This window comes from Providencia sp. wls1914 (assembly GCF_009706645.1).
Taxonomy (GTDB): Bacteria; Pseudomonadota; Gammaproteobacteria; order Enterobacterales; family Enterobacteriaceae; genus Providencia; species Providencia zhijiangensis.
This window is the reverse complement of sequence record NZ_WLUN01000018.1, coordinates 1-115343: the sequence shown is the minus strand read 5'-3', so window position 1 is coordinate 115343 and position 115343 is coordinate 1. Positions and strand designations below refer to the sequence as shown.

Below are 115343 nucleotides of genomic sequence, written 5' to 3'. Positions count from 1 at the left end.
TTAGTTAATCCGCCTATCACATTGATTAGTGATGTTTTTCCCGCACCGGATAATCCAAAAACTGCCGTGATGCTCTCCGTGGGTAACTGGGTATTCACTTCCATTTGTAAATCACCCAATCTTTGAGCGAAATTTAGTTCTAACATATTAGGCTACCCCCAGACGCTTCTTGCCCCAACGGGTCAGCCATTCTGAAATTAATAACGAAATTAAGGCTAAGACAATCGCAATAATACACAAACGCGCCGCATCGGTTTCTGCTCCTGGCGTTTCTATCAACGTATACATAGCAAGTGGGATTGTCTGAGTTTCCCCTGGAATATTAGACACAAACGTAATGGTTGCCCCAAATTCGCCAAGAGAACGTGCAAACGCTAAAACCGTACCGACGATAATTCCCGGTAACGATAATGGGATGGTGATCGTGAAAAAAACTCTTAATGGGCTCGCACCAAGGGTTCGTGCTGCTTGTTCCAGCTTTTTATCTACGGCTTCTAACGCTAAGCGTATCGCTCTCACCATTAATGGAAATGCAACCACCGCCGATGCTAATGCGGCTCCTCGCCAACTGAATGTAAAACTGAAACCAAACCAGTCATACAGCCATTCGCCAATGAACCCTCGCTTTCCCATACTGACGAGTAGCAAATATCCCACTACCACTGGTGGCAGCACCAGTGGTAAGTGGATAATACTGTCGAGCAATGTTTTGCCAGGAAAATGGCAGCGGACTAATACCCAAGCCATCAAAATACCAAACGGTAAGCTAAATAGCACCGCCACGCTGGAAACTTTTAAACTGAGGTAAATCGCTTCCCATTCATAAGGACTTAACATCTGCAACGATATGATCTCTTAATTATTTTTGATTTGGAGTGAAGCCGTAACGCTTGAATATTTCTGAAGCCGCAGGGGTTTTCAGGTATTCATAGTAGTCACGGGTCGCTTTATTATCCTGATCTTTCACAATTCCCATTGGATATTCAACAGGTTTATGAGTGTCAGCAGGGAAAATACCCACTACTTTTACTTTTTGGCTTGCAACAGCATCGGAGCCGTACACAATACCTAATGGTGCTTCTTGACGCTCAACTAGCGCCATGCCGCTACGTACGTTGTTAGTACGCGCTAATAATGGGTCAACCGTTTCCCAAGCCCCTAAATAGGTTAATGCTTCTTTCGCATAGATCCCAACAGGAACGTGGTCAGGGTCGCCGACTGCTAAGCGGCCGCCATCTAACAGTTTTTTCCAATCTGTCTGTTTGTTAATTTCCACTTTATCGATTTTTGAATCTTTCGGTGCAATCAACACTAACTCATTACCTAATAAAGTATAACGGGTGTCTTTAACCATCAGATTTTTATCAATCGCAAAGTCCATCCACTGCTGATCAGCAGAGATAAACATATTTGCCGGTGCACCTTGCTCAATCTGGCGAGCCAGCGTTGAAGAGGAAGCATAAGAAGCCACCACTTCAACATTCGTTTCTTTCTTATATTGCTCTGAAATTTCATTCAGTGCGTTAGTCAGTGACGCTGCTGCAAACACGGTAATTTTTTCAGCTGCGAAGCTATTACCCGCCATAGTCAGTGTTAACGTGGCACCCGCAACCAGAGATATCAAACCTTTTTTCATATTAATCCACCATTGTATTATTTAACACGCTATATATATCAAGATATAGCGTTAACTTAAAGTCAAACAATGCATAAAGGTGTGCTAGCTCAATAATTGATGAATTTACGAACTCATAACAATAATATCGACAGGAGGATAGACAACATTAGTGTTTTAAGTTGACTAGTATGACAAGGTGTTAACAGGCAGATTTTTAGGGGATAAAAATGACTTGCCCCCCGACTATGGAATAGCCAGAGGGCAATAATTAGCACGAAAATAAACCTATAAAAGGTTATTTTCTTTCTTCATGATGGTGATGTGGGACGTGCGCTTTAGACAATAGGTTAAAGAATGAACCTAAGCCATAGATCAGACCCATGATCATTACCATTACAACCGGAACCATTAACAGGGCAAAGCCCAAACTTTTGATAAGTTCTAACATCTAAGCCTCTTCAGTGATACTGTGCTCACCAGCATTCTGATACGCTGACGAGGGAAAATCGATACAATGAAAATAATAACGCACAATAGCATTATATTGCATACTATTTTAGACAAATTATTATACTAGCAAGATACGAAACGTGCTTTTTGCCTTTGCCGCCACAATCCTAGCAGGGAGATCTTAACAATGCAGGCCGAAATCTTACTTACATTGAAGCTACAGGGAAGTTTATTTGCCGACCCTCGCCGAATTGCTTTACTAAAACAAATAAAAGCGACAGGATCAATTAGCCAAGGTGCTAAACTTGCAGGGATCAGCTATAAAAGTGCGTGGGATGCCATCAATGAAATGAACCAACTCACTGATGACATTCTGTTGGATAGATCAACCGGAGGCAAAGGTGGTGGCGGAACCACGCTCACCCAGTATGGGGAAAGATTAATCCAGCTCTATGATTTACTGGGGCAAATTCAACAAAAAGCTTTTGATGTGCTCAAAGATGATAGCCTTCCTCTTGATAGCCTGCTCGCTGCAATTTCTCGCTTTTCATTACAAACCAGTGCCCGCAACCAGTTTTTCGGCACTCTGATTGCACGAGATCACAACCATGTTTTACAGCACGTTCAAGTGAAACTGGCCGACAAGAAAACCGTCATTAACGCCGCACTCACCGAATCTAGCGCTAACCGCCTTGGCTTAGTTGAAGGAAAAGAAGTCCTCGCCCTGATTAAAGCGCCGTGGGTCAAACTGACCAAGAAACCAAGCGAAACCCATTTTGATAATCAACTCTCAGGCACCGTTTCAACCCTCGAAAGAGGCCCTGAAAACAGCGAAATCCTTGTCACTTTAGCGGGTGGAGAAACACTCTGCTCCACCTTATCAAATCAAGAAGTTGATGCGTTAAAGCTGGCGATTAACGATCCAATTACAGCGCTATTTAATGCTGATCAAGTGATTATCGCTACACTTTGCTAGATTTTTAGGGGTTAATGCCCCTAATATTGTCCCTGATTCACTATTTTTTAGCTTCCTCTCATGTCGACTTATTGACTTTACTTGTAAACCTGATTATTTGTGATAGCAGGCAGGTCAATGATAAGGAAGCTAAATGAGCTCGATAACAATACAAAATGGGTGCTTTAAACTGAGCGAAACCCAAACGCTCGATATTCCTCATCTCGAAATTCATTCGGGTGAAAGCTGGGCTTTTATTGGTGCCAATGGTAGCGGAAAGTCATCGCTAGCACGCGTACTCTCTGAGGAGTTGCAATCCCTTTCCGGTATCACCCAAAGCGGCTTCAAATCCCCTATTCGCCTCTCTTTTGAGCAGCTACAAAAAATCATCGCAGAAGAGTGGCAACGTAATAATACCGACTTACTCAGTGACGATGAAGAAGATACTGGCTTTACTGCCGCGGAGATTATTCAACTTCATCATAAAGATAATGAATTGTGCTTAGAGCTTGCGGCTAGATTTGGTATCAGCGATTTGCTATCACGTCGCTTTAAATACCTGTCTACGGGGGAAACTCGCAAAGTCCTACTGTGCCAAACGTTGATGGGTTCTCCAGACTTACTGATCCTCGATGAACCCTTTGATGGCTTAGATATTTATTCACGAAGCAACCTTAGCGAACTGCTCTTTAGCCTGCATGATAAAGGACTCACTGTCGTATTGGTGCTCAACCGCTTTGATGAGATCCCCGATTTTGTTGAGCACATTGGTGTTGTCGCTGACTGTAAACTCACTCTAAGTGGCGAGAGAGAGTCAGTGCTTGCTAACACGCTGATCCACCAGCTACAGCACAGCGAAAAAATCAAGCAACTTACTATTCCTGAACAAGAAGACCCAACTCTTGAAGATACGCTTGATAAAGAGACACCACGTATTGTTTTAAATAATGGCGTCGTTAGCTACAACGATAAACCCATTTTGCATGGGCTAAGCTGGCAAGTTAATCCCGGAGAACACTGGCAGATCATTGGTGAAAATGGTGCAGGTAAATCCACGCTATTAAGCCTGATCACTGGTGACCATCCTCAAGGTTATAGTAATGATTTAACCTTGTTTGGACGCCGTCGCGGCAGTGGAGAAACGATTTGGGATATTAAGCGCCATATTGGCTATGTCAGTAACAGTATTCATCAAGAATATCGAGTGGCAACCAGTGTACTCAACGTCATTATTTCCGGTTTCCATGACTCCATTGGTCTGTATCAAACACCTTCAGACCGCCAAGTTCAATTAGCTTATGAATGGCTAGCACTACTTGGATTTGCGCCACAAACGGCTCAACAACCATTTCATAGCTTATCGTGGGGTCAACAGCGATTAATTCTGATTGCTCGCGCTTTGGTTAAACACCCTACCATGCTTATTTTGGATGAACCTCTTCAAGGGCTTGATGGGCTAAATCGCCTGCTGGTTCTGCGTTTTATCGATATTATGCTTAGCCGAGGAAATACTCAGCTATTGTTTGTTTCACATCACCAAGAAGATGCTCCATCGTGTATTACCCATCGACTGAAATTTGTTCCTGATGGGGATAAATACCACTACGATATTGAAGTCGTCTCAGAACTATAACCCCGTTATCTTGCTGGTAAGTATTTACTTACCAGCATCATTTATTACCGCTTATCAAATTCCCCAATAAATTAATCCAGCACATATTATTATTAAATTTTTCACTTGCTGTATCGATTCACTTAGGGTTAAATCTATGCCATACCTTCTGATTTACTGAGTCAGTGACACGGTGCTAAAACACCTAATAAACTAAATCGTTTCGCCTAACCTTAAGTTAAATTAAAATCACTAATCCCTAGATATTATTGATTTTTTTGGCTTAAAACTGAGAAAACGTCATGTTGTCACTAGCGTTCGGGGCGACTATCCCTATAATGTAGGTCAGCAATAATTCATTTCTAATTTGAATGTACTGATAGGAGTTTTAGCTATGGCTGTAACTAAACTGGTTTTAGTAAGACACGGTGAGAGTGAGTGGAACAAAGAAAACCGCTTCACCGGTTGGACTGATGTAGAACTGTCAGAAAAAGGTCGTGAAGAAGCCAAAAATGCAGGTCAACTGCTGAAAAAAGAAGGCTTTGTTTTTGATTTCGCTTATACCTCCGTTCTAAAACGTGCTATCCACACCTTATGGAACATTCTGGATCAAGTTGAACAGCAATGGCTGCCAGTTGAAAAAAGCTGGAAACTAAACGAGCGTCACTACGGTGCACTGCAAGGTTTAGATAAATCAGAAACTGCTGCAAAATACGGTGATGAGCAAGTAAAACTGTGGCGTCGCGGTTTTGCTATCACTCCACCAGACCTGACTAAAGATGATGAGCGTTTCCCTGGTCATGACCCACGTTACGCAAACTTGAAACCATCTGAACTGCCAGTCACTGAAAGCTTAGCAACCACTATCGACCGTGTTGTTCCTTACTGGGAAGAAGTGATTAAACCACGTGTTGAAAAAGGCGAGAAAGTGATCATCGCAGCTCACGGTAACTCACTGCGTGCACTGGTTAAATACTTGGACAACATGGGTGAAGAAGAGATTCTGAACCTGAACATCCCAACAGCAGTGCCACTGGTTTATGAGTTCGATGAGAACATGAAACCAATCAAACGCTACTATCTGGGTAACCAAGATGAAATCGCAGCAAAACAAGCCGCGGTTGCAAACCAAGGTAAAGCGAAGTAATTACTAACTTTTCTTTATGCCTATTGAGGGTTAAGCCAATGGCTTAGCCCTTTTTTATTGGCATTTTTCTTTATTTTTCGAGTTTGATTATAAAATCCATCACCTCGGAGTGTCGAAAATACCGATAACCGACTATCATAGGGAAAAATTCACTGAAAGGTTGATAAATCAAGAAAATGAATAAGTTTAATCTTTATGTCTGGGTGGGGTTAATCCTCAGCGCCAGTATTTTAGGTGCGCTACTGTATATGTTACAAACGGGGGAAATGACCCTTGAAGGACCTGCGGGGAGTGCAAATCCTGAGCTGATGAAAACATTGATGATTATTGCGTGTGTCAGCTTCCCACTGCAAATCGTCAGTATGATGGTACTCAATTATAAACCTACATTCGCCATTGTTCTTGCCGTGATCAGCAGCGTCGCACTCATGCCAATTACTATTGTATTTGCGATGGGGATGGTCTTTTCTGCCATTCGCTGGCGTTACCACCAACTCACGCCATTTGATACCACCATCAATGTCCCTTTCGACGTCAGTATCCCGATGAATAAACGCAGCAATACAATGATGGTATTCCCGATTGCGATTTTAGGTATTGTATTGATTATATTAAGCCAAAGCCTAGGTATGTTTTTATTCGTACTGGCCGTTTTCTTAGGTTTCTTTGGTAAAAAAGCCAGCACTAGTACCTACTTAGCAATTAAAGATGCGCATTTTTATATTCGCCCGAATATCTTTGCTTATTGCTACCGTATTCCACTCAAAGATGTGTTCTACGTAAAAAGTGAAAAAGGAAAATTATTTTTCATAGCCAAAGTGGATGGTTCAGATATTCAGCTCTCTGCTAATCCTGCAAATATGGCACCTGAAGATCAGGCAAACATTGAAAAATTATTAAGCCGAGTGCAGAAATAATCACAAAAAAGCCAGTTCCTAAATTAACGAACTGGCTTTTTTCAGATTTTAAACGCGTTTTTTATTAATTACTTTTGGCGACGTGCAATTACTGCATCGGATAACTGTCGTAAAACTTTTTCCGTATCATCCCAGCCAATACATGCATCCGTGACACTTTTGCCGTAAACCAAAGGCTCGCCAGATTCTAAATTCTGATTACCTTCAACTAAATGGCTTTCAATCATAACGCCCGTAATTGAACGGTCACCATTGCTCAGCTGTGCACTGACATCCGTTGCAACTTCCATCTGTTTTTCAAACTTCTTGCTACTGTTAGCATGGCTAAAGTCGATCATAATGCTTGGGATGAGCCCTGCATTCGACAGTCCTTCGCGTACTTCTTTAACATGTTCAGCACTGTAATTTGGCGTTTTACCACCACGTAAAATAATATGGCAGTCAGGGTTTCCGCTGGTATTCACGATAGCTGAATGCCCCCATTTAGTAACGGATAAGAAACTGTGTGCTGAACGCGCAGAGTTAATCGCATCAATCGCAATTTTAATCGTGCCATCAGTTCCGTTTTTAAACCCAACCGGGCAAGACAAGCCAGAAGCTAATTCACGGTGAATTTGCGATTCAGTCGTACGCGCACCAATAGCGCCCCAACTCATTAAGTCGGCCACATATTGTGGGCTGATCACATCAAGGAATTCACCTGCCGTTGGTAAACCCTGGTCATTGATTGTTAACAGCAATTCACGCGCAATACGTAAGCCTTCGTTAATATCAAAGCTGTGATCCATATGAGGATCGTTAATTAACCCTTTCCAACCGACGGTAGTACGCGGTTTTTCAAAATAAACTCGCATCACGATTTCTAAAGAACCTTTTAGCTCTTCGCGTAATTTTTTCAAGCGCTCGGCATACTCTAAAGCCGCTTTTGTATCGTGAATCGAACAAGGGCCAATAACAACCACAAGACGGTCATCTTTCCCTACTAGGATATTATGAATAGCATGACGAGCTTCATGAACGGTAAACGCCGCTTTATCGGTTGCTGGAAATTTTTCAAGCAGTGCAATAGGGGGTAATAATTCTTTTATTTGTTTTACTCTGACGTCATCGTTCTGATAGTTCATACTGGTATATCCAATGTTTATTATTTTTCCTAAAGTTGAGTTACATACCTTTTTGAGTCTCAATAGCTAACAATTAACTTAAAATGCGACAGGTATCGAAATTTCAATCTAACTGTTCCCCAGTCATCTGTAAACAGCCAAAATGGCGAGATAATCACTCATTATTCCGCTTCCAATTATAAAATGAGGTGAAACTGTGATATCTAGCACAATAGCTAAACAGTTGAGGGATAATACAGAGTAAAAATATAAAGAAACGGCTAAATAACGATGATGTTACTTTAGCCGTTTTTTGCATTTTTTCCTATTGAGTAACTGACCCAACAAGAGGCTTAGTCACGAGATAACGCCGTTGAGCCATTTTCTTTCGCGGATTTGATCCACAACCGAGAACCATTCAATGCAATGCCAAGCAGAATTAAATATTCCAGTGACATTGCATACACGCCTTGGATAAAGAAAATCACAATGCTAATAACGTTAATCACCACCCAGAGTAGCCAGTTTTCGACATACTTGCGGGTCATTAAAATCATCGCAACCACAGATAACACCGTCATCGTGGAATCCCAGAATGGGAAAGCATCTGGGTCTATTGTTGGTAAGGTTAAATTAGCACCAAAGAGGTTTAATAATTCAACGGCCCAAGTCGCAAGGCGTCCAAATACCGCATCAATATTAAAGGTGAGGAAAATGATAGCTAACACAGAGATGACTAGCGTTGTTAACGCTTTAGGAAGGCTTAGCCAGCGGATTTTCAACTCGGCTTCTTGAGAGTTTGATACTCGACTCCAAGCATACCAACCATAAATATTGGCACCAAAGAAAAACACCTGTAAAAGCAAATTAGCATATAACTGAATTTGAAAGAAAATCACTGCGAATAAGGTCACGTTAATCAGACCAAATAAGTAGTTAATGGTTTTTTCGAAGCTTGCCAATAAAATACACAATAAACCCGCGATCGTCCCTACGGCTTCAATATAAGACAGATCATACACAGAACCCCATACAGGGATCTGCACTAACGTATTTGCGGTGCTAAAAAACTCCATTTTTAAATCCTATTTATCATTCATAGTTAAAATAGCATTGCTCATCAATATCACACGGTTAACTTATTTGAAATTAAACCGCGTATTCTTGGTTGTTATTTTAGACTTTCTGCAAACTTTAACATTTTATCCAATGGTAATAGGGCTTTTTCACGCAACTGTGCATCTACATGTATTTGATGCTCGATACCATTGCCTTCTAAGGCCTCTGTAATTGCCTGTAAGCCATTCATCGCCATCCAAGGACAATGAGCACAAGTACGGCATGTGGCCCCCTCACCTGCCGTTGGAGCGATATACAGTGACTTATCTGGACATGCTTGCTGCATTTTATAAAAAATGCCCTTATCAGTCGCCACTATCATGGATGGATTCGGTAATGTTTGTGCAGCTTTAATTAGTTGGCTCGTGGAACCAACCGCATCCGCCAAATCAACAACAGCTTGGGGTGACTCAGGGTGAACCAGTACCGCCGCATCTGGGTACATGGCTTTCATTTTCTCTAATGATTGGGTCTTAAATTCATCGTGAACGATACAGGCCCCTTGCCAGCACAGAATATCCGCGCCCGTTTGTTGCTGAACATAGCGCCCTAAGTGCTTATCCGGCGCCCAAATAATCTTTTCTCCGAGGCTGTCTAAGTGCTCAATCAGCTCTACTGCAATACTGGATGTCACAACCCAGTCTGCACGGGCTTTTACCGCTGCGGAGGTATTCGCATAAACCACCACTGTTCTATCTGGGTGAGCATCACAAAAGCGGGTAAATTCTTCATCTGGACAGCCAATATCCAACGAGCATTGTGCGTCGAGTGTTGGCATCAAGACATTTTTTTCTGGGCTTAGGATTTTGGCTGTTTCCCCCATAAATCGTACGCCAGCAACAACCAGGGTTGATGCATCATGCCGAGCGCCAAAGCGCGCCATTTCAAGAGAATCAGCAACACAGCCGCCGGTTTCTTCCGCTAATGCTTGTATTTCAGGATCGGTATAGTAATGCGCGACAATCACCGCATTTTTTTCGACCAATAATTGTTTAATGCGCTCACGGTAAAACGCTTTCTGATCGGTATTTAACGGTGCTGGTTTAGGAGGAAAAGGATAAACAGCATGGTCAAAATCGATAAACTCGCTCATTTCTCGCCTCTGTTTAGCAGAAAGTTATTTTATGCTTAAAAATATTCATAAAACCCCTGATTCTGCATATTTTTGTTTTATATACTAAACACGATACGCTTATTTGGCTAAGATGTCTCCAACCTTTTCATCAATGAGCGAATGATTTTACCGTAGCGCCCTTTTTCACGATTTGTTTTTCGCTTTTCTCTTCATTTGTCGGTATCTTAGCGGCTTCTGTTAACTCCAATAGGTTAGTTATGGAATCACCTGCAACGCTATTAAATAAAATAATTTCTATTTCATTACTCGAACCTAGAATTGAAGCCGTCATACTGACGGGCTCTAGAGGACGAGAATTAGACATCGATGGCTATTCAGACATTGATATTGAACTTATTGGTCATGGTGTGACTGCACTTTTCAATGATAAGCAATGGGTTAGCCTTATTGCCAATCCATTAATCGCATTACATTTAGAAAATGGTGGTGAAAATGAGCCAGAAAATCCCACCTGTTTAGTGATTTATGAAGAAGGACGCAAAGTTGATTTTACATTTGCAGAACCTTCTCGATTACTCAAAATGCAGCAACAAGGGTTAGATAGTACTTACTCACGTGGTTTTATGGTGCTATTAGATAAAACTGGGATCACAGATGCACTACCGTCACCCAACCCTAGCGCATTAAAGCCCGCGCCGTTGAGTGGGCATCAGTTTAATGAGCTGATTACGGATTTTTGGTTTGAAGCTCACCAAGTGGCAATTGCATTAACGCGTAATGAGCTATGGAGCGCTTGGTCAAGAAGTACTGACATGAAACGTTTCTTTCTCAGCTTACTTGAGCAAACTGTTGCTCATGGAAATACACAACACGATGTTTGGTATAACGGTAAACATTACCAACAATGGATGCCAGAGCATGTTATCCAAGCCACTGAAACGATTTTTGACTGCGGTACTGCGCAAAAAGCTGCATTATCTCTACATTGCTTGATGGGCCATTTTATGGAAGCGATGACTGAGGCCATTGAACTGTTTGGTTATCAAGATAACCGTGCGGTGGGTCTAAAAGTGCAAGAAATCGTTATCGGGATCTTAAAGGATAATGGGTTAATTCCTGAAAATCTGGAATAAATGGTATTAGGCTGGCGAGGGAATGCTGGTTTTTTGGGGATGAGAGTTGAGTGTCGGTATTAGCGTAAATTGTTCTTTGACTAAATTAGGAATAGTTGGAGTTAAGACTGAATGCTAATGGGATTTTATTGAAGGGATTTTTGAGATGGTGGGTCGTGCAGGATTACTCGGGCTTTGCCCTCGCCCTTCGGGTCGTTGCGGCAAGCGCAACGCTGTCTCGCTTCGCTCGGCTCGAACCTGAACGCAGCTTCTCACCCGCACTCAACGTACAATATGCAAATGACAGAGTTGTTTGTGATTGAGGAGTTTTCTTGAGATGGTGGGTCGTGCAGGATTCGAACCTGCGACCAATTGATTAAAAGTCAACTGCTCTACCAACTGAGCTAACGACCCATCTGAAATACTTGAATTGTTTACTACTTTTAGATGGTGGGTCGTGCAGGATTCGAACCTGCGACCAATTGATTAAAAGTCAACTGCTCTACCAACTGAGCTAACGACCCATCTAATTTCTTGCTTTTTTGTACTAATATAATGCCGAGAACGTACAGGATTCTTCGACCTTCGGTCTCACCCTACGGGCTGAACCTGCAACCATCTTATTAACAGTTAACAATTCTATCAACTGAGCTAACGGCCCATCTGAACTGCTTGAACTATTTACTGCTTTTAGATGGTGGGTCGTGCAGGATTCGAACCTGCGACCAATTGATTAAAAGTCAACTGCTCTACCAACTGAGCTAACGACCCATCTAAATGTTTTTAGAATCAATGTTTAATCGATTCTTGCTGATATGACTCGGATTTATCAACCCGTGCTTTCTCGTATCAACGGCGGCTTATATTACTGATTTCTGACGAGGGTGCAATGCTTTTTTTAAAAAAAGAGATTAAGTGCACACTAAATATACGGATAACCCCGAAATATTCGGCTACATCGCTTCGGGGTTATCAATTACAGTGTACTGAGCTTCTTCTCTGCAAGTTTTGCACCAGAACTATTTGGGTATTGTTGTAATACCTGCTGGTAAACAGCCTTCGCTTTATCTTTCTGTCCCTTATCTTGCATGATCAAGCCCACTTTAAATAAGGCTTCACTGCTTTTTTGAGACTTCGGATACTGCTTAACTACAGTCGCAAAGTAGAATGCGGCGTCATCCTTGCTACCTTTGTTGTAGTTTAACTGTCCTAGCCAATAGTTGGCATTCGATTGATATCCAGATTTTGGATATGCTTTGATAAACCCTTGCAATGCACCAATCGCTTCGTCAATCTGTGCTTTGGACTTACTTTCCATCGCCAGTTTAACAGCTGCATTGTAATCATCTTTTTCATTACCGCCGGAGCTTGCAGCTGGCGTATCTGAAGAAGATGATTGCGCATTTGATGCACTAGTATCAGTTGCATCTGAAGAGCTTGAAGAATCACCACCACTCGCTTTGTCTAATTGCATATACAAATCTTTTTGGCGCTCAACAACCTGATTCAATTTGTATTCACTTTCTTGAATCTGTCCACGTAACATATCAATATCACGTTGGTTATCGGCTAATTGCTGCTGGATTTGATAAATCATTTGACCTTGAGAGCTAACAGCTGTCTCAAGTTGAGTGAGGCGGTCTGCGGAAGAACCCGATCCGACATTGTTGATTGGCGCTTGGGCAATAGCGGCCCAAGGGGCCGCTACGCCAACCAATAACGACAGACCAACTAGTAATTGTCTGAAGTTACTGTTCATAATAGATAATTTCGCTTATCTATTAGTATGCAATGACTGCACGACGGTTTTTCGCGTAGTCTGCTTCAGTGTGACCTAACACAGCTGGTTTTTCTTTACCGTAAGAAACCAGTGAAACTTGGTCACCTGAAACACCTTTGCTTTGCAGATACATTTTAACTGCGTTAGCACGACGCTCGCCCAGTGCGATGTTGTATTCTGGAGTACCGCGCTCATCCGCATGGCCTTCAACAACAACACGTACAGATGGGTTGCTACGCAGGAATGCTGCGTGTGCATCTAACATTTCAGCGTACTCTGGAGATACGTTGTATTTATCGAAACCAAAGTAAACAGTGTTGTTCTGTTGCAGTTGTTCCATTTGCTGACGTGCCAGCTCTTCCGCAGACAGACCAGTGTTAGTTTGATTCATAGAAGAATCGTCACCAGTTTGGTCGTTGTTTTTGTTAGAGCTACAAGCTGCGACTGCCATGATTGGTAATGCGATCATCAGCCCTTTAAGCACTTTATTCAGTTGCATCGTTTTGATCCTTAATATTTTTGCCACACATTATTATTATGCATCACAGATACGGCGACCAGGCAGGGAATTTAACCTGTCCATCGGTTGCCGGAAGACGCGCTTTGAAACGCCCGTCGGTCGAAACTAGCTGCAATATAGTCCCCAAGCCTTGAGAGGAGCTATAAATTACCATAGTGCCGTTAGGTGCGATACTCGGCGTTTCATCTAGAAACGTTGACGTTAAATATTCAACGTTACCCGTTGCCAGATCCTGTTTGGCGATATGCTGCTGACCGCCCCCGGAGCTGACCATCACTAAGAAAGTTCCATCCGGGCTTACATCAGCATCCTGATTTTGCGATCCTTCATAGGAAACACGCACAGGACTACCACCATTAATATTCATTTTATAAATCTGCGGACGTCCTGCCTGATCAGAGGTATAAACTAAAGTTTGGCTATCCGGCATCCAGCTTGGTTCAGTATTGTTACTACGACCATCTGTTACTTGACGAATTTGACCACTACCTAAGTCCATCACATATAAATTCAGGCTGCCTGTCTTAGACAGAGCAAAAGCTAGTTTAGTCCCATCTGGTGAGAATGCAGGTGCCCCATTATGACGTGGGAATGATGCAACCTGACGAACGGCACCACTTGATAGAGTCTGGATAACTAGCGCAGAACTACCACTTTCAAACGTTACGTACGCAATCTTTTGGCCATCTGGTGACCAAGCTGGCGACATTAAAGGTTCTGGTGAACGGTGAACCGTAAATTGGTTAAAACCGTCATAGTCAGAAACTCGTAATTCAAACGGATATTGACCTCCATTGGTCTTCACCACGTAAGCAATACGCGTACGGAAAGCACCACGGATACCAGTCAATTTCTCAAATACTTCATCACTTGCAGTATGCGCTGCATAGCGTAACCAATCTTTGGTCACTTTAAATTGGTTTTGCGCTAAAACTGCACCTGGGTTAGCGGCAACATCCACTAACTGATAGCTAACAACAAAGCTACCATCAGCTGCTGGTTGAACTTGACCAACAACAACAGCGTTAATACCTAACGCAGTCCAGGCCTCTGGCGTCACTTCTGAAGCCGTGCCTGGTTGCTGAGGCATGCGACTTGGTTCAATAGGGTTAAATTTACCGCTATTGCGTAAATCAGCACCAACAATTCCGCCCACTTCTTGTGGTGGTGCACCCGCGCCAGCCCACTTAAATGGGACAACGCCGATTGGCTGAGCTGAGTTAACACCTTCAGTAATCTCAATACGGATCTCTGCCTGAGCAACGGTAGCCCATAGCATTAAGAACCCGAGAACTATTTTAAACGCATGCTTCATCCTAATCTCCCTTACTGCGATATTCACCACCGCAATAATTCGCTGAATTTTAACAAAGGTATACTAACAAAACTAGATAGCACACAAACTATTTATTACATTGCCTCAAAATTTACAATACAGACTGCTCTGAGTTATTGAAAATCAAGGCTTAAATACCAATGTGCTACCCGATTTATTAAACGTATCATAGACCTCTCTGCTAGGTGGTTTTGGCATAGTCGCAAGTTTTGCTGCTCTCATTGCCGCCTCACATAACGCAGGATCATTTGCTGGATTATTTTTTGGTGAAATATTCACCAATAATCCATCTGGTGCTAACTTCAATTGCAATTCACAAGTACGTCCACGATAACTTTCTGAATCATAGAATTTACTTTGAACTGCAGCCTTAATTTTACCGGCATAACTATCAACATCAGCATTCGATGCGCCTGATTTTTTACCACCACCGCTACCCGCAGCCGTTTGTCCACCTTGCTTGCTTGGTCCTGATGCAGTTAAATCACCCAGCAAATCATCAACCGATGATGCGCTTTTCGCAGCTTCAGCTTTGGCTTTCGCAGCTTTTGCTTTCGCTTCTTTGTCTGCTTTTTCTTTAGCTTCTTTATCTGCCTTAGCTTTAGCTTCTTTTTCAGCTTTTGCTTTAGCATCAGCATCCGCTTTGGCTTTAGCTTCTTTGTCTGCTTTAGCTTTAGCGTCCGCTTCCGCTTTTTCTTTAGCTTCTTTTTCTGCCTTAGCCTTAGCAGCTTCAGCTTCTTTCTTAGCTTGTGCGTCAGCTTTTTCTTTCGCTGCCGCTTGTTCTTTCACGAGTTTTTCTTTTTCAGCTTTGGCTTGAGCAGCGGCTTCTTCCGCTATTTTTTGCTCTTCCTTCGCTTTTTTAGCTGCGTCTAAGGCTTGCTTTTTCTGCTCTTCAGCTTGTTTCTGCTGTTGTTCCGTTTCTCGCTGAGTTTGAATCCGTTCTTCTTCAAGTTTTTGCAGACGTTTTTGTTCCTGCTCTTGCTTTTCTCTTAGCTCAGCATCTTGTTTTTGTTGCTGTTCTTTACGCTCTTTAGCTGCTTGCTGGGAACTTTTTTGCTGCTGTTGAGATTGATTATATTGCTCAACAACTGCACCAGGGTCGACCATCACTGCATCAATGACAGTCCCCTCTTCCCCACCGCCGCCAAGTTGGACGACAGTCACTAAAGAGCCTATAACAATTAAAGCGACCAGTAAGATGTGCAATCCAATTGACATCATTAATGAGCGCTTCAAGTCATCCTGTTTCTCTTTTGTCTTTCCCACTCTGGTTTCCAAAAAAAGAATCGATTCTTTTCAATTATATCTGCGCCACTCTCAAAGTGGCATCAGCAAATTAAAGAGGTTGAGTCATCAAACCAACAGATTTGATCCCGGCACTGTGTAACATATTCAGCGCCTTAATGACTTCGTCATAAGGAACTTCTTTCGCACCACCAATTAGGAAAATCGTTTTCGGATTTTTTTCTAACTGTTCTTTTGCGACCGCTGAAATTTGTTCAGGTGGCAGTAATTCCATGCGCTCACCATCGACCAATAAATTATATTGATCAACACCCGCCACTTCTAAAATGACGGGGGGATTATCACTGGATGAGACGGTTTGGGTATCTGTTGCATCCGGCAAGTCAACTTCCACGCTCTGAGAGATAATGGGTGCCGTTGCCATGAAAATCAGCAAAAGCACCAACAATACGTCCAGTAATGGAACAATGTTGATTTCGGATTTTAGCTCACGTCTGCGTCTACTATTGCGCGCCATTCGCTTTTCTCCCTCGTCTTATTTCTTATCAGCCGAGAATGCTTGACGATGCAAGATAGCGAGGAATTCTTCCATAAAGTTATCGTAGCTTTGCTCAAGTTTATTCACACGTAAGTTTAAACGGTTGTATGCCATAACAGCTGGGATTGCAGCGAATAGACCGATTGCTGTTGCAATCAGAGCTTCCGCAATACCCGGAGCAACCATTTGCAATGTTGCTTGTTTTACCGCACCCAGTGCGATAAATGCGTGCATGATCCCCCAAACGGTACCAAACAGACCGATATAAGGACTAATTGACCCTACGGTACCTAAAAATGGGATATGCGATTCAACGGATTCCAACTCACGGTTCATGGAAATGCGCATAGCACGAGATGCACCAGTCACAACTGCATCTGGCGCATGAATATTTGCTTGATGTAAGCGAACAAACTCTTTGAAGCCAGAGTAAAAAATTTGCTCAGCGCCACCTAATGCATCACGGCGAGCTTGGCTTTCTTTATATAAGCGGGACAGCTCGATACCTGACCAGAATTTATCTTCAAATGCTTCCGCTTCGCGCGTGGCGGCATTTAAAACTTTCGTTCTCTGGATAATAATCGCCCACGATGCAATAGAAAAACCGATCAAAACGAACATAATCAGCTGAACCAATAGGCTCGCTTTTAGGAATAAATCCAAGATATTCATGTCAGTCACTGCTTAAACTCCGCGACAATAGACTTAGGAAGCGCTTTTGGCTTCATTTTAGATGTGTCCACACAAGCAATTAGGGCTGTTGCCCCACAAAGCAAGTTACCTTGCAAATCAACTAACCTTTGCTGAAAGAGTAAAGAAGCACGTTTAATTTCAACAACTTCCGTTTCCACTTCCAGCAGGTCATCTAACCGAGCGCCCTTAATAAAATCGATTGTCATACTACGGACGACAAAGCCAAGGTTCTCAGCGAGTAAACTTTGTTGGTTAATACCTTTATTCCGCAACATTTCTGTTCTTGCTCGCTCAAAAAAAGCCAGATAACGTGCATGATATACAACTCCGCCCGCATCTGTATCTTCATAATACACGCGAACAGGCCAGCGAAATAACATAAAAAAACCACTCCGTCTTAGGTTAAATTAATTAACGGTGTCACTATACGCAAGACAGTGCCGCTTTGGAATCACTTTGCAGGTAAAGATATCAAAAATAATTGCGGGTCGCATGACCCACAATCTGAATTTAGATTAACTAAAGACTTTTACAAGTCCCCAGATAAGAATGATGGCTGCAGGTAATGGGTGGAACAGCACTCGCCACGTCAATTTATTGGGTAGAAAACCCACTCCAAAAATGATGGCGCTGCAAGTTGCCCATATCATGAGAAGACCTTGCCAGATTGGAAATGCACTGGTATTTGCTGCAAACAGGGAAGGATCCCACATTACTGCACCAGCGGTTACTAAAGCTAATATAAGGATAAGGGCCCTTATCGGGCCCTTTCCTAATAGCTGATAGGATTTATCCATCAGCATACTATTTACTCACCATCTTTAGCTGTTTTAGCTTCTTTTGCACTTTCAGAGTGCTCAAGGGCTAATGCTGCAATCACTGCAAAACTACAAGCTAACAGAGTGCCGAGGATCCAGGCGAAATACCACATATGTTATGCTCCTTAATACAGTGAATGCTTGTTGCTTTCGATGAAGTTTTTGTCCAAACGACCAAACATTTTGTAGTAACACCACGCGGTGTAGCACAGGATGATTGGAACAAAAATGATAGCAACCACAGTCATAACTTGCAGAGTGAACAGGCTAGATGTCGCATCCCACATGGTCAAACTTGCATTTGGCATGATGCTTGAAGGCATGACGAATGGGAACATTGCAACACCACATGTCAAGATAATGCACGCGATAGTCAATGAGGAGAACAGGAACGCCCAACCATTTTTATCTGCTTTAGTTGCAATCATCGTTAACAGTGGTAATGCCAGACCCAGGCCAGGTAAAGCCCACAGGATTGGATACGTATTAAAGTTAGTTAACCATGCACCAGAAACAACTTCTACAGTTTTGTTCAGTGGGTTAGACGGGCTTAATGTATCAATCGTTGAAGTCACAACATAACCATCGATACCCATCACTAACCATACGCCAGCACCAGCAAAAGCAGCTAAAGTGATAAACGCACAGATGTAAGTTGCTTTACGGGTACGTAAGTGCAGTTCGCCCGTTGTACGCATTTGCAGATAAGTTGCACCTTGGGTAACAATCATCATTAAACCGACAACACCAGCTAACAGACCGTATGGGTTCAGCAGACCAAACAGGTTACCTGTATAAGTCAGATACTGTTGGTTATCGATTTGCAGTGGAACACCCAGTAACAGGTTACCAAACGCAACACCGATAACTAACGGAGGCACGAAACCACCGATGAACAGACCCCAGTCCCACATGCTACGCCATTTTGGGTTCTCCAGTTTAGAACGGTAGTCGAAACCAACCGGACGGAAGAACAATGCAGCTAATACCAAAATCATAGCAACATAGAAGCCAGAGAATGAAGCAGCATAAACCTGAGGCCATGCAGCAAACATTGCACCACCCGCTGTGATTAACCAAACTTGGTTACCATCCCAGTGCGGTGCTACTGAGTTAATCATAACGCGGCGTTCAGTATCTGTTTTACCTAAGATAGGTAATAAGAAGCCTACGCCCATGTCAAAGCCATCCGTGACGGCAAATCCAATCAGCAGTACGCCGATAAGGATCCACCACACAAATCGAAGAACTTCATAATCAAACATAAGTGGACTCCTGTTTACTGAACGTCGTGTGCTGAACTATTTTTCTGTTCAAAATGGTAACGACCGGTTTTCAGGCTGCTAGGCCCTTTGCGAGCGAATTTGAACATTAAGAACATTTCGGCAATCAAGAACAGTGTATACAGACCACAGATCAGAGCCATAGAGAAGATCAGGTCTTGTGGGGTTAAGTTAGAGTGTGCGACCGAAACCGGTAACACTTCACCAATTGCCCACGGTTGACGACCATACTCCGCCACGAACCAGCCTGATTCAATAGCAATCCATGGTAATGGAATACCAAACAGAGCCAGACGAAGCAGCAGTTTGCTCTTACCAATACGGTTACGAACAACTGACAGGAATGACCAACCGATGATTAACAGTAACGCGAAGCCGACTGCAACCATGATACGGAATGCCCAGAACAGTGGTGCAACATTAGGAATACTGTCTTTAACCGCTTTCTGAATTTGTTCTTCTGTCGCATCAACAACGTTTGGTGTGTATTGTTTTAACAGAAGGCCATAGCCAAGGTCTTTTTTACTTGCTTCGAACGCAGCACGCAGTTCTGGGCTCTTATCACCAGCTAACAGCTGTTGTAATTGACCATAAGAAACCATACCGTTACGGATACGGACTTCGTGTTGCTTCATCAGATCTTTCAGACCTAATACTGGCGTGTCGATAGAACGCGTTGCAATAATACCCATCGCCCATGGAATTGAGATAGAGAATGTATTCTCTTGTTTCTCATTGCTTGGGAATGCGATTAGGTTAAATGCAGCTGGAGGCGCATGGGTTTCCCACTCTGCTTCAACAGCGGCCAGCTTCGTTTTCTGCACGTCACCCATTTCGTAACCTGATTCATCACCAAGAACGATAACAGAAAGAACGGCAGCCATACCAAAGCTTGCAGCAATTGCAAAAGAGCGCTTAGCGAATGCCAAGTCACGACCTTTAAGCATATAGTAAGAGCTGATACCCAGAATGAACATGGCACCAGTACAATAACCAGCAGCAACTGTGTGAACGAATTTAACTTGCGCAACTGGGTTCAGGACTAGCTCAGAGAAGCTAACCATTTCCATACGCATTGTTTCGTAGTTGAAGTCTGCAGCGATAGGGTTTTGCATCCAACCGTTCGCAACCAGAATCCACAGCGCAGAGAAGTTAGAACCTAAAGCAACTAACCAAGTCACCGCAAGGTGCTGAGTTTTGCTTAAACGATCCCAACCGAAGAAGAATAAACCAACAAAGGTAGATTCTAAGAAGAATGCCATCAGACCTTCGATTGCCAGAGGCGCACCGAAGATATCTCCAACATAGTGGGCGTAGTATGACCAGTTAGTCCCGAATTGGAACTCCATAGTCAGACCAGTCGCAACACCCAGAGCGAAGTTAATACCAAATAACTTGCCCCAGAACTTAGTCATATCTTTATAAATTTGTTTACCAGACAGCACATATACCGTCTCCATAATCGCAAGCAAAAACGCCATACCGAGCGTTAATGGAACGAACAGGAAGTGATACATCGCAGTTAAGGCAAACTGTAATCGTGACAGTTCGACAATATCAAACATCTTGACTCCTTGCTCCTAGCAGGAAGACACCGACTTGCGGCAACCCAGCTTCCAGTGTTAAACAGGAAAGCCTCTTAACTACCAGCAAAAAATGCCTCAAAACAACAAATAATTAACAAAAGTAAAAGAAAAAACCTACCATAATAATAGTACGCCTATCTTCACATACAATAAACTTCTTTTACGTGATTCAGATTTGAATTCTGAAGTTATATCAATAATTATACCCTTTAATAGAAAAATGAGTATTTGATCGAGCACCAATTTAAGCAATTTGGGCAAATAAAGCTAGTGGTAATAAATTGATTTACGTCAATTTTTTCTCACTTGTTAATTGTTCTCGACCCGATTCAAATAATAGTTAGCCAGTTGTTAACTATCTGTTATTTTAATTGATATAGGTTTTTTTACTTTTTTAATAAGATTAAAACAAAATGATAACTTTTGTTTTTCTCAATCTAAAAAAGAATGTTTATTTATAATAGCAGCCCATTTCTAAATTATTACTTTATTTATTAATAAAGATAATTATCGTAGAAAAAGCCCTATATTCAGTTAATCAAAATAATTTCAAAATAAAAAATTGATCTAATATCAAATTAGGCTATTTCCCATTTTGTGCTATTTCATATTCAATAATAAACTTACTCAAAACTTACTATTTATGCTGATTTATTTTGGTATTACTCATTAAAAATCCTACCTTTTAAGCTTTTAGTAGGAATTACATGAAATAAGTACAATCATTAGCCATAAAAAAACCCGCGCTTCCTAGAAAGCACGGGCTTCGTCTCTTACGTTATACGAGCTATAAGCTCATATTGCGCTTATTTGTTTAGCATAGACTTCACAGCATCGCCGATATCAGCCAAGCTACGTACAGTTTTCACGCCAGCTGCTTCTAAAGCAGCAAATTTCTCGTCGGCAGTACCTTTACCACCAGCGATAATTGCACCAGCATGTCCCATACGCTTACCTTTAGGTGCAGTCACACCCGCGATATAGCCAACAACAGGCTTAGTAACGTGCTCTTTGATGTATGCAGCCGCTTCTTCTTCCGCGTTACCACCGATTTCACCGATCATCACGATCGCTTCAGTTTGTGGGTCTTCTTGGAATAATTTCAGGATATCGATAAAGTTTGAACCAGGAATTGGGTCACCACCGATACCAACACAAGTAGATTGGCCTAAACCTGCATCCGTTGTTTGTTTTACCGCTTCATAAGTCAGTGTACCTGAACGTGAAACAATACCAACTTTACCTGGCATATGAATGTGGCCAGGTTGGATACCGATTTTGCACTCGCCCGGAGTGATAACACCTGGGCAGTTAGGGCCAATCATACGAACGCCAGCTTCGTCTAATTTCACTTTAACAGTCAGCATATCCAGTGTTGGGATACCTTCTGTGATAGTGATGATCAGTTTGATACCTGCATCAATCGCTTCAAGGATAGAATCCTTACAAAATGGTGCTGGTACGTAGATAACAGATGCCGTTGCACCCGTTGCTTCTACTGCTTCACGCACAGTGTTAAATACCGGTAAACCTAGGTGAGTTGTACCACCTTTACCTGGCGTTACACCGCCAACCATTTTTGTACCGTAAGCAATAGCTTGTTCGGAGTGGAAAGTACCTTGACCGCCAGTGAATCCTTGGCAAATTACTTTGGTGTTTTTATCGATTAAAATAGACATTATTTAGCCTCCGCCGCTGCTACTGCTTTCTTAGCTGCATCTGTCAGGCTGTTTGCAGCGATAATATTTAAGCCGCTGTCTGCCAGTTTTTTCGCACCTAACTCTGCATTGTTACCTTCTAAACGTACAACTACTGGTACATTCACGCCAACTTCTTCTACTGCACCAATGATGCCGTCTGCAATCAGGTCACAGCGAACGATACCACCAAAAATGTTTACGAATACAGCTTTTACGCTCTTATCCGAAAGAATGATTTTAAATGCTTCAGTTACGCGCTCTTTGGTTGCACCGCCACCAACGTCAAGGAAGTTAGCTGGCGCACCGCCGTGCAGTTTAACGATGTCCATGGTACCCATTGCAAGGCCCGCACCGTTAACCATACAACCGATGTTACCATCCAGAGCAACGTAGTTAAGTTCCCATTTAGCTGCTTGAGCTTCACGCGCATCTTCTTGAGATGGATCGTGCATTTCACGCATTTCAGCTTGACGATACAGAGCGTTGCTATCCACGCCTAATTTACCGTCTAAGCAAACTAAGTCGCCTTCAGTATTGATAACTAATGGGTTAACTTCGATCAGCGCTAAATCGCGCTCTAAGAACATGGTCGCTAAGCCCATGAAGATTTTAGCGAATTGGCTAACTTGTTTGCCAGTTAAGCCTAATTTGAATGCCAGTTCACGACCTTGATATGGCATTGGGCCAGTCAGTGGATCGATAACAGCTTTGTGGATCAGATCTGGTGTTTCTTCAGCAACTTTTTCAATTTCAACGCCGCCTTCCGTTGAAGCCATGAATACAACACGACGTGTACCACGGTCAACGACTGCACCTAAGTACAGTTCTTTAGCGATGTCAGTCGCACTTTCAACCAAAATTTGGTTAACCGGCTGACCATTTGCATCAGTTTGGTAAGTAACCAGATTCTTACCTAACCATTTCTCAGCAAATTCACGGATGTCATTGATATCTTTTGTAACTTTTACGCCGCCAGCTTTACCGCGTCCACCTGCGTGAACTTGGCATTTGATAACCCATGGACCATTACCGATTTTTTTCGCCGCAGCTACTGCTTCTTCTACTGATGAACAGGCATAACCAGTTGGTGCTGGTAAACCATAGCGTGTAAAAAGCTGTTTTGCCTGATACTCGTGTAAATTCATGATGTTCTATCCATAATTGAGTCTGGAGGAGCGTTTATCGCCCCTTGCAATTGTTACAGATTTAGCAGCCAGCGAACTGGCTGCATCGGTTACCTCAGACCGGACAGGTTGTCCCCCTGCCCTGTTATGTTTCTATACGTCTAGCAGTAAACGAGTTGGATCTTCCAACATATCTTTGATAGCCACTAAGAAGCCAACTGATTCACGACCATCGATTAAACGGTGGTCATAAGACAGCGCTAAATACATCATTGGAAGAATTTCTACCTTACCATTAACAGCCATTGGGCGGTCTTTGATGGCATGCATGCCTAAGATTGCGCTTTGTGGTGGGTTAATGATTGGAGTAGACATCAGAGAACCGAACACACCACCGTTAGTGATAGTGAAGTTACCGCCACTTAAATCTTCAACAGTTAATTTACCGTCGCGACCTTTGACAGCCAGCTCTTTAATATTTTTCTCAATATCAGCCATGCTCATTGCATCCACATCACGCAGAACTGGTGTTACCAGGCCACGCGGTGTTGATACCGCAATACTGATATCGAAATAGTTATGGTAAACCACGTCAGAACCATCGATAGAAGCGTTCACTTCTGGATAGCGTTTCAGTGCTTCAACCGCCGCCTTAATGTAGAAAGACATAAAGCCTAAACGTACACCGTGACGTTTTTCGAATGCTTCACCGTACTGCGCACGCAGGTCTTTAATAGGCTGCATGTTGATTTCGTTGAAGGTTGTTAACATCGCCGTGCTGTTTTTCGCTTCCAACAGACGCTCTGCAATACGTTTACGCAGGCGAGTCATCGGAACACGTTTTTCACTACGGTGAGCTAATGGTGCTTGAGCTGCAGCTGGTGCTTGAGCCGCAGGTGCCGCTGCTGGTTTAGCTGCTAAATGTTTTTCAACATCTTCACGAGTCAGACGACCGCCAACACCAGTTCCCTTGATATCCGCAGGGTTCAGGTTGTGCTCAGCGACCAGACGACGAATCGCTGGGCTCAGTGCATCGTTGCTTTCTTCTTCTAAGCTCGCTGTTTGGCGTGCTGCTGGTGCAGGTGCTGCTTCTTTAACTTCAGCAGGAATACCGGTGCTATCGCCTAAACGAATGCGACCCAGTAACTGTTTAGATAAAACAGTTGCGCCTTCTTCTTCAATAATGGCTTCCAGAACACCTGCTTCACTTGCAGGAACTTCAAGAACAACTTTGTCTGTTTCGATCTCAACCAGAACTTCGTCACGCTGAACACTGTCACCTGGTTTTTTATGCCATGTGGCAACCGCTGCATCAGCGACGGATTCAGGAAGATCGGGAACAAGAATTTCTACGCTACTCATTTTCTATCCTTTAATTATGCAATGTTCAAAGCGTCATTAACCAGGGCCGCTTGTTGTTCCTGGTGAACGGAGGTATAACCAACTGCTGGAGAAGAAGAAGCTGCTCGACCCGCATAGCGTAAAGTTGCGCCTGCTGGGATAGCTTCATGGAAATTGTGCTGGCTGCAATACCAAGCACCTTGGTTCAGTGGCTCTTCTTGGCACCAAACGAAATCTTTCACATGAGCATACTGAGCGAATACTTTTTGGATATCTTCACGTGGGAACGGATACAGCTGTTCAATACGCACGATAGCCACATCTTTTTGCTCTTTCTTACGACGTTGTTCTAATAAATCGTAATAAACTTTACCGGAACACATAACGACGCGTTTCACATCTTTCGGATTAATTTCGTCAATTTCACCGATAACTGGTTGGAATGAACCATTCGCCAGCTCATCCATGCTAGAAACTGCTAATGGATGACGTAACAGTGACTTAGGTGACATAACAATCAGAGGGCGACGCATATCGCGCAGTGCTTGACGGCGTAACATGTGATAAACCTGAGCTGGTGTTGATGGCACACACACTTGCATGTTTTGATCCGCACACAGTTGCAGGTAACGCTCTAAACGTGCAGATGAGTGCTCTGGGCCCTGACCTTCATAACCATGAGGCAGTAACATGACCAGACCACACATACGACCCCATTTTTGCTCACCAGAGCTAATGAATTGGTCGATAACAACTTGCGCACAGTTAGCAAAGTCACCGAACTGAGCTTCCCAAATAGTCAGTGCGCGTGGTTCAGTTGTTGCATAGCCATACTCAAATGCCAATACTGCGTTTTCAGTCAGAACAGAATCCCAAACGTTGAACACGCCTTGACCACTATGAACATTTTGCAGAGGCACGTACACAGAACCATTGGTTTGGTTGTGAACAACGGCATGACGGTGGAAGAACGTACCACGACCCGCATCTTCACCAGATAAACGGATTGGAATACCTTCATCGACTAACGTACCGTAAGCCAGAGTTTCTGCAGCACCCCAGTCGAGTAATTTTTCGCCCTTCGCCATTTCAGCGCGGTCAGAATAAATTTTCTCAACACGAGATTGCGCAACGATGCCTTCAGGGATCGTGCTCAGCTTAGTTGCTAACTCAGTTAAACGTTTAATATCGTAGTTAGATTTGTATTGCTCATTCCACTCATGGTTTAAGTACGGTTCCCATGTATAAGAATGCAGACCCATTTCACGATATTCTTCAACAACACAATCACCACGGTCTAATGCGTCACGATACAGGTTAACCATTTCAGTGACTTCATTCGCAGAAACCACGCCAGCTTCGATTAAACGGTCTGCGTAGATTTTACGTGGAGTTGGATGCTGTTTGATTTTTTGGTACATGATTGGCTGAGTTGCACTTGGCTCATCAGCTTCGTTATGACCATGACGGCGGTAACACACTAAGTCGATCATCACATCGCGCTTAAAGGTGTTACGGAAATCTAAGGCTAAGCGAGTCACGAATGCGACGGCTTCAGGGTCATCAGCATTAACGTGGAAAATAGGTGCCTGCACCATTTTCACGATATCAGTACAGTATTCTGTTGAACGTGTGTCTTTCGGGTTGGAGGTTGTGAAACCAACTTGGTTGTTGATAACGATACGCATGGTACCGCCAACTTCATAACCACGAGCCTGAGACATGTTCAGAGTTTCTTGTACAACACCTTGACCGGTTACTGCTGAGTCACCGTGAATGGTGATTGGCAGAACCATGTTGCTGCGACCTTCGTCCAGACGGTCACGGCGAGCACGTACAGAACCGATAACTACAGGGCTTACGATTTCTAAGTGTGATGGGTTAAATGCCAGTGCTAAGTGAACACGGGAACCCGCAGTTTCGAAATCAGAAGAGAAACCTTGGTGATATTTAACGTCACCAGCACTTGAATGGTCTTTATGCTTGCCAGCAAATTCATCAAATAATTCAGCTGGTTTTTTACCCAGAATGTTGATCAGGACGTTTAGGCGGCCACGGTGCGCCATACCAAGCACCACTTCACGGGTGTCTTGTTTGCCTGCATGATGGATAAGATCCTTCAGCATAGGGATCAGTGCATCACCACCTTCTAAAGAGAAACGTTTTGCGCCTGGGAATTTTGCACCAAGGTAACGCTCAAGACCTTCCGCTGCTGTTAATTCAGCTAAGAAGCGACGTTTTTCTTCTTTAGAAAATTGCTGCGCAACATTCACAGACTCTAAACGCTGTTGGATCCAACGTTTTTCTTCTGTGTTAGTGATATGCATATATTCCGCACCAATGGAGCCGCAATAGATGCGTTTCAGGTGGTCATATAGCTCGCTGAGTTTCATGGTTTCTTTGCCAATTGCAAATGAACCCACGTTGAAAGTTTCGTCGAAATCTTCTTTGGTTAGGTTATGGAATGTAGGGTCCAGATCTGGAACGGCTTCGCGTTTCCAAAGTCCTAACGGGTCGAGATTTGCATTTTGATGTCCGCGGAAGCGGAAGGCATTGATAAGCTGCAAAACTTTAACTTGTTTTGCGTCGATCGTTGGATCGCTAACAGAGGTGTGGTAACGGGTAGAATCTTTTGCTAAGCGACGGAAGTATTCTCGTGCTTGCGAGTGTAATTGCTCACCGCTATTACCCGCTCCAGGTAGTTGCTGGAAGATTTCTCTCCATTCGATATCTACGGAATTAGGGTCAGTCAGATAATCTTCATAGAGCTGTTCTATATAAGACTGGTTCGCGCCTGCCAGAAAGCTTGAATCCAGCCAGTCCTTCATTACGCCGTTCTGCATTGTGATCCCTTAAGCTTTATAAGCTTTAGTTTTCGCCGTGGTTAACTAATCGCCGCATTTAAGCGACCTCGATAAAGGTTCTCTTGGACGTGCTTTTTGCATGTTCTCACTTTGGGAGTCCCTCTTATCAATTAAGGGTTTCCCTTTTAAGGAACCTTTAAAAACTGTCTACGGTTTTTAAAGGTTCCTTGCTTTCGCAAGTGTCTTCATCTGGTTTTGCAGTTGGCTTTTTACTTTCACTTTTTGACTTTTTACTTTACGTTTCAGTGATTCAATTTAAGACTTATACTTACTTTACGCTTATTTTTTACTTTAAGTACGTATTTTGTGCTATCCAAATTTAGCCTACGGCACCTAAGCGCCGCAGGCTGTATCGATTTAGGCGCTATGTTTCAATAACATAGACTTAATGTGACCGATAGCTTTCGTTGGATTTAGTCCTTTAGGGCATACATTGACACAATTCATGATGCTATGACAGCGGAAAACACTAAAAGCGTCGTTCAGATCATCTAATCGTGAATCTGTTTCAGTATCGCGACTATCAATTAAGAATCTATATGCAGCTAATAGACCTGCTGGACCGATAAATTTGTCCGGATTCCACCAGAAAGATGGGCATGAAGTTGAACAGCATGCACACAGAATACACTCGTAAAGACCATCAAGTTTTTCACGTTGTTCTGGTAGCTGTAAGTTTTCACGCGCCGGCGGATTCTTATTATCATTAAGAAGATACGGACGAATTTTTTCGTATTGAGTATAAAATTGTGTCATGTCGATGATCAGGTCACGAATCACTGGCAGACCTGGTAATGGACGGATCACAATTTTTTTACCACTACGGGTTAAAGCAGACAATGGCGTGATACAAGCCAGTCCGTTTTTACCGTTCATGTTCAGACCATCAGAACCACACACACCTTCACGGCAAGAACGACGGAATGAGAGTGTTGGATCTTGTTCTTTTAACTGAATTAACGCATCCAGCAGCATCATGTCACGCCCTTCTTTCACTTCAAGGGTGTAATCTTGCATGCGTGGCGCATTGTCTACATCAGGATTGTAGCGATAAATCGAAAATTCTAGTTTCATAGTTTATTTCTCCGCAACTGGATTAACACCACGCATTAATAAGTACGAATCTTCGGTGGGAAGGCTTCACGCAACTTAGGTTGCATGTTCACTTCACGACGAGTCATCGTTTCAGATTGCGGTAGATATAATGAGTGACATAACCAATTTGCATCATCACGATCTGGGAAGTCAAAGCGGCTGTGAGCACCACGGCTCTCTGTACGGAAGTTTGCAGCTTGTGCCGTTGCATAAGCAGTTTCCATCAGGTTATCCAGCTCTAAACATTCGATACGTTGGGTATTGAACTCAGTTGAAGTGTCATCCAGACGCGCATTTTTCAGACGCTCACGGATTTCTTTCAGCTCTTCTAAGCCCTTCGCCATTGCATCCCCTTCACGGAATACGGAGAAGTTGTTCTGCATACAAGATTGCAGTGCTTTACGGATATCAGTTGGATCTTCACCCGTACGCGCATTTTCCCAACGATTGAAACGAGCCATTGCTGCATCGATGTCTGATTCAGATGCATCACGCATTGGACCTTGTTCCATGATGGATTCATTCAAGTGTAAACCAGCAGAACGACCAAATACCACGAGGTCAAGCAGGGAGTTACCGCCTAAACGGTTAGCACCGTGTACAGATACACAAGCAATCTCACCCACAGCAAACAGACCCGGAATCACTTCGTCTTCGCCTTTTTCGTTATAGCGAATCGCTTGACCCGTCACTTTAGTTGGAATACCACCCATCATATAGTGACACGTTGGGATAACTGGGATTGGCTCTTTAACTGGGTCAACGTGGGCAAAGGTACGAGATAATTCAAGGATACCCGGTAAGCGAGATTCCAGAACGTCTTTTCCTAAGTGATCCAGTTTCAGTTTCGCGTGTGGACCCCATGGGCCATCACAACCACGACCTTCACGGATTTCAATCATGATTGAACGTGCAACAACGTCACGACCAGCAAGGTCTTTTGCGTTTGGTGCATAACGTTCCATGAAGCGCTCGCCATCTTTGTTCAGCAGATAACCGCCTTCACCACGACAGCCTTCTGTGACCAGAACACCTGCGCCAGCGATACCCGTTGGGTGGAACTGCCACATTTCCATATCTTGTAATGGAACACCAGCACGCACAGCCATACCCACACCGTCACCCGTATTGATGTGTGCGTTAGTGGTGGATTGGTAAATACGACCTGCACCACCCGTTGCTAAGATGGTTGCTTTCGCTTTGAAGTAAACCAGCTCGCCCGTTTCCATGCAGATTGCAGTACAGCCTACGATATCGCCATCTTGGTTTTTCACTAAATCCAGTGCATACCATTCAGAGAAAATCGTAGTGTGATTTTTTAAGTTTTGCTGATACAGAGTATGTAACAGCGCGTGACCAGTACGGTCCGCTGCAGCAGCAGTACGTGCCGCTTGCTCGCCACCGAAATTCTTAGACTGACCACCGAATGGACGTTGATAAATACGACCATCATCAAGACGAGAGAAAGGCAATCCCATATGTTCTAATTCAAGGATAGCTTCCGGCCCTGTTTTACACATGTATTCGATAGCGTCTTGGTCACCGATATAATCGGAACCTTTAACAGTATCGTACATATGCCATTCCCAGTTGTCAGGGTGTGTGTTACCGAGTGCAACAGTGATACCACCTTGCGCTGACACAGTATGAGAACGAGTTGGAAATACTTTAGATAACAAAGCACAAGATAGGCCTTGTTGAGAAATTTGTAGTGCTGCGCGCATACCTGCACCGCCCGCACCGATAACGATAGCGTCAAACTCTCTGATTGGCAGATTCATTTTATGCACCCCACACAACAATTGTTCCGTAAATTAAGTAAGCCAGCAAACCAACCACAATGGCCAGTTGCAGCACTAAGCGAATCGCCAGCGGCTTAACATAGTCAGTCAGTACTTGCCACATACCAATCCAGGCATGCACAAGAATCGAGAACAATGTGAGGATAGTGAATACTTTGGTCACAGAGGAGGCAAAGAAGCCACGCCATACTTCATAGGTAATATCATTAATTGCTACGAAGCCAACAATGTAGAGTACGTAGAGGACGATAACGATCGCCGAACCACGAATTAGCAGCCAGTCCTGGATACCAGTACGGCCTAAAGCTGATGCATTACTTACCATACTAAGATCCCCGCCAGAATTGCCAGAATTACAGTAATTACAAATGTAATTTTTGCGGATGAGTTGCCCGAAGCAAGGGTTTCATCAACACAACCGAAATCCATCAGCATATGACGAATACCACCACAAATGTGGTATGCCAGCGCTGTTAAGATCCCCCAAAGAATGAACTTAGCAAAAAAGCCAGTCATTATTTCAGACGCGTATTGAAAACCTTCTGGAGAGGAGAGAGAAGTCCCTAGCAACCAAAGCAGAATACCAACTGCGATGAGAGTAATGACGCCAGAGACACGGTGCAAGATCGACGATATTGCAGTAATCGGAAAGTGAATCGTCTGCAAATCAAGGTTGACAGGTCTTTGTTTTTTCACAATTTTGCCCACACAGCTCTTTATTATTTTCCATCCTCCGGACCTGGGGTGGAAATCAGACAGCGACAGGGGTACAAAATGCAACTTAACACAAACTTTAATCCATCATGTTTGAATAAAGTTGCATACTGATCACGCTGGGAACTCCTACTCAGGGTAATCCGGAGACCTGGCGCCAGTATAAAGTCTTCACATTGCTATTACAATTCCCACACAAAAGGTTTGGAGACATTTAGCCCGAACAGTGAGAAGGATCACGATTTAAACATTTTATATAAATGTGCTTATCTTATTTGACAATGATTCAACATTTATCTTACATATATGCCTGACAGATTTATCTGAATACGTTACGGATGACCCAAAGTCGTGTAGTAATGTGAATGAGTATGCAAGTATAAACAAAAGTTATGAAAGTTGTTTCCCTTACCACAAATAATGATATTGTAGAGAAAACAACAAAAAAAGAACATAACGCCCTATACACTCGCAAACAACCTAACCACATTGTTATCGGTATTGATATTGGTTGCCGGATTTCAAGGTTTTATGTGATATCCCGCTGATTTTCTCAACACACCGATAGAACAATGCTCAAAGACGCAGTATAACGCTGAGTTCTGGGTTGTTGAGTGTGGATTATCAAGCGCTAAGGAGACCGTAAATGGCTGATAACAAAGCTAAGATAATGACTGGAAGTAAAGGTGATTTCGAACTAGACATCCTAAGCCCGACCATTGGCCAAGATGTTATCGATGTACGAGCTTTAGGTTCTAAAGGGTTCTTCACATACGACCCCGGTTTTACTTCTACCGCATCCTGTGAGTCAAAAATTACCTATATCGATGGTGATAAAGGCGTTCTACTCCACCGTGGTTTCCCAATTGATCAACTCGCCACTCAAGCCTCATACCTTGAAGTCTGTTATATCCTGTTATACGGCGAAGCACCAACCCAAGAACAGTACAATACATTTAAAAATACGGTGACTCGCCACACCATGATCCATGAGCAAATCACTCGCATGCTTAATGGTTTCCGTCGTGACTCTCACCCAATGGCTGTTCTGTGTGGGGTAACAGGTGCTCTAGCCGCGTTCTACCACGATGCATTAGACGTTAATAACCCTCGCCACCGTGAAATCACCGCTTACCGTCTGCTGTCTAAAATGCCGACCGTTGCAGCGATGTGTTACAAATACTCTATCGGACAACCTTTTGTTTATCCTCGTAATGATTTATCTTACGCGGGTAACTTCTTGCACATGATGTTCTCTACACCATGTGAAGAATATGTGGTTAATCCAGTACTTGAACGCGCAATGGACCGTATTTTGATCCTGCACGCTGACCACGAACAAAACGCATCAACCTCAACAGTCCGTACCGCAGGTTCTTCCGGCGCTAACCCATTTGCGTGTATTGCAGCAGGTATTGCGTCTCTGTGGGGACCTGCTCATGGTGGTGCTAACGAAGCCTGCTTACGTATGCTTGAAGAGATTCAAACTGTTGAGCACATCCCAGCATTTATCGAACGTGCAAAAGATAAAAACGACTCTTTCCGCTTAATGGGCTTCGGTCACCGTGTTTATAAAAACCATGACCCACGCGCTACCGTTATGCGTGAAACTTGCCATGAAGTCCTGAACGAGCTGGGTCTAAATGATAGCCTGCTTGAAGTGGCCATGGAATTAGAACGTATCGCACTGAACGACCCGTACTTCATTGAGAAGAAACTGTACCCTAACGTTGACTTCTACTCAGGTATCATCCTGAAAGCAATGGGTATTCCATCTTCAATGTTTACAGTTATCTTCGCAATTGCACGTACCATTGGTTGGATTGCACATTGGAACGAAATGCACGATGAAGGTCTGAAAATTGCCCGTCCTCGCCAACTGTACACTGGCTACGACAGACGTGAATTCAGCTCTGAGTTAGACAAAAAATAATTTAACTCACTCATCACTAAAGCCTCGAAGATTCGGGGCTTTTTAATTTCTAACATTCTATTTTTATTCTATTTTTTCAGTCTTGATTCACCGCTGTATTCTCGCGGTGTCATCCCGCTCATTTTGCGGAAAAAACTAATAAATGCGCTGTCACTGGCTAAACCTAACTCTTGAGTAATAAATCCGTAGGTTTTCTCCTGCGCTAACAGCTCTATCCCTTTGATAAATCGCCATTGTTGTCGCCACGCCTGATAACTCATTCCTGTCTCTTTTAGAAAAACTCGAGTAATGGTCTTCTCACTGGCACCAACCGTTTGAGCTAATTGGTTCAAAGGTGGAGGAAGTCGTTCTAGATCTAGAGACTTGAAACGTCTGTCATGAGGTAAAGACAGCAGAGTGGGCTCCGCTGTTGCACATTGTAATTCATCAATAAAAACAGGAAGTAACCTTGCTAGTCGCCCTTCTCGCCAGTCACTCTCGAAAGGCGCCACCGCGATACGTTCCAGCAACTCTCGAAGCAAAGGAGAGAGACTTAAAATAGACACCTGACCAGATATTTGCTGCGCATATTCTTGGCTTAGGTAAACAGACCGATACCCTACCGAAGCACGCATTTGTACTCGATGCTGTGTAAATGGTGGGATCCACGCAACTCTCCCTGGCGGTAGTAACGAAATCTCATTCTGTAAGCTAATGCGAATGCAGCCTTGTTGTGTAAATAACAGCTGCCCCATTTCATGGGTATGCGCTCCTGAATCATGTTGCCCCATTTGGGCTGCAATCCCCAATACGGGGGCATCATACCAGTGAGTTTGAAACTCATCCGTCTGTAATAACCACGCCATAAATGTCTCTTTTTTGATATTTATTGTCTTTATTATTGTAATAAGACAAATAAAAAGCCACTAGACTTTGCGCCATTCCACATACTTTGAAAATAAATAGGTAAATCAATATGGAACGCGTACTTTCATTATCTTTAGCAATAGCGCTAATGATGTTTCCGCAAATTGTCGAAACCATTTATAGTCCAGCGTTAACGGATATTGCTGCTGCATTTCAGGTGAATGCCGATCAAGCCTCTCAAACGCTGTCGCTCTATTTCTTTGCTTTCGCTTTTGGTGTCGTATTTTGGGGCAGAATGTGTGATGTGATTGGGCGTCGTCCCACTATTTTGCTTGGGTTATTTCTGTATGGAATAGCCTCTGTAAGCGCACTTTTTGTCTCACATTTCTATGGGTTGCTGTTACTGCGTATGCTATCTGCGTTTGGTGCTGCAGTTGGCTCTATTGGCACACAAACCATGATGCGAGACAGTTTCCAAGGTCATAAGTTAGCCAAAGTTTTTTCGGTGATGGGCATCGCCTTAGCAATAAGCCCCGCCCTTGGGATGATTTTCGGTGCCAGCTTAGTTTGGTTAGGTAGTTACCGAGCCGTTTTTATGGGTTTAGCGTTGTTAGCTTCCATACTTTTGTTATGGTCATGTTATAAGCTTCCTGAGACCAAACCACAGAACGTGATCAAAACCCCATTTTTAACCACTTTTTTACACATGTTAGGGGATAAACGAATTCTCCAAAATGTGATGTTGATTGCATTTTTCAACATTAATTTATTCAGCTATTACCAGCTTGGCCCCTTTATTTTTGAACAATTAACGTTCAACCAACAACAATTTGGTCTGACTGGGATTCTGTTAGCGTTTGGTGTCGGTCTCGGTTCACTGATTAATCGCACATTATTGGCGAAAACGTGGTCACCAGAAAAGCTCGTTAAACTGGCAAGTGGGCTCTCTATTGTCAGTAGTGGTTTAGTTTATCTGCTGCAAAGTCATATTGGGTTTGTGCTACCAATTATGGGCATTGTGGTGGGCTATGGGATCGCAATTCCGAATATTTTGGCGCACGCTCTGGATCATTATCAAGACAGAAAAGGCACCGCCGGCGCAATTTTAGGTTTGTTTTACTATTTAGGATTAGCTCTCGGATTAATGGCCGCCGGCGAGGTTCAAAACCTAGGGTTAGTGCTAACCACGTCAAGCCTAATACTGCTCCTTACCGCACTAAAATACAGGACGTAACCTGTTTGTAGTTAGTTTCTATTGTGTAGCTATTTCTATTACATAGCAATTTTCTAAATAGTTCATGCTGTGGCAAGGCGGTGAACAAAGACAGCTTGGGGAGCATACATAAGTATGTGACCCAAGTGGCTGAGTGAAACCAACACAGCCACAGCATGAAATATGACGAAAATTTAAGCGGGGTTGTCTATATCGATGAACGTTGCATCCACCTCATGATTATCATTCAACCACTCCGTCAACGCCTTAATCCCATAACGCTCTGTTGCGTGGTGCCCTGCACTGTAGAAATGGATCCCCATCTCTCTTGCGATATGAATGGTTTGCTCTGACACTTCCCCTGTCACAAACGCATCTACACCAAATTCTGCCGCTTGCATAATAAAGCCCTGGCCGCCGCCAGTACACCATGCAATTTGACGAATTTCTTCTTTGGCGTTATCACCACAATGCAATACTTTACGCCCTAAGCGATTTTCTAAACGCTCGGTTAATTCTGCGGGGGTAATGGGTTGGTCGAAAAAGCCAAATGGCATCAGTGGCTCAATGTTGCCATTGACTTGCACACCCATAATATGGGCCAGTTGCGCATTGTTACCTAATACTGGGTGAGCATCTAATGGTAGGTGATAACCGTACAGGTTAATGTCATTCGCCAGCAATGTTTTTAGGCGATTTCTTTTCATACCTTTGATAATGGCCGGTTCGTTTTTCCAAAAGTAGCCATGATGCACAATCACCGCATCGGCATTGAGTCTGACCGCTTCATCCAATAATGCTTGGCAAGCTGTCACGCCTGTCACGATTTTTTTAACATGAGGGCGACCCTCTACTTGTAATCCATTTGGGGCATAGTCTTGGATTTCACTGACTTTCAGCTCGTCGTTAATCAGTTCTTCTAACTTAAAATTATGCATAATCGTATCCTTTACCTACTGAATTCCTACTTATTCATATTCAATTAGCATAAACGTAAATGATATTTTTTTCTGCTGTATTTATTGGCAAACTCACACAAGCTAAGAACTCAGTCAAATTTGAAAGAGAGATAATTAAACAAAAAGGCTCCCCCACTGAGAGCCTTCTTGAGTTTACAAAATTGCGACTATTATTAGTCTTTCTTCGATTTATTCGCAAAGAAAATATCAGATTGAATGTCTTCAGTTCGAATAGTGAAAAGTTGGTTAGTTAAATCCTCAGTGAGCTTCTCAGCACTAGCCATCACATCCAGATTAAACTTGTTAAGCATTTTATTGGCGGCGGCTTTATCTGTTTTCGCCATTTTTAAGTAATTCACTTCCATGGCTTTTTGCTCTAACGCCGTTTTCGCTTCCCACTCTTGGTAGGCTTTTTTCACAATAGGCGCCAGTTTAGGGTAGTCCGTCATCACTAATGTTTGTAATTTACGGTATTTCCAATAAATAGAATCGCTGTCTGCCTTGTCTGTCCCAATACCATAATGTTTTGGATAAGCCTCTAACCCACTATAGAAAGGAACAAACGCGGTCAAATCCGCCATTCCTAGACCAACATATGTCACTTCACCAATTTCTTGCGGTAACTCTGGACGTACTTGCATCACATGCGCTTCATAAGTTCTAAACACACTGATTGGTCGCCATGGCTCTTTTCCGTTTAAGCCATTGGTATACGGGTCATGTTCCGTGCCTTCAAAGTGATTACGTAGCATGGCTTTCGCTTCTTCAACAGAAACTTTTTTCTCTGGTGTTAAGAAAGGAGCAAAATTTCTACCATCTGCAATATCTTGTTTTAACGATGGATTAAACTGCTGCTGAATGATCCAAACTCGTGGATCGTTATAATCACGGTCTCGCTCATCATCACGCGTATAGGCTTTAGAAAAATTGAATGCGCCATCTTTAGCAGGATTGTATAAACCCTTTTCTACTGCAAATTCAACGAGATTTTTAGAGCCTAGCATATCGGGATTATTCACCTCAAACGCTTGTAAACGCCCCTGATTACCCGTTGCAAAGTATTTATCTTTTGCAATTTTTTGAGCCATCCATTGATGACCCGTTCCCGTTTCTAAATACCACAGTTCATTTTTATCGACGACAGCAACACCAAAGCCTTCACCAGCACCTTGGGTTTCAATAATATTACCTAAAATCTCCACCGCTTCACGGGCTGTTTTTGCGCGGGAAAGAAGTACATCTGGAATATCATCTTCGGTAATTCCAGTTTCTTCAACATAGGGATCGAACGCTAATGCTTTAGGAGAAGCAAATATAGATTCAGTACCACTGACTCCTACACCTAATTCATTAAATCCTGTCGCACCATGTAATTGTGTTTTCCAATTTGGCACAGTTGTATATCGCAATGAATTTTTTGGTAATGGGTAGGTAAAATTATTAGCACCATTATGTTCTTTTGTACTGTATATTCCGGATTGATTTTTCTTTGCTGGATGTATGACAAAATGCTGAGCTTTTAATGCGCTGCTATCAGCGCTTCTCGCGATAATTAACGAGCCATCATTCGTGGCTTCACTACCCGCAAGCAGAGTGGTACAAGCCAATCCCGATGATATTAATGCGATATTAATTGACAATGCGATAACACATTTTTTAAATAGAATCATGATATTCCTCATTTGCTATTTATAATTAAATATCTTTTGAATTTTAATAAAATAAAATCTAATTTTATTGGGGATGGATATTAGCAATGAGATAAAGATAATTACCGTGATTCACTTCTCAGTGTCAAATAAGTTAATTTATTTAAATTTCAAATTAAATAACATGACTTTAATTTAAATAACATTGAAGTATAGGAATTAATTATTATGATTTTTATATAAAAAAATCCCCACAATTAAATTATTGCAGGGATATCTTTTTAGTGAATTGAATCACTGATTAACGATGGCTTTCCATCGTCACTTCTGAGCTAGCCAACCACACAGGCTTGTCGCTCGTTTTAGCCCAGACTTTATGCAGGTAGCTATAAAATCTTGCTCTTTTTGGGTAAAAAACCATAACCGGAAACGCAATAATGCCAGCTGTTACAGCAGCAGTGCGGCGTAAAAGTACCTGATTACGGGAATATTCTTGATATGTGGACATCGATATCCTCCTTCAGTAGCCACTTAATTTTGCCGATTCCAGTTTTGCTCTTTACTTCTATTTCACTTAATTCACGTTTAACTCAATTCGCATTGAGCGTAAATCACCAAAGAGGCACTAAAATCGAACACCAAGGTTAATCTTCATTAACGGAATCTATAATAACGCAATTTGTGTAATTAAACTACTCATCTGACCACTTAAATATAAAATAAATTAACTTTTTGACTCAGTTTCGTTGTTTTATTACGAAATGTAGCAAGATACCGTATAAAACAAACAAATAAATCACATCTTATTAACAAACTATACTTAGAGAATCTCTTCATCATCACGAAGCGATTTTAATTGGGCATTTTTATACTATTTTTACACCCCACCTGGTTTTTTTATCAGCTTCTTTACAAGCAAATGCCTAACCTAGCGCAATGGAAATAATAAGGAGATAACAATGTCACTACTTTCCATTTCTGGGGCAGTTCTTGTTGTTGTACTGCTGGTTTATCTGATTTATGCCCTGCTCAACGCGGAGAATTTCTGATATGGCCACCTATGCGTTTTTATTGATCGCCAGTTTTTTACTGGTTCTTATGCTGTTAGCAAAACCACTCGGCAACTTTATTGCTTATCTGATTGATGGTGATATGCCGCGTGCTATTGCCAAAAGTGAATCGGTATTCTGGCGATTAAGCGGAATCAAACAAGTGGGGCGCGATCTCCCTGAGATGAATTACTGGCAATATGCCATCGCCATTTTGCTATTTAACCTACTGGGTTTTGGATTACTATTCGTTATTTTAATGTGCCAAGGCTCATTACCTCTCAATCCTCAGCATTATCCTGGAATGAGCTGGGACTTGGCTTTCAATACAGCAATTAGTTTTGTGGCCAATACTAACTGGCAATCTTATAGCGGGGAAAATACCCTAAGCTATCTGAGCCAAATGGTCGGGTTAACCGTACAAAACTTCCTTTCGGCAGCCACAGGGATCGCCGTCGTGTTTGCACTTATTCGTGCATTTTCACGCCACGGCAGCAAAACTATTGGTAATGCTTGGGTTGATTTAGCGCGTATCACGCTGTATCTCCTGCTGCCATTATCCATTATTTTTGCTTTATTCTTTGTCAGCCAAGGGGTTATTCAAAACTTCTCCCCTTATGTTTTGAGTAACAACCTTGATAGTGCGCCACAACTGTTACCAATGGGGCCTGTTGCGTCCCAAGAAGCCATCAAATTATTGGGAACTAACGGTGGCGGATTCTTTGGGGCTAACTCATCTCACCCATTTGAAAACCCAACGGCATTAAGCAACTTTGTTCAAATGCTGGCTATCTTCCTTATTCCAACGGCACTTTGCTTTGCATTTGGCCGTACCGTCAGTGATAACAAACAAGGTCACGCCCTGTTATGGGCAATGGCGATTATTTTCGTGATTGCCGCCGCCGTTGTGATCCATGAAGAATATGTCGGCAACCCATTCTTAGGCGAGTTGCACGCAAGCAGCACCGCTAACCTTGAAGGAAAAGAGAACCGCTTTGGTACATTAGGATCTGCGCTGTATGCCGTTGTCACTACCGCGGCATCTTGTGGTGCAGTGAACTCAATGCACGATTCTTACACTGCATTAGGTGGCATGGTCCCTATGTGGCTAATGCAAATAGGTGAAGTGGTCTTTGGGGGCGTCGGTTCAGGTTTATACGGCATGTTACTGTTTGTTTTACTTGCTGTGTTCTTAGCGGGATTGATGATTGGTCGTACTCCTGAATACCTCGGTAAAAAAATCGAAGTACGTGAAATGAAAATGGTGGCACTGGCCATCCTTGTCACACCAACTTTAGTGCTACTCGGTACCACAATTTCACTAATGACCGAAGCAGGACGCTCCGGCATTCTTAACCCGGGCGCTCACGGATTTAGCGAAGTGCTATACGCCTTCTCATCCGCCGCTAATAACAACGGCAGTGCCTTTGCAGGATTAAGCGCGAACACACCGTATTACAACGTGATGCTGGCATTAGCTATGTTCCTTGGGCGTTTCGGTGTGATTTTCCCAGTATTAGCGATTGCAGGCTCTATGGCAGTGAAAAAACCACAAGCCGCCAGCCTTGCAACATTGCCGACACACGGTCCACTGTTTATCGGTTTATTAATCATGACTGTTCTTCTCATTGGTGCACTGACTTTTGTCCCTGCGCTTGCGTTAGGGCCAATCGCAGAACATCTGCAAATTTGGTTAGCGGCATAATGAGGGTGAAAAAATGAAAAATCAAAAAACACAATTATTTGATAGCAAACTGGTTCGCCAATCGACAATTGATGCCATTAAAAAACTGACACCACAAGCACAATGGCGTAACCCAGTTATGTTCGTGGTTTACATCGGCAGTATTATTACCACTTTATTATGGATAGCGATGGTCGCTGGCTACAGTGAAGGCAACGCTTGGTTTAGTGGCATGGTCACTTTATGGCTATGGTTTACTGTGCTATTTGCCAACTTTGCAGAAGCTTTAGCGGAAGGTCGTAGTAAAGCGCAAGCTCAGAGTTTAAAAGGCGTAAAACAGCAAAGCCGAGCAACCAAGCTGGCGACAGCCTCTCTCGATGCACCGCAAGAAATGGTCAGTTCAGACCAACTGCGTAAAGGCGATATCGTCCTGATCCGCGCAGGGGAAACCATCCCTTGTGATGGTGAAGTGATTGAAGGTGGCGCCTCCGTAGATGAAAGTGCGATCACCGGTGAATCCGCACCCGTGATCCGTGAATCCGGTGGAGACTTTTCATCGGTCACGGGGGGAACTCGCGTACTCTCTGACTGGCTGATCGTCGAATGTACGGTTAACCCGGGCGAAACATTCTTAGACCGCATGATCTCCATGGTAGAAGGCGCACAACGCCGTAAAACCCCCAATGAAATCGCGCTCACTATCTTATTAACCGCACTGACCATTATCTTTGTTTTAGTCTGTGCAACGTTATATCCATTCACCTTGTTTGCTACTGAATACGCGGGTGCAGGTGGGGCAGTCTCTATCATTGTGTTGATTGCGTTACTTATCTGTCTGATCCCAACCACCATTGGCGGGCTACTATCTTCCATCGGGGTTGCCGGAATGAGCCGTATGCTGGGTGCCAACGTGATTGCCACCAGCGGGCGCGCCGTGGAAGCAGCGGGAGACGTTGATGTCCTGTTACTGGACAAAACGGGTACCATTACCCTCGGAAACCGTCAAGCCTCTGAGTTTTTACCGTTGAATGGCGTCACCGAGCAGCAACTGGCGGATGCGGCTCAGCTTTCTTCTTTAGCGGATGAAACCCCTGAAGGGCGCAGTATTGTGGTGCTGGCAAAACAGAAATTCAATTTACGCGAACGCGATATCCACGCCATGAATGCCACCTTTGTCCCCTTCTCTGCGATGACGCGCATGAGCGGTGTGAACGTCGGCGAGCGCATGATCCGCAAAGGTTCAGCAGATGCTATTCGCCGTTATGTTGAAGCGAATCACGGAAAATTCCCTGTCGAAGCCGACAAACTTGTTGAACAAGTGGCGCAGACAGGGGGAACACCGTTAGTGGTGGTGGATAGCCAAACGGTGCTCGGCGTCGTGGCGCTCAAAGACATCGTCAAAGGCGGCATGAAAGAGCGTTTTGCACAAATGCGTGCGATGGGGATCAAAACCGTGATGATCACGGGAGATAATCACCTGACCGCAGCAGCAATAGCCGCAGAAGCAGGCGTGGATGATTTCTTAGCTGAAGCCACCCCTGAAGCAAAACTTGCGTTAATCCGCCAATATCAATCGGAAGGCCGCTTAGTGGCCATGACCGGAGACGGTACCAACGATGCCCCTGCATTAGCGCAAGCGGATGTGGCGGTTGCCATGAACTCGGGTACGCAAGCGGCGAAAGAAGCCGGTAACATGGTGGATTTAGATTCCAACCCAACCAAGCTGATTGAAGTCGTGCATATCGGTAAACAGATGCTGATGACTCGCGGTTCATTGACCACATTCAGTATTGCCAACGATATCGCCAAATACTTCGCGATTATTCCAGCCTGTTTTGCGGTCACATGGCCACAACTCAATGCCTTGAATATTATGCATTTGCACTCACCAGCTTCGGCATTGCTGTCGGCGGTTATTTTTAATGCCTTGATTATCGTGTTCTTAATTCCACTGGCATTAAAAGGGGTGAATTATCGCCCAATGAGTTCTCAATCACTTTTACAGCGTAACTTGAGCCTGTATGGGTTAGGTGGCTTGATTGTCCCATTTGTAGGGATCAAGCTTATCGATATGTTCATCAGCTTGTTTGGTATTTAAGGAGCCTATTATGAGCATGTTTCGTTCTTCATTAATGATTTTAGTTCTGTTAACGCTGGTGACTGGGATTGCTTATCCGCTGCTTGTGACTGGGCTCGCTAATGTTATTTTTCCAACTCAATCGATGGGCTCGCTGATCTTGCAAGATAATCGCGTTATCGGGTCATCACTGATTGGGCAGTCTTACCAAAATGACAATTACTTTTATGGTCGCCCGTCTGTGACAGCTGAAATGCCTTATAACGCACTGGCCTCTGGTGGCAGCAACTTAGCCATCAGCAACCCACTGTTAACCAAGGAATTGACTGAGCGCTCAGTCGCATTGAAACAGCATGAACCCGATGGTGGTGATATTCTGCCTGTGGATTTACTGACCGCCTCATCCAGCGGGCTAGATCCACATATTTCGGTTGCCGCTGCGTTATATCAAGCGCCGCGTATTGCCAAAAACAGACAGTTATCGATAGACAAGGTAAAATCGCTTATCTCTGACAATACGCAATCTCCTCTGTTTCGATTTTTAGGAGAGCCGGTCGTCAACGTATTAGAGTTAAACCTTGCCCTTGATACCTATCAACGGGAAGCTAACAGTCAAAATCACTGAGGTCAGTTATGAATAATCAGGAGCCTATCCGCCCAAACCCAGATGACCTGTTGGTAAAGGCAAACGAAAGTGGACGTGGCAAACTTAAGATTTTCTTCGGTGCTTGCGCTGGTGTTGGGAAAACTTATGCCATGTTGCAAGAAGCGCAACGCCTTCGAGCACAAGGGTTAGATGTGCTGATTGGCGTGGTCGAAACTCATGAACGAGAAGAAACCGCCGCGCTGCTGGATGGGCTCCCGCAACTACCTCCGTTAAAAATCAGCCATCGAGGGCGTCGCCTGCACGCCTTCGATATTGATGCTGCATTGGCAAGGCATCCTGCCATTATCTTGATGGATGAACTTGCCTTCAGTAATCCAAATGGCAGCCGCCACCCTAAACGCTGGCAAGATGTCGAAGAATTACTGGATGCGGGCATTGACGTTCTCACCACCGTTAACGTTCAACATATTGAAAGCTTAAATGACATTGTCGGCAGCATCACCGGTATCCGCGTGCGTGAAACCGTGCCTGACCATATTTTTGATGCCGCCAATGAAGTGGTTTTAGTGGATTTACCTCCCGATGACCTGCGCCAACGTTTAAAAGAAGGCAAAGTGTATATTCCGGGACAGGCTGAACGTGCTATCGAGCATTTTTTCCGTAAAGGAAACTTAATTGCTTTACGGGAATTAGCCCTACGCCGCACAGCTGATCGCGTTGATGACCAAATGCGTGAGTTTCGTGATGGTAAAGGCGAAGCCCCCGTTTGGCATACCCGCGACGGATTACTTTTATGCATCGGGCATAATACAGGCAATGAAAAACTGGTTCGCGCCGCCGCTCGCCTTGCCGCTAAGTTCGGCAGTGTTTGGCATGCGGTGTATGTAGAAACCCCAACCTTACACCAACTTCCTGAAAATCAGCGCCGAGCTATTTTAAAAGCCTTAAGGCTAGCGCAAGATTTAGGCGCAGAAACCACCACCCTTTCTGATCCTAATGAAGAAAAAGCCATTTTGCGTTACGCACGAGAGCATAACCTCGGTAAAATTTTGATCGGCCGACGGGATAAACATCGCAAATGGTATAAATTCAATTTACACCAAGGTTTTGCGGATAGGCTAGGTAAACTCGGGCCTGATTTAGATTTGATCATTGTCGCCCTTGAAGAAAAAAGCGATTGGGATAAAGAGCCAGAAAGAAAGCCGTTTACCGAAAAATGGCGCTCTGATGTCAATGGCTATTTAATGGCGATCGCCATGTGTGCAGCTATCACCCTATTTTCTCGAACCTTCTTATTGGCGCTGGATAAAGCCAACTTAGTCACCCTCTATTTATTGGGTGTGGTATTAGTCGCGTTATTTTACGGTCGCCGCCCTTCCGTTTTCGCCGCATTAGTCAACGTGATTAGTTTTGACTTATTCTTTGTTCAGCCTCATTTCTCTTTGGCTATCATGGACATGCAGTATCTGGTGACTTTTACCGTAATGCTGATTGTGGGGGTGGTTGTCGGGAACTTGACCGCAGGTATGCGCTATCAGGCAAGAATTGCCCGTTATCGAGAACAACGCACGCGCCATTTATATGAAATGACCAAAGAGCTAGGTCAAGCCCTCAGCACGGAAGATATCGGTAAAACTGGCTACCACTTTTTAAACAACGCCTTTCAGGCAAAAACCTGTTTGCTACTCCCCGATGAAAACAACCAACTGACGCCATTACAGTGCGAAGGTTATAGCCAGTTGCAAATCGACAAAGCGATCGCAAAATGGAGCTTCGATAAGCGCCAGCCTGCAGGTGCAGGGACGGACACACTTCCCAGCGTGCCGTACCAATTACAGCCCATCACAACGGCGGATGAAACCCTTGCCGTGCTCGCCATTGAGCCGCGTAATATTCGCCAATTATTGATCCCCGAACAGCAGCGTATGTTGCAAACCTTTACCGGATTAATCGCCAGTAGCCTTTCCCGCCTGCAACTGACCAAACAAGCAGAGAGAGCCAAGCTGGATGTTGAACGGGAGCAATTACGAAATTCACTGCTGGCAGCCTTATCCCATGATCTCAAAACGCCACTGACTGTTTTATTTGGTCAAAGTGAAATTTTGATGTTGGAGTTATCAGCCGAAAATTCACCACTCACCGCACAAGTCAGCCAGATGCGCCAACAGGTGTTAAGCACTTCGCGATTAGTGAATAATTTATTGGATATGGCTCGCTTACAATCTGGGGGGATCCACCCAAATTTGGAATGGGAATCTCTGCAAGAAATTACGAGCAGCGCAGTTCGCATCTTGGACTACACTTTAGATAGTCACCCACTTGATATTGATATTCCAGCCGATTTACTCTTGTATTGTGACGGCAATTTGATTGAGCGCGTCATCATTAACTTGCTCGAAAATGCCATAAAATACAGTGATAGCGACACCCCAATTGGTATTCGTGCGTCTATCGAATCACAAAAAGCCCATATCGAAGTGTGGGATGCCAGCAATGCCATTCCCGACGGGCAAGAAAAAACCATTTTCGATAAATTTTCCCGCGCACAAAAAGAATCAGCAATTCCGGGAGTTGGCTTAGGTTTAGCTATCTGTCGTGCTATTATCCATCTCCATGAAGGGGAAATTTGGGCTGAAAATAATGAAAAAGGTGGCGCCAGCTTCCATTTTATTTTGCCATTAAAGCCGTTACCCGAGATTGAAAACGAAAGCGAAAACGAAATTTAGGAGCACTTAGCAGACTGTGAGTTCCCATCAAATCCTGATCATTGAAGATGAAAAAGAGATCCGCCGCTTTGTTCGATTAGCGTTGGAGGGTGAAGGCTGGAAAATTTTTGAAGCTGAAAATTACCAACGAGGACTCATAGAAGCTGGTACTCGTCAGCCTGATTTGGTGATTTTAGATCTTGGATTACCCGACGGTGATGGATTGGATTTGATCCGTGATTTACGCCAATGGAGCAGTATTCCGTTGATCGTACTTTCTGCTCGTGAAGAAGAGTCCCAAAAAGTGGCCGCTCTTGATGCGGGTGCCGATGATTATTTAACGAAACCTTTTGGTATCAGTGAATTACTCGCCCGTGTCCGAGTCGCTTTGCGTCGCTTTGGTAAAGCCGGTCAAGAAAGCCCGACTTTTCAATTTGGCGATGTCACGGTGGATTTCATCAACCGTATCGTGACTAAAGGCAGCGAAGAGCTGCATCTCACCCCCATTGAGTTTCGGTTACTTAGCGAACTCGTCGCCAATAGCGGAAAAGTGCTCACTCAGCGCCATTTGTTGCTGCAAGTCTGGGGGCCAAGTTACGTCGAACATAATCATTATCTACGCATTTATATGGGGCATTTACGCCAGAAGTTGGAAAATGACCCTGCTCGCCCCGAACATCTTTTAACTGAAACCGGCATTGGCTACCGTTTTATGCCTTAATTTATGCCTTAAAACCTAAGTTTGTCTTAAAACATGATTCTCAGACTATTACTGATAGTTTATTCATCTCGGCTGCCTATAATCTCTCCAATCTTAACTTATCGGAGCGTTTCCTGTGCAATCGTTACTGACTCAAGCTTCTTGCCGTTTTGCTTCAATCTTAGTGATTTTTTTAACTATTTTCGTCACCACCAAAGCCCTTGCGCTAAGCCCAGAAGAGAAAACGCGGACTGAAGCGTTGTTAACGGAATTGGGCAAACAGCAGAATTTAACGTTCACGCGTAATGGTTCCGGTCATTCCGCACCAGAAGCTGAATCCCATTTGCGTTTAAAGCTAGGTAAAACCGAAAAACGCTTACAGACAACAGAGCAGTTTATTGACAATGTGGCATCCAAATCCTCTATCACCGGAGAAGAGTATCAAGTCACCGATGCCCAAGGTAAAGTCACCAGCGCCAATCAGTATCTGCATGATTTACTGAAAAATAACGTTGATAAACCAGCCAAATAACCCATTTTATCCCCTCCCGATTAATGAAGCGCCCCAATAGCTAGTGGGCACTTCATTATGTCGAGCTCTTTTCGTTACACTCCTTACTCCTCGAAAAATGAAAATACCTTTTTCACGATCGAGAAGCCCCATTTCCCTGACCCAATATATCCGCCAATCAAAATCACAAGCCGAATCTTATAACCCTATTCAGACCGAAGCATTAGATGCGCTGATGAAATGCGTTGATAGTTGCCTCATTGAGCAAAGAGCAATCTGGTTGAAATCCTGACTTTCTAAAACATAAAAAACTGATTAATTATCATATGGTATTCTTAATGATTATTATTATCATTAATTATTTAAATGATTATTATTATCATATAAAATCACACACATGATATTCAATAAAGCACAAATGCATAAATTTATGCATCAATATGATTTTACTAATAAATATTAGAACCATACGTTAAAAATAGGGATGAACAGGTATTGCTATGTTAAATAAGCTATCAGCGCTATCACTGTTAATAGTTTCGCCATTCGCGGCTTCAGCAACTGACGTTCTGGTTGTGACTACACCAAGCTCAAGTGATTCATACACCGCAACAACGACATCTTCTGCAACAAAGAATGAAACTGAGATAATGAAAATACCACAGACAGTAAATGTGGTGACCAAAACCCAAATAGAAAACAGAGCAGCAGAAACTGTTGTGGATGCACTGAGGTATACACCCGGTGTGGTTACCGAATACCGTGGTGATTCGAATCGCAATGATGAGGTATTCAGTCGCGGTTTTGATTATGCGAACAAAATTCTAGATGGCATTCCTTTTGGCGGAAATGCGTCCTCGTCAATGGGCACAACTGAGCCTTGGTTTCTAGACAGAATTGAGATGATTAAAGGACCGGCATCTGTGCAATATGGACAAATAAGCCCTGGCGGGGTTATTGCCATGACAAGTAAAAAACCCACTGCACAGAGCATCAATAAAATTCAGTTACGAGTCGGTAATCGAAATAAAACAGAAGGATTTTTTGATCTCGGTGGCCAGCTAACGGATGATGGAAATATCCTCTACCGTTTAAATGGCTTGGCAAAGAAGAAAGATACTCAGGTACGAGACTATGAGGAAGAAAAATATGCTATTGCACCTGCAATAACATTCCTAAATGAAGACACTACTTTCACTCTTTTGGCTTACCTACAGAACTCACCGAAAAATGGTTATCGAAATTTTCTTCCTAAAGTTGGCACTCTAGAATCAACCCCAGAAGGAAAAATTCCACAAGACTTCAATATAAGTAATCCTGACTATAATATTTCCAAACAAAAACAACATAGTATTGGATATGAATTTGAACATAATTTTAGTGATCAAATTTCATTGGTACAAAAGGCACGCTACGCAGAAATTGATGAAAAATATAATTATTTAGTATTTAACACCTTAGCAAGTGAAGCTAAAAACTATCCTTATGTACTAAAACGAATGGCTCAGCACGAAAAAACAAAACTCAATACATTTGGTGTTGATACTCATTTAAATTTCGACATTGATAATGGGGGGCTTTATCAAACACTATTAGTCGGCGTCGATTACAAATGGACTAAAGAGGATAAACAGTTTTGGCGCGACAGAAGCGGCAATTATGATATTGATTGGCGTAACCCCCAATACCAGAAAATTGATGAATCCAAGCAGACGCTATTCACCGACCAGTTACAAAAAAGCGATCAAATCGGTATTTATATTCAAGACCAAATTGAATGGAATAGCTGGAACTTATTAGCTAGCACCCGATATGACTGGATTGAAGTAAAAACGATAGACAGAACGAACAGTGACAACTCGAAACAAAATGATGGCAAACTAACAGGCTTAGTTGGGGTGTTATACTCATTTGATAATGGTATTTCCCCTTATATTAGCTACAGCACCTCTTTTGAGCCAAATCTTGCAACCAACAGAAAGCCAGAAAGTAAGCCGTTTGATCCTAAAACAGCAAAGCAAACGGAAATCGGTATTAAGTACCTCACCCCTGACCAAAAAACGCTGGCGACCTTATCTCTCTATCATATCGAGCAAAAAAACATTCCTAAATACGACTCTGAATTAGGCTATATGACGCTAATCGGCAAGGGTGAAAGTAAAGGTGTGGAAGCCCAGATAAACAGTAAACTCACCGACAAATTTGCCGTTACAGGGGCATATTCGTATACCAAAACCAAAGTGCTTGAAACGGCAAACAGTGCTGAAAAAGGAAAAGAATTTCCTCGAATCCCTAAAAATATGGCCTCTGTTTGGGGGCAATATGAAGAAAATTCAGGAATGCTGAATGGACTGAAAGCCGGAGCAGGAGTGCGCTATATCGGATCCAGCAAAGCAGGGGCAGATAATAGCTTTTCTGTGCCTGGGGTAACACTTTACGATGCGATGGTTGGCTATGAACTTGCCAATATTTCCCCATCGTTGAAAGGCGCAACGATACAGTTAAACGTGAATAACTTAATGGATAAACATTATGTTTCATCCTGTGGTATGAGTGATGCCTGCTTTTATGGTATAGGCCGAACTGGTACTGTCACGTTTGATTACGCTTGGTAAAACAAAGAGTAAGAACAAAGGCTACGATAAATTGAGATGTAGCCTTTGTTATCTCATTAATAATAAAGATTAACTTGAAAGTGAGGGCTCATGAAGTCTGTTTTACTTTACGTAATGGTCGCTTTGAGTGCAGTACCCGCAATAGCTGCGCCTTGCAACGAACTACCTCTCCAGGGGGTTCAGGAAGGTGTATTCGATTCTGATGGTAGGATTTGCTTTGTGCTTCCAGCGCTTAGTGAAAACTATGTTGCAGCCACACTAAAAGGGGCAACAGGAGCACAATTGCTCGACCAGCAAAACCATCATTTACGCACTTTATTGGAAGCAGGACCCGCTGATGGAGAAAAGTCGCTACTTTTTTCATCCCCGACGGGGCAAGTTTCATCATTAGTATTATATGGAAATAACGGCAGTAAATGGCAGTTCGACTGGAAAATGACAGAAACTCAGCCACTCAATCGCGTGCGAAAACTTGATCCAGTAAGTCCTACTTTACAACAACTCGCAAAGGAGCTGGCAGCAGGAGGAACAACAGATGCATTTTGGGAAAAACAGCAACTCATCGGTACGCCTTTAGTTGAACCCGTAGATACATCCCATAAACGAGTCACTTTTTTGTGGCGCGCAGCGCGCGGTAATGTGTTTATTTTAGGGTCTCCGGCAGGCGATCATGATCCTATGTTTAAACTGGGTGACTCCGATGTATGGTTTCGCAGCTACGTGGTCCCTGCAGATACGCGTATGCAATATCAATTAGCGCCTGACGTTCCTAAAGTAGATGGCAATGCGCGTGAACAACGCCGTGCGATTTTGGTCACTGCACAAGCAGACCCTTTAAATCATGCGACTATGAGTATAGAAAATGAAGATAAGTGGAACACATCATCCTTACTTGATTTAAAACCCTCACGGTATTTTACCCGCGATACAATGAAACAGCCTATAAACCATGGCTCTTTGACTCTACATACATTAAAAAGTGAATTCCTTGGAAATAGCCGAGAAATCATTCTTTATCGCCCAAAAGCGACAACGCCGGTTAGTTGGACATTATTTTTGTTTGATGGTCAAATTTGGCAGGATAAATATCACACCGCCAATGTAATTGATGGTTTGATTGCTAATCATCAATTACCCCCGATTAATATTGTCTTTATAGATAGTCTGGATAGTAAACGTCGCTCCAAGGAACTCCCTCCAAATGAAGCTTTTGCTGATTTTATGGCGCTGGAACTGCTACCTTGGGTGAGCAAAAATGGTATTGAAATAAATAATGAAAAGACGATTGTGGCTGGCGCAAGTTATGGCGGATTGGCATCATCCTGGGTCGCATTGCGATATCCAAATCAATTTAGTCATGTGCTGAGCCTATCTGGCTCGTACTGGTGGGCGCCTGAAGGTGAAAAGCCAGGATGGTTAACTCGTCAATATCAGCAATCACCGCATTATCCGATCAGTTTCTGGATACAAGCAGGATTATTTGAAAACCAAGGTGCTGATGGCGGCATTTGGCTTAATAGCCAAGAGCTTGAACATGTTCTACGAGATAAAAACTACAAAACCAGCTTCCATTCATGGTCAAGTGGCCATGACTATGCTGCATGGATAGAAGCATTGGTCTATGGATTGAAAGATTTCACGAGCCAACGCTGAATCTTCTGTGAGTGTTCAGCTGCACCCACAACTGTATTTTGATGTAAAAAGACCCCCAGTAATTGGCATTCCAACTATTGGGGGTTAATAAACTGTTTTTTTCTTAGGCTGTTCTCAGCAATCCTCTAAATAATTCGCGTTGTAGCAAGGCGGCAAGTGAGCTAATCCCTAGGAGCATACACAAGCCAACGACACTATAGCGCGAAGTATGACGAGGATTTAGTTAGACTCAATCTTAGCCCAAGTATCACGCAACCCAACCGTACGGTTAAACACCAGCTTATCCGCACTGCTCAGTTTGTTATCTGCGCAGAAGTAACCTTCACGCTCAAACTGGTATGCTTTTTCTGCTGGCGCATCGCGCAGGCTTGGTTCAACGAAACCTTGGCGGATAACCAGAGATTCTGGGTTCAACACGGATAAGAAATCATCTTCAGCTGCTGGGTTTGGTACAGTAAACAGGCGGTCATACAGACGAATTTCCGCTGGCAGTGCATGTGCTGCACTTACCCAGTGAATAACGCCTTTAACTTTACGACCGTCAGCAGGATCTTTGTTCAATGTGCCTGCATCGTAAGTACAGAAGATAGTGGTAATATTGCCTTCTGCATCTTTTTCTACGCGCTCTGCTTTGATGATGTAAGCATTACGCAGACGCACTTCTTTACCTAATACCAAACGCTTATATTGGCGGTTAGCTTCTTCGCGGAAATCTGCACGGTCAATATACAGCTCATTGCTAAATGGCACTTCACGCGTTCCCATTTCTGGGTTGTTCGGGTGATTTGGTGCCTTCAGAATTTCTTCGCCTGCTGGCATGTTTTCAATCACTAAGCGAACTGGATCGATAACCGCCATTGCACGTGGTGCTGAGTCATTCAGGTCATCACGGATGCAAGATTCTAATGCCGCCATTTCGACGTTGTTATCTTGCTTAGTGACACCGATACGACGGCAGAATTCACGAATTGATGCAGCAGTATAACCACGACGACGTAAACCAGAGATGGTCAGCATGCGTGGGTCATCCCAACCAGCAACGTGTTTTTCAGTCACTAATTGGTTCAGTTTACGTTTTGACATCACCGTGTATTCAAGGTTCAGACGAGAGAACTCGTACTGACGCGGGTGGCAGTCAATCGTGATATTGTCCAGCACCCAATCATACAGACGGCGGTTGTCTTGGAATTCTAATGTACACAGTGAGTGTGTAATGCCTTCCAGCGCATCAGAAATACAGTGAGTGAAGTCGTACATCGGGTAGATGCACCATTTATTACCGGATTGGTGATGTTCTGCAAATTTAATGCGGTATAACACGGGATCACGCATAACCATAAATGGTGATGCCATGTCGATTTTCGCACGCAGACACGCTTTACCTTCTTCGAAGCCACCCTCGCGCATTTTTTCAAATAACGCTAAGTTGTCTTCAATCAGGCGCTCACGGTAAGGGCTGTTTTTACCTGGCTCTTTTAATGTGCCACGGTATTCACGAATTTCATCCGCGCTTAATTCATCAACGTAGGCAAGGCCTTTCTTGATAAGCTCAATCGCGTATTGATATAAAATATCAAAATAATCCGATGAGTAGCGAATGTTGCCGCTCCACTGGAAACCTAACCATTGGACGTCATTTTGAATGGAGTTCACATACTCAACATCTTCTTTGACCGGGTTAGTATCATCAAAGCGTAAGTTACACTGGCCTTGATAATCCTTCGCGATACCAAAGTTCAAGCAAATTGATTTCGCATGGCCAATGTGTAAGTAGCCATTCGGTTCAGGTGGAAAACGGGTATGTACTGATGTGTGTTTCCCAGTCGCCAGATCTTCATCTATGATCTGACGGATAAAGTTAGTTGGGCGAGCATCTGCCTCATTCATTGTCATCGTTCCTCAGTGCCAAAAGCGCGCTAAATTCGTATAGTAACCGAATATATTCTACCATAATACGTCCAGAAACAACCGTTTGATTAAGGTTAGTCGGCAAAAGCAATGGCAAAGAGGGATTTTTATCAAAAAATAGGCTATTTATACGAATAGCATGACCCCAAGAACCACCATCAATAAAATGGGATAGCTTTGGGCGTGGCGTTTATCACTCAAGTAGGGCATCAAAAACGAAGCAAAACGAATACCTAGCCACGAGGTAGCAATCAAAATTAAAGCGCCTTTAATATAAATCATCCCTAAGAAGCCGGAGCCTAATTCAAGGTGCTTTTCCATCGCAAAATAGAAGTAAATCAAGGAGCCCGTGATTGCCATCGGTAACGTCAGCGGGTTAGCAAATGCCGCCGCTTGCAACATGCCCGCTCCACGACGACGCATTAGAGGCACCGTCATCACACTCCCCCCCACACCTAAAAATGCCGCGACAGTACCGATTACTGTACCGATGACGGTATCCTCAATGCATTTGTCGCTTCTTAACGTATTACCTTCTGACTGGGGTTGCATAAATCCTGGGCGAATAAAGCAGTCGAGAATAGTGATAATGAGATAACCGATAAATATCCAGCGGATCCAGTCACTGTCTACCGATAACGCGATGAGAGCGCCTAAAATCCCGCCAATCGAAATAGGCAGCATAAAAGGCTTAATAATTTGCCAGTTAAAATTCCCTTTCAGGTAGTGTGCCCGGCTCGATAAACTTGATGAGAAAATCATCACAAATGTGGACGTGGCGACGGCGATTTGCATCGCAACGTCGCTAGCATCATGGCAGGGTCCCCAAACAAGGGTAATTAAGGCGTATAACAGGGGTACCGTAATAAAACCGCCCCCGAAACCGAACAGCGCTGTTGTGATCCCCGAAATAAAACCAAATAAACAAAGTAGTAAATCCACAGGATGATCCTCAAAGATGATTGAGTTTTTATCTTATCCTTGAGAACCGTCCTGTGCTTACGCAGATTTGACAACTCACTTTGAGATTTCGCCAAATTAATTAACAAACATAACCTTTTATTTACAAACTTAAGTATATTCAATCAATTAGTTTTTTTCGCCATACATCAAATTCATCAGCAAATTTCCCAACAGATTCCCCTTTCGGTGCCTTGGGCATCTGCTTAATGGCTTGAGCGACACTGATAATCAAACCCATAAATTCATCCGCAATTAGCTCTTCACTCTCATTCGGTATTTCTGTGATGTTTCGAGCCGTTTTGGGTTTCCATTGTTCCCTTAACGCATCAAAGAGATTAAACAGCTGCTGCTTGGTGCTATACAGTAGACAGCCATCTTTAAAGACATCCTGAAAGCCTAGTTCATCAATATAATAGTCAAGAAGGTCTTCGTTAGCCGGATTGTTAATATAGACCCCCTCGCCCCCAACCTTGATGAGAAAAAATAAAATACTCAGCAATGAGTAAACCATCATTTTTCCATCTAATGCTTTATTGTTTTTCTCAAAATTTTGCAGTATTTCGATTGTCGCTCGGCGGCTGTGAGGATCATAGCTACAAACACAGCCTCCCGCGGCTTTATCGGGTATTCGAACTAAAATTCGGTTACGGCTAATGAGTTTAAAACAGAAACTAAAGCTCTCTTTGGTCATGACAATTTCTTGATACTCTAGCCAATCCAAAGGTTCTTCTGTTGCTAATGAACTGATATTGCAATACTTTAGATTTTCTTTGTTCATTCTGCGAATGCGAATCGCATTCCCTGAGCATTGAAAAAAATGGTTCATTTTTTGAAACACATATTCACTAGCTTCACTCACTAGCGTTATTTTTGACATCATCTTATTTATTCCTTTAAAAAACAGCGTCCTTTAACCAACCAATTTCCTTAAATAATTTTTCCCCTCGCCAACAAGGGAAATCAATCGCAAGGAAAATAAGCCATAAGAGAAATAAAATAGTAATAAGTACCAAAAAGTTAAATTCGGTTATACCGAATACATGATTGATTAATATAGGAATTAATACCTTGGAAGTTAATGCTTGGGGAATTAATGCTTGGGGAATTAATGCTTTGGATATTAACTACGGATAATTTAGATAAAAAAATGCCAGCTAATTAAGCTGGCATTCGTGTGTACTGCTCGTTTTTGTTATCTATATGCGCATTATTTTAATACGTGATAAATAACGGTTTCACCGGCAGTAACCTGACCTTTCGCTAAAATATCAACACCAGCGAAGTCATCAATATTACTGATGATAACAGGGCTGATCATTGATTTTGCATTCGCTTCAAGGAATGGCAGGTCAAGTTTCAGAATTGGTGTACCCGCTTCAACTTCCGCACCCTCTTCAACTAAACGCTCACAGCCTTCACCATTTAATGCAACGGTATCAATCCCCATATGCACAATCAGTTCAACGCCATTCGCGGTTTCGAGGCAGAATGCATGGTTAGTTGGGAAAATTTTCACAATTGTCCCTGCGGCCGGCGCCACCACTTCACTGCTGGTTGGTTTGATAGCAATACCATCACCGACGATGCGGCTAGAGAACGCTTCATCAGGAACCTGATCCAGCGAGTAAACTTCACCACTAACGGGTGCGATTAACGACAGAACCGCGTTACCTTTTGCTTTTTCTGGTTCCGCTTTCTGGCTTTTTTCTGGAGCAGCAACAGGCGTAGATGCCGCAATAGGGCCTTTTGCCATCACTTCCGTCATCGCTTTAGCAATTAATTCCGCGCGAGTTCCTACAATCACTTGCACGTTTTGCTTGTTCAGGCGGATCACGCCAGATGCACCAATACGTTTAGCAAGTGGGTCGTTGACTACCGCTGAATCTTTTACGCCTAAACGTAAACGTGTGATACACGCGTCGATGTTAACGATGTTGTCGCTACCACCTACCGCTGCAATATACTGACGAGCTTCTTTTTGAATTTCGCTTTCATCGCTGTGTGCATCGCTAACGTTTTCGTCATAACCGTCAACAGTTTCATCACCCGCGCTGACTTCACGGCCTGGCGTTAACAGGTTGAATTTGCGGATCATGAATCGGAAAATCACGTAGTAGATGCAGAAGAAGACTAAGCCTTGAACAATCAGCATGTACCAGTGAGTTGCGAGTGGGTTACGTGTCTGTAAGAACATATCCACCAGCCCCGCACTGAAGCCGAAGCCTGAAATCCATTCCATTGTTGCCGCGATATAGACAGAAATACCGGTCAATAATGCGTGGATCACATACAGTACTGGTGCAACGAACATAAATGAGAATTCAAGCGGTTCAGTGATACCCGTAAAGAATGCAGCAAACGCACCTGCAATCATGATACCAGCCACTTTGGCTTTATTTTCTGGACGTGCGCAGTGATAGATAGCCAGAGCCGCACCTGGCAGACCAAACATCATGATAGGGAAGAAGCCCGCTTGGTAGCGACCCGTAATCCCAACCGTTGCCAGACCTGCTTCGATGGACTTCGCGCCACCTAAGAAGTTAGGAATATCGTTAATTCCCGCCACATCGAACCAGAATACGGAGTTCAGTGCGTGGTGTAAGCCAACAGGAATTAATAAACGGTTAAAGAAGGCGTAGATACCTGCACCTACCGATCCCATATCTTTGATGCTTTCACCGAACGCCACTAATCCGTTATACACCACTGGCCAAACATACATCAGAATGAATGCCAGGATGATCATCAGGAATGAGGTTAAAATCGGGACGAGGCGACGACCACTGAAGAATGACAACGCTTTTGGCAGCTCAACGCCACTGTAACGGTTGTAAAGTTCAGCAGAGAGAACCCCAACAAGGATACCCACGAACTGGTTATTGATTTTATTGAACGCAGCAGGAACGGATTCCACTGGCACGCTCATAATCATTGAGTAGGACGCAGGTGAACACAGTGTTGTCACGACTAAGAAGCCGACAAAACCGGTTAATGCAGCAGCACCATCTTTATCTTTAGACATTCCGTACGCAACACCAATCGCAAACAACACGGACATGTTGTCGATGATGGCAGCACCGGATTTGATCAGTAACGCAGCGATTGCGCTATTGGCGCCCCAACCATCTGGGTCAATCCAATAACCAATCCCCATTAGGATTGCGGCGGCTGGTAATACGGCGACAGGCACCATAAGCGCCCTACCAATCCGCTGTAAGTAGCTAAGAATATTCACAAACTCCCCCTTTGTATCGCTCTATTTTTGTCCCATTTCAGGATCTTATTTTCACGCATCGGAAATATATCCGAAGTCGCTTAATTATAGCAATTCATAGAATAGATGAATTTTTTCGCGATACAAAATAAATAGCTGGAAACTGTGATAAATGTCAACGAAAGAAACCTAATATTGACTAAATTAGTAGCTATTCTCGAAAACTTATTTTATGATTAAAAATAAGTTTTTTATATGATTTGCTGTATATACTCCAAGTACCTCAGTCATAAGAAAATGTTGAAAATGATCAACACAATTGAGATTTGGGGTCCTACAAGTATAAATTTAAAGAAACACTAGAGGTAAAAGTACATGAGGCTTATCCCATTAAATAATGCTCATGATGTTGGCGTATGGTCCGCACAGTACATCGCTGATAAAATCAACGCATTTAATCCGACAGCTGAACGCCCTTTCGTTCTAGGCTTACCGACCGGCGGAACGCCGCTTGCCACCTACAAAGAATTAATTGCCTTATATAAAGCAGGTAAAGTCAGCTTTAAACATGTCGTGACATTCAATATGGATGAATACATTGGTATTCCAAAAGATCATCCACAAAGTTACCACACGTTTATGCACCAAAACTTTTTCAATCACATTGATATCCAAGCTGAAAACATCAATTTACTCAATGGTAATGCCCCTGATGTCGACGCGGAATGTCAACGTTATGAAGACAAAATCAAATCCTACGGCCAAATCAATCTATTTATGGGTGGCGTAGGTAATGATGGTCATATCGCGTTTAATGAGCCAGGTTCTTCTTTAAGTTCGAGAACACGTATCAAAACGCTAACACCAGAAACTCGCCAAGCTAACTCCCGTTTCTTTGATAACGATATCAATCAAGTTCCTAAGTACGCATTAACCGTGGGTGTTGCGACTTTATTAGATGCAAAAGAACTGATGGTATTAGCGACAGGTGCAAACAAAGCCGATGCTGTTCACGCGGCGGTAGAAGGTTCTGTTAACCACTTATGGACAATCAGCTGTGTGCAACTACATCCTAAAGCATTGATTGTCTGTGATGAGCCAGCAACATTAGAATTGAAAGTCAAAACGCTCAAATATTTCAAACAATTAGAATGTTCGAATATCGAGCAGTTTGATTAATTTATACTCAGCCCTATTTTAGCGTCTCTAAAAGCGCCTAAAATAGATAGAGTATCGAACACCCGACCCGCCATACTGATGCGGGTCGGTGACCCATTTTACTCGCGGTCAGGAGTTTTACGCTATGTACGCATTAACTAATTGCATTATTTTTACAGGTCACGAAAGACTGGATAACCACGCAGTCATTATTGATGGCGAAATCATCAAAGCGGTGTGCCCAGAATCCGAACTCGCTCACGATATCGAACGTAGAGATTTAAAAGGTGCCATTCTATCGGCTGGCTTTATTGATCTCCAAGTGAATGGCTGTGGCGGCGTGCAATTCAATGACAACGAAGAAAACGTCACATTGAAAAACCTCGAAATCATGCAAAAAGCCAATGAGCGTGCGGGTTGTACTAGCTTTCTGCCAACTCTCATTACCTGTTCAGATGAACTGATGAAGCATGGCGTCGATGTCATGACTGAATATCTGAAACACAATAAAAACCAAGCGCTTGGTTTACATATTGAAGGCCCTTACATTAATTTGATTAAAAAAGGGACTCATAACCCAGAATTTATCCGTAAGCCATCGGTCGAGATGATGGATTACTTAGCAGCACATGCTGATGCGATTAGCATGATCACGCTTGCACCTGAAATTGTTGAGCAACGCTTTATCCACCAGCTCACCGAAGCGGGTATTGTGGTCTCAGCGGGTCACTCCAATGCAACCTATGAAGAAGCGCGCCAAGGCTTCCGCTCGGGTATTCGTGCATCGACCCACCTATTCAACGCAATGCCATATATTTCTGGTCGCGGCCCTGGTCTGGTTGGCGCAATTTACGATACTCCTGAAGTCTATGCTGGCATTATCGCGGACGGTCTACATGTTCAATGGGCCAATATCCGTAATAGTAAACAGCTCAAAGGGGATAAACTGGTTTTAGTCACCGATGCGACAGCACCAGCGGGAATTGATCCCCAAACAGGTGAAATGGATCATTTTATCTTCGCAGGTAAAACCATATACTATCGCAATGGATTATGTGTCGATGAAAATGGCACACTGAGCGGCTCTTCCCTGACCATGATTAATGCGGTGAAAAACAGTGTTGAACATGTTGGCATTCCTCTTGATGAAACATTAAGAATGGCCACCCTTTACCCAGCAAGAGCCATTGGGGTAGAGGCAACATTAGGTTCCATCGAAGCCGGCAAAACGGCTAACTTGACTGCCTTTAACCAAGACTTCCAAGTCCTTTCAACTTATGTAAACGGAGAGGAAGTCTATAAAAATGAGTAACTAGCTGATGAATCAAAGCCACTCGCTAAAGCAAATTGGTAATATTGATCTCGTAAAACAACTCAACAGTGCTGTCGTTTACAGCCTGATTGATCAACAAGGACCGATATCGAGAATTCAGATAGCGGAACAGAGCCAACTTGCACCAGCGAGTGTCACAAAAATCACTCGTCAGTTACTCGAACGCGGTTTAATTAAAGAAGTAGACCAGCAGGCCTCCACCGGAGGCCGTCGCGCTATATCCATCGTCTCCGAATACAAACATTTCCATACCATCGGTGTGCGCTTGGGCCGTTACGATGCCACAATCGCCCTGTATGACCTTAGCGGTAAAATGCTGGCAGACGGCCACTACCCTATTACAGAACCTACTCAGCAAATCGTTGAACATAAACTGATTGCAGCACTTGAAGATTTTATCTCGCTGCACCAGCGACGTATCCGTGAATTGATTGCTATTTCGGTGATATTGCCAGGGCTGGTCAATCCGCACTCTGGCATTGTCCACTATATGCCACATATTAAAGTGGATAATTGGCAGTTGATTGATAACCTACAGCAGCATTTCAATCTCACCTGTTATGTTGGGCACGATATTCGCAGCCTCGCCCTCGCTGAGAGCTATTTCGGAGCCACCCAAGATTGTGAGGACTCGCTTCTTGTACGCATCCACAGAGGCGCTGGAGCGGGTTTAGTCGTTAATAAAGAGATCCTTCTTAATCATCGAGGTAATCTTGGGGAGATTGGGCATATCCAAGTTGACCCACTAGGTGAGCTTTGCCATTGCGGTAATTTTGGTTGTTTAGAAACCATCGCCTCCAACCAAGCCATTGAAGCTCGCGTGAAGCAGCGTTTAGAACAGGGCTATACGAGCCAATTAACCCCTGAAACCAGTTCAATTACCCATATTTGCCAAGCCGCAAACAAAGGCGATCCACTGGCAACCGAGGTTATCCAACACGTCGGACGCCAAATTGGTAAAGCTATCGCCATTACCATTAACTTGTTTAATCCTGAAAAAGTGGTGATCGCCGGAGACATTACTGAAGCTGAGCAGGTTCTATTACCTGCCATTCAAAGCTGCATTGATACCCAAGCGTTAAAAGGTTTCCGTGAAAACTTACCGATTGTCACCTCGCAACTGGTTCATAATTCAGCAATTGGTGCATTTGCACTGACAAAACGCGCCATGTTAAACGGCGAATTGCTCCAAAGATTATTAGAAAGTTAACTTTGCGCTCTTTCTTATCGGTAAACAGCAAAATAGCGCAATAAATCCCAGTGTGATTTTTAACCATCTTAATAATAACAAATCACATTTTTTCAAATTCGGGGTTGTTTTTTGCTGGCTTTATCGACAAAATGATTATTCATCAAACAAACAGACGCATTTTCTAAAAAATAGTGCAAAAAGCTGTTGACTGTCTTGCCTGTAATTAGCATAATGCGCCCCGCAACGCCGATGAAGGTTAAGCAAAAAAAGATGGCTATGTAGCTCAGCTGGTTAGAGCACAACACTCATAATGTTGGGGTCACAGGTTCGAATCCCGTCATAGCCACCATTTCTTTGCGGGAGTGGCGAAATTGGTAGACGCACCAGATTTAGGTTCTGGCGCCGCAAGGTGTGCAAGTTCAAGTCTTGTCTCCCGCACCATTTTCCTTCTCGGTTAAAATTGAATTTAAGATTGGGGTATCGCCAAGCGGTAAGGCACCAGGTTTTGATCCTGGCATTCCCAGGTTCGAATCCTGGTACCCCAGCCATCTTAAAAACAATTAATTTTCTTAGTGAAAATAAATAATAGATATTCTCGGATGGGGTATCGCCAAGCGGTAAGGCACCAGGTTTTGATCCTGGCATCCCCAGGTTCGAATCCTGGTACCCCAGCCATCTATTATCCTACCAAGTAGTAAAATCACACAGTAAAGAAAATACAATGGCTATGTAGCTCAGTTGGTTAGAGCACAACACTCATAATGTTGGGGTCACAGGTTCGAATCCCGTCGTAGCTACCATTTCTTTCTTGTTGTTGGGGTATCGCCAAGCGGTAAGGCACCAGGTTTTGATCCTGGCATCCCCAGGTTCGAATCCTGGTACCCCAGCCATCCTCTTTTGTATTCTTCATCAAAAAACACTCTCAAAACAATTTAAAAAATTAAGTAAATAAACTTAATGCGTTATTTATTTAATGCTTTTTAAAACTATCATCCTGCCTTTAAATTTTCTTTTAACCTTTTAAAAAACATTTAACACATCCCATTTACCTTTACGCAACCTTTGTATCGGAAGTGTGATGTCAGTCATTTTCATGTAACCAAATAAAGTGGTAATCTTGCGACGAATTGTAGTTAGATTAGATTAGTAATACGTAAGCCCCCTTTCGTCTTAAATTATCAGTCCAACTTTCCAATCCATCTCAACTCAGTTGTAAAAAAACCAATAATTATAATTGCTCTAACACAATATTTTTACAGAGAAAACTTATGCGAAACATAATAAAACAACCACTATATAAAATTTTATATGTGCAGGTCATTGTCGCCATCACTCTCGGTATTGCCCTTGGGCATTTTTTCCCAGACATCGGAGAGTCATTAAAACCGTTGGGTGATGCGTTTATTAAAATCGTGAAAATGATTATTGCTCCCGTCATTTTCTTAACGGTTGTGACTGGTATTTCAGGCATGACCAACATGAGAGCCGTCGGTAGCGTTGCTGGTAAAGCAATGCTGTACTTCATCACATTCTCAACTATCGCCCTGATTATTGGTTTAATCGTCGCTAACGTCATCCAGCCTGGTTCTGGACTGAATATCGACCCTGCAACCTTAGATAATGCGAAAGTTGCTGGTTATGTCGAAAAAGCGCACGAGTCTTCCATCGTTGGCTTCTTCATGAATATCATTCCTGACACCGTGATTAGCCCATTGGTGAACGGAAATATTCTGCAGGTTCTGTTTATTTCGGTGATCTTTGGTTTAGCATTGGCGGCAACCGGTAAACACGGTGAGCCTATCGTTAAACTGCTGCAAAACTTCTCTGAACCAGTATTCAAAATGGTTGCTATGTTGATGAAACTGGCACCTATCGGCGCATTTGGTGCGATGGCATTTACCATTGGTAAATACGGTATTTCGTCTATTGGCAACTTAATGATGCTGATCATGACGTTCTACATCACCTCGCTGCTGTTCATTTTGGTGGTGCTGGGCGCAGTGGCAAAATATAACGGCTTCTCGATTATTGAACTGATCAAATACATCAAAGATGAATTATGGTTAGTGCTGGGTACCTCTTCTTCTGAAGCTGCATTACCAAGCTTAATGAGAAAAATGGAGCATGCGGGTTGTGAAAAATCCGTTGTAGGTTTGGTTATCCCAACCGGTTATTCATTTAACCTCGACGGCACCAATATCTATATGACGATGGCAGCACTGTTTATTGCTCAAGCGACCAATATTGAATTAACACTTTGGGAGCAAATTTCCCTGCTGTTAGTTGCGATGATCAGCTCTAAAGGTGCGGCGGGGGTAACTGGTGCAGGCTTCATTACCTTAGCGGCAACGCTGATGGTGGTGCCAAGCATTCCAGTTGCAGGTATGGCACTGATTCTGGGTATCGACCGCTTTATGTCTGAGTGCCGTGCGCTGACCAACTTAGTCGGTAACGCTTGTGCATGTATCGTGGTTGCGCGTTGGGAAAAAGAGTTGGATACCGAAAAACTGGCTCATGCATTCTCATCCAAAGGTGAATCTTTAGATTCAATCATCACGGAAGAAGATGCAGTACAACCAACGACTTCTGTCGATATCGCAAATAATAAATAATTTATTACCCCTATAATGAAAATAAGCCGCAATTGCGGCTTATTTTTTATCCAATAAATTAAAGCTCAGTCACGACTTCATTCAATGGACGACGCACTTTTGGTAATGCAGAATTAAAATCGTCTTCGGTTTTATAGCCCAACGCAACTACGGTCACCGCATTTAGCCCTTTCTCATTCAAACCAAACTCATCATTAAGAATTGAAAAATCGAGACCTTCCATCGGCAGGGCATCAACCCCTAAAACCGCCGCACCTAATAATAAAGCTCCCATATTCAAGTAAACTTGTTTTTCTATCCAATGCGGCAAATCCTTCAATTCATTCTTATGTAAATTCACAAAAAATGAACGAGCCATATGATTCTGCTCTTTAAATTCGCTTTTCAGATATCGCCCTTCTTCATCTTCGAGATCTAAAAGATGCAGTAAATAATCCTCAGGCAACTCTGTTTTTCCACACATCACAATTACATGAGATGCATTGCGAATTTTTTCCTCATTGAATGAGTACCCGCCTGCCGTCGCATTGATGATTTTTTGTTTTGCTTCAGGGCTACTTACCATCAAGAAATGCCAAGGTTGCACGTTGACACTCGAAGGGCTTAATTGGAGCAACGCTTTTATCTCAGTCAGAGTTTCATCAGAAATCGTTTTATTCGGGTCAAAGCTTTTCGTTGCATAACGGGTATTTAAAACATTAATTAAGTTCATTGGATCCTCTAAGTTAAATAAACTGTATTGAATTTTGAACATCCTAATGTTAAAAGTACAAACAGACAAGTACGCACATTAATGGCACATACTATACAAATGGATACTATCAAAAAAAGACGCTACACAAACTACACCTACGATGGATGCCCTGTAGAAGCCTCATTAGAGCTAATGGGAGGAAAAGGGAAAGGCGTGATCCTGTATCATTTACAGGGAAAAACGCTGCGATTTAATGAAATAAAAAGGAAATTAGTTTTCATTACACCGCGCATGCTGACCAAGCAATTACGAGAACTCGAAAGTGACGGGCTAATTACTCGCCATGTCTATCCCGAAGTGCCACCCAAAGTTGAGTACTCAATGACCCCTGCGGGTGAATCTTTAAGTGCGGTGATTAATGCACTGCAAGAGTGGGGAGAAAAATATGGGATCCCGCTATTAAATATGCAAGAGCAAGATGTAAATACAGAAGAGTAATTATGAAGAAGTTACCCAGAAACTTATCTGGGTAACAAATAACAATAAATAGGTTCAATACCATCAATGGGTTAGATTACAGCCCCAGCGCATATTTTAACGCTAATTTTTTCGCCTCGCCCGCACGTTGCGCGGTCATCAAGCCAAAGTTTCTCAGCATTTTCAAGCCCGGTAAATTCTCGCTGAAAGCCATATAGAAAATATCCATCCCCGCCTGCATTACTAGATTGTCGGGTAAACGGCGTCGCTGATAGCGCTTAAGCACATCCAAAGACTCCCATGCCTCAACATACTCACGCGCTTGGTAAATGACCTTCAATAACACATCCACATCGCGATAACCGAGGTTTACACCCTGACCCGCTAACGGATTGATAGTATGCGCCGCATCACCAATCAGCACTAATCCATCCATCACATAGCGGCTTGCATGATGACGAGTTAACGGAAATGCACCCGATGCGATGGCTTTTACTGCACCAAGCCGTTCAGGAAACGCTTCCGAGATAGCGCCTGTGAGTTGCTCCATAGATAGACTTTGCAAACGGCGAATTTTGGCAGGACTGTCATACCAAACGAGGGACGCCCAATTATCATACAATGGTAAAAATGCCCTTGGGCCTGACGGGAAAAATTGCTGCCATGTACGGTCTTGTTGCGGCGTATCCGTTTGGATAGTGATCAACATGCAAGATTGACGATATTGCCAGCCTCGGCTACCAATACCTGCCATTTTACGCACTTGAGAATTAGCGCCATCCGCGCCAACCACCAGTTTGGTTTCCAGAATACGCCCATCTTCCAACTCAACCATCCAGTGTTTTTGCCCATGGGGTTGATGTAAATTCACCAATGTCGCTGGGCAAACTAATTCTAGATTGCTGTACTGTTCGCATTCGCGCCACAATGCCAACTGTAAAACGCGGTTTTCCACCATAAAGCCAAGCTCTGGTAAGCCTAAACTTTTGGCATCAAAAATCACATTGCTGCCCGGCTCTTCCCAGGTTTCTAATTCGCGATAAGGCGCACTGCGCATCGCTTCTACATGTTTCCATGCCCCTAATTGCTTCAGCAATTCAATAGAAGCACTGCTGATGGCAGAGATACGCACATCTGGCGTACTGCTCACATCAAACTCGGCCGGCTGGGCTTTCTCAAGTAAAGCCACTTTCATCCCTTCTTGGGCGAAGCCTAATGCCGCTGCGGCGCCGGTCATTCCCGCACCAACCACAACAACATCATAAAATTCAGTTAGTTTATTCATCATGATAGCTACTATTAACTGTTTGATTTATTTAGTATACCGAAAAATTCTTACCCCCGCAGGCAATATCTACGCTCGGGCTCTGGTCACTGATGCCTCAAATGAATACAATACTCGTCAATCTTTAAAACAATAGGCAAATAGCCTGCCCTTAAGTATTTGGTGATGATATTATTTTAGCATGTTATTACTGGGTGATTTTTGCATTTAATCCAATACAGAACGCTGTTCTTAATCAAAATGCGGTGAATTTCCCCATCATCATAGGGTAGGACTTTGGATTTACAACGCGTTTCGAAGTCCCTATTTTAGACCTCGAAAACACCGGATACACGACATGTCGACAAATAAAAAGTTATATATGAAAACTTGGGGCTGCCAGATGAACGAATACGATTCATCTAAAATGGTCTCTTTATTAGAAAGCACCCACGGCTATCAACTGACTGAAATTGCTGAAGAAGCAGATCTGTTGTTATTAAACACTTGTTCGATCCGCGAAAAAGCCCAAGAAAAGGTGTTCCACCAGCTTGGTCGTTGGAAATTCTTCAAAGACAAAAATCCTGACATCATCATTGGTGTCGGTGGCTGCGTCGCATCCCAAGAAGGTGATTTTATTCGCCAACGCGCACCTTGCGTTGATATCGTTTTCGGTCCGCAAACTCTGCACCGTTTACCGGAAATGATTAACCAGATTCAAGGTAACCGCAGCCCAATTATTGATATCAGCTTTCCTGAAATTGAAAAATTCGACCGCCTACCAGAGCCTCGCGCTGAAGGCCCAACCGCGTTCGTTTCTATCATGGAAGGCTGCAACAAATACTGTACGTTCTGCGTTGTGCCATACACACGCGGCGAAGAAGTTAGCCGCCCTTGTGACGACATCCTGTTTGAAATTGCACAGTTAGCGGCGCAAGGCGTGCGTGAAGTGAATTTACTGGGTCAAAACGTTAACGCCTACCGTGGCGAGATGTTCGACGGTGAAATCTGCTCATTTGCCGAATTATTACGTTTAGTGGCCTCTATCGACGGTATTGACCGCGTACGCTTCACCACTAGCCACCCAATCGAATTTACCGATGACATCATCGAAGTGTATCGCGATACCCCAGAGCTAGTAAGTTTCTTACACTTACCAGTGCAAAGTGGCTCTGACCGCGTACTCACAATGATGAAGCGTGCGCATACTGCATTGGAATATAAGGCGATTATCCGTAAATTACGTGAAGCGCGCCCAGGTATTCTGATCAGCTCCGACTTTATTGTTGGCTTCCCTGGCGAAACCACCGATGATTTCGAAAAAACCATGAAGCTAATTGCTGACGTGAATTTTGATATGAGCTACAGCTTCGTCTACTCAGCTCGTCCGGGTACACCAGCCGCTGATTTACCGGATGATGTTAGCGAAGACGAGAAAAAACAGCGTCTGTATCTGCTGCAACAACGCATTAATCAGCAAGCAATGAGCTTCAGCCGTGCCATGCTGGGAACAGTTCAACGTATTTTAGTGGAAGGCACATCACGTAAAAATGTGATGGAGCTTTCAGGTCGTACCGAAAATAACCGTGTAGTGAACTTTGAGGGCACTCCGGACATGATCGGTAAATTTGTTGATGTCGAAATCGTCGATGTTTATACCAACTCTTTACGCGGTAAAGTAATTCGTACTGAAGATCAAATGGATCTGCGTGTTCATGAATCCCCAGAATCCGTGATTGCACGTACCCGTAAAGAAGATGAACTTGGCGTTGGTAACTTCCAACCCTAAAGATAGGATACTCAGTGACCGATAACAAACCTTTGCAAATCGCAACACAAGAGATTTTTTTAGAGCCCGCAGATAATCAGCGTTTAATGAGCCTTTGCGGGCCATTTGACGACAATATTAAGCAATTAGAGCGTCGTCTTGGCATTGAAATTAATCGCCGAGACAACCGTTTTAAGCTTTCGGGTAAAGCACTTAATATCCAAGCTGCCAGTAAGATTTTACGCCAGCTGTACGTTGATACCGCGCCAATCCGCGGAGTGATCCCTGATATTGATCCTGAAAATATTCACCTTGCCATTGTCGATAGCCGAGTGCTTGAGCAATCCGCAGAAAGCGTACCTGACTATGGTAAAGCCGTGAATATCAAAACCAAGCGCGGCGTGATCAAACCTCGTACCCCAAATCAAGCGCAGTACATTGCCAATATCTTAGATCACGATATTACATTTGGGATTGGTCCTGCGGGAACGGGTAAAACTTACCTTGCTGTTGCAGCAGCCGTCGATGCATTAGAACGCCAAGAAGTACGCAGAATTCTGCTCACCCGCCCAGCGGTTGAAGCCGGCGAAAAATTGGGTTTCTTGCCGGGTGATTTAAGCCAGAAAGTGGATCCTTATTTACGCCCGCTATACGACGCGCTGTTTGAAATGCTCGGTTTTGAAAAAGTTGAAAAATTGATTGAACGTAATGTGATTGAAGTGGCTCCGCTGGCTTACATGCGCGGTCGCACACTGAACGATGCGTTTATCATTTTAGATGAGAGCCAAAATACCACCATCGAACAGATGAAAATGTTTTTAACCCGTATTGGTTTTAACTCTAAAGCCGTCGTCACTGGGGATATCACTCAGGTCGACTTGCCAAGAGGAAGCAAATCCGGTTTAAGACACGCCATCGAAGTGTTATCGAACGTGGATGATTTAAGCTTTAATTTCTTCCATAGCGAAGACGTGGTGCGTCACCCTGTCGTGGCGAAAGTTGTCATGGCTTATGAAGCATGGGAAGAGCAAGACAGCAAACGTCGCCAGCAATTGAAAGAAGAAAAAGAGCAACAACGTGAGCTTGAAAAGCAGGAAAATCACTAAATGAGCGATGTTATTCTCGATTTACAAATAGCGAGCGAAAATACCGACGGCTTACCCTCTGAAGCGATGTTCCAGCGCTGGGTCAATGCGGTATTACCCAAGTTTCAAGCTGAAAGTGAAGTCACTATTCGTATTGTTGACGAAGCCGAAAGCCATGAATTAAATCTGACTTATCGTGGAAAAGATAAGCCGACTAACGTGCTGTCATTTCCATTTGAAGCACCACCTGAAGTGGAACTTCCACTGTTAGGGGATTTAATTATTTGCCGTCAAGTGGTGGAGCAAGAAGCCGCCGAGCAGCAAAAAAGTGAAGAAGAACATTGGGCGCACATGGTGGTTCACGGTTGCCTGCATTTACTCGGTTATGATCATATTGAAGATGATGAAGCTGAAGAAATGGAAGGATTAGAAACCGAGATCCTCGCAGAAATGGGTTATGCCGATCCGTACCTTGCGGAAAAAGAGTGAGCTCTCTATAATTTTTAACGTTAACAAGCATTTTTAGACGTAAAACGATGTCTGTAAACGTAAAGAATATGCTTCAACGCTAACCCATAAATTGTTTCGCTAAACAAAATGTTTTAAGCTAAACAATTCATACCTAACTCTATGGGTTAGCGATTTTTCTAATTAACTGAGGAATAATAAATTAAACGCCATGAGCGACGATAACTCTTCGAGTAGTGACACCCCTGGGCCTAAGAAAGGTTTTTTTGCATTGTTAAACCAACTTTTCCATGGTGAACCTAAAAACCGTGATGATTTGGTCGAATTAATTCGTGATTCTGAACAAAACGATTTAATTGACCCGGATACCCGTGAAATGCTGGAAGGCGTCATGGATATTGCCGATCAGCGGGTACGTGACATCATGATCCCTCGCTCTCAAATTGTTACCTTAAAACGTAACCAAAGCCTTGATGAGTGCCTCGATGTCATCATCGATTCTGCCCACTCTCGCTTCCCTGTTATCAGCGAAGATAAAGATCATATTGAAGGGCTATTGATGGCAAAAGATTTACTGCCATTTATGCGTACCGACGCAGAACCATTCAGTATTGATAAAGTGTTACGTCAGGCCGTTGTTGTTCCTGAAAGTAAACGAGTAGACCGCTTACTCAAAGAATTCCGTTCCCAGCGTTACCACATGGCCATCGTTATTGATGAGTTCGGCGGTGTCTCTGGTTTAGTGACTATTGAAGATATTTTAGAGCTGATCGTCGGTGAGATTGAAGACGAGTATGACGACCAAGATGATGTGGATATCCGCCAGCTGAGCCGTCATTCGTACTCTGTTCGCGCCTTGACTCAAATCGAAGACTTTAATGACGCCTTTGGCACGCATTTTAGTGATGATGAGGTAGATACCGTTGGGGGCTTAGTGATGCAAGCCTTTGGTCACTTACCATCCCGTGGTGAAACCATTACCATCGATAACTATCAGTTTAAAGTTTCCATGGCGGATAGCCGTCGAATTTTACTGCTTCAAGTAAAAATTCCTGACGATGCCCCAGTGCCTACTTTGGATGAAGAACAGAGTTAATGAACTTATCCTCTACTTATCAAAGCCAGTGGCTACGCCTGCTGCTGGCTTTACTATTCGGAGCCAGTGGTACACTGGCTTTTTCGCCTTTTGACTTCTGGCCCGCCGCTCTCCTTTCTATTTTCTTTCTCCAGCTATTAACCCTACACAGAACCGCTAAGCAAGCTTTTGCTATCGCGTTCGCGTGGGGATTTGGCTTATTTGGCAGCGGCGTCAACTGGGTGTATGTCAGTATCGCCGATTTTGGCGGGATGCCGGATGCCGTTAACGTATTTATCGTTATCTTGCTGGCTGCCTATCTGTCGCTGTACCCTGGCCTATTTGGTCTGCTGCTCAATAAACTCACCCCCAATGCCAATGTTTGGCGCCTAGTGTTGATGGCACCCGCGCTATGGCAAGTGACTGAGTTTCTGCGGGGTTGGGTACTGACTGGTTTCCCATGGCTGCAGTTTGGTTATACCCAGATTGATGGGCCGATGAAATCATTAGCGCCAATTTTTGGTGTTGAGATGATAACCCTGCTGCTATTTAGCATCAGCGGCTTACTCGTCCTGACCGTCATTCGTCGCCGTTTTATCCCTCTGGTTTGTGCGGCTGCGCTGTTGCTGGTTCCACTGTTAGCTAAAAACGTCCAGTGGTTCACGCCTCTGAATGATAAAACCATGGAAGTGGCATTGGTACAGGGAAATATCCCTCAATCGATGAAATGGGAAGCAGGCTTTTTGCAGCAAACCAAAGATCGCTATATCAAGCTTTCCAGCCCTTATATTGGCAAAGCCGATATGATTATTTGGCCTGAATCAGCCATTCCCGTGGTGGAATTGGAAAATCAGCCGTGGCTCAAAGCGCTGGACACATTACTGAATGAAACTAAGACGCGGTTAATTACCGGAACTGTCGATGCAAAACCGGTCAATGGTGATTCGGTATTCTATAACTCCATCATTGTACTCGGAGATAGAAAACCTTACCTTTACCCGACTAAAAATCGCTATAACAAACATCACTTAGTCCCATTCGGTGAGTTCGTCCCATTGGAAGATTTACTTCGTCCGCTTGCGCCATTCTTTAATTTACCAATGTCGGGCTTTAGCCGTGGAGATTATCAACAGCCTCAATTAGCGATTGGTAATATTCATCTAACAGCAACCATTTGCTATGAAATTATTCTGGGTACTCAAGTTAGAGATAACTTCAAACCTGACAGTGACTACTTACTGACAATTTCAAATGATGCTTGGTTTGGTGAATCGATTGGTCCTTGGCAGCATTTCCAAATGGCAAGAATGCGCTCATTAGAACTCGGTCGCCCACTGTTACGTGCCACCAACAATGGCGTAACGGCGGTCATCAGTGCGGATGGTTCCATTCAAGGTATTCTGCCACAGTTCCAAGATGCGGTACTGGCTGAAAAAGTCACACCAACAACGGGATTAACCCCTTATGCTCGTTGGAGTAACTGGCCGATGTGGGGTATGGTCGCTATATTCGGTATTGTCGGATTTACCCTTAATCGTCGTCAAAAACGCCATTAATTAACGCGTTAAACCGATTAAAAATCCCCGACATCTCGATTGATGATTCGGGGATTTTTTTAATCTAACCAATTAATAACCCCTGTGTTTCTGCTATCCCAATTGAGGCAATACAACCTGCGTTGAAATTCAAATAATCATCTTCAATACCATCGGAAAAAATTACGCCATTTTCAGGCATTAAAGACTCTAATTGTAATGGCGAGGTTTGCTCAATGGTACCAAACACTAATTCCGTTCCTGTCATTCGGCTGCGAAAAGGTTCCCTTACGCTGAACTGTAACCGTTTTTCATCCCAACCAAATCCCTGCGATAACGGATGAGAGTGAGTCCCTGCTATCGCCTGAGCCCCAGCAATAATAGATTGAAACCATCCCGTCGACCCCAACCCTGTCGAGACAATAATCCCTGATGACGATTGAAATTCTTGCTGCCCTTGCCATTTCACTCTATAGCGTGCGGATGTATGGCTTTTAGGGCCTATAAATAGGTCGTTAACGGCTAATAGCGTTTGCCCATCGTTGGTTGTAGCTTGCGCAAAAGTAACGGATTTTTGATTCACTTTTCCAGTTAGTGTACGCGTTACCACATCCGATAGCTGCCCAATTTCAAAGGGCAGTAATTTACCATCCCAGCGTGTCGGTTCCGGGTTTATGGCAATCACCGGATGTCCATTAAGGTATTTAAGGGTATTTGCCACTAAACCATCTTGCCCTATGACCACCACGATATCTCGTGCTGAAAACTGGTAGCTAGGTAACAGTTTTCTTTCCAGTAATTGAAAGCGCCCTATCCCTTTTAGCACCGACTCGGCTTGGATTAACTGCCGCTGATACACATCATGTTCAAGTAGGTAATCACTCACTTCAACATCATTATGTTCAAGGTAAAATTTTGCTTGCGACCAGGTATTGAAACGCTCAATTAACTCCTGCATGCGCGTTTTACGCATCACCAACACAAAGCGAACATCATCATGCTGGCTCATTGTTTGGCTCCTTTTTTCATCAATTGACCAAATAAATCTGGCGAGAAGTTAATTTCACCAATTTTACCTGCGTTTTGAGCCAAGGATTCAAACGCCATCGCCATCAACTGCTCTGGGTTCATTTTCGCCAATGCCATCGCCTTCAAATTCTCCACTGGCAATTGGCTATACGCTTTCATTTTAGCTTCGATGGCATAAGCATCCGCTTCTGATTGAGTACGTTGGTTTTCAACACTTAGCGCCACCAGCTCGTTGCGTTTAGCTTCCAAGTTAACCTGAGCGATCAACTCTTCTTGTTCAATTTCAGCACGTTCACGCAGCAATGTGCGCTCATTATCCAACCGAGCTTCTTCGATTTGCTGCTGTTTGGCTTGTACTGATAAATCCGTTTCTAATTCAGCCTCTTTAATGGTTCTTTCCTGCTCAACGGAGAATTTGCGTCTCGCATAAATCGCATCATCAGCTTCTTTCAAAATCGATTCCCGAGCTTGAGCCTCCAATGCTTTTAGCGTTTCAGGGGATGGTGTAATAGCAGAGATCGCCACATCCAAAATTTCTATACCTAACGATTCAAGAGCAGGATGCTCAGACAGTTGCTGAGAAACCAACATCACCAATGGTTGCCCCATGAGTAATGCATCTCGCAAATCGGTACTTTGCGTTTTTGCTTGGATGACAGTTTGCGCACTACGAACCACCCTATCACTCAGCTTTAACGGGTCTTCTGACGCATAAGATTTACCATCTTGAGCAAGGTTAAAATTCAAGACATCCGCTGTTTTTTCTGGGTATTTCACTTGAAATGAAATTTGCCCTTGAATACGTAAGCTTTGGAAATCCGCCGTCTGTAGATTAAAAATAAATGGCGCTTCTTGAGCGTTCAAAGGTAATGCCGCAATGGACGTTTTATCTGCGTTATACCAAAAACTTAATCCTTTACCTTGCTTACGTACTGCACCATTAATGGATTGAATAATGAATGTCGATGAATCTGATTTGAAATATTTAAAATTTAACATGGTCTACCCCACTTAGTGTCTTTGTGAAATCAATTAGTGTCTTTATGACCTTAAATAATTATTGTCTTATGGACACAAATAAGTCAACAATTAAATGTCTTAATGACACTAAATAAATTTTCGCGTATGATTTAACGCAAGACTAAAAACGGGGGAAAGGATCTTAATCACATGACAGAAAAAGAGTTTTTATCTAATTATGATCGACGAGATTATTTAACGCCTTTGCTCACGGTGGATACCGTATTATTCACTTATCATGAAAACACCTTAAAAGTGCTGCTCGTGGAGCGCGCTAATTACCCGCAGAAAGGTCAATGGGGGTTACCAGGTGGGTTCGTTGATGAAAATTGTGATGCTACGTTAGACGATACGGTATATCGCAAATTAAAAGAGAAAACGGGGGTTGTTCCTCCTTATATCGAGCAGTTATGTACCGTAGGAAATTCAGATCGAGATCCTCGAGGCTGGTCCGTAACAGTCTGCTATACCGCACTTATTGCTCACCAAGCCTGCGAAGCGCACATTGAAAGTGTTCATTCCGTTAAATGGGCCTCCATTGAAGAAATTGAAGGCATGACACTGGCTTTCGATCACTACCAGCTTTATTTACAAGCCCGTGAACGCTTACGCCAGAAATCCCTTTATTCCATTGTGCCGGGATTTGCGCTACCGGAAGTATTCACCTTAGCCGAGCTACAACATGTTCATGAGGTTTTAATCGGCAAAGCCATACAGAATAAATCTTTCCGCCGCCGTTTAGACCAAGCTGATTTACTGATTGATACAGGGGAAAAACGCCAAGAACGCGGGCGCCCAGCCAATCTTTATCGCTTAAAATCACAATCGGCTGACTATCGGTTTATTCGTAATCTCGAATTTTGATGAGAGAGTTTAAGATTAGAGTTTGATAAGAAAAATGCCCTTGATGCTGATACCAAGGGCATTTAATTAAAACGAAGCGAACCATAAACGGCTTTTCAGCCCCAGATAACTCGTCCAGCCAGAAGTAAAACTCACCATTTCACCTTTATCGATAATCATAAAGGTCGGTGTTGCTGCCACGCCAACCTGTGCAGCCAACTGACCGTTGGTATCATTCACTACAGGAAAATTTAATTCCTTTTTTTCCATTCCGGCTAACAGTCGAGAAGATTCCCCCGAACGCAGCGCTATCGTCACCACCGGAACCCCTGATTTTGCTAAATCAGAAACGGTTGGTGATGTGAATCGGCAAACACCGCACCATGTTGCCCAGAAATAGACTAATACTGGCTGTTTTTGGCTGAGTTCAGCAATAGAAACCACCTCACCCGTTGCAAGGGTGAGAGGTTCTAATAACACGGGGGCAAGGCTTTGCGGTTTACGCCAAAAGTCCATCACCGTAAAAGCGATCACCAAAATCACCGCTAATACGAGAAGCTCTTTCGACCACTTTTTGAGTCTCCCCATCACGCCATTATTTCGCTTTGCTGAGCTGTTCTTTCACGATGCGTTCAAATTCTTGTGCATCTACAGCGCCTGGGATCATTTCATCACCCACTAACGTCGCAGGCGTACCATTCACGCCCAGCATATTAGCCAGCTCAAGGTTTTTACGGATAGCCGCACGGCTCTTATCACTCGCTTTTAACTTACCATTACCGGTTGCTTGTAGTGCTTCTTTGATATTCGAATCCGACAGCATGCCCTGTTTCGCCATCAGTTTTTGGTGCAATGCTAAGAACGCTTTTGGATTTTCTTGCCATAAAGTCATCGCTAGTTGCGAAGATTCCAGCGAGGTTTCCCCTTTAAATGGCAGGTACTTGATAACAACTGCAACATCCGGGTTTTTCTTAACAATATCTTCTAACAGTGGGTCAAAACGTTTGCAGTATGGGCAGTTAAAGTCAGTAAAGTTTACCAAGACTAATTTTGCGTCTTTCGAACCAATACGTGGGCTAGTCGGGTCATTAAACAGGGCATCATGCTGATCTTTTAATACCTGTTTCATTTGCGCTTGTTGTTTTTCGCCTTGCTTCGCTTGTAAAGCCACAATCGCTTCTTCAAGGATCTCTGGATTCTCAACTAATGTATCGCGTACCAACTTACGAACTTGTGCTTCTTGGTCGGCAGTCAGTGGCGCTGCATGTGCTGTGGCCCCTAATACTAGTGAGGAAAATAAAACAGCTAATATCGTCTTTTTCATTTTTCGGCTCCTTTGGCCTCAGTCATAATTGATAATAAAGTTTCACGATCAAGTATTGTTGACAGTATTTTCCCCTCTGTCAGATTAGGGCCATAAATCTGGTTAAATGGCACTGCTACTTGTCCTCGACGTTGCAAAAATGCCGAGATTTCCGGTGAAGGTTTTGTCCAATCACCCCGTAGCGCGACGACATCCGGCTCACTCAGTAAGTGCTGAATTTCGTCATTAAGTAGGACGTTATATTTATTCGCCTTACACGTCACACACCAGTCTGCGGTCACATCAATAAACACACGTTTATTATCTGCCAGCGCTTGTGTGATTGCGTCTTCAGACAGTGTTTGCCATTGAACCTTATCGGAAGCTAGCGTTTGGTGACCTTGCTGTTGATCTATCGCCATCCAAGCAAACCCAGCACCCAATGCCGAGAATAATAGGAATGGGAAAATTGCCGCACGTACGCCTCGGTTCTTAAGAATAAATAACACTAAGATTAATAAAAACAGTACGGCGATAACGGTCGCGGTCATTGCACCAAAATGGGGAATTAATAAGCTGATTAACCATAAGCAGGAAACCAACATCATCAAGCCCAATATCGCGCGTAATTTCAGCATCCACGTTCCCGGCTTCGGCAACGCTTTCGCAATCACAGGGAACGCTGCAATCAGTAGCCACGGAAGGCTCATTCCGATACCTAACGCCGTGAAAATCAGCCACAACTCTGACATTGGTGCCGCTAAGGCGAAGGCGACAGCCGTGCCCAAAAAGGGTGCAGAACAAGGTGTAGCTAAGAGTGTCGCGAAGACCCCTTGCCAGAAATGCCCACTATTACCCTGTCCACCAGCGGTGGCTAGGCGCGTATTCGCTTTGCTGCCTAGGTTAATTTCAAACAACCCAAATAAATTCGCAGTAAACAGCGCCGTAATGAGCACCATAAAACCGATAAACCACGGGCTTTGGAATTGAATACCCCAACCAACAACCTGTTGTCCCCATCGTAAAAATGTCATCAACAAGGCTAATAGCCAGAATGAGACCAAAATTCCCGATGAAGAGAGCAAGAATTGCCGACGAATGGTATTTTGTTCACCTTGAGGAACCAATAAGACAGAGCCGAGTTTCATCGCCAGTACAGGCAAGACACACGGCATTAAGTTCAGGATCAGACCGCCAAGTAGCGCAAATAGAACTATCTGCCATAAACCCAGCGCGTGCCCACTGTCATCCCCAGATGCAGAACCGGTATAAGGCACGACATTGCCATGAATTTGCTGAGATAACTCACCGTCCGCTACGACAAATGAAACCGTTTTACCAACAAGATTAGGCGCTTCGCCGCCCCAGTCATCGCTAACATCAATGGTGGCGGTTAATTTGTTGCCAGAATATTTTAGGGATGGAACCCCAAGGCTCGCGCCATCCACAACATCGGTAAACAGATGTGGGTCAATCCACGTATTATCGGCGGCTTTTTGTAACTCTACCGTCAATTTATTGCCAGCAAAGCCAAATTGCGCCTGTTCAACAAGCCCACTAGCTGCAGGCACGCTGCCTTTTGCTTGATTAAATGCCCAGCTAAAATCCGCAGGAGCCGGTTCAGTGAGATCTAATTCAAAAGGATAGTCAGTTAAAATACAAACATTGCTGCACGTAGATAATGTCAGTGTGCCTGATAATTTATCAAGATGCTCACTGCTGGTGACTGTAATAGGGAAAACCACGTCTCCCATATAACCTTGTGTCGACACGCCAGCGACATCAAAACGCCCCGGTGTGGGCCATAGCCACTCCACGGTTTTGACGGGTGAAGACCAGCTTATTTCTGGAGCAACGCCCCCTTCTCCCGGTGAGCGCCAATAAGTCTTCCAGCCATCATCGAGTTTTACATCCAGTAAAATATCGACCTTGCCCTCTTTTTGTGCAGAGCTCAGCAAGCGAACCTGCACATGGCTCGGTGTGTTTGCGGTCATAAAACCCGTGTTTGCAGGTTGCAACCAGCCTGTATCCGCAGCCTGTAAGCTGCTAGAAAATACAGTGAATAAAACAATTAACGCATTAATAAAAAAACGCATGATCCCTCCAGAATAAATAACAGCGACGAACAATAAGCCGCGGCTTTCTAATCCCGAAGATTACAGAATTGTAGATGACGCCGAACGCCAGGTGGGGAATGGCTCTCTTCACGGTTTGCTCTATATATAAATAGCCTAGTGCAAAAGATAGCGAATGCCGCTAAAGAAAGAAATATAAAAAAGAGAGGCTCTATCACAGCAGGAACAAGAGTAAGGAGTGACTTGGAACTTAATTCACACGTTGAAAGTTTAACGGGCTTGCTATTTTGTTCATTTATATCAGAAAGATAATGCTCTGAGGAAAGCTGGATTTGATTCGCTACCGCAGAAGCTTGTGTCGAAGTAGATGTCAACATTGAGGCGAATAGACGCTCCCCGACGGCTCTTTGATTCATACAAATCAACACCATCAGACAGGCAAACAGCACTAATCCTTTACCTAGCTTCATCGACCTCGTCATGTCTGTCTCAGATTATCTTCCTGAATTCACAATAATTAGCTAATTAAGTTAATAACAGGTTACATCTTACACAGGCAAATAAGCAACACAAGCACCATCATCTAACTTTACAAACAGTTCTCATCTATAAAATTCACTATTTTTTGCATTTTATCCGAAAAGCGGCATAGAACTTGCTACTTACTTAATAAATAGCAAAACGAAACTATTTTGCACACTTTCGGTGCACGATAGTCGAGTTTCGGCAGTTTGTCTCTTTATTGGTGTCGCAGTTCACAGCTGCCTAAATAATATGCGAGACAGCTCCCGAATTTAAAACAATTTGTTTTCAAAACTCATATTTTTTAATTACTTTTTAACAATAATAAAACATACAGCCGATGATCGTGTCATGATGAAAACCTCACGAAACATCTGCAAACACAACACCACAAAACCAAAATAAATCGAGCAATGTATCGTTAAAACACACACCTCGAAATATGGCGGATTGACACCGATGTTCTAAAGGAGCTGTAATTATGCGTATTAGCAAGCTTGTTTTAACAATGATGCTTTTGGGTGCAACCTGCGCAGTTCAAGCAGAAGAATTAAACGGTACTCTGAAAAAAATCAAAGATAACGGTGTGATTGTCGTGGGTCACCGCGAATCATCAGTGCCATTCTCTTACTATGATAATAATCAGAAAGTTGTTGGCTACTCACAAGACTATTCCAACCTCATTGTTGATGCAGTGAAAAAGAAACTCAATATGCCTGATTTACAGGTGAAATTGATCCCTATCACCTCGCAGAACCGTATTCCATTACTGCAAAACGGCACATTTGATTTCGAATGTGGCTCCACAACAAATAACCTAGAGAGACAAAAACAAGCAGCCTTCTCTAACACCATTTTCGTGGTCGGTACTCGACTGCTGGCGAAAAAAGACTCCGGTATCAAAGACTTTGCTGATTTAGCTGGCAAAAACGTGGTTGTCACTTCAGGAACAACATCAGAAGTGATCCTGAATAAGTTAAATGATGAGAAAAACATGAAGATGCGCATTATCAGTGCTAAAGACCACGGTGACTCATTCCGTACTTTAGAATCTGGTCGTGCGGTTGCCTTTATGATGGATGATGCCCTATTAGCTGGTGAGCGCGCAAAAGCGAAACAACCGGATATCTGGGAAATCGTAGCAAAACCGCAAACTGAAGAAGCTTACGGCTGTATGCTGCGTAAAGATGACCCACAATTCAAAGCATTAGTCGATGAAACTATCTCAACTGCACAAAAATCTGGCGCAGCGGAAAAATCATTCGACCGCTGGTTTAATCAACCAATCCCACCGAAGAACCTGAATCTGAAGTTTACGTTATCTGATGAAATGAAAGCGCTGTTCAAATCACCAAACGATAAAGCATTAAACTAATAAAAAAGACAAACAGGGTGTTACTGAAGTAGGAGTCGCAAGGCGGTCGTTCCCGCCTTGCTTTCTCTTATTGCGGTATTCGGGACAATCAAATTGCCCACAGGAAGTCATATTATGTCAATTAATTGGAACTGGGGGATATTCCTTGAGAATGCCCCATTTGGGAATACCACCTATTTAGGGTGGCTAATATCTGGCCTAGAAGTCACTGTCACGCTATCCATCTGCGCTTGGATCATCGCCTTTCTAGTTGGCTCATTTTTCGGTATTTTACGCACAGTACCTAATCGCTTTTTAGCCTTTTTAGGGACTGCTTACGTTGAATTATTCCGTAACGTTCCGCTGATTGTTCAGTTCTTCACTTGGTATTTAGTGATCCCTGAACTGCTACCACAATCCATCGGAGATTGGTTTAAAATGGAGTTAGATCCTAACTACCAGTTTTTCCTCTCTTCCATGCTATGCCTTGGCTTGTTTACGGCTGCGCGAATGACTGAGCAAGTTCGTGCTGCCATTCAATCTCTACCAAGAGGGCAACGTAATGCCGCGCTTGCGATGGGGCTAACTCTGCCACAAACCTATCGCTATGTACTGCTACCGAATGCTTATCGCGTCATTTTACCACCGATGACTTCGGAAATGCTGAACTTGGTAAAAAACTCTGCTATCGCATCCACTATCGGGTTAGTGGATATGGCGGCACAAGCAGGAAAATTACTCGATTACTCCGCCCATGCTTGGGAATCTTTTACAGCAATCACGCTCGCATATGTCGGTATCAACTTGATTATTATGCTGCTAATGAGCTTGCTTGAGCGCAAAGTGCGCTTACCCGGCACACTAGGAGGACGCTAAGATGGCTTATCAATTTGATTGGAGTTCCATTGAGCCAAGCATCCCATTCTTAGTGGATGGCTTTATTATCACAGCCAAAATTACGGCAGCTGCCATTGTAGTTGGGATTTTATGGGGAACCGTACTCGCCGTTATGCGTTTATCCAGCATTAAGCCACTGCGTTGGCTGGCGGCCTTTTACGTCAACACCTTCCGGTCAGTTCCATTAGTTATGGTACTGTTTTGGTTCTATTTAGTTGTGCCTAACATATTACAAAATGTTCTAGGCTTATCACCAAAAAATGATATTCGTTTAATATCCGCAGTGGTAGCCTTCTGTCTTTTTGAAGCGGCTTACTACTCTGAAATTATCCGTGCAGGTATTCAAAGTATCTCGAAAGGTCAGGCAAGCGCCTCCCTCGCTTTAGGTATGACCCAAATGCAAACCATGCGTTTAGTCGTATTACCGCAAGCATTCAGAGCGATGGTGCCATTATTGCTGACCCAAGGTATTGTATTATTCCAAGATACCTCTTTAGTGTATGTTCTTGGGCTAACCGACTTCTTCAGAACCGCTACCAATATTGGTGAGCGTGACGGTACACAAGTCGAAATGATACTCTTTGCGGGACTCATCTACTTTATTTTCAGTTTCGGCGCTTCAATGCTGGTGAATTATCTTAAGAAAAGGACTGTTTCATGATTACCCTGAAAAATGTATCGAAATGGTATGGCCAATTTCAGGTGCTCACAGATTGCACAACTGAAGTCAAAAAAGGCGAAGTTGTGGTTGTATGCGGGCCGTCTGGTTCTGGTAAATCCACATTAATAAAAACAGTAAATGGGTTGGAGCCAATTCAACAGGGTGAAATTTTCGTTAACGATATCCAAGTTAATAGCAAAAAAACTGACCTTGCGAAGCTGCGCTCAAAAGTCGGCATGGTGTTCCAACACTTTGAACTGTTCCCTCACCTTTCCATTATTGAGAACCTAACATTAGCGCAAGTTAAAGTGTTAAATCGCGACAAAAAAGCCGCTGAAGCTAAAGGCTTAAAATTACTGGAGCGTGTGGGATTGGCGAGCCATGCCAATAAATTCCCTGCGCAGCTCTCTGGTGGTCAACAGCAACGTGTCGCCATCGCTCGCGCGCTGTGTATGGATCCGATTGCCATGCTGTTTGATGAACCAACTTCTGCCCTCGATCCAGAAATGATCAACGAAGTGCTGGATGTTATGGTGGAGTTAGCGAATGAAGGTATGACCATGATGGTGGTAACACACGAAATGGGCTTTGCGAAAAAAGTGGCTAACCGTGTGATTTTTATGGATGAAGGGAAAATCATCGAAGATAGTAAAAAAGAGGATTTCTTCGCCAATCCGAAATCAGACCGCGCGAAAGATTTTCTGGCAAAAATCTTACATTAATCTCGCTTTAGGTTGCAGAAAGTCCGACAGGGCTTTTTGCAACTTTTCTCTCAGCTTTTCTTACCCACACAAAATTCACCTCGTTTTCTTAATTGGCACTTTTCCGCGCTTGAAATCTCTTAAAAAATTATCTAACGTGTTCTAAGTTCAAATAAAATTGCGAACAAAGCAAATTCACCCTGAAATAGTTCAAGTTTTAGGTAGTAAATTGAATTATGATAGGCGATACGCTTATTATTTTGTGCGCGCTCTTAGTTTCATCAACGTATGGCAATATCAACGTATCGCCAACCACTATGTAGCACAAAATATAACAAACAGCTGAAACAGCAAGACCAAGTCCCTGTAAATTCATCTAATCGACGATTCATCGTTTTTTACAGACACAATGGCTTTCGGCATTGTTGTTTTCATGTGTGATCCGCTATGCTATGCGGATCCATTTTATAGAAAAGACATTCACCTGCTACAGACTAAACTGTAGCGATTATTCACCATAGGATTATCGGTGCCATGCAAGAACAATATCGTCCAGAAGATATAGAGCCTAAAGTACAGCGTCACTGGGATGAACACCAAACGTTCAAAGTGACAGAAGACAACAGCAAAGAAAAATACTACTGCCTGTCCATGCTACCTTACCCTTCTGGTCGACTACACATGGGCCACGTTCGTAACTACACCATTGGTGACGTGATCTCCCGCTACCAGCGTATGCTGGGTAAAAACGTTCTGCAACCAATTGGTTGGGATGCGTTTGGTCTGCCAGCTGAAGGTGCTGCTGTTAAAAATAACACCGCGCCTGCACCATGGACTTACGCCAATATCGATTACATGAAAGGTCAGCTGAAAATGCTGGGCTTCGGTTACGATTGGAACCGCGAAGTGACCACCTGTACGCCAGAATATTACCGTTGGGAACAGTGGTTCTTCACTAAGCTGTATGAAAAAGGCTTGGTCTACAAAAAAACCTCCGCAGTAAACTGGTGTCCACATGACTTAACCGTTCTCGCAAACGAACAAGTTATCGACGGCTGCTGCTGGCGCTGCGATAGCCAAGTTGAGCGTAAAGAGATCCCTCAGTGGTTTATCAAAATCACCGACTACGCTGAAGAACTGCTCAATGACTTGGACAAACTGGAAGATTGGCCAGAACAAGTTAAAACCATGCAGCGCAACTGGATTGGTCGCTCAGAAGGTGTGGAAATCACTTTTGATGTTGCCGACCGTGCAGACAAATTAACCGTCTACACCACCCGCCCAGATACCTTTATGGGCGCGACTTATGTGGCGGTTGCTGCAGGTCACCCATTAGCGCAAGAAGCTGCCAAAGCGAATAGCGAATTAGCCGACTTTATCGATGAGTGCCGTAATACCAAAACCGCAGAAGCGGATATGGCAACCATGGAGAAAAAAGGTCTGGCAACAGGTCTGTATGTCGTTCATCCATTAACCCAAGAAAAATTACCAATTTGGGTCGCGAACTTTGTTCTGATGGAATACGGCACAGGCGCAGTGATGGCCGTTCCAGCTCACGACCAACGTGACTGGGAATTTGCCCATAAATACAACCTGCCAATCAAAGCAGTGATTGCAGATGCTGAAGGCAACACACCTGACTTATCTCAAGAAGCGATGACTGAGAAAAATGCCCTGATCAACTCAGGTGAGTTTACTGGTTTAAGCAACGAAGCTGGCTTCAACGCGATCGCAGATAAACTGGTTTCGCTTGGTGCGGGTCAACGCAAAGTCAATTATCGCTTACGTGACTGGGGTGTTTCCCGTCAACGTTACTGGGGCGCGCCAATTCCAATGGCAACCTTAGAAGATGGTACCGTAGTTCCAGTTCCTGAAGACCAATTACCGGTTATTTTACCGGAAGATGTCACCATGAACGGTATCACTAGCCCGATTAAAGCGGATCCTGAGTGGGCAAAAACCACCATTAATGGTCAACCAGCGCTGCGTGAAACCGATACGTTCGATACCTTTATGGAATCATCTTGGTACTACGCACGTTACACTTGTCCACAATACGATGATGGCATGTTGAACCCAGAAGCAGCAAACTACTGGCTGCCAGTGGATCAATACATCGGCGGTATTGAACACGCCATCATGCACTTAATGTATTTCCGCTTCTTCCACAAATTAATGCGTGATGCAGGTCTGGTGAACTCTGATGAGCCAGCAAAACGTTTACTGTGCCAAGGTATGGTTCTGGCTGATGCCTTCTACTACACCGGTAGCGATGGTCATCGTGTATGGGTTTCTCCTGCGGATGCAATTGTTGAACGTGATGACAAAAACCGTATTACTAAAGCGGTAGACAGCGAAGGCCATGAACTGGTTTATACTGGTATGAGCAAGATGTCTAAATCTAAGAACAACGGTATCGACCCGCAATTAATGGTCGAAAAATACGGTGCTGATACCGTCCGTCTGTTCATGATGTTCGCTGCGCCACCAGAATTAACGCTGGAGTGGCAAGAGTCTAGCGTTGAAGGGGCTAACCGTTTCGTTCGTCGTGTATGGCGTTTAGTTCATGAACACGCACAAAAAGGTGCAACTCAGCCATTAGACATCAGCGCATTAACTGCAGAACAAAAAGATTTACGTCGCGACTTACATAAAACCATCGCAAAAGTGACTGACGATGTGGGTCGTCGTTACGCATTCAACACCGCTATCGCAGCGGTCATGGAATTTATGAACAAGTTAGTTCGCGCTCCGCAAGAAACTGAGCAAGACCGCGCTTTAGTTCAAGAATCCTTGGATGCTATCACGCTGATGTTATCGCCAATCATTCCACACGCTTGTTTCGAAATGTGGAAAGCATTAGGTCACAATGACGATATCGATTTTGCAAGCTGGCCTGTGGCTGACGAACAAGCCATGATCGACGATACTAAACTGGTTGTTGTTCAAGTTAACGGTAAAGTACGCGGTCGTATTACGGTACCTGCTGATGCTAACCAAGAATTCGTTCTGGAAATGGCATCACAAGAAGGCAGCGTCGCGAAATACCTCGAAGGCGTTAGCATCCGTAAAGTCATTTACGTACCTGGTAAATTACTGAACTTAGTTGTTGGCTGATAAGGAGCCCAAGTGCGCTATCTGATAACTCTATTTCTCAGCCTGTCGGTGCTCGTCACCGCAGGTTGCGGTTTTCGTCTTCAAGGAACCACGCAACTTCCCGAAGAACTGAAAACGTTACAGTTAAGTTCTGGCGACCCATACAGTTACCAAACTCGTGCGGTCAGGGAACAGCTGCGACTCAATAACGTGACTCTGCTCGATTCTGGTCGCGCTGATGTGCCTATTTTGAAAATCGTAGGTTCAACAGAAAGCACCGATACCGTCTCGATTTATCAAGATGGTAAAGCGGCGGAGAAACAACTGACACTGGTCATGAAGGCGCAAGTGTTAATGCCGGATGGCGCTATTTATCCGCTGGAAACAAAAGTTGTGCGGACTTTCTTTGATAACCCGTTAGAAGCGCTCGCAAAAGATGCTGAGAACGAGATTGTGAAGCAAGAGATGCAACAACAAGCAGCACGTAACATCGTGCGCAAACTGCTTCTGGTTCACAGTGCTGAGTTAGAAAAAGCGAAAGCGCAAGCGGCTGAGAAACCTGTTGCCGAATAATGATACGCATTTATCCTGAACAGCTGGCCTCTTCGTTACAAGAGTCTCTAAGAGGCCGCTATCTCATTTGGGGCTCCGAGCCCCTTCTTATTCAAGAAAGCCAAGATGCTATCCGCCAAGTTGCACGCCAGCAAGGTTTTGAAGAGCATTTTACTTTCGCTTTAGAGCAAAATACGGATTGGAATGAAATTTTTAGTCTCTGCCAAGCGCTGAGTCTATTTGCCAGTCGCCAAATGCTCACCCTGTTCTTGCCTGAAAATGGCCCGAATGCAGCAATGGCAGACAAGCTAACGCAGCTTGCAGGTTTACTTCATTCCGATCTGCTATTAGTTCTACGCGGACATAAACTCACCAAAGCGCAAGAAAATAGTGCTTGGTTCAAAGCCATCAGCCAAGATGGTATCTATGTCAGTTGCCTAACGCCTGAATACCAGCGTTTGCCGCAGTGGGTCTCTAAACGTGCTAGCCAAATGCGGCTCTCATTAGAAACTGAAGCAAACCAATTACTTTGCTATTGCTATGAAGGTAATTTATTGGGATTAGCGCAAGCGCTGGAGAGACTTTCCCTGCTCTATCCGGATGGAAAGCTCACTTACCCTCGTGTCGAGAGTGCGGTGAATGATTCCGCCCACTTTACGCCCTACCATTGGGTTGATGCGATCCTAGCCGGTAAGCCGCGCCGTTCATGGCATATCCTTGAACAGCTCAAGCAAGAAGATGTTGAACCTGTCATTTTACTGCGAGCTATCCAACGGGAATTAATGTTGCTGATCACGTTAAAACGTCAATCCGCTACCACCTCATTAAAAACGCTATTTGACCAACATAAAGTTTGGCAAAACCGTCGAGGATTGTTAGGCGAGGCGCTGCAACGTTTGAGCTTACATCAATTACAATCTGCGTTAATGCTGCTCACCCAAGCTGAAATTCACACTAAGCAGGATTTTTCTCACTCTTCATGGCCGGATTTGCAATCTCTTTCCATGGTGTTATGCGGTAAAACCGATGCTGAACATTTTATTTTGCCGCGATAATAGCCGGTAGCTCAGTAAAACACAGATAAACAAATCACCTGATATCAAATGGTAATGAATGATGAACGCTAAACCACAAGGTCTACAAGCGCTATTTGGGGGAACTTTTGACCCTATTCATTATGGGCATCTACGCCCTGTTGAAGCATTAGCTAATCAGGTGGGACTGCAAAAAGTGATTTTGCTGCCAAACCATGTTCCACCTCATCGACCTCAACCGGAAGCTAGCCCTACCCAGCGATTAGAAATGGTAAAACTGGCCATTCAAAATAACCCGCTGTTTACTGTTGATACGCGAGAACTCCAGCGAAACACACCCTCTTTTACAATCGAAACGCTCAGTGAATTGCGTCAAGAACTTGGTCAGAAACAGCCTCTCGCGTTCATTATTGGTCAAGATTCCCTGTTATCCATTAATACCTGGCATGGCTGGACTCAGCTATTGGATAAATGCCATCTGCTAGTCTGCGCGAGACCTGGTTACGCCACACATTTTAGCGATCCTGACATGCAACAGTGGATGCAACAGCATCAAGTACAAGACCCGCAAATATTGAGCCAAACGCCCTGTGGTTCGATTTTTATTGGCGACACACCACTGGTTAATATTTCAGCAACTGAAATACGTGAACAACTCAGCGAAGGTCAGGCTTGTGAGGATTTACTGCCTCGTGCGGTTTATCACTATATTCAACAGCAACATTTGTATCAAAAATAAGCAATTTTATTTCTATTAACCAAATAGGAATGTCAGCAAATAATTTATTCTCTTTTATTCACTTAATTTCGATTTAATTAATTGCACAACTCAGCGCTTATTCTAGAATATTGATACGCAAGAGATAGGGATATTTTATTTGTAAAGTTACGATAATTATCTTGCCCAATGGATAAGATATCCCTATAAATTGCCCTCTTACGCCAATAAAAAATAATTTAGCCGATTTTTGTGAAAATCTGGGGTAAAATGGCGACACTTTGCTAGGGGGATCCCCCGCTAGAAAGCACAATGATGAATAGTCTTTAACAAGAATAGTGTTTAACAAGAGATTCTCTCAATTTGAATGAAAGGTGAACCTTTTGCAAGGAACTGAACTCCAAAAATTTATTATCGATCAACTTGAAGATGCGAAAGCTGAAGATATCATTTCGATCGATGTCCATGGGAAATCAAGTGTTACTGACCAAATGATCATCTGCACAGGGACCTCAACTCGTCACCTGATGTCTGTGGCTGATCGTTTAATTGATGCGTGCCGTAAAAATGGCTTAATGCCTCTCGGTGTTGAAGGTCAAGGCATTTCAGACTGGATTGTTGTCGACCTTGGTGATGCCATCGTCCATATCATGCAAGATGAAAGCCGCCGCATGTACGAACTTGAAAAGCTCTGGAGCTGAGTTTGAAATTACAACTCATCGCTGTCGGAACTAAAATGCCGGACTGGGTACAGACCGGCTTTATGGATTACCTTCACCGTTTTCCCAAAGATATGCCTTTCGAATTAACCGAAATCCCCGCAGGAAAACGTGGAAAAAATGCAGACATCAAACGCATTCTCGAAAAAGAAGGTGAATTGATGCTTGCCGCTGTCGGCAAAGGCAATCGTATCGTCACACTGGATATTCCAGGGGATCGTTGGGACACACCCAAATTAGCCGTACAGTTAGACAAGTGGAAACAAGATGGTCGTAATGTCAGTCTGTTAATTGGTGGGCCTGAAGGACTTGCTCCGGCATGTAAAGATGCCGCAGAACAAAGTTGGTCTCTATCACCACTAACACTACCCCATCCGCTAGTTCGCGTCCTTGTTGCCGAAAGTCTTTATCGGGCATGGAGTATTACGACTAATCACCCATATCATCGGGAATAGTTAGGAATTAATTTGTACACAATGGCAATGGGATGAAACAACAACGCACCCCTTTTCGCGACCATACCGCAGAATCAGTTTTGTTTATTCGCCGAGCATTAATTGCTTTCGGCGTCATTGTCATACTTACTTCAATCCTCGTGACCAATTTGTATCATCTACAAGTCGTCCGTCATGACGATTACCAAACACGCTCAAATGATAACCGCATTAAATTGGTGCCGATAGCGCCTAGCCGCGGCATTATTTATGATCGAAAAGGCACTCAGTTAGCCCTCAATAGCACCTTTTATCAGCTAGAAATTGTTCCTGAAAAAGTCGATGACTTACAGGAAACACTCGACAAGCTACGGGATGTTGTTGACCTTACAGACGAAGATATCACCAACTTTGAAAAAGAGCGTAAACGCTCTCGTCGCTTTACCTCTATTGCGCTGAAAACGCAGCTAAATGAAGTTCAAGTTGCCCGCTTTGCCGTTAATCAGTATCGCTTTCCCGGCTTAGAAGTGAAAAGTTACCAGCGTCGCTCATACCCGTATGGTTCCGCGTTAACCCACGTTATCGGCTACGTCGCAAAAATTAACGATAAAGACGTCGAACGCCTTGATAAAGAAGGGTTATTACCAAACTACGCTGCCAGCCATGATATCGGTAAATTAGGTATTGAGCGTTACTATGAAGATGTTTTACATGGTAAAACGGGCTACGAAGAAGTTGAAGTCAATAGCCGTGGCCGAGTGATCCGCCAATTACACGAACAGCCACCGCAAGCAGGTCGTGATGTCTATTTAACTATCGATCTCGAATTACAGACTTATATTGAGAAAATCCTCACCACCAGCCGTGCCGCAGTCATCGTCACAGACCCGCGTAATGGTGAGATCCTCGCGTTGGTTTCCACACCAAGTTACGATTCAAACTTGTTTGTGAATGGAATTTCCAACAAAGATTACCAAGACCTGTTAAATAACCCTAACAGGCCGTTGATCAACCGCGCGACTCAGGGCTTATATCCACCCGCATCGACGGTGAAACCCTTTATCTCTGTCGCGGCATTAAGCGAAAAAGTGATTACGCCAAACACCACAATCTACGATCCAGGCTGGTGGCAACTCCCTGGCTCAGAAAAACGCTATCGTGACTGGAAACGCTGGGGACACGGTAAGCTAAATGTGGTCAAATCGATTATTGAATCCGCGGATACCTTCTTCTACCAAGTCGCTTATGACATGGGGATCGATCGTCTATCCGATTGGATGACCCGCTTTGGTTATGGGGAATATACGGGTATTGACCTTTCTGAAGAGCGTCAAGGCCTGATGCCGACCCGTGAATGGAAACAAAAACGTTATAAAAAACCATGGTACCAAGGGGACACCATCCCAGTCGGGATTGGTCAAGGTTATTGGACATCAACACCAATCCAAATGTCTAAAGCACTGATGACGTTGATTAATGACGGAAAAGTTAAAACACCTCATTTGCTGTATGGAACCAAACTTGGTGATGCCATGGTGCCTTATGAAGACAAAGAAACTCGACAAATTGGCGATATCCATTCTGGATATTGGGAACTGGCCAAAACGGGTATGTACGGCGTAGCCAATGCACCAAATGGTACCGGTAAGCGTAGTTTCGTCGGGACGCCTTATAAAGTGGCTGCAAAATCAGGAACGGCGCAGGTATTTAGTTATGAAACCTATAATGCCAGCAAATTAGCCGAGCATTTGCGTGACCATAAACTAATGATTGCTTATGCACCTTATGATAAACCCACTATTTCCGTTGCCATTATTTTAGAAAACGGCGGAGCAGGCCCTGCAGTTGGTGATATTGTTCGCCAAATCTTTGACCATGTCCTGTTAGGTGATAACAACACCCAAGTCGAAAGTACGGGTGCCAGTGCAGAGGAAGATCGTTAATCATGACTGACGATAAGAGAAAATTATCACTATCAACACGTCTGCACATTGATGTGCCTATGTTATTAATCATCATCGCCTTACTCGCTTATAGCGCCTTCATCATGTGGAGTGCTAGCGGGTTAGATCCTGATATGATGGAGCGAAAACTAGGGCAAATTTTTTCCGGTTTTGTGGTGATGATCGTGATGGCGCAAATTCCACCTCGCATGTATGAAAGCCTCGCGCCACACCTGTTTATTTTCTGCGTGATTCTATTAGTCTTCGTTGATGTGTTTGGGCAAATCAGTAAAGGGGCTCAGCGCTGGCTAGATTTGGGCTTTGTACGATTCCAACCATCAGAGATTGCGAAAATCGCAGTGCCGCTCATGGTGGCTCGCTTTATGAACCGCGACTCATGCCCGCCGACCTTTAAAAATACCTGTATTGCCCTCGTGTTTATTTTTGTCCCAACATTACTGGTAGCGGCTCAGCCAGATTTGGGTACCTCGATCCTTGTTGCTGCATCAGGGCTATTTGTCCTATTTTTAGCGGGAATGAGCTGGCGTTTAATTGCCGTTGCTGCCGTCGCCGTTGCCGCCTTTATTCCGATGCTCTGGTTCTTCTTAATGCATGACTATCAGAGAGCGCGAGTCATGATGCTACTTGACCCAGAAAGTGACCCGTTAGGTAAAGGCTATCACATCATCCAATCTAAAATTGCGATTGGTTCTGGTGGTTTAATGGGTAAAGGCTGGTTGGAAGGTACTCAGTCTCAACTAGAATTTTTACCTGAACGTCACACCGACTTTATTTTCGCTGTATTAGCTGAAGAGCTTGGATTGATTGGTGTCTTGATCTTATTGGGTCTTTATATCCTATTGATTATTCGTGGGCTATACATTGCAGCAAATGCACAAAACACCTTCGGGCGAGTCATGGTCGGCGGATTAATCCTAATCCTATTTGTGTATGTGTTTGTTAATATTGGTATGGTGAGTGGTATTCTACCTGTCGTGGGAGTTCCCCTCCCCTTAGTGAGTTATGGGGGCTCAGCCTTAATTGTTTTAATGGCTGGATTCGGTATTATCATGTCTATCCATACCCACAGAAAATTTTTATCTAAGAGTTTATAAAATGAGGCTTAGTATGCGTTTACAATGGATTATGCTCGCCATGGCAACCACATTACTCAGTGGGTGTATTAACGAAGACGTTAAGCAGCAGCCAACAGTACCCACCAATGTCCCTACACAAGATGTGTTGGGTGCTGAGCCACATTATGAGCCTTATCACCCAACGGCAAATAATGATTACCAGCGTAATGGCAAGCAATACCAAATTGTCCGTGAACCCGCGCAATTTTCCCAAGTGGGCTATGCGTCAATTTATGGTCAAGAAGCTTCCGGTCAATTGACTGCCATTGGTGAACGCGCTAACCCAGTAGAGTTAACTGCCGCTCACCCTACACTACCAATCCCAAGTTATGCTCGTATTACCAACATGATGAACGGACGTATGATGGTAGTTCGCATTAATGATCGTGGTCCTTATACTCCCGGTAAAAGTATTGCCGTATCCCGTGCAGTCGCCGATCGTTTAAATCTGATGACGACCACAAAAATTAAGATTGATGCCATCCAAGTTGCTCCAGATGGAAGCTTATCTGGGCCTGGAACTGTAGGTTCAAACTTTGTTAAACAAAGTTATGCCCTGCCGGATCGTCCACAATTAGGTTCCGGCCCATTAGGGACGCCAGTGATGCAAGAATCCCCAGCGCCAAGTAATGCCTTACCTGTAAAACAGCCAGCAGAGCCAATGCAACCAACGATGCCGGATATGAACATCAAGCAACCAGAACCTCAAGTTGCACCGAAAGCCACTGAGACAGAATCCGTGCCTGAACGTGGTTTCTTAGTTCAAGCTGGTGCTATCAGTAGCAAAGCGAATGCACAAAGTATGTTGGATAACTTAAAAAATCAGTTTAACGTACCGGGTCGTCTACAGCCTTACAATGGCATCTACCGTGTTCAATTAGGGCCTTTTGCAACGAGACAACAAGCCGTAGAGATACAATCTCGTTTGCAGTCTGAGCGCAATCAACAATCCATGGTTGTTGCCCCTTAATCACTCAATGACCGAATAATTTACGTTGCTGGGGGAAATTATTGATAGCTCCCCCTGCAACTTAAAGTACAACGGGTATAAACTAACGTAAATTTATCTGCACAGCGCAAGAGCTTCTTTTATCTGCCTTCGAACTTTTGCTAAACTGCGCTTTCTTGTGTTAACCGAATGTTGGATGTAATGATACAACCATGAAAAATGTCTCCTCATCACGCAATGTCTTTCTGCCACAAATCGTGCGTCAGACTGCGCTGGCTTCTGCACTGATCGTTTCTACTGTCACTTTTGCAAATGCGAATGAAGCGTTTCCAAATACTTCAGTTCCTGCGGCTCCAGCTATCGATGCTGAAGCGTATATCTTGATTGATTACAATTCAGGTAAAGTGCTTGCCGAAAGTAATGCAGATCAGCGCCGCGACCCTGCTAGCTTGACCAAAATGATGACGAGCTATGTCATCGGCCAAGCCATTAAATCAGGTAAAATTGGCGCGAATGACATGGTCACCGTGGGTGATGATGCATGGGCGACAGGCAACCCAATTTTCAAAGGCTCTTCATTAATGTTCTTAAAGCCAGGGGATCGCGTGAGTGTCTCTCAGCTAACCCGTGGTATTAACTTACAATCCGGTAATGATGCCTGTGTTGCTATGGCTGACTATGTCGCGGGGGACCAAGCTAACTTTGTTAACTTGATGAACACCTACGTGAATAAACTGGGCCTGCAAAATACGCACTTCCAAACCGTTCATGGTCTCGATGCAGCGGGTCAATACAGCTCTGCTCGTGATATGGCGTTGATTGGCCAAGCGCTGATCCGTGATGTGCCGGAAGAGTACGAAATTTATAAAGAAAAAGAATTCACGTTTAACAATATCCGTCAAACTAACCGTAATGGTCTGTTATGGGATAAGAGCCTTGCGGTTGATGGGATCAAAACAGGTCACACTGATGCAGCAGGTTATAACTTAGTTGCCTCCGCAAAAGATGGCGATATGCGTCTGATTTCAGTCGTTATGGGTGGAAAGAGCAGCAAAGGTCGTGATGCAGAAAGCAAAAAATTACTGACTTACGGCTTCCGCTTCTATGAAACAGTGAAACCACTGCAAGCTGGCGTCGAATTTGCCACTGCCCCAGTTTGGTTTGGCGATGACAGCGAAATTAAACTAGGTGTGGTTGAAGACCTGTACCTCACGATCCCTCGCGGTCGTTTAAAAGACTTAAAAGCAAGCTACGAATTAACCACCACTGAAATCGAAGCGCCACTGAAAAAAGGCCAGCAAGTGGGAACGATTAGCTTCCAATTAGACGGTAAAACCATCGAACAGCGCCCTTTAGCGGTATTAAAAGATGTTGAAGAAGGCGGTTTCTTCAGCCGTTTAATCGACTACATCAAACTATTATTCCATCGTTGGTTTGGTTAATACTTGAAATTGAAATCAGTTAACCCCATATAGTTTGTATCTGAAAGCCTGTAGTGAAATACAAACCCTGATGGGGAATGAATTGGCTGGCGAAATCTATTTTCTTCCAGCCAATTTTTATGCAGGCGCTAATCAATATTTTAGGAGTGCCCATGAAAACGAAATTAGGTGAACTGCTTGAGTTCCCATGTCCATTGACCTACAAAGTGATGGGCCTAGCGCAGCCAGAATTAGTTGACCAAGTCATTGAAGTGGTTCAACGCCATGCTCCAGGTGATTATGCACCAGACGTTAAACCGAGCAGCAAAGGCAACTACCATTCTGTCTCTATTACGATTAACGCTACTCATATTGAGCAAGTTGAAACGCTCTACACTGAGTTAGGCGCATTAGAGTTAGTGAAAGTTGTGCTGTAATTAGCAACAAGAAAACCGAGCCACAAGCTCGGTTTTTTATTATCCGTAACATCAGCTAAAAAATAACAAGTTAATAACAAGACAAACTGGTGGTAACGCGTTCACAGCGTTATACTGCCATTCATCTTTACAGCCTGTGGACACCGAATTTTGTCGAAGAATAGCATCATCATCCGCGACTTAGGTCTGGCTCCCTACGAGAGCACATCTGAGGCAATGCACCAATTTACTGAATCCCGCACCCCTGATACCTGCGACGAAATTTGGCTGGTTCAGCACCCTTCTGTATTTACCCAAGGGCAAGCTGGCAAAGCCGAACACCTTCTCGCGCCAGGCAATATCCCCGTGATCCAAAGTGATCGCGGTGGACAAGTGACTTATCATGGTCCCGGTCAGCAAGTCATGTATGTGATGATAGATCTAAAACGTAGCCACATTGGTGTCCGTGAGCTTGTTAGCGCCCTAGAAAATTGCGTGGTCAATACCCTCGCCCATTTTAATATTAGTGCGTATCCGCGCCCTGATGCACCCGGCGTTTATGTCAACGGAGACAAAATTTGCTCCCTTGGCTTACGTATTCGAAAAGGTTGTTCATTCCATGGATTGGCGCTGAATGTGGATATGGATCTCGAGCCTTTTAATCGCATTAACCCTTGTGGTTATAGTGAATTGAAAATGACACAAGTGAAAGCACTGTCGCCAAACATTACATTAAACGATGTTCAGCCAGTGCTTATTAGTCAGTTCTGTGACACACTTGGATTTCATATTGTTCAATAATAATGCTATAATTTTTTAATATTTTTCAAAAAAATTTTAATGGCAAACAGATAACTGGAACCGGCACATTATGAGTAAACCAATTCAGATCGAGCGTGGAATTAAATACCGTGACGCCGATAAAATGGCACTGATCCCTGTTAAAAACGTGGTGACGGAACGTGAAGAAATTCTACGTAAACCTGACTGGATGAAAATCAGATTGCCAGCTGATTCTACGCGAATTCAAGGCATTAAAGCCGCAATGCGTAAAAATGGCCTGCACTCAGTCTGCGAAGAAGCTTCCTGCCCTAACCTCTCTGAATGTTTTAACCACGGAACCGCCACCTTTATGATCTTAGGTGCGATCTGTACTCGCCGTTGCCCATTCTGTGACGTTGCCCATGGTCGACCAAATGCCCCTGATGCGAATGAACCAGTAAAATTAGCGCAAACCATCAAAGATATGGCACTGCGATATGTGGTTATTACCTCCGTTGACCGTGATGATTTACGTGATGGCGGTGCTCAGCACTTCGCTGACTGTATCAGTGCCATTCGAGAAAAAAGCCCGACCATTAAAATTGAAACTCTCGTCCCTGACTTCCGAGGACGTATGGATCGCGCATTAGAAATTCTCACCGCGACACCACCGGATGTGTTTAACCACAACCTTGAAAACGTACCGCGTATTTACCGCCAAGTTCGCCCGGGTGCTAACTACGAATGGTCTCTAAAATTATTGGAAAAATTCAAAGAAGCGCACCCTGAAATCCCAACAAAATCCGGCCTAATGGTGGGCTTAGGGGAAACCAATGAAGAGATCATTGAAGTGATGCGTGATCTGCGTCGTCATGGCGTAACTATGTTAACGTTGGGGCAATACTTGCAGCCAAGCCGTCACCATTTACCCGTTAAACGCTATGTAAGCCCTGCTGAGTTCGATGAAATGAAAGAGGCAGCGATGGATATGGGCTTCACTCACGCAGCCTGTGGCCCGTTTGTGCGCTCTTCCTATCATGCCGATCTACAAGCAAAAGGCGAAGAAGTTAAATAATATTAATCTTTTCGTCAAAATAGTGATTAAAAGAAACCCCAATTGTGAATTACTACACATTGGGGTTTTTTATTAGTTACCTAATTTATCACCAATAAAAAATATCATTAGGTCAATTTTAACCATAAAAAAACTCGCGCTAGCAAAGCTAGTGCGAGTTCAGTGCTGTTCGTTTCTAAGTATTTAATTACAAAGAGACAACGTTAGCAGCTGATGGACCTTTCGCGCCTTCAGTGATTTCAAATTCAACTTTTTGGCCTTCTGCTAAGGTTTTGAAACCGTCGCCAGAAATCGCAGAGAAGTGAACAAAAACATCTTTGCTACCATCTTCTGGAGTGATAAAACCAAAACCTTTGGACTCATTGAACCACTTAACGTTACCTTTAACTTTAGACATCAAATATTACCTTTAAAATAAAATAGACACACCATCTGTATCAAGCTCAGTACATCAAATATATAACTGGCTTGTCTACAACCTAGATCACGAAAATTGATTTAAATGATAAAAAAATATTATTTATCCACCTCTTTCGCCCAGAAAACGGGGATAATTCTTAATAATAGTAATTAATGCAAAGGTAAGTATTACTCATGGTTAATTTTTTAGCGTTTACTTCTCATGAATAAGTAACCAATCTTTAATATCCAATCCTCCCGTATACCCCACCAGCTTTCCGTCATGTCCTAAAACACGATGGCAAGGCACAATCAAAGATATAGGATTACGAGAATTGGCCATACCGACTGCTCGACAATAGTTAACCGAGCCCAGTTTTAAGGCGAGATCTTTATAACTCCAGCGCTCACCATAAGGAATTTCGCACAAATGCTTCCAGACTTTTTTCTGAAATTCAGTACCTTGTGGATTCAATTTAACCGAAAACACTTTCCGCTTATGATTAAAATATTCTTTTAGTTCTTTCGCACACTGCTTTGAGAATTCGTTTTTCGACTCCTTCTCCGTTTTTTCATCAACAAAATAGATACTCGTCACACCTTCATCATCAGCCGTAATATGGATCCACGGTTTCGGAAAGTTTTCTGGGGCTACTAAATATTGATGGTACATAACATCTCCTCAAAAGGATTCATTTACCTGATTGTATATACAGTTATAAGGTAAATTATTTCTACTTTGCAATGATATTTTTTCTCAGTGTAGCTAACTGAATCATCTCCCCCTGAATTTTTTTATTTCCAATGTTAATAACAGCATAGACAATAATTCGAATGATTATCATTCAAATAAAGAAATCACTATATATTGTATGGTTGAAATATTTTTTATCTATATATAGGATCCAATCATCTTCGACACACCACCATTACGTAACTACCACGTTCTGAAAATGTTAAGGTGAAAAAAATGACTGAGATTACCATTTATAGTAAACCCAACTGCGTCCAGTGTAATGCCACCTACCAAGCGTTTGAGCGCAAGCAATTACCGTACACCATTATCGACCTTTCTGAAGATAACCAAGCCATTGAGTTCATAAAAAAACTAGGTTATCAGCAGCTTCCCGTCGTCATTGTTGGGGAGCAGCATTGGTCAGGCTTCCGCCCCGATAAAATCAATGCACTGATTGAGTAAGAGAGTTTGAAATGACCACTCAGCCGCTAATTTATTTCTCGAGTCGCTCGGGTAATTGCCATCGATTCGTCGAAAAATTGCAATTGCCTGCCACTCGCATTCCCATAGGTCATCTACCTGATAATGCGCTTCTCGCCTCACAGCCCTATGTGCTGTTGCTGCCGACTTATGGTGGTGGAACTGCTCATGGAGCTGTACCTAAAGAAGTGGTGCACTTTCTTAATATCGCAGCAAACCGTGCGTTAATTCGCGGCGTCATCGCCGCGGGTAATACTAACTTTGGAGAGGCTTATGCCATTGCCGGCAACATTGTCGCTCAAAAATGCGCAATCCCCTTTCTCTACCGATTTGAATTATTAGGTACGGATCGCGATGTGCAATCTGTAAAACAAGGATTAAAAACATTCTGGGCTCACACAAAGGAGCAGATCAATGGATAACCCACAGCACAATAATAATCATAATAACAATGCGGACTACCACGCGCTCAATGCGATGCTAAACCTTTATGATAGTGAAGGCCGATTACAGCTGGATAAAGACAAACAAGCCGCGCATCTCTATTTCCGCCAGCATGTAAATCAAAACACGGTCTTTTTTCATGATCTAAAAGAAAAACTCGATTTCTTAGTCAACGAAAATTACTACGAAGAAGAGGTGCTCGCACAATACGATTTCCCATTTATTAAACAGCTTTTCAAACAAGCCTACGCCCACAAATTTCGCTTCCAAACCTTTTTGGGTGCCTTTAAGTATTACACCAGCTACACCCTAAAAACCTTCGATGGCGAGCGCTATCTTGAACGTTATGAAGACCGCGTTTGTATGGTTGCCCTAGCTTTAGCGCAAGGCTCAAAATCCCTCGCGACTCTCTTAGTGGATGAAATCATTAGCGGACGTTTTCAACCAGCCACTCCTACATTCCTTAATGGTGGCAAAAAGCAACGAGGTGAGCTTATTTCCTGCTTTTTACTGCGTATAGAAGACAATATGGAATCTATCGGGCGCTCAGTGAATTCAGCGTTACAGCTCTCTAAGCGTGGCGGTGGAGTCGCTTTCTTGATGAGTAATTTGCGCGAACAAGGCGCACCAATTAAACAGATAGAAAACCAATCGTCTGGCGTGGTTCCGGTGATGAAAATGCTGGAAGATGCTTTTTCCTATGCCAATCAGCTAGGAGCAAGACAAGGTGCTGGTGCAGTATATCTTCATGCTCACCACCCCGATATCCTGCGATTTTTAGATACCAAACGGGAAAATGCGGATGAAAAAATTCGTATTAAAACGCTTTCGCTTGGAGTCGTGATCCCCGATATCACCTTCCAACTCGCTAAAAATAATGAAGATATGTACCTGTTTTCCCCCTATGACATCCAAAAAGTCTATGGGGTACCGATGTCTGAAATCAGCGTGACAGAAAAATATCATGAAATGGTGAATAACAAAGCCATCAAGAAATTTAAAATTAATGCACGAGAGTTTTTCCAGACTATCGCTGAAATTCAATTTGAATCTGGCTATCCCTACATTTTGTTTGAGGATACCGCTAACCGCGCCAATCCCATTGCAGGTCGAATCAATATGAGTAACTTGTGCTCTGAGATTTTACAGGTAAACCAGCCGAGCCTTTATGAAGAAGATTTAAGCTACCAACATATCGGTAAAGACATTAGCTGTAACTTAGGCTCCATGAACATCGCCAAAACCATGGATTCTCCTGATTTTTCACGCTCGATTGATACTGCTGTTCGCGCCCTAACTGCCGTCTCTGACATGAGCAATATTCGCTCCGTTCCATCCATAGCCAAAGGCAACCAACAATCTCACGCTATTGGTTTAGGGCAAATGAATTTACATGGTTTCTTAGCCCGTGAACATATTCATTATGGTTCTGAAGAAGGGTTAGATTTTACCAATATCTACTTTTACACCGTGGCATACCATGCCTTAAAAACCTCGAACCAATTAGCTATTGAACGCCAACAAACCTTTGATGGTTTTGAAATGTCCACCTACGCCAGTGGCGAGTATTTTGATAAATATATCAACAAAACCTGGTCACCAAAGACCCAAACCGTGCAGGAATTATTCCGACGTTCGGGCATCGAAATACCAACACAGGCGGGCTGGCAGACATTAAAACAGTCCGTGATGACCCATGGAATTTACAATCAAAACTTGCAGGCCATTCCGCCAACAGGATCTATCTCTTATATCAATAATGCTACCTCCAGCATTCATCCTGTGGTAGCGCCTATCGAAATTCGTAAAGAAGGTAAAATTGGGCGTGTTTACTACCCAGCCCCTTTTATGACCAATGAGAATCTCAAATACTACCAAGATGCTTATCAGATTGGTCCTGAGAAAATTATTGATACCTATGCCGAGGCCACCCAGCATGTCGATCAAGGTTTATCACTAACCCTATTTTTTGATGGCAATGCCACCACCCGCGATATCAATAAAGCCCAAATATACGCATGGCGAAAAGGGATCAAAACCTTGTATTACATTCGATTACGTCAGACTGCACTTGAAGGCACCGAAGTCGAAGGCTGCGTCTCCTGCTCACTGTAAAAGGAAAAAATAATGACCACCAGCACGCTCAATCGCCCTGTTCAAGCGATCAACTGGAACCGTATCCAAGATGATAAAGATCTCGAAGTATGGAACCGATTGACCAGTAATTTTTGGCTACCGGAAAAGATCCCACTGTCCAATGACACGGTTTCTTGGAACACTCTGACACCTACCGAGCAAAAGCTCACTATACGCGTTTTTACGGGGCTAACGTTGCTGGATACTATCCAAAATACCGTTGGTACACCGTGTTTAATGGGAGATGCTCAAACGCCTCACGAAGAAGCGGTTCTCTCCAATATCAGCTTTATGGAAGCTGTCCACGCACGCTCCTACAGCTCTATCTTTTCAACGCTGTGCTCCACAGCCGATGTTGATGAAGCTTACCGTTGGAGTGAAGAAAACAGTGCGCTGCAAAATAAAGCCAAAATTATTTTGTCTTACTACTGCGATGAACATCCACTGAAGAAAAAAGTCGCCAGCGTCTTTTTAGAATCTTTTTTGTTTTACTCGGGCTTTTATTTACCCATGTACTGGTCAAGCCGTGGAAAACTCACCAATACCGCTGATTTAATCCGCCTAATCATCCGCGATGAAGCTATTCATGGTTACTATATTGGTTATAAATTTCAAAAAGCCCTTGTCCATTATTCTGAACAAGAACGCAATGAAATTAAGGATTTCACTTTTTCACTATTGTTTGATTTATATGAAAATGAAATCAAATACACCCAAGAGCTGTATGATGGCGTTGGCTGGAGTGAAGATGTAAAAAGCTTCCTTCACTATAATGCGAATAAAGCCTTGATGAATTTGGGCTATGAGGCACTGTTCCCTGACTCAATAACCCAAGTTAGCCCAGAGATTTTGTCTGCACTTTCGCCTGATGCCAACGAAAACCATGACTTTTTCTCAGGTTCAGGTTCATCCTATGTGATTGGTAAAGCAGTCAGTACTGAAGATGATGATTGGCTTTTTTGAATAACATCAACAAAAATATCTCGCATCAATCTTTTGAAAAAAATAATAAAATCACTTAAATCATTAATACTATAAACGGTCATAGTGGGATAGGCTTAATGCCTACCCACAAGATCATAAAATAACATTCATATCCGAAGCATAATGAGCATGAAAACACCACAAGCGGAACTGACTGCGGGCTTAACGCTCTTAATGGCTATCGCCACTGGGCTGGTCGTTGCCAGTAACTATTACGCACAACCCCTGTTAGACACCATCGCACTCCAATTCAACCTAACAACCAACATGGCCGGCTTTATTGTGACCGCCGCCCAATTAGGTTACGCCGTTGGGTTACTCTTCCTTGTTCCTCTTGGTGATCTTTTTGAACGCAAAAAATTGATCATCGTGATGACAACATTGTCAGCCAGTGGTTTATTGATCACCGCACTTTCTGACAATATCTGGCAAATTCTTCTCGGTACCGCCCTCACAGGGTTATTCTCCGTTGTCGCCCAAGTTCTTGTTCCTATGGCTGCTTCTATTGCAAAACCTCACCAGCGAGGTAAAGCGGTAGGCACCATTATGAGTGGATTACTTCTTGGTATCTTACTTGCCCGAACTATCTCTGGTGGCGTGGCAATGATAGGCGGTTGGCGAGCAATTTACTGGGTTGCCTTTGGATTAATGATGCTTCTAATCCTAATTTTGGCACTTAAATTACCGCGCTATCACCAAAAAACGGAGCTTAACTATTTTCAACTTATTGGCTCTATCGGACGCCTGTTTTTTACTACACCAGTCTTAGCGACTCGAGCACTACTAGGTGCCCTCACTTTCGCTAACTTTGCACTATTATGGACGGCGATGGCATTCTTATTAGCTAGTCCACCTTTTAATTATTCAGAGGGCACTATCGGGTTATTTGGTCTGGTTGGCGCAGCAGGCGCATTAATGGCAACCCAAGCCGGACGCTTAGTGGATAAGGGTAAAGGCAAATTAGTTACCACCCTAGGGCTAATTCTCTTGTTGCTATCGTGGATCCCGATTGGCCTAGCAAAATATTCACTCATCGCTTTTATTATCGGTATCTTAGTGCTTGATTTGGCCATTCAAGGCGTTCATGTGACTAACCAAAGCACGCTTTACCGTATTATGCCTGAAGCACGAAATCGCTTAACTGCCGGCTATATGACCAGTTATTTTATTGGTGGAGCACTTGGCTCATTACTTTCAGGTTATGCCTATGAACATGCAGGATGGATGGGCGTCGCTATTTCAGGTGTTATTATCACTGGCATCAGTTTAATCATTTGGGCAATCGGCTCTCGATTCGATCCAACAATTACCTCTGAACAGTAATTACTTCATTCATTTATATCTATAGCAGACATCTATTTGGCTGCTATAGAACTCTATACTCATTTAATATTTCATTTATTCTTCATGTGCACATTATTTAGCCTATTATTATGGCACTGTGATAATAATCATCATGTTGAATAGCTAACAATGATAAATAATTGGTTCAAGGTATAATTTACCTAGAAAAAGTTAATAAGTGACACAGTTAAGCAAAAAGTATATCTTTATCAAATGGTATACTTCTTACCCATAAAATATTAATTCGGTATTACTCAATACCCTAGATGTCTTTCTAGGGTATTTACCCCAAAAAACAGAAAGATCCTTCTATCTTGTAATTATTGAGTAATAAAAAAAATGGTATTGAGTTAATGCGATGTGATTATATATTGTTTTATATGATTTTATTTGTCGTATAAAACGCAATTATATTTTCATCTATTTACCTACATGATAGTAAGAAAGCAGTGATTGTTAATTGAACTATACTAAATGCGTTAAAACACATTCATAAAATTTATGAATGATGTATCATTGTCAAAATAAAATGGATGAAATTAATTAAGTATAATTGCTAATTCTATCTTTTAATATACCATTCACATGGTTGATTACAGTTGAAATCTTACCAACTGAAACTAATAAGGTATCCAAATAATGGAAAGTTCATTTACACCGACAGAAGAATTACTTAACGCTCGCGTCGCGCAACAAACTTCACTGGAAAATACTATCCCTTACCAAGAAATTTTATTGACGCGCTTATGCATGCACGTTCATGGAAAACTGTTGGAATCACGTAACAATATGCTAAGAGCTCAGGGCGTCAATGAAACGCTATTTATGGCGCTCATGATCCTTGATACCAAAGATTCTCATAGCATTCAGCCATCTGAACTCAGTGCAGCATTAGGTTCTTCACGGACTAACGCGACACGTATTGCCGATGAATTAGAAAAAAATGGTTGGATTGAGCGTAAAGAAAGCCATAACGACCGTCGTTGCTTACATTTGCACTTAACTGAAAAAGGCTCTGAGTTTCTCAGTGGATTATTACCACCACAACATAAAGCATTGATCGATATCTGGTCTTCATTGGATATTGATGAAAAACAGCTGCTCGACAAGCTGATGCGCAAATTATTAGCAAAACTCGATAGCATAAAAGACTGATAATATTGACCACATATAGTGCATGGTTAATGTTTTTGAGGCATTCTGTGGCTTAAACTGAAAAAAAACTTTTCACTCACATATATTTCATTATCCTTTCAGTTATATATTGCGATATCCCATCGAGCAACGAAGTCATTTGTCGTCTTAGTTTCCAGTAGTTAACACTAACTGCTGGAAACAGCCGTTATTTTTATCCATTGAATATGGGGAACCACCAGTATGAGCGCACGCGAGGATCTGCCTGAAACGCAAACGCCACCGTTAAACAAAAAAAGACAGCGCAGAAATGCCCTAATGTTCCTAACCGTTATTTTTATCGCGATTGGCATCGGTTGGACTGCATACTGGTATCTCGTCTTACGCCATTACGAATCGACAGACAACGCTTACGTTGCTGGAAATCAAGTTCAAATCCAAGCGCAAATATCCGGTAGCGTCATGACAGTCAATGTCGATAATACCGATTTTGTGAAAAGTGGAACGGTACTGGTGGAGTTAGATCCCAGAGATGCCGAACTCGCCCTAGAAAAAGCCAAAACTGAACTTGCTAACAGTGTTCGACAATCCCAACAGCACATTATCAATAGCCGCCAATTTCAAGCAAATATTGATGTTAAACGTTCTGAACTATCCCGCTTACAAAATGATTTAAAACGCCGCGAAGTCTTAGGTAGCAGCAATTTAATCGGTAAAGAAGAGCTCCAACACGCGAGAGAAGCGGTCGTCAGTGCGAAAGGTGCACTTGATGTGGCGATTGAACAGTACAATGCCAATCAAGCTATCGTGCTCAATACGGCTTTAGAAAAACAACCACTTGTCGAACAAGCTGCAACGCAAGTTAGAAATGCGTGGCTTGCCCTGCAACGTACTAAAATTGTTAGTCCAGTAGATGGTTATGTTTCTCGCCGCAGTGTGCAAGTCGGTTCACAAATCACGCCAAATACCCCATTAATGGCAATTGTGCCATCCAGCGGAATGTGGATTGATGCCAACTTTAAAGAGACGCAATTAGCCAGTATGCGTATTGGTCAACCCGCCAAAGTAACTACCGATTTTTACGGCAAGAATGTGGTATTCAACGGCACAGTGATTGGTCTTGATATGGGAACGGGAAGCGCATTCTCGTTATTGCCTGCTCAAAATGCGAGCGGCAACTGGATCAAAGTAGTGCAGCGTCTTCCGGTACGTATCGCTCTCGATGAAACCCAACTTGATGAATACCCTCTTCGTATTGGGCTCTCAACCGAAGTCGAAGTGGATACTGCCAATAAAGATGGCAAAGTGTTATCCAAAGGCCTGCGTGATACGCCGGCTTATCACACAACCGCTTTAGCGGTTGATATGTCTCCTGCTGACAAAATTGTTGCTGAGATTATTCAAAATAACTCTGGCAAATAAGTAAACGGAGACATTAACGTGACAAATGCACCGTTAACAGGTTCAAAACTGGCTTGGATGACCATTGCGTTATCTTTGGCGACCTTTATGCAAGTTTTGGATTCGACCATTGCTAACGTCGCTATCCCCACAATTGCGGGTAACTTGGGTGCATCTAACTCACAAGGTACATGGGTGATCACATCGTTTGGGGTAGCGAATGCTATCTCCATTCCGATCACTGGCTGGTTAGCTCGTCGTATTGGTGAAGTTCGCCTCTTTTTATGGTCTACTGGGCTTTTCGCCCTAACCTCATGGCTATGTGGGATCTCCAACAGCTTAGAAATGCTGATTTTATTCCGCGTTCTACAAGGTTTGGTTGCTGGCCCTCTCATTCCGTTATCTCAGAGTCTATTACTCAATAACTATCCACCAGCCAAACGCAGTATGGCACTTGCATTATGGTCGATGACTATTGTGGTTGCGCCGATTTGTGGGCCTATTCTTGGTGGCTATATTAGTGATAACTACCACTGGGGCTGGATCTTCTTTATCAACGTTCCATTTAGTATCGCGATTATTTTTGCCATTATGCGAACGCTTAAAGGACGTGAAACTCAAATTGCTATCAAGCCGATTGATACCGTGGGGCTTGTCTTACTGGTTGTCGGGATTGGTGCATTGCAGATTATGCTCGACCAAGGGAAAGAGCTCGATTGGTTTAACTCTACGGAGATCATCGTTCTAACCATTGTCGCCGTTGTCGCGATAGCTTTCTTAATTGTTTGGGAACTGACTGATGAGCATCCCGTCATCGACCTTTCCCTCTTTAAAGAGCGTAATTTTACCATCGGTTGTTTGGCGCTTAGTCTGGCGTATATGCTCTATTTCGGTACTATCGTTCTACTCCCTCAGTTACTGCAAGAAGTGTACGGTTATACGGCAACATGGGCGGGTTTGGCCTCGGCGCCTGTGGGTCTATTGCCGCTGCTGATCACGCCGATTATTGGTCGCTTTGGTAACCGCATTGATATGCGTTATTTAGTCACCTTCAGCTTTATTATGTATGCCGTGTGCTATTACTGGAGAGCTTACACCTTCGAACCAGGTATGGGATTTGCCGCGGCAGCATGGCCTCAGTTCGTTCAAGGTTTAGCGATAGCCTGCTTCTTTATGCCACTAACCACCATTACATTATCGGGTTTACCTCCGGAAAGAATGGCATCAGCATCTAGCTTATCTAACTTTACGCGAACCTTAGCGGGTGCAATTGGTACTTCCATCACCACCACGTTGTGGACACAGCGTGAAGCAATGCACCATGAAAATCTGACAGAGTTTGTTAACCCGTACAATCCCAATGCCCAACATATGTACAGTGAGTTGGCGCAAATAGGCATGAATGAACAACAAAGTGCCGCGTATATTGCACGTTCAATTACTGAGCAAGGGTTAATTATTTCTGCTAATGAAATTTTCTGGATGTCCGCAGGCGTGTTTATTCTATTGATGGTGATTGTCTGGTTTGCCAAACCCCCATTCGGAGCCGGTTCAAAAGATGGTGGTGGAGCTCACTAACCGACATATACTTCAGACGAAAAAAAACCATACACAATTTTGCGTATGGTTTTTTTAAGGCTAGCTCAAGTCAGTAAGTAATTACTTAACTTTATTTTGTGACCACCACTGAGAAAGCATAATCCCTGTTGCGACAGAGACGTTCAGGCTTTCAACTTTACCTGTTCCGCCAATGTACAGGCTCATATCACCCTGATCCCATGTGCTGTCACTTAAACCATCACTCTCTTGGCCTAACACCAACACCATTTTCTTCGGTAATTGAACCTTAGCAATGTCCTGACTACCTTTATGGCTTGATGTCGTGACGATGGTATAGCCTGCTTCACGGAATTTATTCAGTGTTGGCGTGAAACCATCCGCATCAATGGCTTTAATGTGCTCTGCGCCGCCTTCAGCGGTACGAATTGCCGCACCGGATTCTAGCATTCCTGCATCTTGTAAAATCACACCTTTCACACCAAAGTGAGCGCAGCTACGCATGATCCCACCAAGGTTATGCGGGTTACCAACATCTTCTAACGCTAAAACACAATCGGTATCGACCGCATTTTCTAAATAGGTTTCTGCTGCCATACCACCGCGTTTTTTGATGATAAAGCACACGCCGCCGTGGTGCTCAGTACCAGACGCTTTTGTTAACTCTTCTTCATCAACAACATGGTATGCCTTACGGTTTGCTGCCATCCATTTTAATGCATCACGAAAACGTGGAGTGACTGACTGCAAGAACCACGCACGAACAATACCATCTGGACGGTTTTTAAACATCGCTTGGCAGGCATTTTCGCCGTAAATACGGGTTTCTTCTTGGCGTTGTTTACGCAGTTGCTCAGGATCAATTTGGCTTTTTCCTGAGATACCACCATGATCGTTTTCTAATTCATCACTTCCCGGTTTTGAAACGGTGCGCCACGGAGATTGCTCGCCACGTGGTGCGCTATCGCGACTACTTGAGCGTCTATCGTTGTCAGAACGGCGTTCTGAACGACCACCCTCTGGACGACCAGAGCGACCTGAACGTTCGTTACGATCATTACGGTCGTTGCGATCATTACGTCCACCTGAACGTTTATCACCGCGTCTATCGTCGCGCTTATCATCACGACCGCCACGGCGTTTATCATTACCTTTATTGTTGTCCTGCTCTTCGCTACGGACATACATCACTTTTACTTTGCCGTTTTTACCACTAAAATCATTCGTGTCGTTCATCGCTATCCCCTACTAAGCTATGGCGCGAAGATTACATGAAGTTGCAAAGCTACGCTACCGATCCGCGCTATTATCTCACCGAAAAGTTATTGAATATACTTCTATCGTAGACAAATCGTTTTGCGTACAATATGCCCCTTATTTTTGTCGCAACGAAAAGTGCCCTATCAACCATGAGTCAGAACGCTGTCTATCATCTGCGTCAGCAACGCTTAGCCCTTTCTACAAAACCTTTTAAAGCAAGAGGTTGTCGGGTAAAACGCTGTCAATATTGTCTGCTTCCCGTTCCTCAATGTCTCTGTGAAGAAACGGTTTCAGCGCAAGCAAAAAGCCAATTTTGCTTGATTATGTTTGATGGTGAAGTTTTTAAGCCCAGCAATACCGGAAAGCTGATTGCTGATGTGCTTCCTGATACTCAGGCATATCAGTGGTCAAGAACAGATCCTGACAACCAGCTATTAGCTGCACTGCAAGATAAAACTAGACAACCTTATCTAATTTTCCCAGAAAGCTATGCGCAAACGGATCGCGTTGTCGTCAATGCTCCAACGCTTTCTGACAAACCTGCATTATTTATTTTGTTAGATGGCACTTGGCCAGAAGCGCGTAAAATGTTCCGCAAGAGCCCTTATTTGGATCAAATTCCAATGCTGTCGATCAATACGAAAGCGAGAACCGACTACCTGCTGCGTATCCCATCGCGTGAAGAGCAGCATTGTACCGCTGAAGTGGCTGCTACTGTGCTAGAGCAAGCTGGCGATACTGATGCATCCCAAGCGTTATTTACGCATTTCAATCTGTTTCGCCGTAAATACTTAGAGGGAAAACCACATCATCCTACCGCTCAAATGCTCTTGTCTCAGCCCCAAGAATAACTCTTTATAGGCATTTTTTTACGTTATTTATATGCCTCGCTTTCCAGCAATTTCTATTTTGAAAATCACCTTCACAGCAAAACGTGAGGGTGCTTGTAATATTCAATAAAATACCCCCGATAAACTGGCGCTTCCCCCAATATACGGCACAATATACGACATAGTATTCCAGCATCGTATAGTATTACGGCAACATATAGTATTACGGCAACGTATAGCGTTGCTTACGAACTCAAAATCAGTTGAGCGGGTTTTCGCTCACCACAAAAAGGTTTACCGCCATGGGGTTAGTGAGTCAGCTAGAGTCATTGTTTAGACCAAAATCTATCGTTGTCGTGGGCGCTTCAGAAGATCCTAGCCGAGCAGGCTCAGTGATGATGAAAAATTTACTCAGCAGTGGTTTCAAAGGCCCTATTCTGCCCGTTAACCCGAACAGGAGCTCCATTCTTGGCGTCCTTGCTTATCCCTCAATTGATAAACTCCCACTCAAGCCTGATCTTGCAGTGATCTGCACTCACTACTCTCGTAATGTTGAATGTCTCCGGCAACTTGGGGAAGCAGGCTGTAATGTCGTCATTATATTATCGTCCCCTTCTATTCAATTTAATGAACTGAAAAAGGTGGCTCAGCAATATCAAATTCGTTTATTGGGTCCGAACAGTTTAGGATTCTTTGCTCCGTGGCAAGGGCTAAATGCTAGCTTTTCCCCAATCCCCATTTTGAAAGGCAAACTGGCATTTATTTCACAATCTGCCGCAGTTTCAAATACAGTCTTAGATTGGGCGCGCCATCGTGATATCGGTTTTTCCTATTTTATTGCCCTTGGCGATAGCATTGATATCGATATTGATGACCTACTGGACTATCTTGCTCGAGACAGTAAAACCAGTGCCATCTTGCTTTATTTAGAAAATATTAGTGATGCAAGACGCTTCTTATCATCTTCCCGTAGTGCATCGCGTAACAAACCGATCCTCGTTATCAAGAGCGGACGAACACGCAAAGCGCAAGAGCTTCTTGGTGAAAAACCGAGTTTAGATGCCGCTTATGATGCTGCGATTCAACGGGCAGGTTTACTGCGAGTTCAGGATACTCACGAAATGTTCTCTGCGGTAGAAACACTAAGTTATATGACTCCGCTACGAGGAGAACGTTTATCGATTATGAGCAATGGCTCTGCACCTGCCGCAATGGCGCTCGATGAGTTACTGCTACGTAATGGCAAGCTAGCAAAACTCAGCGTAGAAACTGAAAACGAACTGAGCTCCCTATTGCCATTAGATTTATCTACCCAAAACCCGATTGACCTCGGCGACGATGCTACCGTAGATAGATATCTCAACGTATTAAACAAAATGCTCGATAGCCACGATCATGATGCGTTACTTTTGATCCACACACCAAGTGCCATTACGCAAAGCAAATCCATGGCAGAAAAAGTGATCAAAACCATTAAGCAGCATCCTCGGGGCAAATGGTTAACCATCCTCACAAACTGGTGCGGAGAATATTCATCTCAAGAAGCGAGAAGGCTCTTCAGCGAAGCGGGGATCCCTACTTACCGAACGCCTGAAGGTGCTATCACCGCCTATATGCATATGGTGGAATATCGCCGTAACCAAAAACAATTAAAAGAAACCCCGGCGCTTCCTGTCGGAATAACTGCAAATACTCAACAAGCACATACCTGTATCATGCAAGCCATTGAAAATAACAAGCTGCATTTAGATACCCATGAAGTTCAACCAATCTTAAAAGCTTATGGCTTAAACAGTTTACCTACATGGATTGCTCACTCCAGCGAACAGGCCGTTGAAATTGCAGAAAAAATTGGCTATCCCGTTGCACTAAAATTACGTTCTCCTGATATTGTTCATAAATCAGAAGTTCAGGGCGTTATGCTCTATTTAAGAAATGCCAAAGAAGTTGCAGAAGCCGCCAATGCTATCATTGAGCGGGTCTCGACCAACTACCCACAAGCACGGATTGAAGGCTTATTAGTACAAAGCATGGCGAATCGCGCAGGCGCTCAGGAGCTACGAATTGCTGTTGAACTTGATCCTGTTTTTGGTTTATTGATCATGCTTGGCGAAGGTGGCGTAGAGTGGCAGCAAGAGAGCCAGGCTGCTGTCGCCCTTCCCCCACTTAACTTAGCGCTAGCACGTTACTTGGTCATTAATGCAATCAAAGGACATAAAATTAAAGCCCGTAGTGCTCTAGAACCACTAGATATTCCGGGGCTAGCCAGCTTATTAGTTCGTGTCTCTAACTTAATTATTGATTGTCCTAACATCAGCCGATTAGATATACATCCACTACTTGCCGCTGGTGATGAATTTACATTACTTGATGTTTCAATGACATTGAACCCTGCGAATGACAATTCAAATACTCGGCTAGCCATTCGTCCTTACCCTAATGAACTCGAAGAGACCATTAACCTAAAAGATGACCTAACTTGCTTGTTAAGGCCCATTCTTCCTGAAGATGAACCACTTTTAAAATCCTTTATTGAACAAGTCACTAAAGAAGATCTTTATTACCGTTATTTCAGTGAAATCAGTGAATTCACTCATGATGATCTCGCGAATATGACGCAAATCGATTACGACCGAGAAATGGCGTTTGTCGCTATTAAAAATAGTGATACACAACCTGAAATTATTGGTGTAACTCGTGCAATGGCGGATCCTGATAACCAGGAAGCTGAGTTTGCCGTTCTAGTTCGCTCTGATATGAAAGGACAGACGCTCGGTTATCAATTAATGCAAAAGCTGCTCAACTACACCCGTGGGCATGGCATTAAAAAACTGACAGCGATCACCATGCCGGAAAACCGTAATATGATCAGCTTGGCAAAAAAATTAGGGTTCCAAATTGATGTTCAATTCGAGGATGGTGTCGTAAATCTCACCCTGCATCTATAATTAACGTTAGGAATAAACCGTAATCTGTATAGTAAATAAACCAATGGTCAATTTATTCCTAATGAATGGTGTAAATATGATATCATCGACAGATCATTCGCTTAAATATTTGTATAAAGCGATTTGCTATTAGACTAACAAGAGAAAATTCACACTGTGATGTTGTCAAAATTAAAACAAGCAAAACATCAACAACACTTGGCAAACATGCCTAAATTGTCTCAGTCGGTTGATGATGTTAAAACGCTCTATAAGACGGAAGATTTTCGTGGTGCTCTGCTTGAACAGATCTCGCAAGCTAAAAATACAGTCTACATTACGGCGCTGTATTTAGAAAAAGATGATGCGGGTAAAGACATCCTTCATGCTCTGTATGCCGCTAAACAAGCAAATCCTAATCTAGATATTAAAATTCTAGTTGATTGGCACCGAGCTCAGCGCGGCCGAATTGGCGCAGCTGCTAATCTGACGAATGCTGATTGGTATTATGAAGTTTCTCAGCAATACCCTGATGTTGAGATCCCTGTTTTCGGGATCCCCGTAAACACGCGTGAAGCATTAGGGGTACTGCATTTAAAAGGTTTCTTATTTGATGATACGCTCCTATATAGCGGGGCTAGCATCAATGATGTCTATCTGCATCGTCATGAAAAATACCGCTACGATAGATATCATCTCATCAAAAATAGCCAGCTCACGACGACGATGAAAAAATTCATTGATGATTCTCTTTTATCATCGGATGCTATTCATCTACTCAATACGCCTGATAGGCCAAAAACAGCGGAATTTAAAGGGTTAATTAAGCAATTTCGTTTGTCATTAAGAGGCGTTAATTACCAATTTGCGGGTAATGCTTCTAATGATGAACTCGCCGTTACCCCATTTGTTGGCCTAGGTAAAAAAAACGAGTTAAATCGTACTATCACCCATTTGATGAGTTCAACAACTGAAAAGCTCACTATCTGTACGCCATATTTTAATTTGCCTGCTGTTTTGGTTAGAATTATCAGCAAGTTACTGCGTGATGGAAAAAAAGTTGAAATCATTATTGGCGATAAAACCGCTAACGACTTCTATATTCCACCTGAAGAACCTTTTAAAATTATTGGCGCTTTACCCTATCTCTATGAAATAAACTTACGTAAGTTTGTTAGCCGTTTGCAGCGCTTTATTGATAGTGAACAGCTGACAGTTCGTTTATGGAAAGATGGTGACAACACTTATCACCTGAAAGGAATGTGGGTTGATAATCAATGGCAGCTGATTACAGGTAATAACCTGAATCCACGAGCTTGGGGATTAGACTTGGAAAATGCGGTATTGATCCACGATCCAAAACAGCAACTCCAAGAACAACGCCAACACGAACTCGATTGTATTCGAGTCCATACTAAAGTTGTTCATCACTATCGCGAGCTGGATAGCATTCAAACCTACCCTGTTAAAGTAAAAAAACTGATCCGTCGATTGCGACGTATCCGAGTTGATCGTCTCATTAGTCGAATACTTTAATCATTGACTCTCTAAAGCGCCGCTCATGTGGCGCTTTTTATTATCTAACGAACTCTAACTTATCAGTTGCTGTAGAGGCTCAAGATACATGCCAAATTTCTCTTATACAACATTAGCTTTAAGTTGCTCGTTAATAGTCATGACAGGCTGTTCAGGCTTCCATTGGTCAAATGATAATTGGCAGGGAAAAGATAAGGCTCAGCACTTTGCTTTTTCTGCTGCAATGGCTGCCGCTGGTAATGCGTATGCGGATAAACAGAACATGCAACATCGGCAAGCAGCACAATTCGGTATGTTGTTTTCTATTTCGCTAGGTGCTGCGAAAGAACTTTATGATAGCCGACCTGCAGGTACTGGCTGGAGTTGGCATGATTTTGCTTATGATGTAGCAGGTGCAGTGGCAGGTTATACTCTATATCAAAACTTTAAATAGAACTTGCTAGCTCATAATAAACAAAAAAATCTTGAAGGATCGCTATAGCAGAGCGAACTTTGTAACGATAGGGAGAAAATATAGTTCGAAATTACTTTGTCGCAAAAAACAAAAACCCCGTGATTTTCATCACGGGGCTTGCTATAAGTGGCGGAACGGACGGGACTCGAACCCGCGACCCCCTGCGTGACAGGCAGGTATTCTAACCAACTGAACTACCGCTCCACTTATTCTTTTTTGCCTTTCGGCAACTTATCGCTTCGCAATAAGTTTTAAATTAATGTCTGGCAGTTCCCTACTCTCACATGGGGAGACCCCACACTACCATCGGCGCTACGGCGTTTCACTACTGAGTTCGGCATGGGGTCAGGTGGGACCACCGCGCTATTGCCGCCAGACAAATTCTGTTTATTCCCGTTTAGCCTTTAATCACTAAACCAGAATATCAATCCTGAACAAGCTGTTGTGTCCACCTTTCGGCGTCCCACTTCATTGAATCAACTTTAATCTTTGTCTCTCATCCCTAAAACACCTTCGGTGTTGTCAGGTTAAGCCTCACGGTTCATTAGTATTGGTTAGCTCAACGTA

General features: G+C 43.4%; 86 protein-coding genes, 10 tRNA genes, 1 rRNA gene, 1 other RNA gene and 15 pseudogenes (1 of these 113 running past the window's edge). 62 read left to right on the top strand and 51 right to left on the bottom strand.

Features of this window, described 5'->3' with window-relative positions; translation table 11 throughout:
* The 4 genes from modC to GKR74_RS17820 form a co-directional block, all read right to left on the bottom strand.
* A protein-coding gene (gene modC / locus GKR74_RS17835) for a molybdenum ABC transporter ATP-binding protein ModC (protein WP_154604655.1) crosses the window boundary here: on the bottom strand, positions 1–146 show its 5' portion. It extends 922 nt beyond the left edge of the window; 146 of the gene's 1068 nt are visible here — the first part of the coding sequence; it begins with the start codon at positions 144–146; the stop codon falls past the left edge of the window.
* 1 nt (position 147) lies between these two features.
* Complete coding sequence (gene modB, locus GKR74_RS17830; protein WP_036950542.1) at positions 148–837, bottom strand: molybdate ABC transporter permease subunit; 690 nt, start codon at positions 835–837, stop codon at positions 148–150.
* A gap of 22 nt (positions 838–859) precedes the next feature.
* The gene (gene modA / locus GKR74_RS17825; protein ID WP_036950547.1) at positions 860–1636 is read right to left on the bottom strand and encodes a molybdate ABC transporter substrate-binding protein; all 777 of its coding nucleotides are present in this window, start codon (positions 1634–1636) and stop codon (positions 860–862) included.
* 277 nt (positions 1637–1913) lie between these two features.
* A complete protein-coding gene (locus GKR74_RS17820; protein ID WP_154604654.1) occupies positions 1914–2066 on the bottom strand; it encodes an AcrZ family multidrug efflux pump-associated protein in 153 nt (50 codons plus the stop codon).
* A gap of 189 nt (positions 2067–2255) precedes the next feature.
* On the opposite strand from GKR74_RS17820, the gene modE reads away from it, so the two are divergent.
* The 4 genes from modE (at position 2256) to GKR74_RS17800 (ending at position 6699) form a co-directional block, all read left to right on the top strand.
* The gene (modE, locus tag GKR74_RS17815) at positions 2256–3044 is read left to right on the top strand and encodes a molybdenum-dependent transcriptional regulator (RefSeq protein ID WP_154604653.1); all 789 of its coding nucleotides are present in this window, start codon (positions 2256–2258) and stop codon (positions 3042–3044) included.
* 133 nt (positions 3045–3177) lie between these two features.
* Positions 3178–4656, top strand: a complete 1479-nt coding sequence (gene modF / locus GKR74_RS17810; protein ID WP_154604652.1) for a molybdate ABC transporter ATP-binding protein ModF — start codon at positions 3178–3180, stop codon at positions 4654–4656.
* A gap of 373 nt (positions 4657–5029) precedes the next feature.
* Positions 5030–5782 (top strand): 2,3-diphosphoglycerate-dependent phosphoglycerate mutase, encoded by a 753-nt coding sequence (gene gpmA / locus GKR74_RS17805; protein WP_036950561.1) that lies wholly within the window; start codon positions 5030–5032, stop codon positions 5780–5782.
* A gap of 176 nt (positions 5783–5958) precedes the next feature.
* Positions 5959–6699, top strand: a complete 741-nt coding sequence (locus GKR74_RS17800) for a hypothetical protein (RefSeq protein WP_154604651.1) — start codon at positions 5959–5961, stop codon at positions 6697–6699.
* Between the two features lie 68 nt (positions 6700–6767).
* Here GKR74_RS17800 and aroG read toward each other — a convergent pair whose 3' ends face one another.
* The 3 genes from aroG to nadA form a co-directional block, all read right to left on the bottom strand.
* Positions 6768–7823 carry a 3-deoxy-7-phosphoheptulonate synthase AroG gene (gene aroG, locus GKR74_RS17795; protein WP_154604650.1) on the bottom strand — a complete coding sequence of 352 codons (1056 nt, stop codon included), beginning with the start codon at positions 7821–7823 and terminating at the stop codon, positions 6768–6770.
* Positions 7824–8155: 332 nt separating this feature from the next.
* Positions 8156–8878, bottom strand: a complete 723-nt coding sequence (gene pnuC / locus GKR74_RS17790) for a nicotinamide riboside transporter PnuC (RefSeq protein ID WP_154604649.1) — start codon at positions 8876–8878, stop codon at positions 8156–8158.
* A 95-nt stretch (positions 8879–8973) separates the two neighbouring features.
* The gene (nadA, locus tag GKR74_RS17785) at positions 8974–10014 is read right to left on the bottom strand and encodes a quinolinate synthase NadA (RefSeq protein WP_154604648.1); all 1041 of its coding nucleotides are present in this window, start codon (positions 10012–10014) and stop codon (positions 8974–8976) included.
* A 239-nt stretch (positions 10015–10253) separates the two neighbouring features.
* Here nadA and GKR74_RS17780 point away from each other — a divergent pair, with 239 nt between their 5' ends.
* Positions 10254–11129, top strand: a complete 876-nt coding sequence (locus tag GKR74_RS17780; protein ID WP_154604647.1) for an aminoglycoside 6-adenylyltransferase — start codon at positions 10254–10256, stop codon at positions 11127–11129.
* Between the two features lie 146 nt (positions 11130–11275).
* Here GKR74_RS17780 and GKR74_RS17775 read toward each other — a convergent pair.
* The 23 genes and pseudogenes from GKR74_RS17775 to sdhC all read right to left on the bottom strand — a co-directional run bounded on the left by GKR74_RS17775 (position 11276) and on the right by sdhC (position 31541).
* Positions 11276–11404: non-coding RNA, RtT sRNA (locus GKR74_RS17775), on the bottom strand.
* Positions 11405–11446: 42 nt separating this feature from the next.
* A tRNA-Lys gene (locus GKR74_RS17770) sits at positions 11447–11522 on the bottom strand.
* Positions 11523–11556: 34 nt separating this feature from the next.
* Positions 11557–11632: transfer RNA gene (locus GKR74_RS17765), tRNA-Lys, on the bottom strand.
* A gap of 171 nt (positions 11633–11803) precedes the next feature.
* Positions 11804–11879 (bottom strand) — tRNA-Lys (locus GKR74_RS17760).
* Positions 11880–12084: 205 nt separating this feature from the next.
* Positions 12085–12867: a cell division protein CpoB gene (gene cpoB / locus GKR74_RS17755; protein ID WP_154600186.1), complete on the bottom strand. Its 783-nt coding sequence runs from the start codon at positions 12865–12867 to the stop codon at positions 12085–12087.
* Positions 12868–12889: 22 nt separating this feature from the next.
* A complete protein-coding gene (gene pal, locus GKR74_RS17750; protein WP_006660438.1) occupies positions 12890–13387 on the bottom strand; it encodes a peptidoglycan-associated lipoprotein Pal in 498 nt (165 codons plus the stop codon).
* A gap of 46 nt (positions 13388–13433) precedes the next feature.
* A pseudogene (tolB, locus tag GKR74_RS17745) lies at positions 13434–14723 on the bottom strand (Tol-Pal system beta propeller repeat protein TolB); the annotation flags it as partial.
* A gap of 147 nt (positions 14724–14870) precedes the next feature.
* Positions 14871–16010: pseudogene (gene tolA / locus GKR74_RS17740) on the bottom strand (cell envelope integrity protein TolA); the annotation flags it as partial.
* A 70-nt stretch (positions 16011–16080) separates the two neighbouring features.
* Positions 16081–16506: a colicin uptake protein TolR gene (tolR, locus tag GKR74_RS17735; protein ID WP_154604646.1), complete on the bottom strand. Its 426-nt coding sequence runs from the start codon at positions 16504–16506 to the stop codon at positions 16081–16083.
* An 18-nt stretch (positions 16507–16524) separates the two neighbouring features.
* Entirely contained in the window at positions 16525–17208 is a 684-nt protein-coding gene (gene tolQ, locus GKR74_RS17730; RefSeq protein ID WP_036947783.1) for a Tol-Pal system protein TolQ, read from the bottom strand.
* Positions 17175–17600, bottom strand: a pseudogene (ybgC, locus tag GKR74_RS17725) (tol-pal system-associated acyl-CoA thioesterase). The gene tolQ and the pseudogene ybgC overlap by 34 nt, the downstream one beginning before the upstream one ends.
* Positions 17601–17735: 135 nt before the next feature.
* A complete protein-coding gene (ybgE, locus tag GKR74_RS17720) occupies positions 17736–18023 on the bottom strand; it encodes a cyd operon protein YbgE (protein WP_132494279.1) in 288 nt (95 codons plus the stop codon).
* Between the two features lie 5 nt (positions 18024–18028).
* Positions 18029–18151 carry a cytochrome bd-I oxidase subunit CydX gene (gene cydX, locus GKR74_RS17715; protein WP_006660445.1) on the bottom strand — a complete coding sequence of 41 codons (123 nt, stop codon included), beginning with the start codon at positions 18149–18151 and terminating at the stop codon, positions 18029–18031.
* A 12-nt stretch (positions 18152–18163) separates the two neighbouring features.
* A complete protein-coding gene (cydB, locus tag GKR74_RS17710) occupies positions 18164–19303 on the bottom strand; it encodes a cytochrome d ubiquinol oxidase subunit II (RefSeq protein WP_154604645.1) in 1140 nt (379 codons plus the stop codon).
* A 14-nt stretch (positions 19304–19317) separates the two neighbouring features.
* Entirely contained in the window at positions 19318–20886 is a 1569-nt protein-coding gene (cydA, locus tag GKR74_RS17705) for a cytochrome ubiquinol oxidase subunit I (RefSeq protein ID WP_154604644.1), read from the bottom strand.
* A gap of 827 nt (positions 20887–21713) precedes the next feature.
* Positions 21714–22586, bottom strand: coding sequence for a succinate--CoA ligase subunit alpha (gene sucD / locus GKR74_RS17700; RefSeq protein ID WP_036947794.1), 873 nt, complete (start codon positions 22584–22586; stop codon positions 21714–21716).
* Entirely contained in the window at positions 22586–23752 is a 1167-nt protein-coding gene (gene sucC, locus GKR74_RS17695) for an ADP-forming succinate--CoA ligase subunit beta (RefSeq protein ID WP_154604643.1), read from the bottom strand. Before sucC ends, sucD begins: the two co-directional genes overlap by 1 nt.
* Positions 23753–23884: 132 nt before the next feature.
* Complete coding sequence (gene odhB, locus GKR74_RS17690) at positions 23885–25093, bottom strand: 2-oxoglutarate dehydrogenase complex dihydrolipoyllysine-residue succinyltransferase (protein ID WP_036947796.1); 1209 nt, start codon at positions 25091–25093, stop codon at positions 23885–23887.
* A gap of 14 nt (positions 25094–25107) precedes the next feature.
* On the bottom strand, positions 25108–27915 hold the full coding sequence (sucA, locus tag GKR74_RS17685) for a 2-oxoglutarate dehydrogenase E1 component (protein ID WP_154604642.1): 2808 nt from the start codon (positions 27913–27915) through the stop codon (positions 25108–25110).
* Positions 27916–28293: 378 nt separating this feature from the next.
* Positions 28294–29010 (bottom strand): succinate dehydrogenase iron-sulfur subunit, encoded by a 717-nt coding sequence (locus tag GKR74_RS17680; RefSeq protein ID WP_036947808.1) that lies wholly within the window; start codon positions 29008–29010, stop codon positions 28294–28296.
* Between the two features lie 35 nt (positions 29011–29045).
* Entirely contained in the window at positions 29046–30812 is a 1767-nt protein-coding gene (sdhA, locus tag GKR74_RS17675; RefSeq protein ID WP_108479381.1) for a succinate dehydrogenase flavoprotein subunit, read from the bottom strand.
* Position 30813: 1 nt separating this feature from the next.
* The gene (gene sdhD, locus GKR74_RS17670) at positions 30814–31158 is read right to left on the bottom strand and encodes a succinate dehydrogenase membrane anchor subunit (RefSeq protein ID WP_036947812.1); all 345 of its coding nucleotides are present in this window, start codon (positions 31156–31158) and stop codon (positions 30814–30816) included.
* Complete coding sequence (gene sdhC / locus GKR74_RS17665) at positions 31152–31541, bottom strand: succinate dehydrogenase cytochrome b556 subunit (RefSeq protein WP_336431359.1); 390 nt, start codon at positions 31539–31541, stop codon at positions 31152–31154. Before sdhC ends, sdhD begins: the two co-directional genes overlap by 7 nt.
* Before the next feature lie 652 nt (positions 31542–32193).
* Here sdhC and GKR74_RS17660 point away from each other — a divergent pair.
* Positions 32194–33480, top strand: a complete 1287-nt coding sequence (locus tag GKR74_RS17660) for a citrate synthase (RefSeq protein ID WP_036947815.1) — start codon at positions 32194–32196, stop codon at positions 33478–33480.
* A 68-nt stretch (positions 33481–33548) separates the two neighbouring features.
* On the opposite strand, the gene GKR74_RS17655 is transcribed toward GKR74_RS17660, so the two are convergent.
* The gene (locus GKR74_RS17655) at positions 33549–34325 is read right to left on the bottom strand and encodes an AraC family transcriptional regulator (RefSeq protein ID WP_154604641.1); all 777 of its coding nucleotides are present in this window, start codon (positions 34323–34325) and stop codon (positions 33549–33551) included.
* A 110-nt stretch (positions 34326–34435) separates the two neighbouring features.
* Between GKR74_RS17655 and GKR74_RS17650 the strand changes: the two genes are divergently transcribed.
* Complete coding sequence (locus GKR74_RS17650; protein WP_154604640.1) at positions 34436–35560, top strand: Bcr/CflA family efflux MFS transporter; 1125 nt, start codon at positions 34436–34438, stop codon at positions 35558–35560.
* A gap of 173 nt (positions 35561–35733) precedes the next feature.
* Here the strand turns inward: GKR74_RS17650 and GKR74_RS17645 are convergent, their stop codons facing one another.
* The 3 genes from GKR74_RS17645 to GKR74_RS17635 all read right to left on the bottom strand — a co-directional run bounded on the left by GKR74_RS17645 (position 35734) and on the right by GKR74_RS17635 (position 38655).
* Positions 35734–36477 (bottom strand): type 2 GTP cyclohydrolase I, encoded by a 744-nt coding sequence (locus GKR74_RS17645; protein ID WP_154604639.1) that lies wholly within the window; start codon positions 36475–36477, stop codon positions 35734–35736.
* Positions 36478–36671: 194 nt separating this feature from the next.
* On the bottom strand, positions 36672–38168 hold the full coding sequence (locus GKR74_RS17640; RefSeq protein ID WP_154604638.1) for a C69 family dipeptidase: 1497 nt from the start codon (positions 38166–38168) through the stop codon (positions 36672–36674).
* Between the two features lie 280 nt (positions 38169–38448).
* Positions 38449–38655: a YbfA family protein gene (locus GKR74_RS17635; RefSeq protein WP_006660462.1), complete on the bottom strand. Its 207-nt coding sequence runs from the start codon at positions 38653–38655 to the stop codon at positions 38449–38451.
* Positions 38656–39106: 451 nt separating this feature from the next.
* Between GKR74_RS17635 and GKR74_RS18280 the strand changes: the two are divergent.
* The 9 genes and pseudogenes from GKR74_RS18280 to GKR74_RS17590 form a co-directional block, all read left to right on the top strand.
* A pseudogene (locus GKR74_RS18280) lies at positions 39107–39163 on the top strand (hypothetical protein); the annotation flags it as partial.
* Positions 39164–39197: 34 nt separating this feature from the next.
* Positions 39198–40901, top strand: coding sequence for a potassium-transporting ATPase subunit KdpA (gene kdpA / locus GKR74_RS17625; protein WP_154604637.1), 1704 nt, complete (start codon positions 39198–39200; stop codon positions 40899–40901).
* Positions 40902–40914: 13 nt separating this feature from the next.
* Entirely contained in the window at positions 40915–42978 is a 2064-nt protein-coding gene (kdpB, locus tag GKR74_RS17620; protein ID WP_154604636.1) for a potassium-transporting ATPase subunit KdpB, read from the top strand.
* A 10-nt stretch (positions 42979–42988) separates the two neighbouring features.
* Positions 42989–43639, top strand: a pseudogene (kdpC, locus tag GKR74_RS17615) (potassium-transporting ATPase subunit KdpC).
* The gene (gene kdpD / locus GKR74_RS17610; RefSeq protein WP_154604634.1) at positions 43591–46290 is read left to right on the top strand and encodes a two-component system sensor histidine kinase KdpD; all 2700 of its coding nucleotides are present in this window, start codon (positions 43591–43593) and stop codon (positions 46288–46290) included. The pseudogene kdpC and the gene kdpD overlap by 49 nt, the downstream one beginning before the upstream one ends.
* A 16-nt stretch (positions 46291–46306) precedes the next feature.
* Positions 46307–46990: a two-component system response regulator KdpE gene (gene kdpE, locus GKR74_RS17605; protein ID WP_006660467.1), complete on the top strand. Its 684-nt coding sequence runs from the start codon at positions 46307–46309 to the stop codon at positions 46988–46990.
* Positions 46991–47105: 115 nt separating this feature from the next.
* The gene (locus GKR74_RS17600; protein ID WP_336431358.1) at positions 47106–47501 is read left to right on the top strand and encodes a DUF5329 family protein; all 396 of its coding nucleotides are present in this window, start codon (positions 47106–47108) and stop codon (positions 47499–47501) included.
* Between the two features lie 479 nt (positions 47502–47980).
* On the top strand, positions 47981–50095 hold the full coding sequence (locus GKR74_RS17595; RefSeq protein WP_154604633.1) for a TonB-dependent siderophore receptor: 2115 nt from the start codon (positions 47981–47983) through the stop codon (positions 50093–50095).
* A gap of 90 nt (positions 50096–50185) precedes the next feature.
* Positions 50186–51736, top strand: a pseudogene (locus GKR74_RS17590) (esterase family protein); the annotation flags it as partial.
* Between the two features lie 231 nt (positions 51737–51967).
* On the opposite strand, the gene glnS reads toward GKR74_RS17590, so the two are convergent.
* From glnS to nagE, 4 genes are all read right to left on the bottom strand, one after another.
* Positions 51968–53635, bottom strand: a complete 1668-nt coding sequence (glnS, locus tag GKR74_RS17585; RefSeq protein WP_108479374.1) for a glutamine--tRNA ligase — start codon at positions 53633–53635, stop codon at positions 51968–51970.
* 147 nt (positions 53636–53782) lie between these two features.
* Complete coding sequence (locus GKR74_RS17580; protein ID WP_336431357.1) at positions 53783–54598, bottom strand: sulfite exporter TauE/SafE family protein; 816 nt, start codon at positions 54596–54598, stop codon at positions 53783–53785.
* A 139-nt stretch (positions 54599–54737) separates the two neighbouring features.
* Positions 54738–55499, bottom strand: a complete 762-nt coding sequence (locus GKR74_RS17575) for a hypothetical protein (protein ID WP_154604631.1) — start codon at positions 55497–55499, stop codon at positions 54738–54740.
* Between the two features lie 327 nt (positions 55500–55826).
* A complete protein-coding gene (nagE, locus tag GKR74_RS17570) occupies positions 55827–57854 on the bottom strand; it encodes an N-acetylglucosamine-specific PTS transporter subunit IIBC (protein WP_336431356.1) in 2028 nt (675 codons plus the stop codon).
* A gap of 354 nt (positions 57855–58208) precedes the next feature.
* Here nagE and nagB point away from each other — a divergent pair, with 354 nt between their 5' ends.
* The 10 genes from nagB to GKR74_RS17520 all read left to right on the top strand — a co-directional run bounded on the left by nagB (position 58209) and on the right by GKR74_RS17520 (position 64128).
* Positions 58209–59012: a glucosamine-6-phosphate deaminase gene (gene nagB / locus GKR74_RS17565; protein ID WP_108479370.1), complete on the top strand. Its 804-nt coding sequence runs from the start codon at positions 58209–58211 to the stop codon at positions 59010–59012.
* A 124-nt stretch (positions 59013–59136) separates the two neighbouring features.
* On the top strand, positions 59137–60303 hold the full coding sequence (gene nagA, locus GKR74_RS17560; protein ID WP_154604630.1) for an N-acetylglucosamine-6-phosphate deacetylase: 1167 nt from the start codon (positions 59137–59139) through the stop codon (positions 60301–60303).
* A 7-nt stretch (positions 60304–60310) separates the two neighbouring features.
* The gene (gene nagC, locus GKR74_RS17555; protein WP_154604629.1) at positions 60311–61534 is read left to right on the top strand and encodes a DNA-binding transcriptional regulator NagC; all 1224 of its coding nucleotides are present in this window, start codon (positions 60311–60313) and stop codon (positions 61532–61534) included.
* Positions 61535–61788: 254 nt separating this feature from the next.
* Positions 61789–61865 (top strand) — tRNA-Met (locus GKR74_RS17550).
* Positions 61866–61872: 7 nt separating this feature from the next.
* Positions 61873–61957: transfer RNA gene (locus GKR74_RS17545), tRNA-Leu, on the top strand.
* A gap of 32 nt (positions 61958–61989) precedes the next feature.
* Positions 61990–62064, top strand: a tRNA-Gln gene (locus tag GKR74_RS17540).
* A 52-nt stretch (positions 62065–62116) separates the two neighbouring features.
* A tRNA-Gln gene (locus GKR74_RS17535) sits at positions 62117–62191 on the top strand.
* A gap of 48 nt (positions 62192–62239) precedes the next feature.
* A tRNA-Met gene (locus tag GKR74_RS17530) sits at positions 62240–62316 on the top strand.
* 15 nt (positions 62317–62331) lie between these two features.
* Positions 62332–62406 (top strand) — tRNA-Gln (locus GKR74_RS17525).
* A 378-nt stretch (positions 62407–62784) separates the two neighbouring features.
* Complete coding sequence (locus tag GKR74_RS17520) at positions 62785–64128, top strand: dicarboxylate/amino acid:cation symporter (protein WP_154604628.1); 1344 nt, start codon at positions 62785–62787, stop codon at positions 64126–64128.
* Between the two features lie 58 nt (positions 64129–64186).
* Here GKR74_RS17520 and nfsB read toward each other — a convergent pair whose 3' ends face one another.
* Positions 64187–64840, bottom strand: coding sequence for an oxygen-insensitive NAD(P)H nitroreductase (nfsB, locus tag GKR74_RS17515; protein WP_154604627.1), 654 nt, complete (start codon positions 64838–64840; stop codon positions 64187–64189).
* A 99-nt stretch (positions 64841–64939) separates the two neighbouring features.
* Here nfsB and GKR74_RS17510 point away from each other — a divergent pair, with 99 nt between their 5' ends.
* Positions 64940–65320, top strand: coding sequence for a winged helix-turn-helix transcriptional regulator (locus tag GKR74_RS17510; RefSeq protein WP_181478115.1), 381 nt, complete (start codon positions 64940–64942; stop codon positions 65318–65320).
* A gap of 76 nt (positions 65321–65396) precedes the next feature.
* Here the strand turns inward: GKR74_RS17510 and ubiF are convergent, their stop codons facing one another.
* On the bottom strand, positions 65397–66584 hold the full coding sequence (gene ubiF, locus GKR74_RS17505; protein ID WP_154604666.1) for a 3-demethoxyubiquinol 3-hydroxylase: 1188 nt from the start codon (positions 66582–66584) through the stop codon (positions 65397–65399).
* Positions 66585–66921: 337 nt separating this feature from the next.
* On the opposite strand from ubiF, the gene miaB reads away from it, so the two are divergent.
* From miaB to lnt, 5 genes and pseudogenes are all read left to right on the top strand, one after another.
* A complete protein-coding gene (gene miaB / locus GKR74_RS17500; RefSeq protein ID WP_154604625.1) occupies positions 66922–68352 on the top strand; it encodes a tRNA (N6-isopentenyl adenosine(37)-C2)-methylthiotransferase MiaB in 1431 nt (476 codons plus the stop codon).
* An 86-nt stretch (positions 68353–68438) separates the two neighbouring features.
* Positions 68439–69437, top strand: coding sequence for a PhoH family protein (locus GKR74_RS17495; protein ID WP_225577265.1), 999 nt, complete (start codon positions 68439–68441; stop codon positions 69435–69437).
* Positions 69438–69923: pseudogene (ybeY, locus tag GKR74_RS17490) on the top strand (rRNA maturation RNase YbeY). It abuts the gene before it with no gap.
* Positions 69924–70095: 172 nt separating this feature from the next.
* Complete coding sequence (corC, locus tag GKR74_RS17485; RefSeq protein ID WP_036947644.1) at positions 70096–70980, top strand: CNNM family magnesium/cobalt transport protein CorC; 885 nt, start codon at positions 70096–70098, stop codon at positions 70978–70980.
* Positions 70980–72515 (top strand): apolipoprotein N-acyltransferase, encoded by a 1536-nt coding sequence (gene lnt, locus GKR74_RS17480; RefSeq protein ID WP_154604624.1) that lies wholly within the window; start codon positions 70980–70982, stop codon positions 72513–72515. The genes corC and lnt overlap by 1 nt, the downstream gene beginning before the upstream one ends.
* A gap of 64 nt (positions 72516–72579) precedes the next feature.
* On the opposite strand, the gene GKR74_RS17475 is transcribed toward lnt, so the two are convergent.
* Both GKR74_RS17475 and GKR74_RS17470 read right to left on the bottom strand, forming a co-directional pair.
* Positions 72580–73503 carry a sugar kinase gene (locus GKR74_RS17475; protein WP_154604623.1) on the bottom strand — a complete coding sequence of 308 codons (924 nt, stop codon included), beginning with the start codon at positions 73501–73503 and terminating at the stop codon, positions 72580–72582.
* Between the two features lie 2 nt (positions 73504–73505).
* Positions 73506–74522: pseudogene (locus GKR74_RS17470) on the bottom strand (SPFH domain-containing protein); the annotation flags it as partial.
* A gap of 171 nt (positions 74523–74693) precedes the next feature.
* Here GKR74_RS17470 and GKR74_RS17465 point away from each other — a divergent pair.
* Positions 74694–75404 (top strand): annotated as a pseudogene (locus GKR74_RS17465) (NrtR DNA-binding winged helix domain-containing protein); the annotation flags it as partial.
* 69 nt (positions 75405–75473) lie between these two features.
* Here the strand turns inward: GKR74_RS17465 and GKR74_RS17460 are convergent.
* The 4 genes and pseudogenes from GKR74_RS17460 to GKR74_RS18330 all read right to left on the bottom strand — a co-directional run bounded on the left by GKR74_RS17460 (position 75474) and on the right by GKR74_RS18330 (position 79246).
* Positions 75474–75974 (bottom strand): protein disulfide oxidoreductase, encoded by a 501-nt coding sequence (locus tag GKR74_RS17460; RefSeq protein ID WP_154604620.1) that lies wholly within the window; start codon positions 75972–75974, stop codon positions 75474–75476.
* 7 nt (positions 75975–75981) lie between these two features.
* Positions 75982–76710, bottom strand: a complete 729-nt coding sequence (locus tag GKR74_RS17455) for a DsbA family protein (protein WP_154604619.1) — start codon at positions 76708–76710, stop codon at positions 75982–75984.
* A pseudogene (locus GKR74_RS17450) lies at positions 76692–78785 on the bottom strand (protein-disulfide reductase DsbD family protein). The gene GKR74_RS17455 and the pseudogene GKR74_RS17450 overlap by 19 nt, the downstream one beginning before the upstream one ends.
* 47 nt (positions 78786–78832) lie before the next feature.
* Positions 78833–79246 (bottom strand): metal resistance protein, encoded by a 414-nt coding sequence (locus GKR74_RS18330; protein WP_420720238.1) that lies wholly within the window; start codon positions 79244–79246, stop codon positions 78833–78835.
* Between the two features lie 521 nt (positions 79247–79767).
* Between GKR74_RS18330 and GKR74_RS17445 the strand changes: the two genes are divergently transcribed.
* The 17 genes and pseudogenes from GKR74_RS17445 (at position 79768) to lipA (ending at position 97154) form a co-directional block, all read left to right on the top strand.
* Positions 79768–80661, top strand: a complete 894-nt coding sequence (locus GKR74_RS17445; protein ID WP_154604617.1) for an amino acid ABC transporter substrate-binding protein — start codon at positions 79768–79770, stop codon at positions 80659–80661.
* Between the two features lie 114 nt (positions 80662–80775).
* The gene (locus GKR74_RS17440) at positions 80776–81516 is read left to right on the top strand and encodes an amino acid ABC transporter permease (RefSeq protein WP_006662330.1); all 741 of its coding nucleotides are present in this window, start codon (positions 80776–80778) and stop codon (positions 81514–81516) included.
* Between the two features lies 1 nt (position 81517).
* Positions 81518–82192: pseudogene (gltK, locus tag GKR74_RS17435) on the top strand (glutamate/aspartate ABC transporter permease GltK); the annotation flags it as partial.
* Between the two features lie 2 nt (positions 82193–82194).
* Positions 82195–82920 (top strand): amino acid ABC transporter ATP-binding protein, encoded by a 726-nt coding sequence (locus tag GKR74_RS17430; RefSeq protein ID WP_036947670.1) that lies wholly within the window; start codon positions 82195–82197, stop codon positions 82918–82920.
* 513 nt (positions 82921–83433) lie between these two features.
* Positions 83434–86019, top strand: a pseudogene (gene leuS / locus GKR74_RS17425) (leucine--tRNA ligase).
* Positions 86020–86028: 9 nt separating this feature from the next.
* A complete protein-coding gene (gene lptE, locus GKR74_RS17420; protein WP_036947677.1) occupies positions 86029–86568 on the top strand; it encodes an LPS assembly lipoprotein LptE in 540 nt (179 codons plus the stop codon).
* Positions 86568–87602, top strand: coding sequence for a DNA polymerase III subunit delta (gene holA, locus GKR74_RS17415; RefSeq protein ID WP_154604615.1), 1035 nt, complete (start codon positions 86568–86570; stop codon positions 87600–87602). The genes lptE and holA overlap by 1 nt, the downstream gene beginning before the upstream one ends.
* A 61-nt stretch (positions 87603–87663) precedes the next feature.
* Complete coding sequence (gene nadD, locus GKR74_RS17410) at positions 87664–88320, top strand: nicotinate-nucleotide adenylyltransferase (RefSeq protein WP_154604665.1); 657 nt, start codon at positions 87664–87666, stop codon at positions 88318–88320.
* 353 nt (positions 88321–88673) lie between these two features.
* Positions 88674–88997 (top strand): annotated as a pseudogene (gene rsfS / locus GKR74_RS17405) (ribosome silencing factor); the annotation flags it as partial.
* Between the two features lie 5 nt (positions 88998–89002).
* Positions 89003–89473 carry a 23S rRNA (pseudouridine(1915)-N(3))-methyltransferase RlmH gene (gene rlmH, locus GKR74_RS17400; protein WP_006660942.1) on the top strand — a complete coding sequence of 157 codons (471 nt, stop codon included), beginning with the start codon at positions 89003–89005 and terminating at the stop codon, positions 89471–89473.
* A 32-nt stretch (positions 89474–89505) separates the two neighbouring features.
* On the top strand, positions 89506–91395 hold the full coding sequence (gene mrdA / locus GKR74_RS17395) for a peptidoglycan DD-transpeptidase MrdA (protein ID WP_154604613.1): 1890 nt from the start codon (positions 89506–89508) through the stop codon (positions 91393–91395).
* A 2-nt stretch (positions 91396–91397) separates the two neighbouring features.
* A complete protein-coding gene (gene mrdB / locus GKR74_RS17390; RefSeq protein WP_154604612.1) occupies positions 91398–92510 on the top strand; it encodes a peptidoglycan glycosyltransferase MrdB in 1113 nt (370 codons plus the stop codon).
* Between the two features lie 13 nt (positions 92511–92523).
* Positions 92524–93501: an endolytic peptidoglycan transglycosylase RlpA gene (gene rlpA, locus GKR74_RS17385; RefSeq protein WP_154604611.1), complete on the top strand. Its 978-nt coding sequence runs from the start codon at positions 92524–92526 to the stop codon at positions 93499–93501.
* Between the two features lie 191 nt (positions 93502–93692).
* Complete coding sequence (gene dacA / locus GKR74_RS17380; protein ID WP_132494210.1) at positions 93693–94922, top strand: D-alanyl-D-alanine carboxypeptidase DacA; 1230 nt, start codon at positions 93693–93695, stop codon at positions 94920–94922.
* Between the two features lie 152 nt (positions 94923–95074).
* Positions 95075–95338 (top strand): DUF493 family protein YbeD, encoded by a 264-nt coding sequence (gene ybeD, locus GKR74_RS17375; RefSeq protein ID WP_006662335.1) that lies wholly within the window; start codon positions 95075–95077, stop codon positions 95336–95338.
* 216 nt (positions 95339–95554) lie between these two features.
* Positions 95555–96118 (top strand): lipoyl(octanoyl) transferase LipB, encoded by a 564-nt coding sequence (gene lipB / locus GKR74_RS17370; protein ID WP_230089184.1) that lies wholly within the window; start codon positions 95555–95557, stop codon positions 96116–96118.
* A 70-nt stretch (positions 96119–96188) separates the two neighbouring features.
* Positions 96189–97154: a lipoyl synthase gene (gene lipA, locus GKR74_RS17365; protein ID WP_154604609.1), complete on the top strand. Its 966-nt coding sequence runs from the start codon at positions 96189–96191 to the stop codon at positions 97152–97154.
* Positions 97155–97341: 187 nt separating this feature from the next.
* On the opposite strand, the gene cspE is transcribed toward lipA, so the two are convergent.
* Together cspE and GKR74_RS17355 are read right to left on the bottom strand one after the other, a co-directional pair.
* Positions 97342–97551 carry a transcription antiterminator/RNA stability regulator CspE gene (cspE, locus tag GKR74_RS17360; protein WP_006662336.1) on the bottom strand — a complete coding sequence of 70 codons (210 nt, stop codon included), beginning with the start codon at positions 97549–97551 and terminating at the stop codon, positions 97342–97344.
* A gap of 216 nt (positions 97552–97767) precedes the next feature.
* Positions 97768–98226: a methylated-DNA--[protein]-cysteine S-methyltransferase gene (locus GKR74_RS17355; protein WP_154604608.1), complete on the bottom strand. Its 459-nt coding sequence runs from the start codon at positions 98224–98226 to the stop codon at positions 97768–97770.
* 297 nt (positions 98227–98523) lie between these two features.
* Here GKR74_RS17355 and nrdH point away from each other — a divergent pair, with 297 nt between their 5' ends.
* From nrdH to emrB, 8 genes and pseudogenes are all read left to right on the top strand, one after another.
* Positions 98524–98751: a glutaredoxin-like protein NrdH gene (gene nrdH, locus GKR74_RS17350; protein WP_154604607.1), complete on the top strand. Its 228-nt coding sequence runs from the start codon at positions 98524–98526 to the stop codon at positions 98749–98751.
* An 11-nt stretch (positions 98752–98762) separates the two neighbouring features.
* Positions 98763–99191: a class Ib ribonucleoside-diphosphate reductase assembly flavoprotein NrdI gene (nrdI, locus tag GKR74_RS17345; protein ID WP_154604606.1), complete on the top strand. Its 429-nt coding sequence runs from the start codon at positions 98763–98765 to the stop codon at positions 99189–99191.
* Positions 99184–101328 (top strand): class 1b ribonucleoside-diphosphate reductase subunit alpha, encoded by a 2145-nt coding sequence (nrdE, locus tag GKR74_RS17340; RefSeq protein WP_154604605.1) that lies wholly within the window; start codon positions 99184–99186, stop codon positions 101326–101328. Before nrdI ends, nrdE begins: the two co-directional genes overlap by 8 nt.
* Positions 101329–101340: 12 nt before the next feature.
* Positions 101341–102309, top strand: a pseudogene (gene nrdF / locus GKR74_RS17335) (class 1b ribonucleoside-diphosphate reductase subunit beta); the annotation flags it as partial.
* Between the two features lie 147 nt (positions 102310–102456).
* Positions 102457–103656 carry an MFS transporter gene (locus GKR74_RS17330; protein ID WP_154604603.1) on the top strand — a complete coding sequence of 400 codons (1200 nt, stop codon included), beginning with the start codon at positions 102457–102459 and terminating at the stop codon, positions 103654–103656.
* Between the two features lie 660 nt (positions 103657–104316).
* Positions 104317–104835 (top strand): annotated as a pseudogene (gene mprA, locus GKR74_RS17325) (transcriptional repressor MprA).
* A 219-nt stretch (positions 104836–105054) separates the two neighbouring features.
* On the top strand, positions 105055–106233 hold the full coding sequence (gene emrA / locus GKR74_RS17320; protein ID WP_154604601.1) for a multidrug efflux MFS transporter periplasmic adaptor subunit EmrA: 1179 nt from the start codon (positions 105055–105057) through the stop codon (positions 106231–106233).
* Between the two features lie 18 nt (positions 106234–106251).
* Positions 106252–107790: a multidrug efflux MFS transporter permease subunit EmrB gene (emrB, locus tag GKR74_RS17315; protein WP_181478108.1), complete on the top strand. Its 1539-nt coding sequence runs from the start codon at positions 106252–106254 to the stop codon at positions 107788–107790.
* An 81-nt stretch (positions 107791–107871) separates the two neighbouring features.
* Here the strand turns inward: emrB and GKR74_RS17310 are convergent, their stop codons facing one another.
* Entirely contained in the window at positions 107872–109005 is a 1134-nt protein-coding gene (locus tag GKR74_RS17310) for a tRNA/rRNA methyltransferase (protein ID WP_154604600.1), read from the bottom strand.
* 173 nt (positions 109006–109178) lie between these two features.
* On the opposite strand from GKR74_RS17310, the gene GKR74_RS17305 reads away from it, so the two are divergent.
* From GKR74_RS17305 to GKR74_RS17290, 4 genes are all read left to right on the top strand, one after another.
* Positions 109179–109880 (top strand): tRNA-uridine aminocarboxypropyltransferase, encoded by a 702-nt coding sequence (locus tag GKR74_RS17305; protein ID WP_154604599.1) that lies wholly within the window; start codon positions 109179–109181, stop codon positions 109878–109880.
* A 281-nt stretch (positions 109881–110161) separates the two neighbouring features.
* A complete protein-coding gene (locus tag GKR74_RS17300) occupies positions 110162–112807 on the top strand; it encodes a bifunctional acetate--CoA ligase family protein/GNAT family N-acetyltransferase (protein ID WP_154604598.1) in 2646 nt (881 codons plus the stop codon).
* 159 nt (positions 112808–112966) lie between these two features.
* Positions 112967–114322, top strand: coding sequence for a CDP-diacylglycerol--serine O-phosphatidyltransferase (gene pssA / locus GKR74_RS17295; protein WP_154604597.1), 1356 nt, complete (start codon positions 112967–112969; stop codon positions 114320–114322).
* 88 nt (positions 114323–114410) lie between these two features.
* Positions 114411–114755, top strand: a complete 345-nt coding sequence (locus GKR74_RS17290; RefSeq protein ID WP_154604596.1) for a YfiM family lipoprotein — start codon at positions 114411–114413, stop codon at positions 114753–114755.
* A gap of 148 nt (positions 114756–114903) precedes the next feature.
* On the opposite strand, the gene GKR74_RS17285 is transcribed toward GKR74_RS17290, so the two are convergent.
* Both GKR74_RS17285 and rrf read right to left on the bottom strand, forming a co-directional pair.
* A tRNA-Asp gene (locus GKR74_RS17285) sits at positions 114904–114980 on the bottom strand.
* Between the two features lie 57 nt (positions 114981–115037).
* Positions 115038–115153, bottom strand: a 5S ribosomal RNA gene (rrf, locus tag GKR74_RS17280).
* Between the last annotated feature and the right edge of the window lie 190 nt (positions 115154–115343).

Excerpts from the sequence above, each read along its gene's own strand:
- nadA (WP_154604648.1), bottom strand. The coding sequence starts at position 10,014 with ATGAGCGAGTTTATCGATTTTGACCATGCTGTTTATCCTTTTCCTCCT.
- sucA (WP_154604642.1), bottom strand. The coding sequence starts at position 27,915 with ATGCAGAACGGCGTAATGAAGGACTGGCTGGATTCAAGCTTTCTGGCA.
- sdhD (WP_036947812.1), bottom strand. The coding sequence starts at position 31,158 with ATGGTAAGTAATGCATCAGCTTTAGGCCGTACTGGTATCCAGGACTGG.
- GKR74_RS17575 (WP_154604631.1), bottom strand. The coding sequence starts at position 55,499 with ATGATGTCAAAAATAACGCTAGTGAGTGAAGCTAGTGAATATGTGTTT.
- nagA (WP_154604630.1), top strand. The coding sequence starts at position 59,137 with ATGTACGCATTAACTAATTGCATTATTTTTACAGGTCACGAAAGACTG.
- GKR74_RS17680 (WP_036947808.1), bottom strand. The coding sequence starts at position 29,010 with ATGAAACTAGAATTTTCGATTTATCGCTACAATCCTGATGTAGACAAT.
- corC (WP_036947644.1), top strand. The coding sequence starts at position 70,096 with ATGAGCGACGATAACTCTTCGAGTAGTGACACCCCTGGGCCTAAGAAA.
- GKR74_RS17595 (WP_154604633.1), top strand. The coding sequence starts at position 47,981 with ATGTTAAATAAGCTATCAGCGCTATCACTGTTAATAGTTTCGCCATTC.
- gpmA (WP_036950561.1), top strand. The coding sequence starts at position 5,030 with ATGGCTGTAACTAAACTGGTTTTAGTAAGACACGGTGAGAGTGAGTGG.
- GKR74_RS17645 (WP_154604639.1), bottom strand. The coding sequence starts at position 36,477 with ATGCATAATTTTAAGTTAGAAGAACTGATTAACGACGAGCTGAAAGTC.
- nrdH (WP_154604607.1), top strand. The coding sequence starts at position 98,524 with ATGACTGAGATTACCATTTATAGTAAACCCAACTGCGTCCAGTGTAAT.
- GKR74_RS17520 (WP_154604628.1), top strand. The coding sequence starts at position 62,785 with ATGCGAAACATAATAAAACAACCACTATATAAAATTTTATATGTGCAG.
- GKR74_RS17440 (WP_006662330.1), top strand. The coding sequence starts at position 80,776 with ATGTCAATTAATTGGAACTGGGGGATATTCCTTGAGAATGCCCCATTT.
- GKR74_RS17310 (WP_154604600.1), bottom strand. The coding sequence starts at position 109,005 with ATGAACGACACGAATGATTTTAGTGGTAAAAACGGCAAAGTAAAAGTG.
- miaB (WP_154604625.1), top strand. The coding sequence starts at position 66,922 with ATGTCGACAAATAAAAAGTTATATATGAAAACTTGGGGCTGCCAGATG.
- odhB (WP_036947796.1), bottom strand. The coding sequence starts at position 25,093 with ATGAGTAGCGTAGAAATTCTTGTTCCCGATCTTCCTGAATCCGTCGCT.
- GKR74_RS17430 (WP_036947670.1), top strand. The coding sequence starts at position 82,195 with ATGATTACCCTGAAAAATGTATCGAAATGGTATGGCCAATTTCAGGTG.
- GKR74_RS17300 (WP_154604598.1), top strand. The coding sequence starts at position 110,162 with ATGGGGTTAGTGAGTCAGCTAGAGTCATTGTTTAGACCAAAATCTATC.
- GKR74_RS17780 (WP_154604647.1), top strand. The coding sequence starts at position 10,254 with ATGGAATCACCTGCAACGCTATTAAATAAAATAATTTCTATTTCATTA.
- modF (WP_154604652.1), top strand. The coding sequence starts at position 3,178 with ATGAGCTCGATAACAATACAAAATGGGTGCTTTAAACTGAGCGAAACC.
- sdhA (WP_108479381.1), bottom strand. The coding sequence starts at position 30,812 with ATGAATCTGCCAATCAGAGAGTTTGACGCTATCGTTATCGGTGCGGGC.
- pssA (WP_154604597.1), top strand. The coding sequence starts at position 112,967 with ATGTTGTCAAAATTAAAACAAGCAAAACATCAACAACACTTGGCAAAC.
- tolR (WP_154604646.1), bottom strand. The coding sequence starts at position 16,506 with ATGGCGCGCAATAGTAGACGCAGACGTGAGCTAAAATCCGAAATCAAC.
- sucD (WP_036947794.1), bottom strand. The coding sequence starts at position 22,586 with ATGTCTATTTTAATCGATAAAAACACCAAAGTAATTTGCCAAGGATTC.
- GKR74_RS17640 (WP_154604638.1), bottom strand. The coding sequence starts at position 38,168 with ATGATTCTATTTAAAAAATGTGTTATCGCATTGTCAATTAATATCGCA.
- mrdB (WP_154604612.1), top strand. The coding sequence starts at position 91,398 with ATGACTGACGATAAGAGAAAATTATCACTATCAACACGTCTGCACATT.
- GKR74_RS17650 (WP_154604640.1), top strand. The coding sequence starts at position 34,436 with ATGGAACGCGTACTTTCATTATCTTTAGCAATAGCGCTAATGATGTTT.
- modE (WP_154604653.1), top strand. The coding sequence starts at position 2,256 with ATGCAGGCCGAAATCTTACTTACATTGAAGCTACAGGGAAGTTTATTT.
- rlpA (WP_154604611.1), top strand. The coding sequence starts at position 92,524 with ATGCGTTTACAATGGATTATGCTCGCCATGGCAACCACATTACTCAGT.
- GKR74_RS18330 (WP_420720238.1), bottom strand. The coding sequence starts at position 79,246 with ATGACGAGGTCGATGAAGCTAGGTAAAGGATTAGTGCTGTTTGCCTGT.
- GKR74_RS17655 (WP_154604641.1), bottom strand. The coding sequence starts at position 34,325 with ATGGCGTGGTTATTACAGACGGATGAGTTTCAAACTCACTGGTATGAT.
- mrdA (WP_154604613.1), top strand. The coding sequence starts at position 89,506 with ATGAAACAACAACGCACCCCTTTTCGCGACCATACCGCAGAATCAGTT.
- GKR74_RS17635 (WP_006660462.1), bottom strand. The coding sequence starts at position 38,655 with ATGTCCACATATCAAGAATATTCCCGTAATCAGGTACTTTTACGCCGC.
- modA (WP_036950547.1), bottom strand. The coding sequence starts at position 1,636 with ATGAAAAAAGGTTTGATATCTCTGGTTGCGGGTGCCACGTTAACACTG.
- pal (WP_006660438.1), bottom strand. The coding sequence starts at position 13,387 with ATGCAACTGAATAAAGTGCTTAAAGGGCTGATGATCGCATTACCAATC.
- modB (WP_036950542.1), bottom strand. The coding sequence starts at position 837 with ATGTTAAGTCCTTATGAATGGGAAGCGATTTACCTCAGTTTAAAAGTT.
- GKR74_RS17290 (WP_154604596.1), top strand. The coding sequence starts at position 114,411 with ATGCCAAATTTCTCTTATACAACATTAGCTTTAAGTTGCTCGTTAATA.
- kdpD (WP_154604634.1), top strand. The coding sequence starts at position 43,591 with ATGAATAATCAGGAGCCTATCCGCCCAAACCCAGATGACCTGTTGGTA.
- GKR74_RS17305 (WP_154604599.1), top strand. The coding sequence starts at position 109,179 with ATGAGTCAGAACGCTGTCTATCATCTGCGTCAGCAACGCTTAGCCCTT.
- dacA (WP_132494210.1), top strand. The coding sequence starts at position 93,693 with ATGAAAAATGTCTCCTCATCACGCAATGTCTTTCTGCCACAAATCGTG.
- GKR74_RS17660 (WP_036947815.1), top strand. The coding sequence starts at position 32,194 with ATGGCTGATAACAAAGCTAAGATAATGACTGGAAGTAAAGGTGATTTC.
- nadD (WP_154604665.1), top strand. The coding sequence starts at position 87,664 with ATGAACGCTAAACCACAAGGTCTACAAGCGCTATTTGGGGGAACTTTT.
- lnt (WP_154604624.1), top strand. The coding sequence starts at position 70,980 with ATGAACTTATCCTCTACTTATCAAAGCCAGTGGCTACGCCTGCTGCTG.
- cspE (WP_006662336.1), bottom strand. The coding sequence starts at position 97,551 with ATGTCTAAAGTTAAAGGTAACGTTAAGTGGTTCAATGAGTCCAAAGGT.
- holA (WP_154604615.1), top strand. The coding sequence starts at position 86,568 with ATGATACGCATTTATCCTGAACAGCTGGCCTCTTCGTTACAAGAGTCT.
- nagC (WP_154604629.1), top strand. The coding sequence starts at position 60,311 with ATGAATCAAAGCCACTCGCTAAAGCAAATTGGTAATATTGATCTCGTA.
- GKR74_RS17445 (WP_154604617.1), top strand. The coding sequence starts at position 79,768 with ATGCGTATTAGCAAGCTTGTTTTAACAATGATGCTTTTGGGTGCAACC.
- nrdE (WP_154604605.1), top strand. The coding sequence starts at position 99,184 with ATGGATAACCCACAGCACAATAATAATCATAATAACAATGCGGACTAC.
- cydA (WP_154604644.1), bottom strand. The coding sequence starts at position 20,886 with ATGTTTGATATTGTCGAACTGTCACGATTACAGTTTGCCTTAACTGCG.
- kdpA (WP_154604637.1), top strand. The coding sequence starts at position 39,198 with ATGGCCACCTATGCGTTTTTATTGATCGCCAGTTTTTTACTGGTTCTT.
- GKR74_RS17455 (WP_154604619.1), bottom strand. The coding sequence starts at position 76,710 with ATGAAAAAGACGATATTAGCTGTTTTATTTTCCTCACTAGTATTAGGG.
- cydX (WP_006660445.1), bottom strand. The coding sequence starts at position 18,151 with ATGTGGTATTTCGCCTGGATCCTCGGCACTCTGTTAGCTTGTAGTTTT.
- GKR74_RS17460 (WP_154604620.1), bottom strand. The coding sequence starts at position 75,974 with ATGGGGAGACTCAAAAAGTGGTCGAAAGAGCTTCTCGTATTAGCGGTG.
- ubiF (WP_154604666.1), bottom strand. The coding sequence starts at position 66,584 with ATGAATAAACTAACTGAATTTTATGATGTTGTTGTGGTTGGTGCGGGA.
- glnS (WP_108479374.1), bottom strand. The coding sequence starts at position 53,635 with ATGAATGAGGCAGATGCTCGCCCAACTAACTTTATCCGTCAGATCATA.
- ybeD (WP_006662335.1), top strand. The coding sequence starts at position 95,075 with ATGAAAACGAAATTAGGTGAACTGCTTGAGTTCCCATGTCCATTGACC.
- GKR74_RS17820 (WP_154604654.1), bottom strand. The coding sequence starts at position 2,066 with ATGTTAGAACTTATCAAAAGTTTGGGCTTTGCCCTGTTAATGGTTCCG.
- GKR74_RS17475 (WP_154604623.1), bottom strand. The coding sequence starts at position 73,503 with ATGAGCCAGCATGATGATGTTCGCTTTGTGTTGGTGATGCGTAAAACG.
- GKR74_RS17510 (WP_181478115.1), top strand. The coding sequence starts at position 64,940 with ATGGATACTATCAAAAAAAGACGCTACACAAACTACACCTACGATGGA.
- emrA (WP_154604601.1), top strand. The coding sequence starts at position 105,055 with ATGAGCGCACGCGAGGATCTGCCTGAAACGCAAACGCCACCGTTAAAC.
- nagB (WP_108479370.1), top strand. The coding sequence starts at position 58,209 with ATGAGGCTTATCCCATTAAATAATGCTCATGATGTTGGCGTATGGTCC.
- GKR74_RS17495 (WP_225577265.1), top strand. The coding sequence starts at position 68,439 with ATGAGCCTTTGCGGGCCATTTGACGACAATATTAAGCAATTAGAGCGT.
- lipB (WP_230089184.1), top strand. The coding sequence starts at position 95,555 with ATGCACCAATTTACTGAATCCCGCACCCCTGATACCTGCGACGAAATT.
- ybgE (WP_132494279.1), bottom strand. The coding sequence starts at position 18,023 with ATGCTGATGGATAAATCCTATCAGCTATTAGGAAAGGGCCCGATAAGG.
- GKR74_RS17800 (WP_154604651.1), top strand. The coding sequence starts at position 5,959 with ATGAATAAGTTTAATCTTTATGTCTGGGTGGGGTTAATCCTCAGCGCC.
- cydB (WP_154604645.1), bottom strand. The coding sequence starts at position 19,303 with ATGTTTGATTATGAAGTTCTTCGATTTGTGTGGTGGATCCTTATCGGC.
- cpoB (WP_154600186.1), bottom strand. The coding sequence starts at position 12,867 with ATGAACAGTAACTTCAGACAATTACTAGTTGGTCTGTCGTTATTGGTT.
- sucC (WP_154604643.1), bottom strand. The coding sequence starts at position 23,752 with ATGAATTTACACGAGTATCAGGCAAAACAGCTTTTTACACGCTATGGT.
- kdpB (WP_154604636.1), top strand. The coding sequence starts at position 40,915 with ATGAAAAATCAAAAAACACAATTATTTGATAGCAAACTGGTTCGCCAA.
- GKR74_RS17355 (WP_154604608.1), bottom strand. The coding sequence starts at position 98,226 with ATGTACCATCAATATTTAGTAGCCCCAGAAAACTTTCCGAAACCGTGG.
- nfsB (WP_154604627.1), bottom strand. The coding sequence starts at position 64,840 with ATGAACTTAATTAATGTTTTAAATACCCGTTATGCAACGAAAAGCTTT.
- GKR74_RS17330 (WP_154604603.1), top strand. The coding sequence starts at position 102,457 with ATGAGCATGAAAACACCACAAGCGGAACTGACTGCGGGCTTAACGCTC.
- lipA (WP_154604609.1), top strand. The coding sequence starts at position 96,189 with ATGAGTAAACCAATTCAGATCGAGCGTGGAATTAAATACCGTGACGCC.
- nrdI (WP_154604606.1), top strand. The coding sequence starts at position 98,763 with ATGACCACTCAGCCGCTAATTTATTTCTCGAGTCGCTCGGGTAATTGC.
- aroG (WP_154604650.1), bottom strand. The coding sequence starts at position 7,823 with ATGAACTATCAGAACGATGACGTCAGAGTAAAACAAATAAAAGAATTA.
- pnuC (WP_154604649.1), bottom strand. The coding sequence starts at position 8,878 with ATGGAGTTTTTTAGCACCGCAAATACGTTAGTGCAGATCCCTGTATGG.